Origin of the sequence: Methylotenera sp. 1P/1 (assembly GCF_000384355.1) — a bacterium.
Lineage (GTDB): Bacteria > Pseudomonadota > Gammaproteobacteria > Burkholderiales > Methylophilaceae > Methylophilus.
On the sequence record NZ_ARWC01000001.1, the window covers coordinates 1 to 115,343 of the forward strand.

Sequence of the window (115,343 nt, forward strand, 5' to 3'; positions counted from 1 at the left end):
CGCTATCCGCAGCATTAGCGGAGACCGTAATAGCCGTACCTTGCACTACACTCGCACCGGCAGATGGTGCAGTCAGTGAGACAGTAGGCGCTACATTGCCACCTGTACTGCTCGTATACAGCTGCACTTTCGGTACAACATTGTATGTAGCGGTTCCCGGTACTTTCCAGAACAGTTCCATCAGTGCACCACCTGTGAATTCTTGGAATTCCACTGTGATTGGAATGCGCTGACCTGCCGTCATATTCAGTGTGGCACTTGTGTCTAAAGTGGGGCCATGCGGTGTCCAGTTATTGATGATTAACTGATTATTGACATACACCCGCAGGCCATCATCCGAATACGTCTGAAATTGATAAGAGCCAGTCACCGTAGCTTCAATAAACCCAGTCCAACGTACTGAGAAGTTATCGACTGGAACACCTGCACCTGGCGAGCCATTGCCCCAATCAAAGTTAATATCCTCTACACGTTGTAGTTTCACAGTGCCAGTTAAATCACTGGTGGAGTAGTAAGCCGCATTCAATCCGGTACCGGTGCCTGGCGTTGTAGGCGTACTAGAAGTCACCGTGATGGTCACCGCCGTACTGGCTGTAACTGCACCACTATTGTCAGTGGCTCTCGCAGTAATGGAATGAGCGCCGACGGCAGCATTGGTCCAGCTAATGCTGTAAGGCGCAGTAGTGTCGGTAGCAATCAGTGTTGCGTCATCATAGAACGCAACTTGGGTGACCGTACCATCACTATCCGTGGCATTGGCCGAGACCGTAATGGCTGCGCCTTGCCCCACACTCATTCCGGCTGTAGGTGCAGTCAGTGTGACAGTTGGCGGTGATTGAGTCGCCGTACCAATGGTGCTGTATAACTGTGCTTTAGGTACTACACTGAACGTGGATGCACCAGGTAATTTCCAGTTAAGTCCTAACAAGGCACCGCCAGTTAGCTCCTGATACTCAATGATGATAGGCAGTCTTTGCCCTGCATTCATGTTGAAAGCAGCGCTGGCATCTAAAGTAGGAGGGTGGCCAGACCAGTTATCAATAATTAACTGATTGTTGAGATACACCCTTACGCCATCATCCGAGTTGGTTTGTAATTGATAAGACCCTGTGACGGTGGCTTCGATATAGCCTGTCCAACGTGCAGAGAAGTTATCTGCTGGGAGTGTTGCGGCTGGCGAACCATTGCCCCAATTAAAATTAACATCCTCTATGCGTTGCAATACAACATTGCCCGAGAGGTCATTCGAGTAATAGTAAGCACCGTTTAAGCCTGTGCCAGTCGAAGGTTTAGGGGCTTCGCCAGCTTCTTCCATACCAATTTGCTGTACATAGCTCACTACATTGGTCATGTCTGTAGCCGATAGAGTAATGCCGTTGTGCGCAGTAATCGCAGCGTTCATTGTTGCCGCGCTGCCATCATGCAGGTAAGGTGCCGTTGCCCAAACATCGCGTAATGTCGGGATGTCGATGCCACTCAAAGTAGCATTTAGGCGATTACCGCTGGAGGGTTTAATGGTACCGATATTTCTCAGACCATTGGCGCCATTACTGATGGTGAAATCAAACGAGCCATGACAGCTAATACAATTGTTTTGGAATACCGCTTTACCAGCAGTTGCCGCCGGTGTTAAGCCACCAGCGTTATCACGATAAGGCGTGCTATCAAACTTATTCAGCGATTCGACATAAGCGGCCAATTCATCCAACGAAGTACTGATGCCAGATTTTCTATCGCCTAGCGGCTGATTTCGGGTGCCCGTCGCATAGTCAGCATCAGCCATCAAGCCCGAGCCGCCAGACAGTTCGCGAATTTGCCGTTCAAAATCTTGCACTTCATCGAAGTTTGCGCTCCAGTGCAGGAAGCCGTGTGCCTTGCCCGCGCGGCCATTTAAGGCAATGGTATTGCGTAAACCTTCACCAAAGCCAGTCAGATCCCACACACGGCCATCCTGACCGCCATCGTTATGACAGCTTGCGCAGCTCATATAGTTATCACGCGCTAGCCGTGTATCACGTGCGTCGTAAAACAACTGTTTGCCAAGCACTATGCTTGGGTCTAGGTTTTCAGTTTCAATGGTGTAGGTAATTGCGCTGCGAGAAACCGTAAGTTTGCCTTGATTCAATAGTGGTGATAAATCAAACACAGTCACACTTCTATCCATAAACTCTTGCACATAAAGCGTATTGCCGTCTTCTGATAGTGCGAGACCTTGCGGAGCGCGACCTACCTCAAGCCTGAACAGTTCTCGACCGCCAATGGCATCAATCACTGCAACTTGGCGGCTGGTTTCTAACGCAATAAATGCATACACACCACTTGGATGATAAACCGCAGCAGAGCCTACGCTCGAGTTGTCATGATCAATACGTTTTGCATAGTTTTCAGTGAGTGTGGCCATGTTGATGCTTGAGCTAATCGCACGTACCGTGTTTTGGAAGTCTAATTGCTGGCCGCTACGCAGCAGTCCGCGCTTGATGTTGTCTTGCTTAGAGGGCAGCCATGCTTGCGTGCCATCCGGAGAAATAGCAGGTGCTGCTAGATAGTTGGGCAGACCTCTGCCTTGAATCTCCGTATCAGTCTTGTCACTATGCGCCAGTTTAACGGTGCTGGTCACAACCATAGTGTTGGCATTGACGACAATCACTTCGCCCCCTGCATTCGTGGTGTCGATAGTCGCAGTTGCTTCGCCCAGTGCAGGTGGTGAGATAAAACGAGACACCAACACTAATGAGGCATCTGCACTAATGGCCACATGGCGCACACTAGGTGCAACATCAACAATGCCTTGTTGTGCACCGGTGGTGGCGTTCAGTTTAAGCAACTGCCCAGTAGCTTCCAACGCCACAAACGCGCTGGTACCGTTGGGGTCAAATGCCAGGCCATGTGGTAGTGATGCACGTGGCAACATCAATGTTTGCACCACTGCTAAAGTGGTTGGACTAATCACAGAAATACTAGCGCTTCTCTTATTGGTGACCCAAATCCGCCCATCCGGTGCCACTGCAACGGTGCGTGGCGATGTACCGACATCAATCGAGGTGACAAGCGCATTGGATACGCCATCCAGCACGCTGACAGAGTCGTTATCCGGGCTCACCACCCAAATTCTGGACGGATTTCCGCTACGATTCTCTACCGTTATCGGGCTGGAGTTTGTTGGGTTTTTTGCCGTTTTGACTGTGGCTACGGCTTGCAAGAACGTACGTCTTGAAATGGCGCCTACCGTATCTTTGGCGCTCAGTGTCACAACATACACGCCGGGCTGCGCGTAACTATGGCTCACAGCAGGATTGGCGTTGTAAGGAGTGTCTGGACTGCCATCACCAAAGTTCCAGCTATAAGTAGTACTAGAAACAGCAGTCACGCTGTAGTTTGCAGTGCCGCCGGCGCCAATCACAGGCGCGTCGATTGTCCCGCCAATTTCGGGAGGGTCGTACGGTGTGGTAGGCACATTAGGGGGCGCTACATTTTGTCCAATGGCAATGATGACGCCTAAAGAAGGTACGCCGTTTGCGTTGACCGTAACCACTTGGTAATAGCCAGGAGGGGTGAGATTAGCGTTAGGTATCGTGGCGGTGAGACGGTTGCTTTGCTGTGAAAAGGTTAAGGGTATGCGGCGCTGCCCGGTATTGAAAGCATGCGTACCTTTACTCACGCCAAGTAACACCAATTGTGTGATGTTTTCCGTTGTGGTCATGTCCATCTGTATCGGTGCTTCGTGATCGTAGGATAATCCACTAATCGCCTGAATAACTGGGCGAGGCGCCAGTTGTGCACCACTCATGCCGGTTCTGAATAAATAAGGTGGGTAATACACCTCAGCATTTAAATTATTGATAGGACCAGGAGCACCACCACCAAAGGACAGGATAGTGCCATTAGGCATCAGCACAGTATTGGAATGGTAGCCTCTATAAATGGCAGCGTTTGCACCCTGTGACCATGTACCTGTGGTGGGATCCCAGATTTCAACACCATACACAGCACTGCTACCATCGTTATTAGCGCGTGCGGAACCACCGGTGATGACCACTTTGCCATTGGATAAAACGATTGAATTTAGAAAGCGGCGCACATAGGTCATGGCGGGCTGTTCTGTTAATACCGGGTTTGCGCCATTGATGTCAATGACGGTTGCTTTGTTACTGGCCGGTAAATCATCTCCTACAAAGCTGCCATTGCCGCCTGCAATCAAGATCTTGCCCGGTGCATACATCACTGCAGTATTGGTGGCACCCACGTTCACTGGGTTAGCAAAGGTATAGGGCACTTTGAAATTGCCAGCAATGCGTATGGTGCCATTGCCGTTAGGGTCTAGGTACCACATTTTTTCGGAAGACACGCCAAAGATCTGGCCATTCGGTGCGATGAATGCACGTGGAAATGACGCGCGTAAATAGTCAGGGCCAAACGCCTCGCGACTGTAAGCACCAAACAAAGAACGCCAGCCAGTCGTTTCCAGTATTTCCGGCGTCATGGAGGCTAGACCTTGTGCAACGGCTTGATCTGGACTGTTCTCCATATCTTCTGAGTAAGGCACCATGCCGCCAAGGATGATCGGGCGGCCATCTGGCAAATTCAGCAAGGTAGCGTACCAGCGGTCTAGTGCCAGATTGTATGAAGCCGTTTGTACGGTATTGGTAGAAGGGGTGTAAATCGTGGTTGTTCTACCGCCATTACCACCAGAAATAATCAGCCTACCATCGGTCAGGTAAGTAGAGTTTGAACAGAAGCTATCTTGTTGTTGTGCACGAAAGGTCGTTTGGTGGCTATTGTTGCCAAACCCCACTGTGGGGTCCCACAGGTCAAAATAACGGCCATCCTGGCCAGCACCATCAAGTGAAGTGCCATAAGTCAGCACTTTTCCATCAGGCAGCACAGCCGCATGGATACTATTGAGCGGCCACGATTTTACGCTGGACCACATGCCACGCGTGGGCGCATCGGCAGGAATGGCAAGCCCTTGCATAATGGGGTCAGGGCTAATCGGAACCGTTACCCATGCGCTTGGATCGACATCCGCTGCCTGCGTGTTGTGCATCATCGGAATGTCCAGCGTCAGCAGCGATAACATCATCGCTGCGACGATGGCTTTGCGACCTTGTGTGAGATATGGATATTGCTTGAACACGAAACGATTGTGCGGTCGGCTTAATGATTGAGACGGTATGGTTTCGTGCATAAGAGACTCACAATCTTTTCGATAATATATTCTATGGCAATGCTTTGTCATGCTATATCCCCTAATTAAGGGAGGGGTATTACATGCTGTTCAGTTGAGCAATATCTTGCGCAATTCGCGCTTTGTCGATAGGGCTGCCCATGTAGCGCATCATCAGCCGCCCTTGCGCATCCACCAGCCATAAGTGCGTGGTGTGATCGTCCGGACGTACAGCTTGCTTCAATTTTTTTGGGTCGGTGCCGAATAGCTTTAAACGCTCGGTCACGGTCACAATATCTGCGGGATTGCCTGTGATAAATGCCCAGTTGTCTGCCTCTGCATGCATGCGGTGTGTGAATGCTTTGAGCTTGGTTGGGGTATCGTTCAATGGGTCTAACGAGACAGACACAAATACAACACGCGACTTGAGATTGCTAGGCAAACTTTCCAGTATCTCGCTCAAGGCTTTGGTTTGTACCGGGCATACCGCCGAGCATTGCGTATAGATGAAATTGAATAAGGTGATCTTGTGATTTAAGCTAGAGATTTTAAACGGTTGGTTGTGCTGATCTTTAAAGGCTACATTGCCAAAATTGCTATAAAAACTGGTGCTTGCAACTTCTGCACGTAGTTGAGCAGAGTAGATAACAAAGGCAATAGAGACACAGAACAGTGCGCAAAGCTTGTGGGGGAGACTAAACGCCCTCACAACGTTAAATGTGCGCGCTGATATGTGTGTATTCATCTAATCAACATGGCTCAACATGGCGGTTAACACTGCAAAAAGAAAGGGCATGACTTTATGCTGCAAATTAAATGGAATAAGGGCCAATAAATCGCATCAATTAGGTATTCGATTCATCTTAGGTGACCGCTATTTTGGCCTCAATAGCCCGAACGGGCTAATTATGGGGACTAAATTGAAATTGCTGTCAATGCTTGAAAAGTAAAGAACGGTTAAGGTGTTGATGATAAAAGTTAACTATATGATTTTTAATCTATATTTAACTTATTTTTACAATTTTCTCACTGGGCGCTATTGCTGGGTCTCGGCATGCTTAATCGCTATTTATTTTAAAAATAAATAGCGAAGTTGTTGCATATTAACCACGTTGGAGTCGTGTTAAATCATCAATGATTTCTTGCGAGTGTGTAGAGGCTTCCACATTGAAATAAGCTTTGGCAATATTGGCCGCCGGATCAATCAAAAAAGTATAGCGTTTGGCGATGTTGAGTGGACCAATATGTGTGAGTGCGCCATACGATTCAGCCACTTTACCTGATGTATCGGCCAGCAGAGGGAAGGGTAGGTTGTACTTTTTAGCAAAGGCCGCGTGTGATGCGCTGTCATCCACGCTGATGCCGACCACTTTTGCCCCCAGTTTTTCTAAGTGATGCATATCATCACGAAAATGACAGGCTTCTTTGGTGCAGCCGGGGGTATCGTCTTTAGGGTAAAAATAGAGTACTAACCATTGCCCCTTAAATGCATTCAGATCCACCAGCGTTCCCTTGGCATCTGCAAGCGCAAAATAAGGTGCGGCTTGCCCCACGCTTAACTGATGGTTGGGTGCGCTGAAATAACGGTATCCCCAAAAGGCCAGCACTAAGATTACGCTATAAAAAACAATTTTGATTAGCATCATGATTCACGATTGAGTACACAGATAGGTGTGATTGTGATATCAACCCGCAGATTTGTCTAATTGGAAATACCGCATTCTGTGAGAAAATAGCGCGAATATTTTATTTGTGGTTTTTATAGGGCGTTATTGCCTGCATAAAACCGTATGCCCCCGTAGCTCAGTGGATAGAGCATCCCCCTCCTAAGGCGTGGAATCAAAACCCATTCAAAACAAATACTAATATAAATCAATAATTTAGTATTTTTCATACACTCAAAAATCTCTGTTTTCCCCTTATTTTTTGACAAAAATTTGACAAAAAATTAAGGGGCGGTTTTAATGTCATATCACTTAATAAGGGCATTAAAATGGCAGTTCTTCAAAAGGGTATTCAAGAAGTATCTTATAAACAGAAAGATGGAACAACTGTTATTAAGTATCGGGTAAGAATCAATAAGAAAGACATTAAATTAAATAAGCTTGTTGATTCTCTTGAAACTGCCAATGAGTTAATTAACAACTCAAAAACAATAATCGGGAAGAATGCTTTAAACAGTTTTTTAACTCAAGAAGAAGAAAAGCTATTTAAAGAATATGAACATAGTCAATTCTTACAAAATGACAGTCTAGAAGCTTTATTAAATGCTTTTAATGACAAGCATTTTATTAGAAAGCATAAAGATTTAAATGAATTAGACAGAATGAGCAACAAAAAGTATGTTGCTCTTGTGAAGAATATTTCAAAAGTGAAAATCACAGATAATTCATTATTTATTGATAGTCCTATCTCTGTTGCTAATGCTTTTGCTGATGAATTTACAATCAATTTTGGTGATTTAAACCCTTTAAAAATGACTAGTGCTGACATTGCTAGTTATATCTCTAAAAGATTAGAAACTGTTAAAAAATCAACTGTAAAAAGAGAGCTTAATTATTTAAGTAGCTTTTTCAATAATTTTTCTAACTACTTCACAAAATATTCAACTTTGATGGATATTAACCCTGTCGCAAAGGTTAATAAGAAAGATTTAAAAAATTACTTCATTAAAAGAGACAGAAGATTAACAGCAGATGAAGAAGAAAGGTTATTAAAAGCTTTATCACAAACAAGTAATAAAGATATTGTGATTATTACAGTATTAGCTTTAATAACAGGTATGCGAAAAAGTGAAATAATGCTGATGAAGAAAGCAGATATTAAAGACAACTATATACAGCTATACAAGACTAAAAACGGCTTGCCTAGAAAAGTTAAATTGCTTCCTAAGGCTCAACAGATAATGTCTAGCATACTTCTAGACATTGAAAATAAAAAATCAACTGACTATGTTTTTGACCTTTCTATAGAAGGTTTTAATTCTCAATGGAAAAGAATTATCAATGAATTAAAAATTGAAGATTTTAAATTCCACGATTTAAGAAGTGAGTTTATTAGCCGAGCATTAGAAGAATATTCTAATCACTTTGCTGTCAGTGAGTTAGCTAATATTGACGATATAACTTATTTTGAAAAAACACATTTATTTAATTTTGAAGAAAACAACAGAGTTAATAATAAGAATATGAATGTTGAAAGAGATACACAAAGGCAAGTCGGACATTTAAATAGTAGTATGACAAAACACTATACAAGAAATTTAATTGATAATTTAACTAAAAAGATCAAATAAAAAGTTTACTTTTTAAATAAACATTTATAGAATCGATTTTGTTGTAATTATTTTAAATTTTTGGAGATTTTAATAATGGCTAATACAGTTGAAGATATTGATTCACAAATCAAAGCACTACAAGAAAAGAAAACTTTATTATTGAATGAGAAAAAAGCAGAAGTAATTGCTAATGTCATTGAGTTAATTAAATCATACGATTTAACAGCAAAAGACTTAGGCTTAAGCACTAGAGCAAAAAACAAACCTAAAGCAAAAGCTAAATATGCGAATCCAGATTTTCCAGACCAAACTTGGTCAGGAAGTGGAAGAAAACCAGCTTGGGTAAATAGCTTTATTGATTTACACGGCTCACTTGATAAAGCATTGATTAAATAAAATAAGCCCTTACGGGCTTTTTTTATTAACTTTGAAATGCTGATTTTTTGTTTTTCTTGTATTCCATTTTTTCAGGTTCTTTATCATCGTAAGGGCTATCTGTACAAGCATCATTAATAATATCTTCAAAAGTTATCGTATCTTCTTTATTAGTAGCTCTCACATAATTATTAATAACGGTCAGGCGGTTTCCGTTAAAAAAGAAATTTAAGTTAAAAAAATATATTCCCCTTTCGTCTGTTTCATCAATAATATCTAGCTCTATTAATTGCTTTCTAGCTAAATAGAAACTCTTTTCACATAAAGCTTTCACATTGTTGTATCTACAGAATCTTACATAGTGTTTATAATTAACTTCTATCTCAGTCTTGTTAAAGCTAGAGCTAGCTTGTAAGCATTTAAATATATATTCAAAAACAAGTTTTGAACTGTTCTTTAATTCACTCAATACACTATTAGCATTGATAAAAACCTTCAAAAACTCTTTATCATCTAATAATTGAACAGTTTTTTTAATTGTTTTTGTATTCTTGTTATAAAACTTCCCCTCAATAACTTCAATATTGTTATTGTCTAAATACTGCTTGATAAATTTATTCTCTTTCATTTAATCCACCTTTTTTTATTGTTATGAATTAATTAAAGCAGTTAAATTGTAAAAGTCAATAACGAAATTACAGGATTACAAGAAAAAAATAATCTGTTTCACTCTCAAAACACTGTAATTAAATAAAGATTATTCTGTAATTATGAAACTAAATTTTACAGTTAGTCCAAAAACATACAGAAAAACCTGTAATAAACTGGACTAAATAAAAAACTGTTTTACAGTGTTCTAAACCTTAATATAAAAGGCTTACAGATATTCAGTTAAAAATGTCAGCTAGACAGATATAGATTTATCTATATCTATTTAAATAGATATAGATAAAGAAAATCATTAACCGTTTTGTTTATGTTCGCTTGATGCTCACAACAAAACTAATTAATACTTAAAATCAAAACCATCTGGATTAAATAGAACCACAGTTTTTAAACTCACATTATTAAAACAGTGTTTTAAATGTATGTTTAAGTTTCTTGGTTATTTAAAGTCAAAGTCAAAACCTTGAAAATGTGCCCCTCAGGGCAAAAGTCAAAAGCATCTGGGTTAAATAGAACCACAGTTCTATATTTGGAGTTCCTGGACAGCTTTTAATCAACACATCTATACAAGCATATCAAAGACTTGTTTTAAATCGTTTTAAACATCATTGCTGAAAGCCATATTTTGCTAACTTGTTAGCAATGGTTTTCCCTCACTCCCTCAAAAGCGAGCTTGCGAGCGGTTAGGTTTTCAAATCATCCAAAATTAATTTTTGTATATGTATTGACATTGTCATTACATTTAATAAATTTAAATCATAACAACTATAAAAAAAGGATGATTAAAATGATTAAAGAAAGTATTGAAGATAAAAACCTAATGGAATATTACACAACTGAAGTTGAGAAATATTTTAAGTTATTTGCTAAAAGCATTATTGATACAAACAAGATAAAGTATTTTGATAAATCAGCTAGTGAAAATTTAACTGATTATGAATTTCAAAAAAACTTTGAAGAAAACAATAAATTACTTGAATCATTAGAATCAATAAATATTTCTTACATGATGAATATTAAAAATGCGGGCGGATGGGCTGATTATAACAATAATGAAATTGTGATTAATGCTAGCAATGTTCTTTACATAAAGTCTTTAATAATTCATGAGTTTAGCCATCATTTGATAAATATTTTATCTAGGGGAAGAATTAAAGGACATACTTTAGAATTTGCTATTTTCAATTATTGCTTACTGAATAGATATGAAGATAGTTTGTTTTCTAAAGATTTTCATTTAATTGAACACGATAAATCTTTATTTTCTGGAAGAACTAATTTTTTCAGAAGCTATGACATTAGAGATGAGCCTTCAATAGCATTACTTTCAATCAATGTTTTTAAATTTGATTCTCTAATTAAAAACATTCAATTTGAGACATTACAAGATTTATTTAAAAAATCTTGTAAATATGCTGGAAAGATTAGAAATAAAGCAATTGAAATATAAAATAAATATTGAAAATGTATTGACATTGTAATTACATTTACTAAATTTAATATATAACTATAAGAAAGAGAGTATTTAATGAACAACGAAATTTTAGAAAGGATTGAACAACTAAATAAATTAAATTTGTTAATTAGCAATACAACATCAGCTTTTAAATTTGAATTATACAAATTACAAGAGCAATTAGAACAAGAACTAAACTATTTACTAGTAATTGAAAAATCTAATTTAGATTTTAAGATTGATGATCAAGAAGAAAACTATATTGATATGGAACAACTAAAAAACAACAAACACCCAGACAATATATATACAACTGAACAACAACAAAAACACTATTTTACCAAGTCTTAAAAATAACAATAACAAAAAGGAGATTATAAAATGATGGTAGAAATTAAAAACAAACTATTTAATGCTAATAAAGACAAAAAGGAAGTTGTAAAGCATTTAATAGCACACGAAAAAACAAACACTTTTGGGGGATGGAATGACTGTTATATCTCATACAACATTGAATTAAAAATGTTTGCTATCTATAAAAGATATTCACACGAGAACATTAAAGACATTGAACTTTACTTTAATGATTTTGCTGAACAACTTATAGAAGAAGCTTTAGAGCTATATGAAATTAATCACACAGTCAAAAGTGGCGAAAACTTCATTGCTTTACATTTTCATAAACTAGACTTGAAATTAAAGGAGTTTAGAAAATGATAAATACATATAAATGTCTATTATCAAAAAATTGTTTAATCTCATTAAATATGAATAAAACAATCAGAGAGCTTGATGATAATGAGCTAGAAAACTTAAAAGACTATCTTATGTTCTTAACAAGAATAACAAGAAAACAATTAAAAAAACAAAAGGGGCTTTAAATGGAAAAAACAACAACTATTCAATTAAGAGTAGCAGAGGATTTAAAAAAGGAAATGATAGAAACAGCTAAGTATTACAGATTAACACTTAGTAATTATCTAACTTTATTACATACAACTACTCAAGATAAAGATTCATCAAGTTATTCTAACAGAGCTATAAATAACTTCAAAAACAATAACTAAAAAGGAGAGAATTATGAATTATTTTGAAAGAGATGACAAAACAAAATCAGAGAGAACAGAAGGAAGTAATGATGTAGAACTGTCTGAATTATTTAAAGAAGATAAATATGAATGTATCAAAGATTTTTTTAGAATTATTTTCGGAACATATGTTTTTATAGCATTCACAATAATACCTATGCTTTATATAATCACAACACTATTTCCGACTTTGAACTGTAAATAAAAAATGCCCTTAAGGGCATTTTTTATTCTGTTGTTTTCTTTCCCCAAATCAAAGCATACTTTGACATAACCATCCTCAGTAATTGAGCAGTTCCTTTACCTTCTTTTTTAGCATACTCTTCAAAAATCTTGAAGTCTGCTTCTTCTAAATAAAATGTTTTCTTAACTAACTTTGCCCCTTTATATTCTCTTGTAATTGCCATAATCAAATCCTTTTCTTTTTTATTTTTATATAAGACCTTTTAAGTAAGACCTCACTTATAAGCTAGCAGACATTACAAGTATGTCAATAGCTTTTTGTAAGACTTGTAATATAAGACTTTAATTATTTTCTGTTTAATCTTTGTCTTACTTCTCACATCTTATTAATCAAAAACAAAGTCAAAAGCGAAGTTTGTTCTTGTAATCAATACTATCGTATTTATTACTACACATATCGCAATTGTTCCAATTGCCCCGAAAAACCCTTAAAACCAGTCCTAGCCTATCGGCTAGGGTAAAGCCAAGTCAAAAGCGATTCCAAGAACAAAAACCATAAAGGAATACCCAAATAAATACGAATGTCTTTAATTAAAGCCTTTCAAAAGTATTTACTTATATATTGTTTCAAGTCTTGCTATTTGTTTTTAATTTACTATATTTAAAGTATTGACTACTAATTAAGGTCTTCAATAATAAAAATAGGAGTTATATAAATGAAGAAAACAACAAAAACAATAAAGCTTGATTACTTACTAGCAATTGCTGTTAAAGATTATTCACAAACTAATAAATGCTATGAAATAGATATTATTGAAAAAGCATTAAGAAATTTTTTTGAAGAGACTAAAGAAAAGGAATCATTGAAATCTATTCAAAACTATTTAGAACTAATTTCTAATCAGAATGAAAACATTCTGAATAAAATAAATTCTTTTGAAGTGTAAGGAATTTACTATGAAGATTCATTATGCTAGACAGAGAGAACAGGATTATTTATTAGACCCCTGGGAATATAGAACTTATCAGAATGATTATTTAATGTTCTTTGCTTTAGGTTTTCTACTATCTCTTACCTTTCTCTATTTTTTCTTGGGTTATATTTTAGATGCTTCAATAATATCTTTATATAACAACTATACAACTGTGAATAAATTTAATTTTGTTTGTTCTGGTTTGATTGGTATTTATACAAGTTTCAAATTAACTAAAGTAATTAATTGGACTATTCAATCAAGAGAAAGCGAAAATTTTTATTATTCTGATACAGATGAAGCAAATGAAATATTTCACACACAACAAGATAAATCAGAAAAATTAAGTTTCACAATTGGTGAAAATAAAAATTCATTTGTTTTAATTTCTCAAGAAGAATGTGAGAAGAAAAGATTTTCATATAAAAAAAATAAGTTAGTTAAGAAAGAAGATTTTTATAAGCCAGTAGCAATTAATGAAGATGCTAGTATTTTAAGTCATTTAATAATAGGTCTTGCTGGTTCGGGTAAATCAGTACTATTAGACAGAATGTATGACAATGTTTTAATGAATGGTCATAAATTAATAGTCCATGCCCCCGATTCTAAAGCTAGAGATATTTTAATGAGCTCTGGATATCGTTGTTCTGTATCTGCTCCTTGGTTAATAGATAGTATTTATATTGATATATTTTCAATTTTATTAAATGAGAAAAACGAAAAAACTAGAAATTCTTTAATAGACTTAGTTATAACTTCAATTCACGGAGTAGTTGATGAAAGTTCTTCAAATGCCTTTTTTGAAAATGGAGCTGTATATATATTAACAGCAACATTAAGAAAATTATGTTTTGAATATAATGAAGAAGTAATCAAAGAAGAAACTGAAGAAGAATTTAAACCTAATCTAAAACCAACATTAGAAACTTGGAGAAATCTTTTAATATCTTACAAACATATCTATGAGTTTAAGAATGTTATAGAAACTTACTATCCTGAAGCATCTATGACTATTAGTGAAGATGCTGAAAAAATGACAGCAAGCATTATTGCTTCTATGACTAAATCTTTAACTACAATAGGGCTATTGAGTGATTGCTATAAAAACAATAAATCAAGTTTTGATTTGAAAGCTTGGTGTATTGATAATGACTTCAAGAAAGACAGTCAAGTAATTATTCTATGTAGTGATAATGTAAATATGGAAGTATCTAAAGCAAATATTGGTCTATTCATTAATCTAGCTACAAGTTTCTTATTATCAAATGAAAGAGAAATTTCTTTTAAAAAGAATAAAAGAAGAGTTTATCAAGTAATAGATGAATATCCTTTATTCGCAAAAAATATTGATGTTGTGAAATGGCTTGAAATTATCAATGTAGGTAGAAAATACGGAAACACCGCAATAGTAGCTTTACAAACAACTAGTCAAATGGCAGAAGCTTTAAACCATAAGGAAAAATCTTTAGAAACGTTTTTAGGTTCTTTTCATACTCAGTACATAGCAGCACCCTCAAGCCAAGAGGATACATACTTATCAAAAGTTGTAGGAGAAATAACTTATATAGATACTGAATTTACAGGTTCTTCAGATTCAAATGCTAGACAGAGCATAGGAACATCTAAGAAACAAAGAAAAGTAAGTATTGATTTTAAACAGCTTCAAACTGATTTAGGTTTTAAAACTATCAATGATGAAAAGCTAGGTTTGAATATTGGAATTCGTTTGCTAGGTACTAAATCAGTTTGTGTTTTGTTCTTTCCTTTTGTAGAAGAATTTGGAAAATCTAATAGAGATAAGTTAAGAAGTAAAGGTCAGATTGTTAAAGATAAAGACACTGGAAATGAATATTTTTATTATGTAGATAAGACAGGAACAAAAAGAAAAAAGAAATTATTTTTTAATGATACTGCTATTAATTTTGATAAAAAATCAACAGCAAATGATATTCATACAAGAGAGTTATTAACATTACAAAATACTAGAGAAAAATTAATTAAAGATAAGAAATTGAAACAACTTGAGGATGTGAATAAAAAAATTGAAGTTGTAGAAAAATTATTGAATCCTGAATCTAAAAATAATTTTGAAGAAAAGGTAATTTCTGATGTTGCTATTCATTCATTAGATAGCACAGGAGCAACTTCTTTAGTTTTAAATACTTTAGATGTATTTGACGAATTAACTTCAACCCTTGAAACTGAACAAGTTGAAGTTAATTTCAGTACTAATTCAAATGAATCAAAAATAAAATTGAGAAAGAAACAAAAAGAACAAGAAAGATAATAATAAAAAGGAGAAATCAATATGATAAGTAATAAAGGAATTAAGAATATAGACTATTACACTAAAGAGTTTATGAAGGATGATTATTATAATAAGGCTGGAAACAAAGAAGAGGGTATAGGCGAATGGAATGGAGAAGCTTACAAATCATTGAAGCTTGATAAAACAATAACACCTAAAAACTTTTGGGGTGTTTTGAGTGGTAAAAATCCGAATACAGATGAAAAGCTATCTAAGTATGTAAGAAAGCAACCCGCAGACCTTGGACAAGATTTTGTAATCAATGCTAATAAAGACTTTAGCTTGTTAGTAAATGTATATGAAGGCCACCCATTACAAACAGAGCTTTTAAAGGTTTGGAATGATGCCCAGGTATTCGCCAGAAGCGAATTTGAGAAGAGATTGACATATAGGCAAGGCAAGGACTACAAACAAGTTCAAGGTGCTTTTATAGGCACTTGGCAACATAAAACATCTAGAGAGGAAAATGAGAAGATTGACCCTCATTTACATAGTCATAATGTCATTGGAAATTATGCCCTTGCTCAAGATGGTACATATAAAGCTGTAGATTTTAAAAGACTATTTGAAGACAAGTTATTAATAGCAAGTGAAGTTCAAGTAAAAATTGCTCAAGGTGTTAAAGCTCTTGGATTTGAGATTGAAGAATCTAGAACAGGCTGGCAATTAAAATGTATTAGTGATGAAGTAAGAAAGGAATTTTCAGGAAGAGCTGAAAAAATTAAAAGTAAAATTCCAGAGAATGCCACTTATGAAGAAAAACAAAAACAAGCAAATATTAAAGTTAAAAAAACTGACTATGATTTGAATGCTCTAAAAAAAGAATGGAAACAAAGATTTTCAAATAACGGATTAACAATAAAGAATCTGGAAAGTACAAGAAGTTTAAAACATAAAGATTTAGAAATTACTAAAGATGACATCATACTGAAAGCAATGTCATTATCTAAATCTAGCTATTTCACTAATAAACAAATTGAATTAGCTATAGTTCAAAAATCACAAGTCTATAAAGTTGATAGAGAAAAAATATTAAGTGAAATATTTACAGATAAGAATTTAGTAAATACTGGAATATTAGATAAAAAAAATGAAGTTAAATATTATCATAAAGACCATACATATAAAGATTTCCAGAAATTCACTGATAAATCTATTCAATTAAATAAAAGACTTAACTTTTTATCTTTAAAAAATAGCTTTAGTAAAGACATAAGTAAATCAGATGTTAAATCTAATGACAAATATTCAAATGATAAAAGTCCTTATAAACCTTCTTATAAACCTTCTTTGAATAGTAATGTTTCATCTAATAGTAATATTTCTGAAAATTCATCTAAAGCATTAGATACACAAGAAATCAGTTCAAGTATTGATGATTTAGAAATGGAACTATTAACTTTACCCGATGGCGACCCAAGAAGAGAAATGTTAGAACAAAGAATAAAACATATTAGATTACAAATGTTAAACCAGATTGAAGAAAAAGGTAAATCTAGCTATAGAGATAATAATCAAGAACAACAGCAAGAGAATACTAAAGAAGTTGAAGCACAAATATAATAAAAATAAGAAAAGGAAAAAATTATGATATTTAATGAATTGAGTGAATTATTAACAAAACTAGAAATAAAGCATTCTTATAAGCATGGAGCAGATAGATTATATTTAACAACTGATAAATACACTATTTATTTAAAAGAAGATTTTTTAAAGAAGAATCCAAAAAAGGATTTACAAGACAATCCTTTTGAAGTTGAAGAATTAAAATTTTTAAGTCTAAAAGTTTTTAAAGTATGGAATGAAACAAAACCTAAGCAAACTACAGAAGATATTGAAAATTGTCGTCTTGTGAAATGGGTTGTTTTAAAGAAACTTCATAAAATCAATAGAAATAATAACAACAAATTTAATTTTGAAGAAATTACAGAAAGTCCTGTAGATACTAAGCTATATAAAACAGAAGAAATTAATAAACAAAAAACTATCTTCGAATATTAAATATGTATTGTAAACAATCTTAATAAATGTTAAGATAATTCCTTTATTGATTAACCCGCAAATATTCATGGGTAAGGAGAAACAAAACTAAATTATTTTAAAGGAATTAAATTATGTCATTTTCAACACATCAAGAATTAGACCTCTCATTAAGTAAATTTACTCTTAATCAAATAAGTAGTTCTTTACTATCTGTTTTACCAATCTACAAACAATTAGCACTAGACAATCTCACTGATGAAGAAATCCCAAGTAATGCTAGAGCTTGGATTACTTACATAGATATTTTCGCAATCCAAAATGGTCAATATGGTTATTTTGATTGTGATGGTGTATTAGAGCAGTTTGAAACTAAACTCATAGAAACAATATATTCATTCAAAACTCACAATGAGATTAAGCAATTCATTATTGATTTGTTTTTATTTGAATGTAAAAGAATTGCTAATCTTAAAAGATATATTTTTGAAAATAATTCTTATGTGGTGGAATTTTAATATGACTACTTTACTTGAATCATATTTAAAAAGAACAACATTCAATGAAAGAAATAAAAACCCAAGGGAAGAAGGTATTATTTCAACTCTCAGTGAAATGATCGAGAGGGAAGAATCTTTAAATAATTCCTCTAAACTTGATGAAAAGTTATTAGAGTTTCATTTAATGTATTTAGATAGAAATAAATTTAAAGGCGATAGAGAACACGAAAACACAGCAATTTTAGCTACTCTATGTTTTAAGATGATGTTGATAAATAAACAACTATCTAAAGGTTTTTAAACCTTACACACATACCCACAACAAACCCATATTTTGAAATAGCTTGTCGGCTTTCAATATGGGTTTTGTGTTATGGATATATGTATAAGCTTCAATGCCGAACTTTCAATATGTATAATACTTTGTAAACAACACGATAAAGATTTATAAAATGCTTACATACCTTAGAGCTAGAACCGCATTTTTCTGTGAGTTATTTAAAGAGGGTGTAGCCTGGAAAATCGGAACATTTCTATGGACTATCTTATCTTTATTGATATTAGCAAGAGACGAATTCGCATTGCCTGCCGACGATGAGGCATATAAGCTAATCAAGATTTTTCATTTAATCTCGTTTCAAAACTGGCTCACAATCACTGTTATACTTTTTTTGATTTGGTTTTTTGAGTCTTCATTTCACATCTATATTCGATTATCCAAAAGAATTAAAGAATTAGAAAAAATTGATAAAGACGATTTATGCCACCTTCTCAAAGGGTTCTACATAGAAAATACTTTTATAACCAAAGGTGAAATTATCCCGTGTGCTATTTATCGAGGTAAATTTAATATTGACCAACTAATAGATAAATTCGTTGAAATAGAGGTTTTGGCTCCTAAGTTTTCATTAGCCAATATAAAAATTGAATTATTTAATGGTCATAATTCGGAAGGTGCAGAATATAAATTCTATTTATTAGACAGTAGAAATAAAGAAATTCCTGTAAATGATATATATGACTATATGGGTCAAGAAGTGTATTTGGGTGTCACTCCAAAGTTCTCAATTAAACTTAAACATAATGAATTGTTTGAAATTCATGAAAATGCCACAGTTCAAATTTCTCTAAACTCTTGGACTAAGTAAGCTTTTGGAATCTTAGAACGATTTAAACTCTTTTTGATATGAATGTATTAGCTTCTTTATTTAAAGCCTTCTAATCGTGTAAAATCCTGCCTGTTCTGTGTCCCTGTAGTTCAATGGACAGAATAAGGCCCTCCTAAGGCTTAGATCCAGGTTCGACTCCTGGTGGGGACACCAACAGCCTGGAAATTTTGACAATAAATGTCAATTTTTCCATTTTTTTTATTCTAAATTTGACAAAAATTTGACAAAAATTTATATCAAATATAGATAATACTGATTTAAAACAATAACATATATAGTTTTAAATTTCCCCCTCCTAAGGGGAGGGCCACACGTTCGATTCGTGTCGGGGGCGCCACCTCTCTAGGAGTATGCAATAGCAGCCTAAAGTAGGATGCAAGGGCTAAAGATGGGCGGGAGTGTAAAATAGCAGCTTAATGAATAATAGATTGGGCGTCTTGTATCTACCGCGAGCGACCATCATAATGAGTAACAGGAACACTCTCAAGGTCGATCCCCTCTAGGCAACGAATATTGATAGCTGCCATGCGGTTACCTTTTGGATCGGTAGCTTCACCGTATGGGTGAATGCCACATATTGCACAGAATTGGTGTTTGATGACGTGTTTGTTAAACTCGTAGGTGCTGGCGTTGCTCTCTGGCGTGAGTAGGCTAAGACTCTCTCGTGGAACAAACCACATGAGCGAGCCTTTACGTTGGCAGAAAGAGCAATTGCAAGACATCGCGCCAGTCAGCGTTCCTTCTACCTCAAACTTAATATGGCCACAGTGGCAGCTTCCTTGATAATTCATTTTGTCTCCAACTTGTTCTCAATTGAGTTTGATCACCTTCTTGCTTTACATATTCTAGACTGGCGCCTACGAAAGGGGTGGCGACCCCACTTCATCGATTTACGTTATTAAAAATAGTATCATCGAAGCACATTTCCACCAATTCTGCTTGGTGGATTAAGCGTATCTAGAGCCATACATAAACTACACTACAACTCAGCCATGCCTGGCTGCTTCAATCATGGCTATGTCGATTTTCCCCATTTGCATCATGGCTTCGAAAGCGCGTTTAGCAGCAGCGCTGTCAGGGTCTTCTATGGCGGCAATAAGCGCACGCGGCGTGATTTGCCACGATAAGCCCCACTTGTCCTTGCACCAGCCGCAAGCGCTCTCTTCACCACCATTGCCTACAACTGCGTTCCATAAGCGATCAGTTTCAGCCTGGTTGCCAGTCGCAACTTGGAACGAAAAAGCCTCATTGTGCTTGAACGCAGGGCCACCATTCAGGCCGAGACAAGGGATACCAATCACAGTGAATTCCACCGTCAAAACATCGCCCTCCTTGCCGGAAGGGTAGTCGGCCGGCGCATAATGAACCCTACCCACCGCGCTATCCGGAAACGTTTCGGCATAGAACTTTGCGGCCTCAAGGGCTGCGCCATCGTACCAAAGACAGATTGTGTTCTTGGGAGTCATATTCGTTCTCCATTCTTGGTTGTTTAGATGCATCTGAACTAAAACATAGTAAATACTAGCAATTGCGAATGCAACCATCCGATTGGTTAGGTTGGTATTGGCGCATCTTACAGTCACGATGACACGTAGTGAGTATCTGCCTAGGGCAAATATGAGTCATTGATATGGATGGCTTTAAAAAACAACTGCCAAAATGCAAAAAGGGAGCCGTAGCTCCCATTGCAAATCTTAAAGCGATTATGCCGGTTTAAGCTTGTGTGTTTCTGCGTTTTGCCATAAACCCTATTAGCCCCATGCCACATAACAACATTGCATAGGTCTCTGGTTCTGGGACAGGGGTAGCAATATTTAACAACCCTGCATATGAGCCACCAGCTGAACCTGACACAATACCTTTGATTTGAAGCGTATAGGTGCCAGCACTCAACGTTAATGGATTTAGCACAACGGTTGTTGAAGAAACGGTTGGACTATAGTTTACCGTTGTTCCCCAAGCTGAGATCAATTCGTTAGGTGCAATCGCTGCAGTTTGGTGTGTGCTGCCCTTGTATAATCTTGCACGAAGATCGCTTACGCCCAATATGCTGTCTAGATTGATGGATGAAGTGACCGAATTGACCGAGCCATCAGTAATGGTAAATATATAATCATCCCAAAATGTTGTGCCCGAATCTGAGCTGGTGAATGTATTGCTATACGTTAATGATGCGGGCAATGCGCCAACTGTAAGAACGGTAGTGGTGTCAGCAAAAGCGCTGACACTAGAAATACTAAATGCGGCGGCTAACGAGATTGTCGTTAACATCCTACGAGTTGCTAATTTCATACCGACTCCTAAACAAATGTTCATTGGAAAATATTTACAATGAATATTAGTTAAAGCGCATTGCCAGAGCAGTTGATAATATAGTTATGTTGGACTATCAAAAGTTGTCAATTTATGAAATAAAATCGTTTAAGTACTAGATGTATAAGTGTTTTGTGGGTTTAATGCTATCAAGTGAATTCTGGTTCTTTATTTATATAAATATACGTATAAACTCCCAGTCGTAATTTTATATATCGTTGCCTGTATTTATCTGCATGATATTGTGAGATAGAGCCATCGGTGATATCAATATCGGCTCAATCAATCGTAAAGGATATATGTCGCAACATTGTTTATCTTGTGGTGCATGTTGCGCGGCGTTTCGCGTGTCTTTTTATTGGGCAGAAACAGACGCACATCCGCTCGGCCGAGTACCACAAGCGCTTACACAGGCGGTGAGCCCGCACCATGTATGCATGCAAGGGACAGCAAACAGTCCCGTCCATTGCATTGCGTTGGACGGAGAAGTGGGCAAGCAAGTCAGCTGTCGTATTTATGCTGCACGTTCAAGCACTTGTCGTGAGTTTTCAGCGGGTAGTGAGGCGTGTAATCGCGCGCGTGCCATGCACAATCTGCCAGCTATTCAGGCAGAAACGGAAGTTTAATTCGCTTTGCTGTCCAGCACTGCCCAGCGTTCCATTTTGGTTTCGATTTCCGCTTCAATTTGCATTAAACGCAATTGCAGCGGTTTAACGTCATCCGCATGGTCACGATAAAAGTTAGGGTCTGCCAAGGTCTGATTCATTTGCGTCTGCTCAGCTTCGAGCTGTTCGATTTGCGCAGGCAAAGCTTCCAGCTCTTTTTGTTCCTTAAAGTTTAATTTTGTTGCGGTTGTACTTTTGCTCGCTGCGGTGTTAGTTGTCGGTGTACTAGTAGTACTGGCTTTGGCTGCACTTGTCTTTTCTGCCAGACGTTGTGCGGTAAAGCGTTGCCAATCGTCATAACCGCCGCCAAATTCAGTCAGTATGCCATTGCCCTCAAAGGCGATGACTTGGGTGACCGTGTTTTCTAAAAAAGCGCGGTCATGGCTGACTAAAAACAGTGTACCTGTATATTCTTGCAGCAAGCTTTCCAATAGTTCTAGTGTGTCGATATCTAAGTCGTTGGTCGGTTCATCTAGCACCAGTACATTGGCTGGCCGCGCAAATAAACGCGCCAGTAACAAACGATTGCGCTCTCCGCCAGACAACGACTTCACTGGTGAGCGCGAGCGTTGTGGCGGGAATAAGAAATCTTCTAAGTAACTGATGACGTGCTTACGCTCGTTACCGATTTCTACAAAGTCTGACCCTGGGCTGATCGTATCTGCAAGCGTGGCTTCTTCATTCAGTTGTTCGCGCATCTGGTCAAAATAGGCCACGCTGATTTTTGTACCACGTTGAATTTCACCACTGTCAGCTTCAATGTCGCCCAAAATGAGTTTGAGTAGGGTGGATTTACCAATACCATTCGGGCCGAGTAGGCCAATTTTATCACCACGCAGAATGCGCGTGCTGAAGCCCTTAATCAACGCTTTATCGCCATAAGCTTTATAGACTTGGTCGAGTTCTGCCACCAGCTTGCCACTGCGTTCCCCAGCGTCCAGATTCAATTTCACATTGCCTTGGCGCTCACGTCTGGCTGCACGGTCTAAGCGCAATGCCTCAAGACGTCTCACACGTCCTTCATTACGCGTGCGGCGCGCTTTAATGCCTTGGCGAATCCACACTTCTTCTTGTGCCAAAAATTTATCAAATTTGGCGGCATGGGTTTCTTCCACTGCTAATAATTCTTCTTTTTTGAGCTGATATTGCGTGAAGTTTCCCACAAAGTCGGTGAGATTGCCGCGGTCTAATTCTGTAATGCGGGTGGCGAGTTTGTCTAAAAAGCGGCGATCATGTGTAATGAATAACACGCTGCCACTAAACCCCAACAGCAAATCTTCTAGCCATTCAATCGCTTCTAAATCCAGATGGTTGGTGGGTTCATCCAGCAATAACACTTCCGGTTCTGCCACTAATGCTCGGCCAAGTGCTACACGCTTGCGCCAGCCACCAGAGAGGGTAGAGACCAACACATCTGCATCTAGCTTGAGTCTGCTTAATACCGTCTCCACACGTGATTGTGCGGCCCAGCCGTTTTGCACATCCATTTCATGCTGTAGCGCTTGCATGTGCGTCAAGAGCGCTTCGATATCTGCATCTGGCATGCCCATATCATGGGTAGTTTGGTGATAATCAATGATGGTTTGTTGCAGGCTGCCCAAGCCTTCTGCTACCGCCTCAAACACGGTATGCGTGTTGTCTAGCTCAGGCTCTTGTGGCACATAGACCACCCGTACATTGGGGGCACGCCATACCGTGCCATCATCTAATTTAATAGTGCCAGCAATGGCTTTAAGTAAGCTGGATTTACCCGCGCCATTGCGACCAATCAGGCCGACACGCTCACCCGGATCTAACTGAAAAGAAGCTTGCGCAAGCAGTGCGTGATGGCCAAAGGCAAGACTGGCGTTATCGAGCGTGATGTGAGGCATAGATGACTAACGATGATATTGATTGGGTAGGAGCAGTATTGTAAACGACAACCAGCCATCCCCAATGGGTGACTGGTAAATAAGTCGCTGGTAAATAAAGAGATTGTTTAACTTAATGGATGGTTTGTGACGGCTCAATGGCGAGTACTGGCGGCTCGCCCGCAGTTAATGCATTGGGTTGATACTCTTCTACCCAGTCTTTGAGCTGTACTTTGACCTGATGCTCGGCCATGTGCTGCACTTTCTCTAGCCAGTGTAACAAATCATCCAGCCATGCTGCACTTGCACTGCGCGCTTGCGCAATCCGCAGTTTTTCATGGTTGGTTGGCAAGGTATTTTCATCATCTGCCAGCAGTTCTTCATAGAGTTTTTCACCTGGCCTTAACCCGGTAAACTCAATCCGAATTTCTTCGTGATGTAATCCTGATAGCTTAATCATGTCTTTGGCAAGGTCGATAATTTTGACGGGCTCGCCCATGTCTAAGACAAAAATCTCACCGCCTTTGCCCATGGTGCCAGCTTGCAGTACCAACTGTGCGGCTTCAGGAATCGACATAAAGTAACGAGTGATTTCAGGGTGGGTGATAGTGATAGGCCCGCCTCTGGCAATTTGTTCGCGGAATTTAGGAATCACGCTACCACTACTGCCCAATACATTACCAAAGCGCACGGTAATAAACTGTGTTTTAGGCGTGTTTTTAGAAGGCTTTTTAGGCTGGAGACTTTGGCAAACCAGCTCGGCTAAACGTTTACTTGCACCCATCACATTGGTGGGGTTCACCGCTTTGTCGGTAGAAATCAGCACAAACTTATCCACCTGTGCCGTTTGGCAGGCGCTGGCAAACTGATAGGTGCCAAATGCATTGTTAATCAATGCTTCCGTCACGTTAAAGTCTTCCATCATTGGCACATGTTTATAGGCGGCTGCGTGTAACACCAGTTTAGGCTGGTGCGTGAGTAGCACATGGTTGATGCGCGTTTTATTCTTTATATCTGCAACGATGTACAAAATTTGTGTGTCTGTCTTACGTTGACTGAACTCTTGTTGCAGCAGGTAAAGTGCATATTCAGAGACATCAATACATACCAGTTTTTTAGGATGATATGCCAGCACTTGGCGGCATAACTCAGAACCAATCGAACCTGCTGCACCACTTACCATGACAGTATTGCTTGCAATCATGCTGCTTAAGCCGGCGTTATCTAAATTCACTACATCGCGGCCCAACAAGTCCTCTACATCCACCTTACGTACTTGCGAGATACTGACTTTTCCACTCATCAAATCACTCATGGCCGGTAAAGTCAGTACCTCCATCGCAATACTGTTGGCCACATTCACTGCATGTTTTCTCGCTAGATGATTGGCAGAGGGCATCGCAATGATGCAGTGTTCGCAATCGTATTTTTGTGCAACTTCCGGTAATGCATCAATTGCGCCTTCCACACGGATATGCATAAACTCGCGGTTGTGCATCAATGTGTTGTCATCTAAAAGCGCGACGACACGCCACTCATGGCTTTTGGTGAGCTCTTTAATCAGATTGATTGCGGCTTCCTCAACCCCTAATACAATCACCGGCTTGCCCTGCTGTACGATAGGATTGAATAAACGGCGCTCTTTCCACGCACGGTAAGCAAAGCGGCTGCCACCCATAATAAGCACGAGTAACAGTGGGTTAAGAAACAGCACAGAGCGAGGAATAATGATTTGTGGCTGTGCAATCAGGCTGGCAAAGCTAATAATAAGGGCTGAGAGCGCAACCGCACGGATAATTCGCTTGAGATCTGGAATGCTGGCAAAGCGCCACATCCCACGATATAAACCAAACAATACAAAACAAACAAACTCAATCGCCAAAACTGCCGGCAATGTAGTCCAAGTCGTATCAATAAAATTGGGCGGGATAGCAAAGTTAAATCGTAACAAAAAAGCAAAATACCAAATGGCAGATGCCACAATTAGATCGTGCATCATGGCAATGTATGACAGCCATCTCACAATATATTGACGATAAAAATTCATAAAAATGGCTTATTTAATGCGATACACCATCGCGTTTAAGTACTTTAAAAACGGTTAACAGAATGATATAGCAATCTAGCCATAATGACTGATGTTTTAGATAGTAAGCATCCAGTGTCACCTTTTCTGGAATAGGCAATTCATCACGACCATTCACTTGCGCCCAGCCTGTGATGCCTGGTTTTAATATATGCACCCCGTGCTCGGTGCGTAAGCTAATTAAATCGTCTTGATTGAACAATGCCGGACGAGGGCCAACAATCGACATATCACCTTTGAGTACGCTCCAAAGCTGTGGTAGTTCATCCAAGCTGGTTTTACGGATAAAACTACCTACCGGTGTTAAGTACTGATTGGGGTCAGCCTGTTGATTCATGATATGTGTGGCGAGAGCAGGGGTATTCACTTTCATAGAACGGAATTTTGGCATACTAAACAACAGATTATGCTTACCAACACGTTTGCTCCAGTAGAGTGTCGGTCCGGTCGAAGTCAGTTTTACCAAAAAATAGGTGACTATGATTAGTGGTAATAAAAGCACTACTCCTATAAGGGTTAGGGATATATCTAATAATCTTTTCAAAATATTTACTTCCTTAGCGTCCGAAGAATTCCTTCATGAAAACTTATCTTTGGTTGCCAGCCAAGTAAAGTTTTGGCTTTGGAGACATCTATTTGTAACGTGCCAAGCAAGCGTATAGCCAAGCTTGATTTGCCGGATAATTTAAATATCCACTCTAAAATAAAAGGTGGTAGAGCAACGAGCAGTATATTTTTTTTACTTATTTGGCGAATAGTTATAATTAACTCTGCTGTAGAAACATCTTCATCATCTGAAATGAGAAAGGTTTGGTTGGCCGCCTGAGGATGAGAACTGCACAGTAGAATAAAATCTGCCAAATTGTCCAAACTAATAAAGCTCCGTTTGTTATTCACACATGCAAATGGCAACGGCAACGGCAGTTGGCAAAGTTTAATCAGTTGCTTGAAATTAGCTTTGACACCAGGCCCATAAATGAGGGGAGGGCGAATAATCACCAACTCTATTTGATTGTTTTGACAAAACACTTTCAATGCAGTTTCTGCTTCTAGTTTAGTTTGACCATAAGCATCTAATGGGGCAGGACTGTCTTTTTCTGTGAAAGGTTGGTTAGATGCTTCCCCATTCACTTTAATCGAGCTCAGAAAGACAAACCGCTTGATCTTGAGACGTTTAGCTAGTTCAGCGACCTTGAGAGTATAGTCAACATTAACCGAGGCATAAGCTTGGTAAATATCCTCGGCAGTTTCATGCATGATATGTGCGCGCCCAGCCAAATGTATTAAAGTGTTTGTGTTGTTGTATGCGGCGGGAAAAGACTCTGATGCTAACAATTTTTCAGTCGTCTGCTGATCCAGCCTGAGTAAATCATGCTGTCCGTATAATACTTTTTGTAAAAATTGACCAACAAATCCGCTGGCACCGGTAACTAAAAGCTTCATTGATTAAACTTGAGGAGCGGACCACACAGTCCTATTGATATAGTCTACATAACTCAATACTACTTTCAGTACCTGCGTGGAAACAAATGGATTTTCATAGTCCTCAACTGGAGAAATCTTACGATTCTTACCGTCGTGGTTGGCTATAGTTACTTTAATCGCATCCAGAACGCGTTCTTTTTTGAGTCCACTCATAATTAGTGTTCCAACATCCATGCCTTCAGGACGCTCATGCGCATTTCTAACAGTGATGGCAGGTAGATTTAATAATGACGCCTCTTCTGTTATTGTGCCGCTATCAGAAATGACACAAAGCGCTTCCATTTGTAGCTTAATGTAATCACAGAAACCAAAAGGCTTCATGAATTGAATTAGCGGGTGCAGTTTCTCAATTTGCAAATCATCCAACCTTTTTTTTGTTCTTGGATGGGTGGATACGATAATAGGCACTTGATAAGCTTCAGCCACCGCATTCAATGTATCCACTAAATCGGTGAGATTTTGAGCGCTGTCTACATTCTCTTCACGGTGTGTGCTTACAATAAAAAATTGCTTCGATTGCAAGCCCATTTTACTTAGCACGTCTGATTCTGAAATCTTTGGCATGTAATAATCGAGTACCTCACGCATGTGCGAGCCAGTCTTGATAATTGTTTCCGGGCGTATGCCTTCTGCTAATAAATACCTTCTGGCATGTTCAGTCAGTACCATATTGATATCACTTAGATGGTCTAGTACTTTACGGTTTAGCTCTTCCGGCACGCGTTGATCAAAACAGCGATTACCGGCCTCCATATGAAATACAGGAATCTTGCGACGTTTGGCAGCAATCACTGCCAAACAGGAGTTGGTGTCACCATACAACATGATAGCGTCAGGATTCTCTTGAGCCATCACCGCATCAGCTTTCTCAATTACCCTGGCAATGGTTTGGGCAGCATTTTCACCAACGGCTTCCAAAAAATAATCAGGTTTGCGTATAGTCAGGTCCTCAAAAAAAACCTGATTTAATTCATAGTCATAATTCTGGCCGGTGTGTACTAATATATGCTGTGTATGCTTATCTAAAGCCGCAATCACTCGGCTCATCTTGATGAGTTCTGGTCGGGTACCTACAATGGTCATGACCTTAAGCATTTAATTCTTCCTGTACATAGTCAAGTTTAAGCAATAGCGACTTAACTTGTTCGACGTTCAACCTTAACGTGTTGTGAGAAGTGTAATCATCAAACTCTGCAATTTTCTCTTCACCTTCACTGAAGTATTTTGCATAATTAAGATCACGATTGTCCGCCGGAATGCGGTAGTAGCCCCCCATATCCTGCGCATGCGCCATTTCTTCTCTAGAAATAAGAGATTCATAAAGTTTTTCACCGTGGCGGGTACCAATTAGGCGGACTTCGTTGTCTTTATCGAAAACACTCTTGAGTGCAACTGCAAGATCATGAACGGTCGATGCAGGTGCTTTTTGAACAAAAATATCTCCCTGTGAGCCATGCTCAAAGGCATACAAAACCAAATCCACTGAATCTTCAAGTGACATAAGAAACCTAGTCATATTGGGGTCAGTAATCGTCATTGGCTGACCTGACTTAAGTTGCGAGACAAATAGAGGAATTACAGATCCACGCGATGCCATGACGTTGCCATATCGCGTAGCACAAAATACTGTGCTGTTTTCAGGCTGTAAACGAGCCTTAGCTACCATTAATTTCTCAGCCATTGCTTTGGAAATTCCCATAGCATTAATTGGGTAAACCGCTTTGTCGGTACTAAGCACCACAACGCGGCTGACTTTGTTAGCAATGGCGGCATTCATTACATTTTCAGTACCCAGTACATTCGTCTTAACCGATTCCATTGGGTAAAACTCGCAAGAAGGCACTTGTTTGAGTGCAGCAGCATGAAATATATAGTCTACACCTTGCATCGCATGTGAAAGACTATCGTAGTCGCGAACATCTCCGATGTAAAACTTAAGTTTATTGTTGTTGAATGATATACGCATATCTTCTTGTTTTTTTTCATCACGGCTGAAAATGCGAATTTCGCGCACATCGGTAGATAAAAAACGCTTTAATACAGTATTGCCAAAGGATCCTGTGCCGCCAGTGATCATTAATGTTTTGTTTTTAAACATATTTTCTATCCAAAATCATTGATAATAATGCATTAACTTGATTAACTCAGGCCACTTGGGTGCTGTATAACCGGTTGCTATTTTAAACTTTTCTGCGTCTAGTGAGCGGTCAATGACTAAATTAGAGTCTGGCAAAATTTCGATTGATCTGCCGTAAATATCAGCTACCAAGCTCAACAAATCATATTTTGAAATTGGCTCCGCGGCGACGTGATACACGCCAGACAAATCAGTGTTAGGAATGACAATATCACGAATAACTTGGGCCAAAGCAACTGTCGGTAGGCCTGAAAATATTGCTTTTTTGTATCCTTTGCACTGTTGATTTTGTGATAAAAACCACCCAATTAACCCATGCGCACTTTGTAGCTCATGCCCAATAATTGAAGTCCGTAAGGTAATGGTATGCGGATAACTCACTTCACCAAGATATTTAGATTTTCCATATAGGTCTGTAGCATCAGAAGTATCTGTTTCGGCATAATTACCTTTGGTGCCAGAAAATACACAATCTGTACTTACGTGGATCAAACGTGCACCTGCTACAGCGCAAAGATTCGCTAATTGATGTGGCAACATTGCATTAATTGGCAAAGCCACCAGCGGGTCGTCAACCTCAGCTAACTGTTTAATTAAACCAATGCAGTTGATAACAACCTGCGGCTTTAATCTGGCAAGTATTTTGACTAATGAGTCATGATTTGACACATCAAAGCCAGTGATAATAGTTTGTGCTCCCTGAGAAAATATTTGGGGAGTGGTGTTTGATCGCACAGTACCAAACACTTCTAGATTTTGGTTTTCACGCAATATACGGACTGCAGCGTTGCCTAGCATACCGCTTGCACCTAATATTAAAACTTTCAACGTTTTTCCTTATTATTTATTACCATTTCAAAATGGCTAATGAGTTCACTCGTTAACTTTTCTTCGTCAAAATGTTTTTTGAAATAATCTCGCCCATTGACACCCATTTGCTCAAGTTCTGTTTGGGGCATTTTATAAAGGTTTATGATAGCTTCAGCTAAGCCTTCGCCATCTTCAGCTTTAACCGCAATGCCTGCTTTTGCTTTATTGATGATATTGGCACCCTCGCCATTCAAACAGGCAACAATTGGCTTACCTACTGCAAGATAAGCTTGTATTTTACTCGGAATCGTCAATTCAAAAATAGGTTGCTTTGTTAAAGTTACCAATAATGCTGAAGCCTGCCTCATTACTGCAGGCATCACTTCTACAGGATAACGCCCCTCTAAAAACAGATTAGTTAATCTTTTGTCAGTAACTTGCTTTTGAACCCAATCAAACATACTACCCGTGCCAATAAGCACTAATTTAATTTCAGAATATGCAGCTAGCTTTTCTGCTGCCGAAACAATAGTCTCCATAGACTGGGCAATGCCGATATTGCCTGCAAACAAAATTGTAAATCCTGATTTAAGTGAGTCTATTTCAGGCGCTGCAACACCACTGGGCTTATAAAATTCTTTGTCTACCGAGTTAGGGTAGTATTGAATAGGTACATTCTCTGCGAGGCTTTTCACTGGTTCGATAAACGCCTCAGACTGGACAAGTATCAGGTCTATATGCGAATAAGTAAAACGAACAAACTTTTGGAGTAGCTTTAATAATAAAGGTGATTTTATATAGCCTGTTGCTTCTGCGCTTTGCGGCCAAAGATCCTGAACCCAAAGTATGACAGGGATGCCTTTAAGCCATCCTAAAAAAGATGCGGGAATCACTTGAAAAATGGGGGAGGGTGCATAAACAAAGATAACATCATACTGCTTATTTCTAAGCACCCACGGCGCAAATACAAGGCCGGAAATAATAAACGAAATGTAATTAATAGCTAACTTTAGAGCGCTTTTGTTTCCTCTCGGGAGCATTGGAATGCGATGGATTTTAATATCTCTCCAGTGCTCTATAGTCACCCCTAAGCCTTTATAGCCTGCAAAAAAGCTTCCTTCAGGATAGTTAGGCTTGCCTGTTAATACTTCAATATTGTGTCCGCGCGTTTTTAAAGCAGAAGCGATGTCGTTAATTCGAAAACTCTCAGGCCAGAAATATTGATTAAAAAATAGAATTTTCATATTTATAAGCTGATTTGTATTTATCTGTTTTGTAAAAAACGAGTAATGCGTTCAGCAAAATAAATGATTAAAAGATTTAGGAATAACGAACCTAAAAGTAAATAGCTTTGTGCAGGAACGTATCCGAAACTGGCAAACCTGAATGCTACTACCTGTGCAAATAGTGCGCACAGAATGACATTCATCCCACCAAGTTTGTAAGTGCAGAACTCTATAACTGCAGCAAGGCCACCTAATGCAAACATGCTAAAAAACAAAAACAAGAGTGATCCAGGGTAGTAAAAAAATGCGACGATGCCTGGTAGTGATATGAAGTGATGTTTGGTTTTATCAGTATTTTCATATGCAGAATCGATGATATTGTTGTCATAAAAACTTGTGTCGTTCTCATTATACTTTTCTTTAAGTGCTGTCTTAAATAAATCCCAGCTCAGGTGAGGATAGCTAGATACAGCCATTACTCCCTCCATCCCAACCCACCGATCAACAAACAAAGGTGCTGTCATTGCATGGGTATTAGTAAGGGATTGGCTAGTTGTGGAGTTTCCATCTAAATAAATTGAGGTTCGTAAGTAATTGACTAATAAAACAGAACTGGCAAATAGCACAGAAAATATCAGGAAGGTGAACACAAAAAAGCTTAACTTTGCTTTAATTTGGTAACGTTTTAAGCTAATTAGCACACCATATATCAGTGCACCACTATTAAGAATCATACCTCGGCTTAATAGAGAGACATTTGTAGTAAAGCTTTCCAGCAAACTTAAAAACATCACTAAGAGCGAAGTCTTCTTTTTAATTTCAAACTCAAATCTTAGTACTAAGGCAGAAAATGATGCAAGGCCAAACAATAGCAACCATTTATAGACACCATTGAGCCCAAACGGCAAGGTAGTTTGTGTAATGCTGCCTCTTTGATAGATGACTAGCATTGCATTGGAAATAGCAATAAAAGTAAACAGCAAGACAAAGGCAGACAAAATGATTTTTCTATTATTTTTGTAAAAAGTAAAAAGGCTATGATGATGAAGCTTTTCAATTTGATCTGGATAACTAAAAAACCAATTGCGTCGGATTAAACTTATCAAAAGCAGCCCCAGTATCCCACATGTAGTTACTATTAATGCCTGATCAAAAGCAGCTCCAGACCCATCAAAATTGCCAACAGGCTCATGAAATATGCCGCCAGAAAAGGCAACTCTAAGCGTTAGCTTTAGCCAAAAACCAAGCCAGAAAAAAGCACCTATAAAAGCATCAAAAAAAATCGCATTTTTATTAAAACCCATAAAGAGTAATGCATTAGAGACCAATGTAAATAAGATATAAATACTAGGGTTGCCTGTGTATTTAGATATAGCCATCCCACTTAATATTAAAACCAGCGTAACTAAGCTAATGAAAACTACTTTATTATATTTTTTTAACTCATTAACACTGAATATCATTTACTAACCTTTAAAAAATTTAGATGGAGTTTGCTAATCAGAATACCCCATATGAAAAAAGTAAATATCCCGGAGTATGGCTGTCTAAGACCAACCTTAAAGGAGTTATCTACTACAACTAGGAACAATACTATCGCGGATAGGCAAAGCAAATCTGTTGATGCCAATACACCATTCCTAAAGCGATAAAGTAGCATTAATGTATAGATAAGCATTACAAGCGTTGGTAACAAAGCCAAGAATCCAAAACTGTAAATAATATCTAAATAATAGTTATGAGCGCTTGGGAATTGAGCTCTACTTGGTCGTTCCGCATGACCTAGAAGAAAAGTTTCAGGATCAGTGACTATGTTTTTTGCAAAATAATGTCTCCCAATCATATTAAATGCAATTTCATCTTGGTTAATAACATTGAAAAATGTAAGTTTAGATTCCATGAAATCGCTTTTATATTCAAGATACCCACCCATCAAGATTGTTACAAGCAACACTAGGGCTATTACAGTTTTGTCAAAAAAACGCCTCCACTGGTATAGCGCAAAACCTAGCAGGCCGGCAATTAGCATGACTATCGCTAATAGAGACATAGATGCTGCCGTGTAAATGCCCATTAAGGGGGTGAATGCTAAAAAAATATTCTTAAATTTTGAAATTGACCATAAGCCGCAAAATGCTACCAAAAACGCAGATACAAAAATGACTGGTACATATTGTACGTGTTGATAAATACTGAAGACATATAAATAAGGTGATAGTGATGTATAACCTTGTAGCCATGTGCTTGTTAACTGTAAAGGCACAATAAATAATAAGACGTACAAAAAAGATTTTTCTAAGCTATAAACTATAGATTGGTTTTTGGCATAGTACATTTGCCCAAGAACCAAACCAAACATTGGGAGGATAAACTGTATAAGCAATATGAATTTAGATTGTTGTTCAGCGTTAACCCCTTGCGAAATAGCTACTGTAGTAGTCACCATCAATAAACAAGTAAAGAATATGTAATAAAGGGAAGTAGTCGCGTAACGATATGCTGCAATCATCAGGATGCCGACATAACAAGCAATCACAGAAACGGGGATTGGAAGGAAATTAAGGTCTGCACCCGAATTAAAATTAAGTGATGCACTACGAAATATGCCATTACTTAATTGCAAATAGAGTGGAAATAAAATCATCACCGCGATAATGGAATAACCAATTTTTAAATTAAATTGACCTTTACTCGAACGTATTTCTGCCAATTGATAGCTCTTATAGAAAACAAGTGCTAATAGCGAGCTTAATAGGTAAAGGCCTGCCAAGGCTTGTAAGCCCAAGAGATAATAGATAAATGGTATTGAGGTGATGAGTAGGATATTCATCATCACATCTGGACCAAAAACGTCATGATACTCATCGTGCTGTATTAATCTGAAACGGACGCGTTGAGCATAAACCATTACTACGCCACCAATTAAAGAAAGGCCTGTTGCCTGCCAGAAAAAATAAGTTTTACCTAGCCAGGCTAATGTATCTAATTGGATTGTTGCAGCAACAAAAATTAGAGCACCAGCTAATAGTGATAAATTTAAAGGCAATCTCACCATTTTGGGAAAGTGGCGCTTACCGCTACGTTGTTCATGCAATGCGATACTTGCACCTAATGAATTTGCAAAGACTGAGCCTGTTAAACCGCCAATTGCAAATGCAGTATACAGATCACCGGCTATTTCTTTGCCGATAAGCAGCAAAATTAAAAGACGGAATATATAAACACCAATGCCAATAATCGCTGTAGAGCCCAAATGGGGCAGCATTTTAAATAACATGTTTTTGGTTAAACTGGGAAAGTTTGCAAAACCACTGTAAATAAACTTGAAGCTGAACAGCAGTGGAAATAAGGCCCACACAGATAAGCCCAAATAAGAGATATGTGAATCCATTACAAGCAATCCAAATGCAAGAACTAACAGTAAAGATTGTGCTACGAAATATTGAGTGGCAAAAAGACGGTTATCTAGTCGCTCCATTTCACTTAAGTGTACTTCAGATAACCACTCTGTGATTCGTCTAGTAATAAGCAGAATAGCAAGTATGGAGGGTATCGCTGTAGCGCTAACACTCAGCCAATAAGATATTACGGCGAGCGGTGTAAGCGTTAATAACCGGAAAGCCATTACAGAGTTTGCGGATACTGCTGCAGACTTGTTTAGTATCAGGCTGCGTGCATTAGCTGAGAATGCGTAGAATAAAGCCAAAGTAGCACCTTGCACGATGCCTACTTCTGCCACCAAAGTACTATGTCCTGTTAAGCCTAACGCGATAAGCAAAACTGTCATAGCAAAAGCATTAGCCATATTGGCTAATGGAAATATATAGCTCATTTTAAACCCTTCGTTATTCTTAGTATTTTTGTTTAAAAAATGATTAGTTCATTAGCAATGACTACACTTTTTTATTATTTATTATTACTGGTTGTTTTATTACTATTTAATGTTTTTTAACAGTTCTTGATAATGCTGATAATATCGTTCAGCTTGCTGCGCCCATAAAAACTTCTCGTAGACTGTATTTTGTAGTTGCTCACCGCTTTGTTGCAGGCTTGTTAAATCAGACAGCGATTTTATTAAGCCATCACGAATTGATTTTACCGAGGCTGATACCATTGTGCCTGCACCCGCCTTGGCAAAATCATCCAGGCCACAATTGTCAGTAAAAATAACAGGCGTTGCGCAAATGCCAGCCTCTAGTACTACAATTGACATTGCTTCGTTGCGAGAGGGGATGACCAAACATAAAGCTTTCCGAAGTGCATGGGTTTTATCAGCCCCACCTAAATAGCCAGTAAAATGAATTCTGTCCATTGCAGTTGATTGCTTAGCTAACTTTTCTAAACTTGCCAATAAGCCAGAGTCTGGGCCAGCAAGCACTAAGTGCAAATTGGGGAATGTATCGGCAATTTCTATAAACGCTTCTAGCAGCAAGTCTGGGCCTTTAATTGTATTTAAACGGCCCAGAAATAAAAGATAGGGATTTTGCTGTGTTAAACCAAGGTGAGTTAAATCTATTGTCTTGCTACTGGATGGGGCTATATAAAGATCCGGGTCGATACCATTGGGAATGACCGTTACATAATCAGACTTAATTCCATAGTTAGCAAAATCCAGCTTTTCTACTTCTGTTATCGCTACCCAACCACTAGCATACTTAACTATGCGTCGTCCAATCACTAAATCATATAGCGATTTTAACCAGCGTGAGCGGCCAAAAGCTTTAAGTGCGCCAGCTGGGCAAATTACGTAAGGTTTACCTTGACGTATACATGACAAAGCAACCGCTGCATTTAGCATTGTCCAATGCCCCATTAAATGCACAATATCAAACTGTGAAATTAAATTTCTGATTCTAAACGGCCAGGTTATGAACAAAAAGTAACGGTGATTCAAACAAGTTAGCTTAAAAATACGTGCACCTTCTAGCTCACTCTCAGAAGGAATTTTTCCTCCTATATCTAAAGTTAGCACAGCGGATTCTGCACCTTGCTTGATCAAAAAACGTGTGAGCTGAATGGTGCGCTCGGCAGTACCGCCACCAGTAATTGGATCTAACAAGTGATTAACATGGAGGATTTTCAAACGATTCCGCTCATAACTTTATTATCGAAACATGTCCAGGCCACGTTTTCATGGCACTGTAGGTAGGGCACTTCCAGCTTTAACTCCATATTTTATAAGCATTTCATCAATAGAAAAGATATGTATCGGATTTTTCGTAATTGCATCATAAAACTGAAGTCTGACGCATCATGATTGTAGATTGGTACCAGTTTGCATACTCTGTTATGCTGGATTCAAAACTACAGGCTTTTTGATATCCAAGTCCTAATAATTTATTAGAGGAGTAATTGCACATAGGGTTAATATTATTTCTACCAAGGCAAGCAAGCAAGAAAGTTAGAAAAAATGGTGGTACGAATAAGCGGGGCAATCTGTAGTCTGGAACATTTAACGCTTTCATCAATAAGCGCTCTGTATAAACAAAATTGTTATTTTCACTATCATCATCAGAAATAATGAAAGTCTCCCCACGCAGGTTTTCGTTGCGTTTAATGAGAAAAACAATTGCTGCTACTACATTTGCAATATTGACAAGATTCGTACGTCTTTTTCCGAACAGGCATGATTTGGCATAGTTCGCTAGCCTGCGTTTAGTTATAAGGTCTCTAGCTAGTTTCTTTAGCGGCTCGCCATCTATGCCAAAAACTGCAGTGGGCCTAAGAATTGTAGTGTCAAAACTATCCTTTGTATCAAGTATCATGGTTTCAATTTTAAGCTTAGTGATACCGTATTCGGTTACTGGCTGACAGACTGTATTTTCTGTAACTAAGTTATCAGGTGTTCGCCCTACAACAGCTGCTGTGCTGCAATGGATTAAACGTTTAACGGATGCAGATTTACACATATGCAGCAAGTTGTTAGTTGCTTCCATATTTTTTTGCTCTCCAGCATCATGAAGATAAACTAGATTGATAACAGTACAATCCTGTTCCAAAAAACCATTCAGAGATTCTAGATTGAGTAGATCGCCTTCAACCACTATTACGCCAGACTCGATCAAGCTGTTCGTCTCACTGTTTTTAGCTCTAGTTAAAAGTTTTATACGAAAACCACCTAGCCTAAGTAGCTCCGCTACTAGATGTTTACCAATAAACCCAGTAGCCCCAGTGATTGCGATTGTATGCATACTTAATTTAGTTTTTCAGCCAATAGCAGTTTGAGTTCGGTTTTTATTTGATGTAAAGACGATATTAAATTCATCTTTAGCATTGTGATTGCAAGTTGGGCTTTATTTTTAAATGAGAAAGAACTTGAAAAGCTCCATATTTGAACATTAAATTCGTGCAATGGTATAAACCAGTTTAAAAGGCTGTTTCGGTAAGTTCTGTAAATGGTCTGACTGCCACTTAACCCGTTCCGCCCAAGTGCAACATAACCTTCACTAGTTCGATTAAGTTTACCTTTAATGGCTAGCTCAAGAATAACCGCAATATCTTGACCTAAGTATGCGCCGCGTCTAAGTGTTACGTTATCAATAAGCGCTGACCTACGTATTAGGGAGTAAAACCGACCACAGCCTGTCCATGCGTTAATGCAATCAAAAAAACGTTCTTGAGCCGTTTCCTGGTTAAGAGATTGATCGCCCATCTTGACTGGATCTGGCATTCCATCCTTAAACTTGACGGGGGATGTCGAGGCAATGTAATCCGGATTTTTTTGAAGAAACTTAAGGTTAACCTCAAGGAAGTTTTCTGACTTAATGTCATCATGTGCAGCCCATATGAAATACTCACCTATAGCTTCATCTAAGACAAAAAGACAGTTTGCTGTTGCCCCAATATTTTTTGATTGTCTTATGTAACGAATACGACTATCTTTTTTCGCATACTCTTTGCAAATGTTTTGAGTATCATCAGTAGATGCGTTATCAGAAATAATGAACTCAAAATCTTTATAGGATTGGCTGAGAATTGATTCAATCGAGTCTCGAATACAGCTTTCTCCGTTATATACAAACATCCCAATACTTACTAAAGGGATATGGCTATTTATTTTTTCAGTCATTTTGAGGTTTAAAAAAAGTATTAATATTTTTCATGGCAAATAGTTTGATCTGGTTTGATTGCCAAATTGCAGCAAATATAGCTCCGCACAAGGCAAAAACATATATAGCAGACTTAATTAGACTGTTGTTGATTAACAACCACTCCATCATAAATCTAACAACTACCATCACAAAAACTGCAAACATTGTCTGTTTTGTAATGTCTTGCCAATACCAAGCCCATTTTTCAGAAGGTAATAATTTTTTATACATGAAGTGCATGCCTATAATTAAATAGCCTGTATTCAGCAATGTCCAAACCCAAGCTGCACCAACAGCACCGTAATGGGGGGTAATCAAAAATATGGCAGGTATTAGTAACGCAACGGCTATTGCATTTACTTTGATGCCAAACTTTGTCCAGCCATAAGCAAGCTGTAGTTGATATGGCATCCATAGCAAACAATTTAAAAAACTTCCCAATGCTAATGGTAACAATATCGGTGCGGTTTTTTTAGCTAAGTTCATATCACCTGACCACAAGTAGACAATATCCTCCCCACAAAAAACGAGCATCATTGCAACTGGAGCTATCAATGTGGAAACTAATTGCGCGCCTTGGTGAAATAAGATTGTAAGCTCTTGCTTTCTTTCTTGTGCAACGTATTGAACCATTTTTGGATATATTGCAGTAGTAGTAGGCGCGGTGATGAGCGCTAAGCCTCCTGATATTGTTGCGGCTAATGTGTAATAGCCATAATCTTCTAGGCTTATAAGTTTTGATAGTAAAAGTTTGTCCACTTGCGTGAGTAAAACCGCTAGGAAAGTAATGCCTAACATTCCACTTGCAAATCGCCAAATCTTTTTAATAGCCGTGGATGAAAACCCCGGAAAACGTGGGGGGGTAGGCAATGTTTTGTAGACTAATAACAAAACGACTACGAGAGAAATCACTGATGTTAATGCTTGCCAAGCAAAAAATACTGTAATGCTTGATGCATACCAAACCAGCACTGCAATGACACACCCATATCGCATTGTAGCTATTAATACGTTAGCAATATTTACGGCTACTTGTTTTTGCAGTCCAAGCAGGGCGCCTTTATATATACCCTCTATAAATCTTAATGCAATTACTAATCCCATTAGCGTAACCGCATTTTTAATTTCGCTGTTAGTCAGGTTTTGCGCATCTAACCATCTTGATGCAATGTAACTTGATGAGACCCAAACTAGGGCGCAAATGATCGTCGCCAGACCTATGGAGATAATTTCTAAGCTACGTAATAAATCATGAATAGATTGTGGGGTATGCAACCCAGCAATAAAGCGGGCCATTTCACGATTTAACGTTTGGGTAATGCCTAGGTCTAGTAATACGAGCCATGCTTGCATGACGGCATAAAAACCAATTAACCCATAAGCCTCTATGCCTAAATATTTGATATACAGAGGCAAAAAAGCCAGACCCATTAATGCAGTCCAGCCTTGACCAACAAAATTAGCAATTACATTTTTTTTGAGAGACAACTACTGAGGCCTCAGGAAGCTAGCCGATTCGCTTGAGATAGCCATCAGGAGCAACTGTAATTAGCAACTTACTCTCAATCGACTTATCAATTTCAAACTCAGAGTGGCTCTGTAAGTATTGCCAAACTGCAGTTTTAGGATTGTTGCCTGGACCCCACGGACGATCCCCTGATAAATTTTCAGGCATATCTTCGACTGCAGTGTCATAAACGATACAGTAGCTATCTTTAGTTGTTAGCGATGCATAAGCTTCTAACTCAGCTAATACATGCTCATGAGTATGATTAGAATCTAAGCACACAAGTATGGTTTTATAGCTTTTAGCAATATCATGTACTTGCTTAATAATATTAGGATCAATCGAAGACCCTTGTATCATTTGAATGCGGGATGCCATTGGATGTGCTTCGATTGCAGACTTATTATGCGCGCGGATATCAATATCTATGCCTAGTACCTTGCGATTGGATATCTTTGGGTTCATGTTGGTACCGCTATTTATTGCATCTTCCATGTCTAAAAGAGCGAGCATGGACGCACTAAACATCAATGAACCGCCATGAGCAATACCAGTTTCGATAATGAGATCTGGTTTTATTGACCATATGAGTTCCTGCAGCGCGACTTGGTCTTGCGGGAACTGTATAGCTGGCCTGCCCAGCCATTTGAAGTTATACGCATATTTATGGGGGCTGATTTCCCTGATCCATATTCTGGATAGTGCTTGAACATCTTTATCTTTGCTCAAACCATCGATGTTTTTTGCAACTTCGCTTTCAAACTTTTCAACTTCATTCATGCATAAAATCCTTCCAATAAATAGTGCCTGAGCATATCCAGTTTATTCCGTCTTTACCCATATTTGCAATTAAATCTAAGATACTTACGTAAGGCGTGAAATCGCCAAAACGTTGTGAGTATGGCTTTTTCTCGTAACTCATATATTCAACTTTAATGGCTGCTTGCTCAAAAATTTGATGATTTAAATATTTACTCGCACCATGACCAGTAATATAGGTGTTTGCATGTAGTGCTTTGCAAATAGCTAAGACTCTTTCGGAGCTTTTTCCTTGAACATCCAAATTACCTATATGGGTAACGGTCTTCATGTCCAGCAATCCATAATAGTTGCTTACAATATTTAGGCTTGCTAGTGATAAATCATCTAGCAACTCCCAATCTTTCATGTAGATGGCTTCAACAATCTCCAACATTTCGCCAAAAAAAGGTGAGTCTTGGTAGCACCGAATTAATAAATTCTTATGACTTGTACGCCAATCACTTTTATTGTCAATTTCCACTTCGTTAATTGGTTGACCTAACTTAAGGTTTTTAAGCGGGACAGTTAACCATTTTATTCCTTCTGGCGCTTTAACTTGAACACGGTTGGTGAAGCTGCCTTTTGAATACTGCACATCGTTATAGTGCACGTATGCATCGCATAGTTTAATTTGTTCGAAAAAGCCAACCCATGGGAAAAACATTGGTTGAGAAATAACAAGCTTCATTGTATTACGCAGTTTCTCAATGTTGATATTTGGAACTCATCAAAAGACTTCTTAAGCTTAGGAGTAGAAATGCATGGGTTTGCCGAGCTACTATGGTTTGGATTTTGCGCCCACCTAGGGATAAAATCAGGAGCTGGAAATTTAACCAGCTCAAGTTTAATCGACTCTAGAAACGTCACTATTAAGTAAGTTTTTTGGACAAAAGACAGTTTATTTAAGTCTTCTTTGCTATAGGTCACATTAATAGGACTAACTACTTGGCCAAACACGGCTCCATCATCGACTTCAGCAGTTGTTGTGTGTAACGTAGCGCCTAAAAATTTCACGCCTGAATTGAATGCTTGGCCTACAGCGTTCATGCCTTTAAAAGAAGGTAATAGCGCTGGATGTACATTCAAGGTAGGTAGACGAGAGAATATTTCTTTAGAGATTAGTCGACTGTATAGCATGAGCACTATAGATACCTTTTTTTCTAAAAGGTGCTCGAAAACGCTTTCTGAAAATTGTTCTTTAGTCTTAAAGTCCAACCTGAGCCAGTCAATTTTTCTAACTTCTGCTTCACTTTCTGCGCCACAGTTTCTGTCGGTGATAATAATAAAGTTATCACTTGTAAATAAACTACTTTGAATCAATAAGTCGTAAGCAGCAAAAAAAGCACTGCCGCCGGCTGAGCATATAACCGCTATTTTCATTTCATCTAAATGTAGAAAAAAGTGATATCTTTGCCACTAAAGCAAGTCAAATCTTGAATAATTTTTCTTGAGTGCTTGGGGTTGAGGGCTACGTAAACAATTTTGACTTCATCTGGCAAGTCAATGGGGCTAATAATGGGGCGCCCCATTAGCTGAGTCCCTTGTAAAAATTTATTTTGATCTATAAAACATTTGACGTTATCAAGTGCACTCAAATTAGAGGCTAGGAAAGAACCATAAAATCCGGCACCATATATAGCAGAAGCATTATTGATAGCCGCAGTTTTCTCAAACTCTTGAATTCTTTGTGCTGCTGATTTCCAGAACTCACCAATAGAGGTTATCTCATTTTTGAGAATTGAATCTGGGGTATGAGGCGAGAGCGAGTTGCCTTTCTTGGCAACTACAATATATGCACCACGATGAGATGAGTCATCAATCTCCTGCAACGAAAAATCATTATCAGATAACATCCGCATAATAGACTGTTTTGTAAAATGATTAGGATGGTCTACTACAATCAAGTCTGCAGGATTTGTCTGAGTATTTGGAATAATAGCATACAGATAGCCATTGTCATTTAGTACACGTTTAATGTGTTGAAGAGTATCAGCTAACTTAGAGATATGTTCCAATGAGAAAAACGAAGTGACAACATCAAAATGCCCATCCCATGACTCAGGTAAGTTATAAGTTGCCCATTTCCCGTCCTCAATAAACTCGTCCCAAAATGCAGTGTATCGTTCGCTGATATCGAACAAGTATGGTGTGATGCCTAAATTTCTTCTTGTGAGCTCACGCATAGTTGAGCTTTTAGCACATCCGTAATCTAGTATCCGTGTACCTTTGGATAAGTTGAGTTTAGATAGTAAAACAGTGACTTGATGTTGAGTACGATAGGTAATGTTGCCTTGGTCAACTAAATAAATCTGATCCTCTTCTTCGCTTTCGGCTAGAAAGTTGTATGTCTCATCATAGTAAGAAGACTCATTCGGCATTTCTAAAGTCTGTACATGACCACAGCCATTACAATAGTAAACCTCGGTTGGGTATTCTACAGCTGTACATACTGATGTAATGGATACTACACCAGTAGTGTCATAGACTTTATCAGTTAAATTTTCATTACAAACATTACAGTTAATCATCAGCGCTCTCAATCTACACATAGTTCTGGATGGATGTTTCTAAAGTCTACCCCAGAGGCAAACCCACCTTTCCAGCCGTGATTTAGTCCAGTTTTTTCTAAGTAATTAAAATAGCGAAATTGCATCGACCATAATGCTCGATTACTTTTGTTATAGCCTGATGCATGAATTAATAGAAAGTCCATGATTATAAGGTCTGTTGGTTGACTTAGCGGGCTAATTTGTTGATATTTTTTAATTAGATTCTCTTCGTCTCTAAGTACAAGTGAATAGGCCCCTTGTTTTTCTTTATTACGTGTGTCCGTTGTATATACCGGGATGGGCCCTTCCACTTGTGATTTTGGACAAATAGCTACAGGTCCTTCATCAACAGTCACATTGATTAATGGTGACCAAAATACTAAGCCATCTAGACTTCTCAGTTGCGATGGGTATTCTTGATGCCAGTTAGCACGATATTTATCTTCAAAAGGGTTGTTAATCCTAATGCCATATCCAGCTGCAGCGACTGCTGGTGAAGATCCTGGGCGCAACGCCTTGAAAATTTCATCATTTTTTGGGTTTGAGACTAAACGAATGAACGCAGGTATCTGCTTAACTGCATCATAAATCTCGCCACCATAACTCCTGTTTACTTTGATAATATCTGTGTAACACTCATCAAATTTTTTTGGATCGAAAGGGGCTCTGCTAATTTCAATCTTATATTTTCTTGCAACAATCCCGATAAGCTCGTAGATAGCTTTTTGGATTGGGAGAATGTCTTTCTCGAAGTCATAAAAGTTAGGAATAATTAAATATCCCTCGGAATTGAAAAAACTGATTTTATCCTTACTAAGCAATGTTTTACCTCTCAATAAAAGACTCTATCACTTTAATAACTCTATCTAGTTCTTCATTCGAAATTTCGTGATAGCTAGGCAAGTTAATCGCTCTATTAGGTATATCCCATGCAATTTTATTGGATGGGCAGTCTTGAAACATTGGCAAACTAGATAGCGGGTGAAAGAACACACGGGCATCAATGTTTTCCTCACTGAATCTTTTTTGTAATTGCTCTCTTGTAATGCCTGTAGATGCGTCAAAAACCAGTGTAGGCATCCAATATCCATTTTTGGTATTTTCGCTCTCAGGGTTCATAGAAAGGCCAGAAAGATTTGTTAGTGCTCGTGCATAGTAATTGAAAATTTCTCTTTTACGAGACACTAGTTCATGTATACGTTCCATTTGGCCATAACCAATCGCTGCTTGGATGTTGGACATCTTATATTTAAAGCCAATTTCATCGGGCCAAAATTGCTTGGTTTGCCCCCTTGCGCGACCATGATTAGAAAAGGTAAGTACTTTTTCATATAGAACGGGGTCGTTGGTAATAAACATCCCACCTTCTCCGGTAGTGAGTGTTTTGGTGCCATGAAAGGAGAATGTGCCGAATTTACCCACAGTACCTGCGTGTTTACCATGCCAATGTGAACCAATCGCTTCAGCAGCATCCTCTATGACTGGGATGCCATATTTTTCACCAATCGCCAGTAATTTATCCATATCACATACATTCCCATAGATGTGTACGGCAATAATGGCTTTGGTACGCGGCGTGATAGCGGCTTCTACTTTTGCGGGGTCAATGCACCAAGTATCTTCTAAAACATCTACAAAGATAGGCTTAGCGCACAAATATGTGACTGGAGAAGCAGAAGCAATCCAGTTGGTTTCGGCAAGAATAACTTCATCACCAGCTTGAACGCTCAGTGCTGCCAATCCCATATGTAACGCGCCCGTGCAACTAGATGTTGCGATTGCAAACTTAGCACCAGTAAATTCTTTGAATTTTTCTTCGAATTTATGAATATATTCATAGCATTTTTCACCCCAGCCATTTCTGGCTGCGTCTGTTGCATAGCTTACTTCTAGCTCAGTGATAGAGGGCTTGGTGTAGTGAATTTTAGATTTCATAATATTTTAATGTGGGGAATGGCCGTTACGAATTTTCCATCCCATTCACGGATGTAATTAAGTTGCTCTGTGACTTCGGTGGTTAAATTCCATGGCAGTATCAATACATAATCTGGTTTGCTGTCACGGATAACCTGTTCGTTCACAATCGGGATACGGCTGCCGGGTAAAAATTTATCTTGTTTTGCCGGGTTGCGGTCAACAACACAAGAGATTAGATCTTCTCTAATCCCAGCATAATTAATTAAAGTATTGCCTTTAGCCGCAGCGCCATAAGCGATAGTTCTTTTACACTGTTTTTTAGCATCGATCAAGAAAGCAATCAAATCATTTTTAATAGTGTTTGCACGGTCTTGAAAGTTTGCATAATAACTTTCGGATGTAATGCCGGCAGAAGTCTCGAGTACAAGTAAATCATTTACTGCTGTTGTAGTGGGGCGCGTACCAAGGTCTTTTCTTTGTGCAAACACGCGTAGGCTACCGCCATGCGTTGAAAGCTCTTCTACATCAAATACCTGTAAGCCATTGAGATCAAAAATCCGTTGTACAGCACTCAATGACAGATAAGAGAAGTGCTCGTGATATATAGTATCAAACTGTGCATGTTGAATCAGTTGTAGCAGGTGCGGAAACTCAAAGGTCGCAACACCTTCTGGTTTCAGTAACAGCGAGAATCCTGATACAAAGTCATTAATGTCAGGTACATGCGCCAGTACGTTGTTTGCTGCGGTTAGGTCTGCCTGTTTACCTTGAGATATAAGTTTTTTCGCTAGCATTACACCAAAAAAATCTTCAACGATTTCTATGCCTTTTTCTCGTGCTGCTTGGGCAGTACTGTGTGTCGGTTCAACACCCAAACAAGGGAAACTTTTTTGTTTTACATACTGTAGTAGATAGCCATCATTGGCAGCCACCTCAATTACAAATGATCGCGTACTCAGTTGGAAGCGTTCCGCCATTTGTGAAACATAACGTTCTGCATGCTTCAGCCAACTGTCAGAAAATGAGCTGAAATAAGCATAGTCTGCGTCAAACAGCTCATTTGCCCCGGTATAGTCTTCGGTTTGTACAAGCCAACAGCTTTTGCAAACTAGCACCTTGAGTGGAAACCATTTTTCCGGTGCTTTCAATGACTGAGTGGTTAAATATGCATTGGAAGGAGGGGAGCTGCCTAAGTCAATTAGAGGCAGGGTTAGTTCAGTGTCGCAGTGACGACATTTCATACAGCTAGTCCTAAAAAATCATTTGTAATCATTGCGTGCATGCGGTCTCGTTCTGATAAATCTGTTATTTCGAGAGGCAGTTGTATTCCAAGTAGTGAGTCGTGAATGTTGAGAGCGCCTTCTGAAGGTTGATGGTACGCTGCTGTATGCAGATATATCAATTCGCAATCATCAGTCAGTGTCTGAAACCCATGGGCGAACCCTTCGGGAATCATCAGGCTACGCTGATTCTGTGCATTCAATATCTCAGCGTGCCATTTTAAGAAAGTTGGTGAGCCTTGTCGAATATCGACAGCGATGTCAAAAATCTCGCCTTTGATACAACTTACAACTTTTGTTTCTGCAAACGGGGGGTGCTGAAAGTGAAGTCCTCTTACCGCACCTTTCTGGCGTGTATGCGTATGATTGATTTGTACAATTGGCTTATTTATGCCAATAGTCGAGAAAGCTTCTGAACAATAAAATCGGCTCAAAAAACCACGGCTATCCTGAATGGGTTTCCGTTGAATAATTTTTAAACCAATTAATGGAGTATTAAAACAATCGAATCTGGACATGCGCTAAATCTTATTTGGTCTCAACATAGGCATTAATTTGCTCCAAACAGACCTTGTGCATGTCATGGCCATTTTGCCAGAGTTGGTGCCACTCAATAATTTTAGTTAAGGTAGTTTCCAGATTCCAGCGCGATTGCCAATTGAGCATAGCTCGGGCTTTGCTACTATCTAGTTTTAAATAGTTAGCTTCGTGGGGCTGAGGGTTGTTGTCAATTTCCCATGATGCGTTAGGTGTAGCAGAGACTAGTTTTTCTACAATCCATTGTACTGTTTTAGCGTCCTCTTCACGAGGGCCAAAATTCCATGCGGTAGCATATTTTCTGCCCTCTAAAAACAATCGCTCAGCCAGTAATAGATAGCCCGATAGTGGTTCCAAAACATGTTGCCAAGGTCTGATAGCATGAGGTGATCGGATGACTAATTTTTTTTTCTGATTTAACGAGCGCAAGAAGTCAGGAATTAATCTATCCTCTGCCCAGTCGCCTCCTCCTATAACATTACCAGCTCTTGCTGAGGCAAGGGCAACAACGCCGGACCCTGTAAAAAACGAGCGGCGGTAAGCAGAAGTAACCAACTCCACACAGCCTTTGCTGCTAGAGTAAGGGTCGTAGCCGCCCATTGCTTCGTCTTCTCGGTATGACCAAACCCACTCTCGATTCTCGTAACATTTATCAGTAGTAACATTCACTACAGCACGTACCGATTGTGTCTGGCGGATTGCTTCAAATAAATTGACTGTGCCCATTACATTCGTACTGTATGTTTCAACTGGATCAAGATAGGATTTTCGTACCAAAGGTTGAGCTGCAAGATGCAGTACTATATCGGGCTGTGCGCTCAGCATTGCTTTTTTAAGCGAATCCAAGTTACGAATGTCTTGCATGTGATTTTCAATAAGACAATCTGCAACGTTAGCAATACTAAAGATGTTAGGTGTCGTTGTTGCTGGTAAAGCGTATCCTATAACATTTGCGCCGAGCGATTTAAGCCATATTGTTAGCCAGCCCCCTTTGAAACCAGTGTGACCAGTTATAAAAACGCGTTTACCCTCCCAAAATCGTGACATTAGCCCCAGACCTTCCAAGGTGCTTTATTCGTTTCCCATAGCTCTTCTAATAAATTTTTATCACGTAGCGTGTCCATTGGTTGCCAGAATCCGGAGTGTGTAAAAGCCATAAGCTCATCATTTTTAGCTAGGTTGGTAAGAGGCTCTGCCTCCCAGCTAGTCTGGTCATTCGATATATAGTCTATGCATTTAGGGGATAGTATAAAAAAACCACCATTAATCCAACCGCCATCACCTCGTGGCTTTTCCGTAAAGCCAGTAACTAATTGTCCGTTCATATTTAGCGCGCCGTAACGGCCCGGTGGTTGTACTGCTGTTACTGTAGCCAATTTTTTGTGGTTTTGGTGAAATGAAATTTGTGCTTTGATATCTATATTGGCCACGCCATCGCCGTAAGTAAAACAAAAAGCATTTTCATCCTTTAGGTAGCTTGCCACTCGTTTTAAACGTCCACCAGTAAGAGTGTCTTCACCAGTGTCAACCAAAGTGACTCGCCAGGGCTCGGCATTTCGTTGATGTACTTGCATGTTGTTATTAACCATGTCAAAAGTTACATCAGACATGTGTAAAAAGTAATTCGCGAAATATTCTTTTATGACATAGCCTTTGTAACCACAACATACAATAAAATCATTAATGCCATGGGCAGAATACAGCTTCATGATATGCCATAGAATGGGTTTGCCACCTATTTCAATCATTGGTTTGGGTTTGAGGTGAGTTTCCTCTGAAATTCTCGTGCCAAGCCCACCTGCTAAAATAACTGCTTTCATATAAGGTACTTTCGTTTGCTTGTCAAAGCTCCCTAAGCTTTAACTCTTCCGTAGCTATCATTAAAGCGAACGATATCATCTTCACCCACGTAATCACCGCTTTGCACTTCAATCATCACTAAATCCAATACGCCAGGATTCTCTAGCCGATGGTGACATCCTGCCGGAATAAAAGTGGATTCGTTGGGTGCGACAAAAAAGACATTCTCACCGTTGGTCACGCGCGCCATACCACTTACCACTACCCAGTGTTCGCTGCGGTGGTGGTGCATCTGGAGGCTCAAGCTTTGCCCTGGTTTGACCACAATACGTTTGATTTTGAAGCGATCACCTTCTTCAAGTGTGGTGTAGTTACCCCACGGGCGATGTACAGTTTGATGTAGCTTGTAAGATTCGTTGCCTTGCTCTTTCAGAGTGTTATAGATATCTTTCACATACTGAGCTGAGTCTTTGTGCGAAATTAATACAGCATCCTGCGTGTCGACAACAATCAAATCCTCAACACCAACCATAGCTACTAAGCGTTTATCGCTCTGTACAAAGCAGTTTTTTGTGTGATTCAACATAGCTGAGCCACTGACACGGTTGCCATCTTCATCTGCCGCTGTGAGTGTGCTCATGGCATCCCACGCGCCAATATCGTTCCAGCCGATATCGCAGGGAATGACTGCCACATTGGCAGATTTTTCCATGACTGCGTAGTCAATAGAGTTGCTGGGTACATTGGCAAAGGTGTTGGCTTCAAATTCAACCTGCGTGATGTCTGTATTGTCTTTTAGCGAGACCTCAAAACAGGCTTTTGCTGTATTTAAAATGTCCGGTGCGTGCCGTTGAAGCTCAGCCACTAGCGTGCTGGCTTTGGCACAGAACATACCGGAGTTCCAGTAAAATTTGCCAGAATCGACATAGGCTTGGGCTGTCGCTAAATTGGGTTTTTCTACAAAACGTGCAACTTCATACCCAATCGTGCTTTGGTTGGATGTAATGGGTTTGGCTTGATTGGCTTCAATATAACCATAGCCAGTTTCCGGCGCGTGTGGCTGTATGCCAAAGGTGACAATTTTGCCTGTTTGCGCAATCAGGCTGGCGTTTGTCACGGCTTGTTGAAATGCCGCTTGATTGGCAATCAAGTGGTCAGCTGTCAAAATCAGTAAAATGGCGTCTTCGCCATGTTGTTTTGCTACATATAACGCCGCAAGTGCAACAGCCGCTGCAGTGTTGCGGCCAAATGGCTCTAGCAGAAAACTGGTTTTGGTATTGGTTTGGTTGACTTCGCGGTAGTCATCTTTGGTTTTGAATAATAATTCGCGATTGGTGACGGTGAGTACTTCAGTCACATTCGGCAATATCGCGCCGCGAATAAATGACTTCTGTAAAAAGCTCTCGTTATCCGCAAGACGAATAAACGGCTTGGGGTGAAGCTCACGTGATACTGGCCACAACCGTGAACCAGCACCGCCACATAGTATCGTTGGGATAATATTCATGGATGGATTATATAATGAAGTGCCGGTAAAAACGATGCATATTGACGCATAATCATGTTGACTAGGTGGTTATGGCTTAGGTTGATTCAACATTGCACGGATACTAGCCATTTTAGACTTCCCAAAATCTTTACTGGCCAATAATTGGTCTGGGTCATTGAAAGGGTTGCCAAAATGCTTCACGTCGTCTTTGGGTAGCTCTCCAATAAAGCGGCTTTGTTCACACATTTGCATTTCACCCGCACGTTTGCGCTTTTTACACCAAGAGATATTCAACGATTTCTGCGCACGGGTAATGCCCACGTACATTAAACGGCGCTCTTCTTCAATTTGGTCGTTATCAATCGATTCGCGGTGGGGGAGGATGCCTTCTTCACAGCCAATCAAGAATACATGGCCAAACTCCAACCCTTTGGCTGCATGCAGGGTAGAAAGTTTAACGGCATCCGGCTCCCCATTTTCTTTGCCCTCCAGCATGCTAATCAACGACACCATCTGTGTGAGCTCTAACAATGTTTTGCCTTCAGCTTCATTGCCAAACTCGGTATTGGCTTCGCCTTTTTTGGTTAGCCAGGCAATAAATTCTTGCACATTACCCCATTTGCTCTCGGCGGCACGTGGTTCCTCGCTGTCGTACAAATAGGTTTCATATTGAATTGTATTCAATAAGTCTTGTAGTAATTCGCCAGCAGGGTCTTTGGTGGCGCGAGATTGTAACTTGTTAATGTATTGACAAAAATTAAGCAAGTCTTCTAGTTGGCGGTTACCCAGCTCGCGCTGAAAATCACCTTCAAATGCGGCTGCAAATAACGATATCTGGTGCGCGCTGGCGTATTCACCTAAGCGTTCAAGCGTAGTGTTGCCAATGCCTTTTTTTGGAGTAGTGGCTGCGCGAATAAAGGCCGGGTCGTCATCTTCATTAGCGACTAAGCGTAAGTAGCTAACAATGTCTTTAATCTCGGCTTTATCAAAAAAAGACTGTCCACCAGAGATGGTGTAAGGGATTTTTTGATTGCGCAGATATTGTTCCATGATGCGCGCTTGATGGTTGCCGCGATACAGAATGGCGTAATCTTTATAAGTGGTGCGGTGCTCAAACTTGTGCGCTTGTAATTTCATGACGACTGATTCTGCCTCATGCTCCTCGCTCATGGTAGCGGAGACTTGAATCATGTCGCCTGTGCCTAAATCGCTCCATAGTTTCTTTTCAAACAGTTTGGGGTTATTGGCAATCACTTGGTTAGCTGCACGTAGAATGCGCACGGTAGAGCGATAGTTTTGCTCCAGTTTAATCACTTTTAAGCGGCTAAAGTCGACAGTGAGCTGACGTAGGTTTTCTACATCCGCACCACGCCAGCCATAAATCGCTTGGTCGTCGTCACCCACAGCCGTAAATTGTCCGCGCACGCCGGTCAGCATTTTAATCAGCTTGTATTGGCAGGCATTGGTGTCTTGATACTCATCAATCAGCAAGTATTGTAGTTTACGCTGCCACTTATCTAATGCTTCTGCATGGTTGGAGAATAACTCCACTGGCAACTTAATTAAATCATCAAAATCAACAGCTTGATAGGCTTTTAACGTTTGTTGGTAAATTTGATACACTTTGGCCGCCGCGTGCGTTAAATCTTCTTCAGCCGTGGCTTTTGCTTGGTCTGGGTTGATGAATCCATTTTTCCAATTGGAGATTTGCCACTGCGTTTTACGTAGCAACTGTTTATCTGTGGTGGCCAGCACATCACTTAAAATTTTGAAACTATCTGACGAATCTAAAATCGAAAACTGAGGTTTGTAACCTAAGTATGCACATTCTTGCCGCAGAATTTGTAAGCCTAATGAGTGGAATGTAGCAACGGTGAGCCCCTTGGTAGATTTACCTTCCATCAGTTTAGAGACACGTTCTTGCATCTCTAATGCTGCTTTGTTAGTAAACGTGATCGCCGCGATTTCTTTGGCGGAATATCCAGCCTCGTTAATCAAATAGGCGATTTTTTGAGTAATGACGCGTGTTTTACCGCTGCCGGCACCGGCTAATACCAGTAATGGGCCGTCTAAATACTTGACTGCTTCACGCTGTGGGGAGTTTAAAGTGTTTAACATAATGTGCGTACTGCTATTGGAGCTATAGAGTAAGCACGCAATAAGCGATATAGTGTAGTTCTATTCAATTGAAACCATTTTAATTCAACTATCTGAATCTATGCCAACCTTTGACTTAAAAACTATCATTTTTATGTCAATGCTCCTGACATTCATGTTGTCCATGCTGTTGGCGATTACCCGTTCCCATCACAAAGACATGAATGGTCCTGGCTATTGGGCCGTGGGTAATTTGGTGATTGGCTTGGGGATGGTGATTTTGTTCTCTAAGTTTGAGTCGACACAGTGGCACATTTTACCCGGTGTTGTTTTGATTGGGCTAGGCTTGGGCTTGTTTATTAATGGTATACAGGCGTTTTCTGGCAAAACCGTACGTCGCCTGTTGCCACTGATTATTGCTTTAGTTCTGACCGTTCTCAATGCTTTTCTCATCATGCATCAACAAGACTTACGTATGGTGGTCATCGGCAATGCATTTATCTTCGCCATTATCTACATGATGGGCGCCAGACTGACGTTTGGTAAGGATGATGGCTTGGTTGGCAATTTATATTGGATTGCATCTAGCCTGTTTTTTATGATGGCGTTACTGCTGGTGGCACGCGTGCTTTCTGCGTTTTATATGGAAAGTGACCTGTTTAAAAGTTTTCTAGACTGGCCGGTGAATGCTTATACGTTTATGTTGGCCTGTGTCATTCAGTTTTTTGTGTCGGTGCTGTTTGTCTTGATGCTGACGGCGCAAGTGAATCAAAATTTGCAGTCGATGGCGACTGTGGATAGCTTGACCAATGTGCTGAATCGACGCGGCTTGCAAGATGCTGCAGTCAAAATGCACGCAATATGTAAGCGTATTCAAATTCCGATGTCACTACTATTGGTGGATTTGGATCACTTTAAAAAAGTGAATGATACGCACGGGCACTTGGTAGGAGATGAGGTGCTGGTGACGATTGCCAAGACCATTAAAACCACACTACGCGCAGGCGACGTAGTAGGGCGCTACGGTGGCGAAGAGTTTTGCGTGTTATTGCCTAATACGAGCGAAAAAGAAGCGGTGGCTTTGGCAGAGCGGATTAGGGAGATGATTCAGCACAAAAATATTTCCGTGCGTCATGTGAAGAAAACATCGCAGGCGCAAAATGAGGTGAAGTGTACGGTGAGTATTGGCGCGGCAGGGTCAGAGTCTAGCGGTTATGACGTGCAACGTTTACTGGCTTCTGCCGATAACGCATTGTATATGGCCAAAAACCGGGGTAGAAATTTGGTGGCAACGCACGCCGGCATTGCCACTAAAGTACATTAATCAAAGCACACTAATCTAGTTCGGGCTTTGTTTCAGGCGCTAAAGCTTCCGTGGGCAATGCGATCAAACTATCCAGTAATTGTTGTCGGCTCACTGGGGATTCTAAACTCACGCGACCAATGGCACCGCTGCGATAGTCAGTGAGCAAGGTCATGGCGGTGCGCTCCATATCCCATTCCCCATCGTGGCGCTTATACGCGCGACGTTTGGCAATGGCTTCCAGCAGGTCTATGCCATCAATCTGCTTCACATCTAACTTCATTGCATCCAGCTTGTAGCGAACATTCAGTAAATCCGGGTAGGCTTTAAGCAATACATTGCCTAAAAAAATCGCAACATCTTCATCAATCACTGCATTTCGTCCAATAGCGTGACTGGCCGCCAGCATGTAGCCATCGCTTTCTACGGCAATTTTAGGCCACATCATGCCAGGCGTATCGGTGATGCTCATGGTGTCATCCAAATCAAAGCGCTGCTGGCTTTTGGTGACGGCTGGTTCATCGCCCACTTTGGCCACGCGACGATTTAACAAGGCATTCATGAGCGTGGATTTCCCCACGTTTGGAATGCCCATGATCATCATACGTAATGGTTTTAAGTGTGTGCCACGATGTGACGCCAACTTGCGGCAAAGTGCTGGAATTTTTTTGGCATCACCAGCTTTTTTGCATGAGAGCGCAACCGCTTTGGTATTGGGCTGAGCGTTAAAGTAATTCAGCCAAGCTTGCGTAGTAGCCGGGTCTGCTAAATCGGCTTTGTTTAAGATTTTAAGATTAGGGCGTTGCCTAAATAAGCGCATCTCATCAATCATTGGGTTATGGCTTGCAGCAGGTAATCTAGCGTCCAGCACCTCAATCACCACGTCGATAAACTCCATGGTTTCTTCCGCCTTTTTACGGGCAGAGGTCATATGTCCTGGGTACCACTGAATTGCCACTAGATGCTCCTAAGCCAAATAAAAAATGCGCAAACCCTACTAAGTAGGCGCATTTTAGCATCGGGATGACATATCTAAAGAATATTGTCTAATTTATCAAAATAAAAATTGTGCTAATGGCATATCTTGCACGTGCTCTTGGAGTGTCGTGCATTGCTAGCTAAGGACTGGATACATGCATCTTGCTAGGAAGTTAATCATTTTTTACTTTTTTGATGGGTATATACATAGATATAATTATACACGTGTATAATTATTGAGTTTTCTATTATCCAATTCAATTTAACTTCGACACTCGGTATGAGTGGCTCAGCCTAAATCTAGAATGAATCAACAATCAAACTTTAACTTTAAGAAAAATAATATGATCAATATAAAAAAATCTACTTTAGCCGTGTTGATTGCCGCTACATTGATATCAGCTTGCGCAACTAAACCACCTCATATCGCAAATAAAAAAACCTATAACGTTTCGGGGCAGGAGTTAGTATTTGGAGGAATATATTATCCAAGTAAAAATCAATTATCTATCACAGTGAATGAGGACCCTATCATGAAGGGATCTTTTCCTCCATTTACACCCACTAGAAGTTTTCAGACCAAATACAAAAACATACCTATATCAGCACATTGTTATTTTGGGTCAGTACTTAGTGCAGAGGGTGGTGCATTTGGTATTGTGGCCGAGGCTATCCAGTCTAAAAAAGGAGTCAGCTCCGATAAGTGCGATATTTCAGTGGATTCTAAGCAGATAGATACTTTATATTTTAATTAGTTGAAATATTCTTAAATAAAATATTAGCGTCTAGTCATAAAAATACATAAGCCCGTTGTAACGCGTAAAGTTCAACGGGCTTTTATTTGTAGCTGGCAAGTTAAATGCCAATGTAGCTGGCTAGTTAAATACCAAACACCAAAATATGGCCGACATCTGATTCAATCGTGCTGGCCATTATCCGATTCGCCTATTTATTATTACCTCTGTTTGCCACGCGATTTTTTTTCTGGGTTCATGCGCTGAGAGCGTTCGCGTATTCTCTCTTTTTGTTCCGGCGGTACGTTTCTCCAACGCTCGCGTAGTTCGCTGCGTTCTTCTGGGGGCAATTCTCTAAACTCACGCATACGCTCTTTAATGCGGCCTTTTTCATCCGGGCTCATATTGTCATAGCGTTGCATTCTATCTTGCATGCGGTTGCGTTGTTCAGGCGATAGATTGTTCCAGCGCTCAGCCCCTTGGCGTAAACGCTCTTGGCGATTAGGGGGTAGGTCGCGCCAGTCTTCCCGCATTGGTGACAGTGTTTCTTGTTGTTGAGGAGATAGATTTTCCCAAGGCACGCCATCTGCATGCGCTAGTGAGTGAAACTGCGTGAGTATCACGAGTAGCGAGACGCTAAACACAGACTGCAAAAACCTGTGATGTATGGTGTAAATCTGCATGGTGTTTCCCTTGTTTGTTCCTTTACCACAATACTGTTGTGCGCCTCTTGTTTTGGGCGCTTTTGTTATGTTGGTGTCAGTGTGCATACTTTTCAGTTGCATTGTCAAACTCGCGTCAACAAGCCCTAAGCGGTATGCGTGGTTGCATCATTCATCGAATTAAGTTTATTCGGGCTGGATTCGGTTTCATCTAACCATAAGTAAAATTCTGGATCTGTGATCGCATCTAGGTCGTCTGGGCTTTCCACGACTTCAAACATCGCTGTATATTCCCCAGAAACGGCTGCCGGGCTAGCGCTATGTTGTGCCGGCAAAATAAACATAATGGCCATCACACTACAAAACGCCACGCCAGCTACTGGTGCCCACACTATATTTTTCCACCATGCTTTTTGTGGCTTTTGCTGAAGCGCTTGGCGACGGATAGCGTGCAGACGGTGTTGCGTGTCTGCGTCAATCTCGTTGGTCGAGGCGGTCAGGCTGGATTGAATGCGGTCGGTAAATGTTTTTTCATCAATAGTCATGGTTGAAAGTCCTTTAAAGCAATCCGTAATTTCTCTAGTGCACGTGAATAATGGGTTTTAACGCTACTTTCTGAGCACTGCATAGCAGTTGCCGTGTCGCTAATGTCTAAACCTTCCCAAATGCGTAGCAAAAACACTTGCTGCTGGCGCAATGGCAATTCACTTAATGCGCTATTCAAGTGCCCCATAAACTCTGCATCCTGCAGTTGGATATCGGGAAAGCTTGATATCTCGGCAGGCTGCTGTTCCAGTAAATCTTCGCCGTCCTCTTCGTCTGATGGTCGATCTAACCAACTTCTAAATCGGTTACGGACGCTTTGTCGGCGATGAAAGTCCATAATCCGCGATTCTAAAATACGGTAGAACAGCGGTTTCCAAGACGCCGCTGGCTGGTCGCTGTACTTTTGCACCAGCTTAATCATGGCGTCTTGCACAATGTCCAAGGCATCATCACGATTACCAGTAGCCAATTGTGCAATGCGAAAAGCACGACGTTCAATCTCCGCTAAAAAAGCTTCCATTGTTTTATTTATTGATGCACTTGTTTGTCATGCTTTTATTTTAAATCAGTTTCTCTTCAATTAACGACGGTCTGCACGGCGGTCTAATCGATTATTAATACGCTCACCTTTATTGTCTAAGCGATTGTCAACTCGATCGCCACGCGCATGTAAGCGGTGGTCGATGCGGTCGCCTTTATTATCAAGGCGTTGATCAATACGGTCACCTTTGTTTCTTAAATGGTCTGCACGTTTTTCATGACCATTTGCATCGGCTCTATCCGCTTTGTTGTCTAACCGGTGTTCAATACGATCACCGCGGTTATCCAAACGATTTTCAATGCGATCACCCTTGTTATCTAGGTGTTGTTCGCGACGGTCACCACGATTATCTAAGCGCTGTTCAATTCTATCACCACGTTTGTCCAAATCTACTGATTTAGCATCATCAGCATAAGCTGAAGCACTGAAGACGCAGGCTGTCGCTACAATCATCCAAGTTTTATTCATGTTGTTACTCCCAATGGTTGTTGTTCAATCTGGGGCAGTGTTGTCGCCCTTACTAGTCAAAACGCGGAACTGCTGGCTAAGACGACAGTCTCCCTCATATTTTTTCAGTGTATGAGGAGAATGCACGATAAAATATCGTCTATGACGATGCCACCCGAAATTAAACCGCACCAATCTATCGAGCTGCTGAAAGCGTTGCATATCTTAACGCGCGACGGCAAACTGAATCAGGATAGCCGCCGCAAGCTCAAGCAAGTGTATCACTTGGTCAATTTTATTGAGCCTTTACTCAATGACGTGTTAGCCAAAGTGCCTGACCCTACAGTGGTCGACCATGGTGCAGGTAAGTCTTATTTGGGCTTTATTTTGTATGATTTACTGCTTAAACAGCAGCCTGCCGGCCAAGTGATTGGCGTGGAGACACGCGCAGATTTGGTAGAAAAATCCAAAACATTGGCCGAGGTGTGCGCATTCCCTAGAATGGACTTTCATCATTTAAGCGTGGCGGATTCGATGACGTCTACCTTGATTCCGAAACAAGTGCAGATTGTCACTGCCTTGCATGCGTGTAATACCGCTACAGATGATGCAATTCAGTTTGGCTTGAAGAAACAGGCCCAATATATGGTGCTGGTGCCTTGTTGTCAGGCTGAGGTGGCGGAAGTGATGCGTCAACATAAGGCAGATAGTTTAAGTAAAACTGAGTTAAGTGAAGTATGGCGGCATCCTATCCATACGCGTGAGTTTGGTAGCCATATCACCAATGTGTTGCGTTGTTTGCAGTTAGAGGCCCATGGTTACCAAGTCACGGTGACAGAGTTGGTGGGTTGGGAGCATTCCATGAAAAATGAGCTAATCATTGCCAAGTACACTGGACATGCGCGTAAAAACGCGCGTGATCGATTGAACAATATTTTAGAAACATTTAACTTAACCTCGCTGAGTGCGCGGTTTATGTGAGTGAGTTGGTCTGGAGAGTGAATATGAAATCAATGCTATTAGGGACCCTGTTGATCAGTGCAGTTTTGAGTGCACATGCTGAAAAAAGCTTGCCGCGGACGGTACAGCCTTACGTAGACTTCAGTGGCGTGTATACCTGTACCGGCGATGATGCGCATGAAGGAAAGTACACAGGCAAAGTCACTATGCAGCTCAAGCCTGAACACAGTAAGGGTAGCTATGCCAGCTATGACTTTAAGCTAGAGGTGCCAGATTACGGTACTTATTTGGGACATGCCGCCGCTAATGGCAACGTTGCAGCCATGCATTTTGCATTGACGGATCAACTCACGAAAGATTACGGCACCGGCATTGCGCAATTTAAAGTGAATAAGCAAGGGCAGCTGACTTTTCATAAATTTTATTTTGAACCTGAATTTAAAGGCGGCAATACCGGTCTAGAGGATTGTGTCAGACAGTAAAAAGCCGTGTTTTGCCATAGTCCTTTTACCTAATCCATTTACAACGGGCGTGTTAAAATCACGCTTTTATGAGCCAAATCAACCCCTCTCAGCTAATCTCCCAATTAGAAAAGCAATTGCCGGCATGCATGCTGGTGCATCGCTTTGTTTTGCGTCGCCGGTTACAGCAAGCCAAGGATTTGCTTAAACAGCAAAAACCAATTGAAAAGTCACTGGTAGATATAGCAAACGCCATACAAAGATCAACACAGCAATATCAGCTACGTTTAGCGCAATTGCCTAAACCAGAATATCCGCTTGAACTGCCTGTCAGTGGCAAGAAGGACGAAATTGCTGCAGCGATTCAACAGCATCAAGTAGTAATTGTGTGTGGAGAAACCGGTTCAGGTAAAACGACCCAGTTGCCCAAAATTTGCTTGGCGTTAGGCCGTGGTGTGTCCGGCTTGATTGGACACACACAACCCCGCCGTATTGCAGCACGCTCTGTGGCAAGCCGGATTGCGCAGGAATTGAATTCGCCACTGGGTCAAGTGGTGGGCTACAAAGTGCGCTTTAACGATAAGCTGTCGGAATCTAGCTATATCAAGCTGATGACCGATGGTATTTTGTTAGCGGAAACGCAGGGCGATAAGTTTTTGAATGCCTACGATACGATTATTATCGATGAGGCGCATGAGCGTAGTTTGAATATTGATTTCTTGCTGGGCTATCTCAAGCAGTTGTTGCCTAAACGTCCTGATTTAAAAGTGATTGTGACCTCGGCCACGATTGATGCCGATCGTTTTTCTAATCATTTCAATGGTGCGCCTGTCATTGAAGTATCTGGCCGTACTTACCCTGTTGAAATCCGCTATCGCCCTCTGGGCAAATCCGGTTTTCGCGCTAAGGAAATAGCCGAGGCTGAAAATACGCAGTTTGATTTAGAAGATGAGACGGACTTTCTCTCTACTGAAAATATTACCAATGGCAATATTTTGGGTATCGCCCGCAAAGCCAAAACAGAAGCGCGTTGGCTGGAAGAGGATGACGAAGAGGAAGCGATTGAAGAAGCCATTTTAGATGCAGCTGATGACTTGCTTAGGCAGGGTGATGGCGATATTTTGGTGTTCTTGCCTGGTGAACGTGAGATTCGCGATGTCGCAGACCATTTGCGCAAGTATCAGGGTCGTTCAGCCAAGCTCAAGCATATTGAAGTACTGCCATTGTTTGCGCGCCTTTCTATCGAAGATCAGCAGAAAATCTTTAAGTCGCACAGCACTCGCCGTATCGTACTAGCGACCAATGTGGCGGAGACCTCGCTGACAGTACCGGGTATTAAGTATGTGATTGATGCAGGGCTAGCCCGCGTGAATCGCTATAGCCCGCGTGCCAAAGTTGAGCAATTACAAATTGAAAAAATCTCACAGGCTGCAGCGAAGCAACGTGCAGGGCGTTGTGGCCGTGTTTCTAACGGTATTTGCGTAAGGCTCTACTCGGAAGAAGATTTCAACGGGCGGCCCGCGTTTACCGAGCCTGAAATTCTACGTAGTTCGTTGGCCTCGGTCATTTTGCGGATGGCTGCATTACGGTTGGGAGATGTGACTGAGTTTCCATTTATTGAAGCGCCGAGTTCGCGCTTGGTTGCAGATGGCTATTTGCTCTTACAAGAGCTAGGCGCAGTCAACGAACAACGGCAAATTACAGAAACGGGTTTGCAACTTTCCAAGTTGCCGCTGGATCCGCGTGTTGGACGTATGATTTTGGCTGCCAAACGTGAGGGATGTTTAAAAGAGATATTGGTCATTGCTAGTGTGCTCAGCATACAAGATCCACGTGAGCGGCCCATGGATAAGCGCGAAGCAGCGGATAATGCACATGCCAAATTTGCGGGTGAGGGCTCAGATTTCATGAGCTATCTCAAATTGTGGGATTGGTTTGATCATGCACTCAAACACAAAAAATCGAATAAAGATTTGCTGAATCAATGCCATCAAAACTTTCTTTCTTTTTTACGCCTCAAAGAATGGCGTGAGTTACATGGGCAACTGTTGGATATTGTTGACGACATGGCGTTTAAACTCAACGATAAAGATGCAAATTACGAACAAATACATAAATCCTTATTGGCTGGTTTACTGGGAAACATTGGCTTTAAGGATGGGGACAGTGATTCTTATGCTGGTGCGCGCGGTATCCGCTTTCACGTGGCACCGGGTTCGTGCTTAAAGAAAACACGCCCCAAGTGGGTGATGGCAGCAGAGTTGGTCGATACCACCAAATTGTACGCGCGCTGTGTGGCTAAAATAGAACCTGATTGGATAGAGCCACTTGCGCAGGGGTTAACGCAAAGCCACTACTCAGACCCGCGCTGGGATAGAAAAATGGCACAGGTTGTGGCATGGGAGCGTGTGAGCTTGTATGGTTTAACGGTGATACCCAAACGTCGCGTGCATTATGGGGTGATTAACCCAACTGAATCGCGCGAGATTTTTATTCGCGAAGCACTCGCTAATATGGAGTTTGATACCAGAGCGCCATTTTTTGATGCAAATAGACGCATGATTGCAGAAATTGAAGAGTTGGAGCATAAGGCACGTCGGCAGGATGTGTTGGTGGACGAACACCAGTTATTTGCATTTTATGATGCCATTGTCCCTGTTGGGATTGTGAATGGTATTGGGTTTGAGAAATGGCGCACGGATGCTGAAAAAGTAGCGCCCAAACTGTTATACCTCACCCGTGATGCACTGATGCGGCATGGTGCTGCTGCAATTACCGAGACACAGTTTCCGGAAACCTTGGTGATGGATGGTACGACACTTACATTGAAGTACCGATTTGAACCGGGGCACTTGCTTGATGGCGTCACGGCGACGGTGCCTTTGGCCTTATTGAATCAACTGGATGCTACACGTGCTGAATGGCTGGTTCCGGGTATGATTCGTGAAAAAATCACCGCACTGATTAAAGCGCTGCCTAAAACATTGCGACGCGTGTGCGTGCCAGTGCCAGAGTTTGTGACTGGCTTTTTAGAGCAACACCATACGCAAGGCACATTGTTGCCGACATTAGCTGACTATATTCAGCGTAAAACCTCGTTAAAGTTGTCAGCGTCAGATTTTGAAGTGACTGCGGTAGCAGATCACTTACACATGAACTTTAGTGTGGTGGATGAAAAAGGCCGCGAACTTGGTATGGGGCGTGACTGGCATGCGCTCAAAAAACAATTGGGTTCTGCCGCGCAACTCACTTTCCGTGCAAACTCGCCCAGCATTGAAAAAACCGGGTTAAAACAATGGGATTTTGGGGATTTGCCGGAAACGCTGACGTTTACCAGAGATGGTCACCAGTTGACCGGATATCCTGCATTGGAAGACCAAGAAGAGAGCGTTGCGGTCAAGCTGTTCGATACTGTTGCTGAGGCGAGCGTAAATCATCGTAAAGGTGTTTGCCGACTGATGCGCTTTGAGTTAAAAGAGCAAATGAAGCAGCTAGAAAAAAGCTTGCCCAATTTTAATCAATACGCCTTGTTGCTGCGTAATATCATTTCCCCCGACGAGTTACGGGAAGATATGCTTACCGCGATAGCAGACCGTGCGTTTATCGGTGAAGATGATTTGCCTAGAACGAATGATGCTTTTATGAAGTTAAAACAACGTGCGCGTGCGCGCTTACCGGCCGTGACGGAAGCTGTGACGCGACAAGCACAAGCGATTGCCAATGAGTATCAATCCTTGTTGCAACAACAAGCCAAAATGCCTGCAACGGTGAACCGCCTAAAACGCGACTGCGAGCAACAAATCGGTTTGCTGGTGTATCGCGGATGTTTTAGCCAAACACCTTGGGAGTATTTGCAGCACGTGCCCCGTTATTTAAAAGCATTGCGCCTGCGCATAGAAAAGCAACCTAGCAATGCAGACCGGGATGGTAAACATGCCGCCAGTGTTGGGCTGATTTGGCAGCGTTGGCAAGACAAAATACAGGCACTGCATGCTGCCAATAAAGCGATTCCACCGGCATTGGCTGATTACCGCTGGTTGATTGAAGAGTTGCGCGTGTCCTTATTTGCGCAAGAGTTAAGAACGCCATCTCCAGTGTCGACCAAGCGTTTAGATAAAGTGTGGTCGGAATTAGCGAGTTAGTGTGTATGCGGCCAGATAAATCACTGATTCATGAAAGCGCGGCAGACCTGTTTTTGGCCAAACCACGCCGTGAGCGTCCCATACAAATTAGTATGAGTCGCAATACGCTGGTGGCTGTACTGGCCTCGCTGTTGCTACATGCTATTTTGTTTTTCTGGGTGATCCCTAAGCCGGAGATGCACCCGATTCCGGAATCTACGACGATAGAAGTCAACTTGGCACCTTTGCCGCAAACCGCACCTGTGATAGCAGAGCCGACGCCCTTGCCCGAGACGCAGCCTGAGCCAGTTAAGCCACCCACACCTAAGGTGATTGCGAAAAAACCTGCTGCGAAGCCAAGTAAACCTAAACCACAAGATTTTTCTGTGCCCGAAGTATTAACGCGCCCGACACCTAGCCCATTGCCGATGCCAGCACCTAGCAATAAGCCTCCCGCACCCAACGAAGCCCCAGTGGATATGATGGCGATGGTCAATCAGCGGCGTGCGCAACGCCAGTCTGCCGAATCGTATGCGGCACAACAGAATGCCGAGGCGGCGGCAAGAGAGCGGGGCCCGAGTGAAGATGAAAAACGCGATCAGCGTATCATGCAAAACCTTAAAGTAGGTACCAATGGTATATTTGAAGTGAAGCGTATGGATAGCAACAGTGCCAGCTTTAGCTTTAAAGGTTGGACCGATAACTACAACAACGCCAAAATGCAGTTCTTCCAGGTGGAAGCACGCAGTGGGCAAGATATACGTTTGATCATGATTCGCCGCATGATTGATTTGATTCGTGAGCACTATCAGGGTGACTTTGAGTGGGAGTCACATCGCTTGGGCCGTTCTGTGATGAAATCGGCCAGAGTAGAAGATAGCGCGGAGTTGGAAGACTTTTTAATGCAAGAGTTTTTTGGGCCGCACTATAAAACGCAGTAACAACACGCAATAACTAGCAGTTGCGATAACACACAACTGCTAACCTGAGGATGGCATTTAATTACACTTGCATTAACGCCTTTCTAATCTCTAACTCATCCAAGCCTTTGCCAATAAGCACGATACGGCTAATGGGCTCGTCCTCATCCCAACCTTCCAGCAAGGTAGGTGGGTAGGGGGTAAAATGCACGGCATGAATGGCCAACGGCGCAGGCTGATCTTCGGCATGAATAATGCCTTTTAAGCGCAACAAATGCTCGCCATAGGTTTGGCATAACCACAAAATCCGTGGTTTTAAATCTTTCCAATTCAACGGCTTAGGCATGGTGACAGTAAAGCTGGTAATGTCGTCATCATGCGCAGCTTGTGGCAACATGCCACGTGGCTTGGCCGATTTAACTGGTGCCCGCAGCCAGCGCTGTGGTTCTGCTTGTTTGCCGGTGGGGTCGAACAAGCCAACGTCAATAATAAAATCAGGGTCAATAGCGCCATGCAAAATCTTATGCTGCGTTGCGCCTGGATTTAATGCAATTAACTTTTCTTTGAGTGTGGCAATTTGCGCTGGGCTGGCCAAATCTGTTTTGGTGATGAGCAATACATCGGCCACGGCAGCCTGTTTGCGCGCTTCGGCATGCGTATCTATTTGCTCGGCACCATAAACAGCATCAATCGTTACCACGACAGCATCTAATCGATATACAGATTCAATCACCGGCTCATTCATTAAGTTGCCAAGAATGGGGCCGGGGTCTGCCATGCCTGTGGTTTCAATTACCAAGCGATTAAACTGGGGGATAGCTTCCATCGCACGTTTAAAAAACAAGTCGCGCATAGTGTCTGCTAATTCATTACTTAAAGTACAGCAGAGGCAGCCACTTTGTAATAACACAGTATTATCAGCCACATAGCTGCTCTCTACATTTTGGGCCAGAATATGATCCAAGCCAGCCTCGCCCAGTTCATTGATGATGACGGCGGTATCTTTCATGCCTTCATGATTGAGCAGTTTGTTCAGTAGTGTGGTTTTGCCTGAGCCTAAAAAACCAGTAAGTAAGGTGACGGGTATGCGTTTATCCATGGTGATATTTTAGCATAGTGATATTTTTTCGAGGTTAAGCACGTTAAGCAGCCTCTTGTGTTTCATACGTTGTTTGCCAGTTAGGGAATGGGTCCTCAAATGTTGCCCATTGCGCCATACCAAGGGCAATTTCGTCTTCCGTTAATAGGCAAGCATCAAACGCCATCGTGATGGCTTCTTGATGCATCTCGATGCCAATCACGACTAGTTCTTGTTGCCTGTCACCATAAGGATCTTGCCAACGTGCTTTGATGTTGAAAAATGCAGCTTCGTCCTCAGGCCAATAGGCGTTAGGTGTTGCTGCCCACCAAAAGCCGGCTGGCTCTACGCGTTTAATAGCACCGGCTTGTGACCAGCTTGCACAGACATCTGGACGGCTAGCAATCCAAAAATGCCCTTTGGAGCGAATGACGCCAGGCCATATTTGGTTAAGCCAGTGCCACAGACGTACTGGGTGAAAGGGTTTACTGGTGCGATATACGAAACTTGAGATGCCGTACTCTTCAGATTCTGGCAAATGCTCACCGCGCAATTCACTTAACCAGCCTGGCGCATCGGCAGCTTCTTCAAAACTAAAACGTTTAGTATTTATGACGCGCTCAAGCGGCACTTGGCCATGCTGACTACGTACGATATCAGCGCGTGGGTTGAGCGTTTTCAATATTGCTTGTAACCGATCAATTTCATTGTGTGACATCAAATCGGTTTTATTCAACACTAATACATCACAAAACTCAATTTGCTCAATCAATAGATCTACCACGGTGCGCTCATCCTCTTCACCTAATGTTTCACCACGTGTCGCCAATAGGTCTTGAGAGGCGTAGTCTTTTAGAAAGTTATAGCCATCGACTACCGTGACCATCGTGTCTAATTCTGCAACATCAGACAGGCTGGTGCCATCGTCATCTCGAAAAGTAAACGTTTCAGCAATAGGGAGTGGTTCAGAAATGCCCGTGGATTCAATCAGTAAATAATCAAAACGTTGTTCGCGCGCGAGCCTTGTAATTTCAATCAGCAGGTCTTCGCGTAGTGTGCAACAAATACAGCCATTGCTCATTTCCACTAACTTTTCATCCGCACGCGATAAGTCAGCGCCGCCTTCACGCACTAGTTGTGCATCAATATTCACTTCGGACATGTCGTTGACAATGACGGCAACACGTTTGCCCTCTCTGTTATTGAGGATATGGTTGAGCAGCGTGGTTTTGCCTGCGCCTAAAAAACCGGAAAGTACTGTGACTGGAAGTTTTTTCATGTGGTTAACCCAATTTAGCAACAATGTTGCATTTTATGGGTTAATCCTATTTTTTGCAACAATGTTGCTAAATTTAGAGGGTGGGGTTATTTAAGAGATGCGCAGTCTGCGCAAACACCTTTGATGTTGATATCAATAGACGTGACTTGGTATTGCGCTAATAGTGGAGCAGGGAAATGCGGTTCTAACTCATGAACACAAGTCACTTTTCCACAGACCTTGCAGTGTAAATGTGCGTGATGGTGATTATTTGATAACACTGCGCTAGTAGCTTTGGGTGCAGTTGCTGATGTGAATTTCTGTTGTGATAGCTGAAATTTCCAAGCGCGGTTTTCACCTGAAATTTTATGTACGAGATCGTGCTCGGTTAGCCAATCCAATACGCGGTAAATCGTGACGCGATCAAACTCTTTTTGCGTGGATAAGCGCTCTAAAATTTCAGGATGACTGAGTGCGCTGTCTGCATCTGCAATGGTGTTCAGTACTGCCAAACGTGCCTTGGTAGGCCTTAATCCGGCGATAATAATTCGTTCTTGAGCGCTCATGCTGATAATTATGAACTACAGGACAGCATAGAACAACCCGCTTTATGTCGCGCCCAATCCGGTCTTTTTTCTTCAAAGCGTTCCATACCGGCTTGCTCGGTATATGGGTTACGCAATACTTGATGTAGTGTTTCTAGCAAGCTGGTGGCATCGTTTTCAGCTAAATCAATGGCTTGTTGTGCTAGGTAATTACGTAATACATAACGCGGATTGTGTGTTTGCATTTGCGCTAGCCTTGCTTCCGCAGATTGCGATGCAGTTTGGATGCGTTGGCAGTAGAGTGACAGCCACTCTGTGAAATCTGCACCAAAATTGCTGTAGCCTTGTTCAGTATAGAACGCAATGTTGAGTGTTTCTAATTGTGGCGCGGCAATGTCCATTTTTGCTAAATGCGTGAAGAACAAAGTCATGTCCACCTCTGCGCGCATCATCAGCTCAAAGCAGCGGTTGACCATTTCACCATCGCCATCTTGCCAATCACCCAAGCCGAATTTACCTGCAAATGCTTGCGTGAGCTGTGTCACATAGGTGCTATCGTATTGCTCTATGGCGAGCGCTAAACCATTGGTATCAGGTAGTATGGTGGCTAAGGTATCGGCCAACCGCTCTAAATTCCAACGGCCAATATCAGGCTGGCGGCCAAAGCAATAACGCTTGCCTTGTGCATCCGTGGTGTTGGGTGTCCAACCTGGGTCAAAGTTATCTACCCAGCCATAGGGGCCATAATCGATGGTGAGCCCAAGTATCGACATATTGTCTGTGTTCATAACGCCATGCACAAACCCTACGCGCATCCAGTGTGCAATCATAGTAGCCGTGCGTTCACAAATCTCCATAAACCATGCGTTAATGAGTTCAGGCGTGAGTTGATTGTCTGCCAGTTTGTACGGTTGCGTTGTGTACCAATCGCTAAAGTCACGGTCGATGGTAAACGTAATCAGTTGCTTGAGTAAATCGAGCTCACCACGGCTGGCTAATAGTTCAAAATGGCCAAAACGGGTGAAGGATGGCGCCACGCGGCAAACAATGGCGCCCGTTTCCAATTGTGGGTTGCCATCATAAAACATGTCACGTACCACTTGTTCACCAGTTGTGACTAAGCTGAGTGCGCGCGTGGTGGGTACACCTAAATGATACATGGCTTCAGAGCATAAATATTCCCGCAAACTGGAACGAAGCACTGCGCGTCCATCAGCACGTCTGGAGTAAGGGGTGGCGCCTGCGCCTTTTAACTGCAACTCATAGCGCTTGCCATCGTTAATTAGTTCGCCCAGTAAAATGGCGCGGCCATCGCCTAATTGACCTGCCCAGTTACCAAACTGATGACCGCCATAGCGCGTGGCATACGCTTGCATACCTGGTAATAAATCATTACCGCTGAGTGCATTCAGCAGCGCTGGGTCTTGCATGTCAGCTACGCTAAGGCCAAGCATGCTGGCAACCTCTGGCGAGTAAGCCAGCAACTCAGGGGCACGCACTTGGCTAGGCTTGACCATTGACCACAGTGCGATTGGCACTTGGCGCGTAAAGTTATCGGTCTCGGGGTCACCTGGTAGTTCACGTAACCAGCGATTGTCAAATTGCAGTGTTTTCATCCTGCTATTTTAGAGCGTTTAATCACATTTCAGTTGCAATTTTTGACAGGAATGCAGTCGCGACTCATGTATCATGGCGGCTATATCCAATGAAGTGTTTTGAATGAACGTATTTTATGAAGAAGATGGTGGTTTTAAAGTCGCCTCCATCATGACAGAAGCTGACAGTTCGCTACAAATAGAGTCCAGCAGCGGTAAGCGCTCTAAAATCAAAGTGGCGAATGTGTTGATGCGATTTGAACAATCGATCGCTGGATTTATGGACGCCGCAAACGCAGAAGCCGATACGCTAGATACCGATTTTTTGTGGGAATGTTGCGGCGAAGCCGAGTTTAACTTTTTAGCCCTTGCGCAAGAATATTATGGTGTAAAACCTACCCCAGTGCAGTCCGCAGCTGTCGCCACTAAACTGCATGCAGCCCCCATGTACTTTTACCGCAAAGGTAAAGGCAACTATAAATCGGCACCAGCGGATACCCTCAAAGCAGCCTTAGCTGGCCAAGAAAAAAAACGTCTGCAAGCTGAGCACGTTGCACAGATGACTGAAGCCTTGAAACTAGGGCAGTTGCCAGAGAGCTTTGCAAGTAAGCTGGATATGCTGTGCTACGCGCCGGACAAAAATACCTTGGAATGGAAAGCGCTAGAGCAAGCCACGCATGATTTGCACCTAATGCCGATACAAGTGCTGGCAAATGCGGGGGCGATTCCATCAGTACATGATTATCATTTGGGTGCATTTTTGCGGGAATACTTTCCACATGGTGGCGAGTTTGGCACATTTGACATTGCCGAAGTTCCCGGCGATTTGCCACTGTCAGACGCTGAAGCATTTAGTATTGATGACAGTACCACCACCGAGATTGATGATGCCTTGTCGGTCACGTTGCTTGCAAATGGCAATACCCAAGTGGGCGTACATATTGCAGCGCCTGCTTTGGGCGTGCTACCCAATACGCCACTCGATACAGAAGTGATGAAGCGCTTGTCTACGGTATACATGCCCGGACACAAGATCACTATGTTGCCAGAAGCTGCGATCCGTCCGTTTAGTTTAGATGCTGGCGAGATTAAGCCTGTGCTATCGCTCTATATTGAAGTGGCGCCAGATTTTAGTGTGGTGAAGCGTGAAACTAAGATAGAGCGTATCAAGATTGCTGAAAATTTGCGGCATGACAGTCTTGAGCCTTATTTTAATGAAAGTACATTGGATGCAGATACCGGTCACCCATTTTGGTCACGGTTGCTATACCTGTTTCAGTTTGCCGAAAGTTTAGAAAAAGCACGCGGCAAGTATGACCCCACGCGACCACCACAAGTGGACTACAATTTTTATGTCGATGACGGCAAAGTCAGTATCGTGAATCGCCAACGCGGTTCACCCATGGATAAATTGGTGGCAGAACTGATGATTGAGGCCAATAGCCAATGGGGCGCACTATTGGCCGAACACAAATTACCGGGCATCTATCGCGCGCAAAATGGCGGTAAAGTGTATATGACGACCAAAGCAGAAGGGCATCAAGGCTTAGGTGTGGCGCAATATGCGTGGAGCACATCACCATTACGACGCGCAGTGGATTTGATCAATCAACGCCAATTGATTGCGGCCGTGCAAATGACGCCGCCAGTGTACCCTGCCAACAGTGATGTGATTGTGGGACATATGCGTAATTTTGATTTGACCTATAACGCCTACAACGAATTTCAGACACGCATGGAGCGTTTTTGGTGCTTACAATATTTGATTCAAGAAAATATCACCGAGATTCAAGCAACGGTTTGGCGCGAAAACCTTGTACGTCTAGAAGCATTGCCCTATATGACCAAAGTGCCAAGCTTGCCAGAATTAAAAGCGGGTACGCGTGTGCAGTTGGTAGTACAAAAAGTAGATACCTTATTGATGGAATTGCATTGCCAATTCAAAGGAGTGCTAGAAATTCAGCCAGAAGCGGTACAGTCAGAAACAACGCCATCAGAAGCAAGCACTGAAGCTGAAATGTTTGAAGACACTGAAAGCGCCGAATAAGCACGCGCTATGTTTAGATTTAATCGAAAAATTCATAAAAGTGTCGCGGATACCAGTATTGTGGAGGTCACTGAGATGGACGGCGTGCGCTCTATGCATTTAGGTTCGGTGACCGTGCAAAGCAGCATGCGTGTGAAAGAGCCCTTTGCGCTAGAGTTGCCTTACTCGCGCGGTATGATGGGGTTTTTGTTATTTAAGCAAGATACACAGCAGGTGCTCACCATTGGTTTGGGGGGTGGATCTGTGCCTAAGTATATTTGGCAGTATTGCTCAGATATTGCACAGACCGTGGTCGAAATTAATCCGCAAGTGATTCAGATTGCCCGTAGTCATTTTTATGTGCCAGAGGACGATGCACGCTTCAATGTATTGCAGACCGATGGCATTGCGTATTTACAAGAGCATCTGAATGTTTGTGATGTCTTGATGATTGATGCGTTTGATAGCGTGGGGATTCCCCCAGACTTTTGTACGCAGGCTTTTTTTGACGATTGCGCCGAGATATTGCGCTACGATGGCATTTTCGTCATCAATTTATGGGGTAGCGACAAGAATTTTGATGTTTACTTGCAGCGTATAGAGCAAAGTTTTGATGGCCATGTGCTGATGTTGCCAACCGGTAAACCAGGCAATATTGTGGTATTTGGATTTAAACAAGCCAACACTCCTGTCATTAAGCTGGCACAGCTACAAGCGCGTGCGCAACAATTAGCTTTGGAACATCGTATCGATTTTGTCGATCTGGTAGAGCGTTTAATATCCAATAACCCACACAACAAATTACAGCTTAGTTTCGACCATATGCGTGGTCAGCACGTCGATTAGAAGTCTAGATCATTAGCACTCAGGATTAAACCTAGGATTAGGAACACACATGAATCAATATTTTGCGACTTGCCCCAGAGGGCTGGAAGCGTTACTCGTAAACGAGCTACACACGAGCGGTGCCCGTGACATCAAACCCACCGATGGTGGCGTAAGCTTTGTTGGTGAACTGGCGGTGTGCTATCACGCCAACTTACATTCGCGCATTGCCACACGTATCTTGATTCAAGTAGGGCGTGGGAAATATGCCACTGAAGATGATTTGTATCAAGCCGCCTATAAGCTCAATTGGCCCAATTGGTTTGAAGTGAAGCATGACTTTATGGTGAAAGTGACGGGTGTTAAATGCCCACTCAAAAGCCTAGAGTTTGCCACATTGAAAATCAAAGATGCCATTTGCGATAAATTCCGCCAAGTCGTCAACTCACGCCCGTACATTGATACCAAAACGCCTGCAGTGCGTGTGCACGCATATCTGACAGCCGACAGTTATCAATACTATGTGGATACCTCAGGCAATGCCTTGTATCAGCGCGGTAACCGTAAAGCCAGTATTGAAGCACCGCTGCGTGAGAACTTGGCGGCTGGCATATTGCAACTGACCGGTTGGAAACCAGGACAGGCTTTACTGGACCCGATGTGTGGCAGTGGTACCTTTTTGTTAGAAGCCGCCATGATGGCTTTGCAGATTGCTCCGGGATTACACCGTAGTTTTGGGTTTGAAAAACTCAAAAACTTTGAATCCGATACCTGGAAAAAGATCAAAAATGCAGCCTTAAAAGCAGTTAAGCCAGCCAACTTCCAAAAACTATATGGCAGTGATATGGATTTGCGTGCAGTGCGTGTGACCAAGCAGAACCTTACAGAAGCGGGTTTGCTAGAAGCCGTACAAGTTGCCCATGTGAACTTTACCGAGGCCGTGCCGCCTGCTGATGAAGGTGTGTTGGTGGCAAACCCTCCTTATGGCGTGCGTATTGGCGAAGATGAGGAATTGGCGTTACTTTACCCAAAAATGGGAGAAACGCTTAAACGTAAATTTGCGGGTTGGAACACCTATTTTTTGACCAATGACTTACGTTTGCCAAAATTAATGCGCTTAACCCCAAGCAAGCGTACCCCACTTTTCAACGGGCCTTTAGAGTGTCGATTGTTTGAAATTAAAATGGTCGCTGGCTCTAATCGCAAAGAAGATAAAATTCCGTTGTAATTCAAATCACTTGCAAGGTAATATCTGCCTTGCAAGCTCATAATTATAAAAATAATCACAATCACCTCTGGTATCCATATTTTTTGATACCTCATACTTTGCACGTAGTGCACGATTCACCGTCTTGCTACATGTTCTGCGCGTAACACATGGTTTGTCATCCAATCACAAAAACATTAGTTGGGTAAAAAGGGGAGAGTGTGTGGAAAGTCTTTTAGGATTATTAATTCCAAGCGAGTTCATGCCACACGGGCATTGTTATTTGTGGACGCCAGTGTTGTTGTGGCTATACGTAGTTTCCGATAGTGTGATCGCACTCTCATATTTCACTATTCCGCTTGCACTCTTATATCTGGTCAAAAGGCGTGCCGATATTGAGTTCAACTGGATTTTTGTGATGTTCTCGGTATTTATCTTTGCCTGCGGCATGACCCATTTAGTGTCGATTGTCACGATCTGGATGCCTGCGTATTGGGTAGATGCAAGCATCAAGGGCATTACAGCAATCGCTTCTGCGCTCACTGCTTTCATGTTGTGGCGGTTGATGCCAATCGCACTCACCATGACCAGCACCAAACAACTTCAAAAGAACATCGATCAACTGCAATATGAAGTCAAACAGCGTTTGCAGGCAGAGTCTCAATTAGAGGAGCTCAATAACAATCTGGAAGCGATCGTGCAACAGCGCACGCAAGCGTTAACCAATGCAAATGCTGAGTTGCAGCATGAAATTGATCGCCGAAAAACGATTGAACACGCTTTATTTAAAGAGAAAAAGCAAGCATTGGTGACCTTGGAGTCCATTGCAGATGGCGTGATTACGACGGACATGAGCTCTAATGTCACGTATTTGAACCCTGTTGCAGAATCCATGACTGGATGGACGAAAGAAGATGCCATAGGTAAGCCTGTGCTAGAGGTGTTTAGAATTCTCAATGAAAGTACACGTAAATTGGCAGCCAACCCGGTTGATGTGGTGCTGGCGCATGGGCAGGTATGTGGGCTAGCCAATCACACCATGCTGATTGCTAAAACAGGCCAGGAGTTTGCCATTGAGGACTCAGCCGCGCCGATTAAAAGTGAAGGCGGAGAAATGCTGGGTGTGGTGCTCGTGTTTCACGACGTGAGTAATGCCAAGCAAATGGCCGAAAAAATGTCCTACTTGGCAGAGCATGATTTCCTCACCGATCTGCCTAACCGACTATTGTTGACAGACCGTATTACTCAAGCGCTGGGCGCAGCCAAGCGTAAAAAATCTAGAGTGGCTATCATTTATTTAGATATTGATCACTTTAAGAAAATTAACGATACCCTGGGGCATGACGTTGGGGATCAATTACTTAAATTTTTAAGCAGAAAATTACAAGCTTGTATTCGCACGACAGACACCATTAGCCGCCAGGGTGGTGATGAATTTGTGATTCTGCTTTCTGAAGTCGATAGCCCAATGGCGCCTGCGGAAATCGCACAAAAACTACTGAATGCAACGAACGATTACTACCAGATTGGTACGCATGAGTTGAAGGTGTCGGCCAGTATAGGTATTTCAATTTACCCTGAAGATGGTAGTACCGCCGACATGCTGATGCGCAATGCCGATGCAGCTATGTATTATGCAAAAGGCTTGGGTAGAAACAACTATCAATTCTTTACCAAAGAGCTCAGTACACGTATCGCCGATCAAGTAGCGCTCGAGAATCGTTTGCATAAAGCTGCAAAACAGCATGAGTTTATATTGATGTACCAGCCGAAAGTATCACTCAAAACCGGTAAGATAGTCGGCGCTGAGGCGCTGATTCGTTGGCAGCATCCTGAAAATGGGATGATTGCCCCGAATGTGTTTATCCCAACCGCTGAGGATACGGGGTTGATTAAGGTGATTGGGCAGTGGGTGTTGTCAGAGGCTTGTCGTCAAAATAAAGCATGGCAAGCCATGGGGTTGCGGCCGATTCCTGTTGCGATTAATGTATCGGCAGTGGAGCTTAGACATTCAGGTTTTTTAAACGAAGTGTCAAAAGTCTTATTGCAAAGTGGCTTGAACCCGCAATACTTGGAGCTGGAAGTCACTGAAACAGTTGCGATCCATGGTGATAGCGAAGGTATTCGTGATTTAATCTCGCTTAAAGACATGGGCGTGAGGTTATCGATTGACGACTTTGGCACTGGTTTCTCAAGCTTGTCTTATTTGAAACGGTTGCCGATTGATACTATTAAAATTGATAAAAGCTTCATTCGTGATATTAAAACGGATGCCAATGATGCAGCGATTATTACGGCGATTATTAAAATGTCACACAGTTTAAACTTTAAGGTGATTGCAGAGGGGGTAGAAACTGCTGAGCAATTGGCTTATCTTAAACAATATGAATGCGATGAGATTCAAGGGTTTTATTTTAGTCAACCACTCACGGCGGAAGATTTTTCAGCATTATTGCAGTCAGAAAGAATGCTAGAAGCCTTGCAGCCGGACACTGTTTGAGAATATGCATGATAGAGACGAATGATAGTTTGCAAGCGTTACGTACACGTGTGAATGCCTTTGTTGCCGAGCGCGATTGGGCGCAATTTCATACACCTAAAAATTTAGCCATGGCAATGATTGTAGAAGCTGCCGAATTAGTGGAGCAATTTCAGTGGGATACGCCAGCCGATAGCATGGTGTTAACACCCGAGAAACGCGAAGCCGTGAGTCATGAGCTTGCCGATACCTTTGTCTATTTACTCAGAATTGCAGAGGTTTTGAATATCGATTTGATTGAAGCGGCTAACCAGAAAATTGAACTGAATGCACAAAAGTACCCGGTAGAAAAAGCCAAGGGGAGTAATGCTAAATATACGGCGTATGAGTAAGCTTATAAGTGCGTTGTGGAGATAAGCACTCTTAATTAAAAAGCCCTGCAATCGCAGGGCTTTTTTATATTACGTTTACGACTTAGTTGGCTTATAACACAGCTAAAGCTGCGTCATAGTTTGGCTCGTTTGCAATTTCGCTCACCAGTTCGCTATGCAGCACTTTATTATTTTCATCTAATACCACTACTGCGCGCGCAGTTAAACCAGCCAAGCTACTATCGACAATATTGACACCAAAGTCATTGGCAAACTTTGCAGTGTCACGGAAAGTAGAGAGTGTTACGACATTCTCAATGCCTTCTGCGCCACAAAAACGGCTTTGGGCAAAAGGTAGGTCAGCCGAAATGCAGAGCACAACGGTATTATCTATCTTGCTTGCTTTTTGATTAAACGTACGTACAGAAGTCGCACAAGTAGGCGTATCAATACTTGGGAAAATATTGAGCACTTTACGTTTGCCAGCATAAGCACTTAATGATTGTAATACACGCTTTGCATCTGCTAATTGAAAGTCTGGTGCGGTTTGACCAACGCTAGGGAAGTTACCACCTACTGTTACTGGGCCGCCTTTAAGAGTGACTGTCGACATGAATGTTCTCCTTAATAATGAATGAAATATGAATTGTTTATTGTTATGGTCAATATCCACATCGTGAATAAATCACTCAATGGATGTTGTGATTAAATCGTAGAAAACAGTAAGGTATCACTTAGATAGCATATTGAACATATGCCAATTACTTTAATGCTCTTAACGCTGCTTGATAATTAGGTTCGTTAGCAATTTCCGGAACCAATTCTACGTGTTTGACTACATTGTGTTCATCCGCAATGATAATCGCACGCGTGGCTAATCCAGCCAGTTTGCTAGTGACGATGAGTACGCCATAATTTTTAAGCATATCGCGTCCGCGCAGAGTAGATAAATTAATGACTTGGTCTAGGCCTTCAGCCGCACAGAATCTATTTTGGGCAAAAGGTAAATCAGCAGAAATATTGAGCACAACTGTATTTTTCATGCCGCTTGCGAGTTGGTTAAAGCGTCTTACAGAGCTGGCACAGGTGGGGGTGTCGAGGCTCGGAAAAATGTTAAGCACTTTACGTTTTCCGGCAAAATTATCTAAGGTCGCATCGTCAAGATTTTTATCGACCAATGTAAATTCAGGGATGTGCTCTCCCACTTTTGGTAAAACGCCCTCGATGAGAACAGGGCTTCCCATCAAAGTTACGGCATTAGGCATCGGTATTCCTTTTTCGACTTACTTAACACTGGATGAATAGCAAAAAAAGCATTTGCATGACACAAATGCTTTATAACATACTTTAACTGAGGCGCGCTATGTGCCGGCGATTCAGGCGAGTACGTTTTCGCTTAAATAGCCAATCGTCATGGTTTGATTATGTAACACGCTGTCTGAGGTATTGGGGCGTGGCGCAAGCTCGCCATAAGAGTAAAAGCCAGTGATATTGGTTTTGGCCCCCAATATCAGTTGGACCTGTTTGACTTCATCCACCACCTGCTCAGCCATCACACCTTTGCGGCCTACGCAACTTACACATAAAGCTAAACCGGTTTGATTGGTTTTGTTCTCGCCCAAGCCATCCATTACTAGTTCAGCGGCTGCACCAGCACCCTCCACTAGGCGATCATGGTTGGTTTGACATAAACGTACGGTTTCGCCTTCCTCCACGTTGCCTGCAAAGGTGAGGCTGTTGTTATCGGCATTCACGGCGAGTAATGTGCGGATTTTCTCTACATCGCGCTTACCTTCTTCGATGATGGCCAATGGGAATTTAAGTCCCGTACCCGGCAAGCCTTTGGAAAAGGCTTCACCAATATACATGCGGTACAGCGGTAGGGCAGGTTTGCCGTCCATTTCGTACACAATATTTTTTTCTGATTTGGTGATTTTTCGTGGGGGACCATACGGTTTCCAGCCACCCAAGGCACCACTGGATACAATCAAAGAGTCACCATATAAGCCCACCGCGATAATCATGCCGTCAGACACGGTCTCGTTAAATATCTGTAGTGTTTTTACAAAAGCACCGCCATCACCCGCTAAGCCACCAATAATGGGGACTTCACCCAATACGCTTTGGAAACCTTTGAGGAGTTCGGATCCGTTTACATTTAAACCATCTGAAATCACCAATAATGCTTTTAACGTGTTGTCTTTTAACTGCTTACCTAATAAAGCAGCTGTTTCAAAAGAGTTTTGCATGCCAGACATTTTGGTTTGCGCTACACGTTGCACTACTTTTTCCCACATAATGGCAGTGATTTGAATGCTGTCATCAAAGACACCATTTGCATTAATTTCACCCGATGTGGTACAGCCGATGACTTGTGCAGTTGGGTAGCGCGCTTTTAAGTAGGATTGCAATTTACCTTCCGAAAATCGCTTCACTGAAGAGAAAGCGAGCACCAGATTAGCGGTTGGAAGTGGTGATGTAGCAGGTAGATCTTTGAGTGCGCCCTTGGCATCTACAGATTCTTGTCTGATTAACATTGATTGCAGCCCTTAAAAAAATTAACTTGAGGAATGTATCTAAATTACCCATTTTTAGCATTAAATGTTAAAGTGTTTTATCACAAATGTAAGCTAAGTGTTGCATTTCTGTTTAGATAATGTAATATTTTTCTACAAATGTAAAGGATTGTTACCGGAATTTAAAGTTAACCTAGATAAAAATGAGACAAGAGTTGACAGGTAAACAACGTACAACACAGGAGCGTAAATTAATTGTCCAACAGTGATTTAGCCGCAGTAAAAGTCATGGTAATTGACGACAGCAATACTATTCGACGCAGTGCTGAAATTTTTCTAAAAAATGCAGGGTATGCAGTTATCTTGGCAGAGGATGGTTTTGACGCGCTCTCTAAAATCGCCGATCAGCACCCGCAAATTATCTTTATTGACATTATGATGCCGCGTTTGGATGGCTATCAGACCTGTAGTTTGATTAAACGTAATGATCGATTTAAATCTACCCCAGTCATTATGCTTTCCAGCAAAGACGGTTTGTTTGATCGTGCTCGTGGCCGCATGGCCGGTTCAGATGAGTATCTGACCAAACCGTTTACGCAAGAAACACTGGTGGCAGCTGTTACTGAGTACGTAAAAATTTAACCAGAATAATTCAAAAATAAGGATTCATTATGGCAATAGAAAAAATACTGGTAGTAGATGATTCGGCAACGGATCGTTTTTACTTAACAGAAATGTTGGAAGCTAATAATTTTGAAGTGCAAGCATTAGAGAGTGGCGAGGCCTGTGTAGAGAAAGCGGCTGGATTAGCCCCAGATCTAATCGTGATGGATATCATCATGACAGGTATAACAGGGTTTCAAGCGGCAAGAACGCTGACAAAAGATCCGGCCACAGCCAATATTCCTATTGTGCTCACCTCAGGTAAATTGCAGGTAACAGATTTGGCTTGGGCAGAAAAAATGGGCGCCAAAGGCTGTTTGCAAAAGCCAATTGATAAAGCTGAACTCTTGGCGATTATTGCTAAACTTGGATAGGTCATGGCGGCAAAAAACACACTTAAAAACTACCAAGCCAATATTCTAGAACGGCTGGAAGAAGCTAAAAAAGCGGGCTCAGCAGCACCCGCCGGCTATTTGGGTGTGGTGATTGCCGGTAAAAATGTGCTGGTCAATATGCAGGAAATCAGCGAGACATTACCGATGATGGAAATTTACCCGGTGCCCTTGGTGAAAAGCTGGTTTCTAGGGGTGGCCAATGTGCGTGGCGTATTGTATGCCATTAACGATATTGGGCAATTGATGAATGGCGTGGCCACATTAATCAGCTCAAGTGCGCGCGTGTTGCTCATGAGCGATGAAGTGACTTCGCATGTGGCATTTTTGGTAGAAAAGTTAGTTGGGCTACGCAAGCTTGAAGGAATGCAGAAGGTGACCGATACACTAGAGCATGCGTTTTGTATGCAACATGATGTATATGAAGATCAGGATGGCAATCAATGGATGGTGCTTGATTGTGCTAAGTTGGTGCAATCAAAAGAGTTTATTCAGTCATATTAATATTCGGTACTCATAAAAAATCGTAGGGAAAACAGAGGGATTCAAATGGCGATTAATGTAGGTTTTATAAAAGCAATTCCAGAAAAAGTAAAACAGCTCTTTGCTAAACGAGAGGCTGTATCTGGCGGTAAAACAAGTTACGCCCAGGTGTATTGGCCGGTGATTGGTTTCGTTGTATTTACTGCGTTGGCGGCGTATACGATTCACCAAGTGCGCGTCAACGGACCCGAATTCAACAAGATACAAAAGAACAATGATTTGCGTGCCGATATTTCTCCACCTTCACTCTATGCGGTGGATGCGTTTGCGGCGGCCAATGAAGCTTATGTAGCAACGACCAACGGCGATTATCAGAAACGTGATAAAAAACTGGAAGAAGTAAAGCGTTACGAGGTTGTGTTTAAAGAGCGTCTAGCGTACTGGAAAGCCAACGCGGAAGCCGGCAACATGACTGGCGCATTTGAAGCTGTGGCTAAATCTAACGAGAATTTTTATCGTATCTTTAACAAAGACTTTGATGCGGCGATTAAGTTAGGCGCGATTGCAGCCGCTAAGCCGCTGGCCGATTTAGCCAGTGCCTATGAGGTAAACAAGCAAACAGCCAACACACTTAAATATGAAGTGGAAAAGCTCTCAAGCAAAACATCAGAAGAGGTTTCAAGTTTGCTGGTGAGTATTTTGGCGGCCTTGGTCTTATTGGGCTTGGCGATTGTGTTTGCCATGATTTATTTCGGTATTCGTCAAGTAAAAGCCATTGATACTTCGGTGAAACGTTTGGAAGATGACGGACAGTCCAACCAAATGGCGGTTCTGAATTTGCTAGATGAGATGGGTGATTTGGCGGATGGTGACTTAACGGTACGTGCGCAAGTGCGTGAAAATATTACCGGGGCGATTGCTGACTCCATTAACTATACGATTGATAACTTGCGCGATCTGGTAACCGAGATTACGCGCGCGTCAGAGCAGGTGAACACGGCAACCGCGCAGGCGCAGCAGACTTCAGTATCCTTGCTTTCAGCGACTGAGCAGCAATACAAACAAATTACCGATACAACAGATGCGGTGACCACCATGACACGTTCTATCTTGCAAGTATCGAGCAACGCGAGTCAGGCGTCCGAGGTTGCGCAGCGTTCATTGCAAGCGGCGTCACAAGGGTCTAAAGCGGTACAAAATACGATTCAAGGTATGAACAGTATTCGTGAGCAAATTCAGGAAACCTCAAAACGGATTAAACGTTTGGGTGAAAGCTCACAAGAGATTAGTGAGATCGTGGACTTGATTTCTGACATTACAGAACAAACCAACATTTTGGCGTTGAATGCGGCGATTCAGGCAGCGTCAGCGGGTGAAGCGGGTCGAGGCTTTACGGTGGTTGCGGAAGAGGTGCAGCGATTGGCGGAACGTTCATCCGAGGCGACCAAGCAGATTGGTGCCATTGTAAAAACGATTCAGACCGATACTAACTCTGCGGTAGCCGCGATGGAGAAAAGTACCGAGGGTGTGGTAGAGGGTGCGCAACTGTCTGATGCGGCGGGCCGAGCACTGGCCGAGATTGAAAACGTGACCAACAACTTGGCGCGTTTGATTGAGTCGATTTCATCTGCAACAGAAGCGCAAACGCAAGTAGCGTCTACCGTGACGAAGAACATGCAGCAAATTCAAGAGATTACGACACAAACGACTGAAGGTACCAAAGTAACTGCTACCTCTGTGGGTCAGTTGACTTCGCTGGCGAAAGAGTTGCGTGAATCAGTTGCTGGGTTCAAGCTCGCTTAAGCTGTTGAGATAAATCTATAACTTTTGAGATGAATTTAAGTGTCAAATGATTTTGATATCGGCCCATTAACTTGGGTGAAGGACGAAATTGATAAGTCGCTGCATACTGTTTTAGATAATCTAAACAAGTATGGCGCCAACATCTCGGATACCGCGTTCCTCCGGTACGCGCAAACACATGCCTACCAAGCCAGCGGTGCGCTGGATATGGTGGGGTTGGAAGGGTGTAAGTTTTACTGCGCAACACTGGAAAAATGTTTGTCTGCACTTGAAAAAGGCGAAATTCAAACCACGCCAGAACTCATTGAGCAGTTAATGCATGCAGTCAATGCCTTGTTGGCGTATATCGAAAGCCTGATGAAAGGCGCGCGTGACGTGCCATTGCGCTTGTATGATGCGCTTGCTCCAGTAGCTGCCGCGCATGGGGCACCAATTGAAAAAAGTGATTTATTCTTTCCGGATATCAGCTTATCTGCACCTAAAGATGTCGCTACTCTTGAGATGGACGAAGCGACATACCCTAAATTTATTGCAGAACAACGGCTTGGCTACCAGAAATCGCTATTAAGTTGGCTAAAAAGTAATGATGCAGATGCGCTCGGGCAGATGGTGAATGCGCTTGCCAATGTGAGCCAAGCACAAACACGTAGCGCGCCTAAGTTGATGTGGTGGTCTGCAAGTGCATTCGCACAAAGCTTATATGATTCAAAAATTTCCACGCTGGCCGGTGCCAAACGTATCTGCAGAAAAATAGACCAAGAGCTAAAATTATTGTTGGAGGATGCACCGAAAGCCAATCCTCATATGCTGAAAGAAATGCTCTATTACGTTGCAGAGTCAGACGCTGACTATCCCGCGGTGAGCAAAGCCAAACATCTATTTGATTTGCAAAGTTATATTGAAAGCCCGTTAGATCAGTTCGGTCACGGCGTGATTGAGCAAGCAGAAGTGAATACAGCCTTGCAATTGGCCGAGGTGGTGGCAAGTATTGGCGATGTCTGGAATGAGCTATCCAATAAAATTAATTTTAATGTAGAAGATCGCCAACATACAACGATTTCTATCGACAATATATTGATGACCAAGTGCGCCAATATTTTGGCTGAGCACCAGCCGCTATGTCAGCAATTAAGCCAAGTAGTAGTCATTGATTTGTATCAGGCACTGGCACAAGTCACTGGTTTTTTGAGAGACGGCTCAGGCCAAACCACGCATCCGATCTTAATTGAAATCGCTGCAGGTATTCATCTGCTCGAAACAGCATTGCAAGAATATACAGAGTTGGATGCAGGCAAAATCCAAAAACTACTGTCTGAAATTCAGCGTTTGGAGCATATTGCATCTGGCGCAGCCTATACGCAGCTGGCACAAGACAGAACCAATGAGTTGGATGCTGATACGATTAAAGTAGTGGTGTCACAGATCCAAGAGTCATTAAAACTAGTAGAGCAATCGCTGGATGGTTTCTTTAGGCAATCGGACGATAAATCTGCGCTTGCGCTCACAGTAAAACCGCTTAAAGAGGTGGCTTCTATCTTCCAAATGTTGGATATGGATACGCCAGCCAATATTGCCAAACTGAGCTTGGAGTATATTGAATTTTTCCAATCGCCACAGTTTGTAAGCAATCAAGGCGAGTTTGAACTGCTGGCAGAGAGCTTGAGTATGCTGGGCTTGTATGCTGAAGGCATGCCTAAAGTGCGTCCAGAGTATGAATCAGCCATGGATGCAGCACTGACGAGAATGCGTACTACATTGACGCATGTGGTCAATACTCAATCCTCAACCTCGTTGGAAACTGCAGAGGCTACTGTTGAGGCAGTTGTAGCAGATACTCAGCCTGAGCGCTTAAGTGCCGACACGGCCTTGGATGATGAGTTGTTGGATATTTACCTAACAGAGGCCGAAGAAGTGTTGGCGCATATTGCCAATAATCTGCAGTTACTTAAGGTCAGTGCCAGCCATGAAGCGCTGGTAGAAGTCAGAAGAGGTTTCCATACCTTAAAAGGTAGCGGCCGCACGGTTGGATTAACTAATTTAGGTGAAGTGGCTGGCAAGGTAGAAACGTTTTTAAATGGCGTGTTGGACAATAAGGCTTTGTTAACAAGCGCGCAGTTACAAGAGGTTGAGCAGGTGACCGCTGAATTTGCCGATTGGTCTAACACCCTGCGCGAACAAAAAACGTTGACGTTTAATCCGGAAAAATGGATAGCACGCATTGAAGGCTGGGACAAACCTACTAAAAAAGCGGCGAAGAAAAAAGCAAGCGATGATGTGGTGCTGATAGGGGGCACACGTAAACTGAGTCGCCAGCTATACAATATTTTCTTAAACGAAAGCATGTTGAACATTACTACGCTGGAGCAAGATTTAGCGAATATCAATGCACATGCGATGGCAGTTGCGCCCTCGGATGCTGCCAGACGTGCAGTACATACATTGGCCAGCAATGCATTGGCTGCAGGCTTTACGCACATGGGTGCACTAGGCCGCGCAGCAGAAGCTTGGTTGGATGAGGTTGGCGCGGAATGGTCGCCAGCCAACCACAAGTTGTATACACGTGTGGTGAAATCTGTTGCCAGAATGTGGCAGCGTATTTCTGAGCTCAATGAGCCTAAGGAAGAAAAAGCGCTGTTAAAAGCACTGCAAAAACCAGCCTCTGTTACCAAACGCAGTGCTAAGAAATCTGCAACGCCTGTTGAAGATGCGGCTAATCTGCTAACACCAGATGACACAACAGAGACGATCGTAGAGACTGCTGAAATACCTGCTGAAATATTGCCGAATGAAGTAGAGCCTCTGTCTGTAGCTGAGCCAGAACCTGCAGTGGAAGAAAATGAAATCGTGTTCATCCCGCCAGTGTTGGGAGAAATAGCAGAAGAGGCAGCGGAAGACGCACCTGCGACAATGCCTTGGGATAATACGGCAGATGTCAGCGATGAGCCTGTCGAAATTTATACAGCTGCCGCTTCGGGTAATGATATTTCTGAAGATGGCTCAGATGTACTGGAAGATGTTGAGCACGTCGATGCAGAGATTCTCACTTTGTTCCAAGAAGAGGCAGATGAGTTGCTGCCAATGATTGGCGTTGAACTTAGAGCATGGCGCGCCAGCCCACCAGATTCTGAACATCCGGATGCACTTCAACGTGCCTTGCATACGCTTAAAGGCAGTGCCCGCATGGCAGGTAAACATAGCCTAGGCAATGTTGTGCACAATATGGAAGAGCGCGTAGTACAGGCGCTAAAAACCAAACCCAACGCACAAACGTTTGAGCATTTGTTTACCGATTTAGATGCGATAGGTGTTTATTTTGAAGAAGGCCATTTGCCTGAACACCTCACACAACTGATTCAAGTTGAGAACGAACCTACAGAAGATGCACCGTTAGAAGACGTAGCGGCAATTACGCCAGCGCATATTGATGTAGCGGCGCAAACCATTCGCCACAGCAACCGCAAAACACAGTTCTTGCGTATGCGTGCAGATGTGCTGGACCGCCTGATTAACGAGGCCGGTGAGATTTCGATTATTCGCTCCCGCATTGATAAAGAAGTGATTGGTTTCAAAAATACCTCGCATGATCTGACCGAGAGCGTATCGCGCATGCGTAACTATTTACGCGAGTTAGAGATTGAGGCGGATACACAACTGCAATCACGTTTGACCTTATTGCAAGAAGCCAATGAGAAGTTTGACCCATTGGAATTTGACCGATTCACCCGCTTGCAAGAATTGACGCGCATGATGGCGGAGAGTGTGAACGATATTTCCACCATTCAAAATGGCTTGATTGGCAACTTGGGGCAAGCAGAAGCTGCACTGCAACAACAAACACGTATGAATCGTGAATTGCAACAAACGTTGATGAATGTGCGTATGTTGCCGTTCTCACAACTCTCTGAGCGTATGGATAGAATTGTGCGGCAAACTGCACGTGAGCTGAAAAAACGCGTTGAGTTCACGATTACGGGTGATAAAACTGAAATTGACCGCAGCGTGCTGGATAAAATTGGTGCGCCATTGGAGCATTTGCTGAGGAATGCGGTAGCACACGGCATTGAGTTGCCGGACAGCCGCCAAAAGGCTGGTAAAGCGGCTACTGGTAAATTACGCTTGCATGTGACAGCAGAAAATGACGAGATTCGCATTCAGGTAAGCGATGACGGTGCCGGCGTCAATTTGAAGAAAGTACGTGAGATTGCAGTCAAAAATAAACTGATTGATGCGAAAGCACAGATTAATGACCAAGCCCTCATGGCAGTAATTTTTGAGCCAGGGTTCTCAACCTCTGCCGAAGTAACACAAATTGCTGGCCGCGGCGTGGGGTTAGATGTGGTGCGTAGTGAAGTGACTGGCTTGGGTGGTCGTATCGATATTGATAGCCGTTTGGGCGAAGGGACACAGTTCTTTATTTATCTGCCAGTGACACTCACTGTGGCACAAGTGTTGATGGTGCGCGCTGGTAATACGCAATATGCGATATCTGTGGCCATGATTGAGCAAGCACAAAAAATCAAACAAGCCGAACTTGCAAAAGCAAATGAGACAGGTGAGATTGTATGGGCGGGTAATACTTATCCATTTCACCATATTGCTAAGTTGCTGAATGAGTCAGGCTCAGATGACGCACATACCTATGCATCTGTATTGCTATTAAGAAGCGGTAACTATCGTATTGCATTGCATGTGGATGAAATGCTGGGCAACCAAGAGGTGGTGATTAAGCCAATTGGCGTGGAGTTAGCACGCGTGCCCGGTATTATGGGTGCCACCGTGACTGGCGATGGTAGTGTGATTCTCATCCTTAACCCATTGCTATTAGCCAACCGTGAAGTGCTTGCAGTGGGTAGCGTAAAAGTAAAAGTGCAAGATACGCCTATCACACTCAAGCCAAAAGCGCTGGTCGTAGATGATTCGTTGACCATGCGTAAAGTACTGGGGCGTTTGATGGAGCGTGAAGGCTATGAGGTGTTGGTGGCCAAAGACGGAATGGATGCCTTGCAGTTATTACAAGGCGTGACACCGGATATTATTCTGACGGATATTGAGATGCCGCGTATGGACGGATTTGGTTTGGCCCGTAATATTCGTGACGATGCGCGTACAGCCAACACACCGTTAATTATGATTAGCTCACGTACCGCAGATAAGCATCAAAACTTGGCCAAAGATATTGGTGTGGATGCGTTCTTTGGTAAGCCGGTGCATGATGATGAGTTGATTGCTAAAGTCAACGAGCTGGTCAGTAGAAAGTCTTAATAATCTATTAAAAACAAGTGGTTGTGTATTAACTGCTTGTTTTTCTCCCATGTTATCCAGCAAAAAAACTTTCACTTAATACCTCAATTAATGGGTGTCATTGTGGCCTGACAAAGGTAAAATGTGGGCATGCAAGATTCCGCACTCCAACCCATCACACCTGCCTTTGTGCATTTGCGCTGCCATAGCGAATACTCCGTTTTGGATGGCATTGTACGCATTGACGATTATGTCAAAGCAGCTAAACAAGACGCCATGCCTGCGCTTGCGTTGACCGATTTATCCAACCTATTTGGCGCGATTAAATTTTATAAAGCAGCGCGTAGTGCAGGCATTAAACCTTTGGTAGGCTGTGATGTTTGGATAGAAAATACGACGAATCGCGACCAAGCGCATCGTGTACTTTTTTTGGTACAAAACTTGGTGGGGTACCGCCATCTCTGTGAGTTGCTGAGCAAAGCATATCTAGAAAATCAGTATCGCGGTCGCGCGGAAATCAAGCAAGAGTGGCTAACCGAGGCTAACGCAGGCTTAATTGTATTGTCAGGCTTTAAGCATGGTGATATCGGCCATGCATTGAGCCAAGACAATCTGCCCATGGCTAAAAAGTGTGCGGAACAATGGGTAGCATTATTTCCTAACCGCTTTTATCTAGAAGTGCAGCGTACACATCCGCAAGGGCAACATGGCGCACAAGATAGATTGGTGCAAGCCACGGTGCATCTGGCGCATACATTGGATTTGCCAGTCGTCGCCACCCATCCGATTCAGTTTATTACGGCCGACGACTTTATGGCGCATGAGGCACGCACCTGCATTGCCGAAGGCTATATGTTGGCCGATAGTCGCCGCCCTAAACACTTTACTGAATCACAATATTTTAAAACGCAGGCAGAGATGCAAACGCTGTTTGCGGATATGCCAGAAGCTTTGACCAATAGTGTGGAAATTGCCAAGCGCTGCAACCTGAGCTTAACCTTAGGCAAAAATTACTTACCAGACTTTCCTACGCCCAATCAAGAAAGCTTGGATGTCTTTCTGGTGCAGCAATCCGAACTAGGGTTGGAAACGCGCCTGAGTGCTTTGTATCCCGATGAAAATATCCGTGCACAAAAGCGCGAGAGTTATGAAAAGCGGCTAGGATTTGAGTGTCAAATCATCAACCAGATGGGGTTTGCTGGCTACTTTTTAATTGTGGCGGACTTTATTAACTGGGCCAAGCACAATGGTGTACCAGTAGGGCCGGGCCGTGGTTCTGGTGCTGGCTCTCTGGTGGCCTATAGTCTAGGCATTACCGATCTAGACCCGCTACGCTATAACTTACTGTTCGAGCGGTTCTTGAATCCAGAACGCGTCTCCATGCCCGACTTCGATATCGACTTCTGTCAAGAAGGGCGTGATCGCGTCATTGATTATGTCAAACAAAAATACGGGCTGGCGTCCGTATCGCAAATTGCTACCTTCGGGACCATGGCGGCTAAGGCCGTGATTCGTGACGTGGGGCGCGTGTTGGATTTGCCTTTTAACTTTGTCGATGGCATTGCCAAGTTGATTCCATTAGAGCTTGGCATTACCTTGCAATCTGCATTAGAAAAAGAGCCGCAACTGCAGGAACGTCGTGAAAAAGAAGAAGAGGTGGCAGGCCTGCTTGAACTGGCTTTGCGATTAGAGGGTTTGGTACGTAACGTAGGCATGCACGCAGGTGGTGTGTTGATTGCGCCGGGTAAAATTTCCGACTATTCCCCAGTCTACTGTCAAGCCGATGGCAGCAGCTTGGTCAGCCAATACGATAAAGATGACGTGGAGGCGGTAGGCCTAGTCAAGTTTGACTTTTTAGGGCTACGCACACTGACCATTTTGGACATGGCGTTAGAAAATGCCAATGCACAGCGTGCGCAAGAGAATTTACCGCCATTAAGTTTTGAGACCTTGCCGCTGGATGATAAAAAGAGCTATCAACTGCTCAAGACTTCCAACACAACGGCGGTATTCCAGCTAGAGTCTAAGGGCATGAAAGACATGCTCAAACAGGCCAAGCCGGACTGCTTTGAAGACATTATTGCACTGGTAGCGTTGTATCGTCCAGGCCCAATGGATTTGATCCCGGATTTCTGTCGACGCAAACATGGCTTACAGCGTGTGGAATATCCACATCCGGCGACCGAAGCGATTCTGAAAGAAACTTACGGCATTGCGGTGTATCAAGAGCAGGTGATGCAGATTGCGCAGGTGGTGGCAGGATATAGTCTAGGCGGTGCGGATTTGCTGCGGCGCGCCATGGGTAAAAAGAAACCAGAAGAAATGGTGGCACAACGCGCCATTTTTAACGAAGGCGCACAGAAAAACGGCTTGAACGAAAAGCAAGCCAATGATCTGTTCGACTTGCTGGAGAAATTTGCCGGCTATGGCTTCAATAAATCCCATGCGGCAGCGTATGCACTAGTGGCGTATCAAACGGCTTATCTAAAAGCACATTATCCGGCCGCATTTATTGCAGCCACCATGTCGGCCGATATGAATAATACCGACAACGTACGCATATTCTTTGATGATTGCGCGCCAAACCAAATTGATGTGTTACCCCCAGATATTAACCAAAGTGTGTACCAATTTAAGCCATTAAATGCAAAACAAATGCTCTACGGTTTAGGGGCCGTTAAAGGTACTGGTTTGGCTGCGATTGATTTGATTTTAGCTTCACGCCAACAAGATGGACCATTTTCCGATATCTTTGATTTTTGTGCGCGTTTGGACTTGCGTAAAGTCAATCGTCGCGTCATTGAGTCTCTCATTCGCGCCGGCGCGTTTGATACCATTGAAGCAAATCGAGCAGCATTGTTGGCAACGGTGAGCACAGCAATCTCGGCCGCAGAGCAGAGCAGCTCTCATGCTGGCCAAAACAGCCTATTTGGCGAAGCCTCTGAAACCAAGCATCAATTGCCTGTGGTAGAACCGTGGTTGCCTGAGCAAGCGTTGCTAGAAGAGAAGGCGGCGCTAGGGTTTTATTTAAGTGGGCACCCGTTCTTGGGCTATAAAGAAGAGCTAGCCACGTTTGTGAGGGGCAGTTTGGCCGATTTAGCACCGCAGGAGCAGCCCAAGCTGATTGCCGGCGTGGTCATGGGAGTGCGTATTCGCATGACGCAGCGCGGGAAAATGGCGATTGTGACGATAGATGACGCAGTGGCGCGGGTGGATGTGGTGGTGGGTTCTGAATTACTGAACCAGCATGCATTGTTGATTAAAGAGGATCAGCTGTTACTGGTAGAAGGGCGCATCAGCAATGATGATTTCTCTGGCGGTATTCGCGTGAGCGCACGCAAGCTATTTGATTTGACGACGGCCAGAAGCCAGTATGCCAATATGCTTAAAATTTCTTGCAACGGACAGTCGGATGCACAAAAGCTCAGCGCGATATTAAACCCATATCGCAACCGCAATGCGGATAAAAGACTCTGTCCGGTCAAGATTGAATATCATAATGCACAAGGTCAAGCTAGCCTGATGTTGGGGGATGATTGGCGTGTGGAACTGCACGATGATTTATTAAAGCATTTACATACATGGCTTTCAAAAGAAAATGTAAAAATCCTTTATAATTAACCCCATTTGAATACGAACACCGACACAATGAAAAACAGGCGTCTTACCGATCCTAAATTAAGCTACCTTGATTTTGAAGCCTCGATTGCCGAGCTTGAAAAGCGTATTGAGGCATTGCAAGTTTCACACGATGAGCATGATGCCCTTGATATTTCCAAAGAGCTGGAACAGCTGCAAAAGAAAAATAGTAAGTTGCTGCAAGATACCTATCAAAATCTGACTGCATGGCAAATTTCACAAGTGGCACGCCATCCACAACGCCCCTATACGCTTGATTATATTGACGAACTCTTTACTGAGTTTGAAGAGTTGCATGGTGATCGCGCTTATGCGGATGACCCTGCCATTGTGGGCGGCATTGCTCGTTTTGAAGGTATCCCTGTCATGGTGATCGGTCACCAAAAGGGGCGTGACGTCAAAGAGCGCCAGTACCGCAATTTTGGGATGCCACGTCCTGAAGGCTACCGTAAAGCGCTGCGCTTATTCAAAATGGCCGAGAAATTTGGTCTGCCGATTATTACACTGATTGATACTCCAGGCGCTTATCCTGGTATTGGTGCCGAAGAGCGTGGCCAGTCCGAAGCGATTGCACGCAATTTATATGTGATGGCTGAACTCAAAACACCTATCATCGGCATTGTGATTGGTGAGGGTGGCTCTGGCGGTGCATTGGCGTTGGGCGTGGTCGATCAATTGTTGATGTTGCAATACGCGACTTATTCAGTGATCTCCCCGGAAGGTTGTGCCTCTATTTTATGGAAGAGTGCGACTAAAGCGCCAGAAGCTGCAGAAACACTGGCGATTACTGCAGATCGCCTTAAAGTATTAGGTCTCATCGATGAGATTGTGTCTGAACCTTTGGGTGGCGCACACCGCGAGCCACTGGCGATGATGGAGAAAATGCGTCACGCTATTCGGGTGCAGTTAAAAACTCTGCAAGCCAAAAAATTAGATAAATTGCTTGAAACAAGGTATGCCCGCCTCATGAGTTATGGCAAATTCAAAATTACCGCCAGCAAATAAAAAGCAAATCGCAACGCGTGTAGATACATTTTTTACACGCGTTTTTCAACTCCAGCCACAACCCATCTACCGTGTATTAGTTGCTTTTAGCGGTGGTATAGACTCCACCGTGCTGTTTCATGCCTTGGTTCATTTACAACGCACATTGCAGGCAGATGCGAGCGCACCATTTCAATTACAGTTATCAGCGATGCATGTGCATCATGGGCTCAGCCCAAATGCCAATCTATGGGCCAGCCATTGCGAAACCGTGTGTGCGCAATTTTCGGTTCCATTCGACTTACGCCGTATACATGTAGATAGCCAATCTGGCTTGGGTATTGAGGCCAGTGCCAGAAACGCGCGCTATGCAGTGCTGTACGCAGCTGAGGCTGACTTTATTTGCCTAGCGCATCATCAAAACGACCAAGCAGAAACGCTATTATTACAGTTGGCACGCGGTGCTGGCGCTAAAGGATTGTCAGGTATGGCGGCCATGGACTTTTCTAGACGATTGCTGCGCCCTTTGCTTGAGGTATCTCGTCCGGATATTGAGCGCTATGCCAAACAACATGCGCTGCAATGGGTGGAAGACGAGAGCAATTTAAACCTGCAATTTGACCGTAATTTTATACGCCAGTCGGTCATGCCGTTATTGGCGGGCCAGTATTCTGGCATTGAAAAAACACTAGGTAGAACAGCACAGCATCTAGCAGAAGCCAATATCTTGCTGGCAGAATTGGCAGAAATGGATGTTCGTGATGCGTCACTGGTCAATGCATCTGACAAACAGAGCACGCTGGCGATAGATGGCTTACGTGCATTGAGCGCGCCTAGAGCCAAGAATGTGTTGCGCTGGTGGTTAGAGCTACACGCATTGCCTATGCCCAACACGGAGACGCTCACGCAACTACTGCAACAATTGCTGCATGCCCGTGGCGATGCAGCTGTTTGCGTGAAGGTCGGGCCTCAGCATAGCGTGCGCCGGTACGCCCGTCGTGCCTATGTGGTTATCGAGGAGACGGCTACTGAGCCATTCAGTTACTGGTGGCAGGGAGAGTCCGTTGTACCATTGACGGCGTATCATCGTTTGGTGTTTGAAACGTGTACTGGCAAAGGGATTGCAATGTATCAGCTAGGTGAAACTAAACTGCTGATCAAAACCCGTTTAGGAGGTGAGCGCTTTAAGCCAGAGCTAGGGCGCCCGAGCCGTACCTTGCAGCATGTGTTGCAAGCGCATGCGATTCCACCATGGCAGCGGGCACATTATCCTTTGGTGTTTGCCGCTGAGACTTTGGTGTGTATTCCTAATATTGGTGTGGATGCCAATATGACTGCACAACCCAATGAGCAGGGGCTTTCAATTCGCCTAGAAGCAATTGATTGCTGAGGATGGTGCTGGCTAATAAGCTTTAAGTAGCTTTTTAAGTTGTGGCCATATGTTTTCTAGCACGATTGGCTGTGCTTGTGCCGTGGGGTGAATGCCGTCATCCTGATTTAATGCAGGGTTGCCTGCTACGTTTTCCAGCAAAAAGGGCACTAAGTTGATTTTGAATTGTTGTGCCAAAGAAGAGAATGTTTGCTGAAAGGCTTGGGTGTATTGTGGCCCATAATTAGGTGGGATTTTCATGCCTACCAACAAAACGGTCACTTTTTGCTGCTTGGCCAGTGTCAGCATGCTGCTGAGATTTTGCTGCATTGCGTCTACCGGCAAGCCACGCAAGCCGTCATTTGCACCTAGCGCCAGAATCATGATGGTGGGTTTATGCTGCTGGAGCGCCTGATTTAAGCGTGTCAGCCCACCAGCCGTGGTTTCGCCGCTTACGCTGGCATTCACCACTTGATATGGTAGTCGCTCAGTTTTAAGGCGCTGCGCCAATAGCGTAGGCCAGCCTTGCTCAGTCTGTAGCCCATAAGCCGCAGATAAGCTATCGCCAAATACTAAAATAGTCGAGCTTGCATGGCTGGTTGATGCAACCAATGGCATTAAAACAAGACTAACCCTGAGTACCCAAAACAATAAACGAGATTTCATTGATGTTACTTTCCTCTTCTGAGTTTGACCCACAACCGCAAACAAACGTTTCAACACATGCACAACATTCAATGCATGCCACCATCATTCTAGCGACAAACTTGTGCAAAAGTGTAGGGAGTGCTGAACATACCTTGCAGATATTGCGCGATTTGCAGCTGAATATTCGGCAAGGTGAACGCGTAGCGATTGTAGGGAGTTCCGGATCCGGCAAGTCTACCTTGTTAGGTATTCTGGCTGGGCTAGATATGCCTACTTCGGGCGAAGTTAGGATGTTGGGCAAAGCCTTTAGCACCTTAGATGAGGATGCACGTGCGGCCATGCGTGGGCAACACATGGGGTTTGTGTTCCAGTCGTTTCAATTATTGCCCACTATGACGGCGTTAGAAAATGTCATGATTCCGTTACAGCTCAATGGTCATGCAGCACCACTGGAAACTGCAAAAGAAAGCCTGACACAAGTGGGTTTGGGTGAGCGCATGCAACATTACCCCAAACAATTGTCTGGTGGCGAGCAGCAGCGTGTGGCTATTGCCCGTGCCTTTGCCGCGCAACCCGCAGTGCTGTTTGCAGATGAGCCTACAGGCAATTTGGATAGCGCAAATGGCGAAAAGATCATTGAGTTGCTATTCAAGCTCAACCAAGCGCATCAAACCACTTTAGTGTTGGTCACACATGATGCCCGTTTGGCAGCGCGCTGTGACCGCGTGCTCACGCTAGTGGATGGCAAGCTGACTGAGCGCAACCCGGCATGAGTACTATGAATCCGGCTATCAATACCATGCCACTGTACCGATTGGCCTGGCAGCAATTACGCGCTAACTGGCGTGCAGGTGATTTGCGCGTATTACTCATTGCCTTAGTACTTGCGGTGGCTGCTATTACTTCGGTCAATGCGTTCTCGCAGCGGATTGCCATGCACCTGAATAGCCAAGGCGGTATTTTGTTGGGTGGGGATTTGGTCGTGATGAGTGATCATGTCATCACGCAAGACTACGCTTTGCAGGCCAAACAGCTGGGCTTAGCCACCACGCAAACAGCTGAGTTTCCTAGCATGGTGGTACATCAAGCCAATAGTCAGATTGCCGAGATAAAAGCATTGGGTGCTTCTTTTCCATTGCGTGGTGACTTTAGCGTACAACTGGCACCTAATACAACGGCGCGCTTGGTCGCACATCCCCCGTCAGCCGGGGAGGTTTGGCTGGAGTCTCGCATCATGGGGGTATTGTCACTCAAGCTTGGGGATCGCATCCACTTGGGCGAGCAGTCATTTAAGGTGTCCGGTGTGTTGGAGCGTGAACCCTCTCGTGGTGGCGATATGTTTAGCTTTGCACCACGTGCCATGATGAATGCACAGGATTTGGCGGCGACTAAATTAATCCAGTACGGTAGCCGTGTGAAGTATCAATTGATTGTGGCTGGTGATGCCGAACAACTGAATACATTTTCAGGCTGGCTGAAACCGCGATTACAGCGTGGCGAGCGCGTGGAAGATGTCAAAACTGCACGCCCGGAAATTAAAAGTGCCTTAGACAAAGCCGAGGTGTTTCTTGGCTTATCCGCCATGGTCAGTGTGATGTTGGCCATTGTAGCCATGTTATTGGCCAGTGGTCCGTACCTCAATCGTCAGTTAGATACCTTTGCCATGTTACGTTGCTTTGGTGCTACCACGCGCATGATACAAACCATTTTGTTATGGCAAACGGTATGGGTAGCTTTGCTGGGTGGTGTTTTGGGGTGTGCGCTTGGTTATGCCTTACAGCAAGGCTTGGCAACCTTGGCGGGCCGATTGTTTTTAGAATCGCTAGCCCCTAGCAGCATGTGGCCGTTTATATTGGGCATGGTGGTCAGCTTGTTTGTGATGTTGACTTTAATGTGGCCACATCTGCGCGCAATCCGTACCTTGCCGACAGTGCATATCCTTCGCCGAGAAGTCGAAGTGAACTTAAAGCAAGACTGGTTCAATTATTTGCCGATGGCCTTAGTCGTGGTATTGCTCATGGTTTGGCAAGCCAAGACCCTACAAATGGCATTGATCGTCAGCGGTGGTTTGGTGCTCACTTGTGTGATTGTGGCCGTATTAGCCTATGCAGCTGTGCATTTGCTGTTTAAGTTGCGCCCCCGTCAAGGTCGGCTGGCGACCAGCATACACATTGGCCTGACTAATCTGAGGCGACGTTTGCGGTTATCGATTGCGCAGATGATTGCCTTTAGCCTAGGACTAATGGTGATTGTGTTACTGAGTATCGTCAAAACAGATTTGATGCAGAGCTGGCAAGACTCCTTGCCTGCAGATGCACCCAATCGTTTTGTGATTAATCTGCAGCCTGATCAGTTGCCCGCCTTTAAAACAATGTTCGCGCAACAACATCAAGTCACACCACAAGTACATGCCATGGTGCGTGCGCGTTTGGTTGCCATTAATCATCAAAAAGTGAATGCAGATAGCTATCAGGATGAGCGCGCAAAACGATTGGCGTCGCGAGAGTTCAATCTATCTTGGGCCGCGCACATGCAAGCGGATAATCGTTTAATTTCTGGGCAGTGGTGGACAGACGAGGACGCCGGCAAACCGTATATCTCATTGGAGCAAGACCTTGCACAAAATCTGAATATTCATTTGGGAGACACTTTAACTTATGACGTTGCCGGTACTGCGCTGACACTCAAGGTGACCAGTATTCGCAAAGTCGAGTGGGATAGCATGCGCGCCAATTTTTTTGCGGTAACGCCTCCTAAAACCATAGCGCATTTACCAGCTAGTTATATGACAGCTTTTCATTTGCCGCCCTCGCAAACTGCTTTTGTGCAGCAGTTGGTCAGTCATTTTCCTAACTTAACTGTGATTGATGTGGCCGCACTGATGGAGCAGGTGCGTGCCATTATGCAAAAAATGAGTGTGGCCGTGAGTTATGTATTTCTGTTTAGCTTGGTGGCAGGCTTGGCAGTGCTATATGCTGCATTGATTGCAACACAACAGGCACGTATCCGTGAGTCCACATTACTCAGAGTGTTAGGCGCTTCAAGGCGACAAGTTAGCGTTGCCATGCTGGCAGAGTTTTTTGCCATTGCCCTATGTGCAGTGGTGGTGGCTGTCCTGCTGGCAAATGGGGTGGCTTGGTATGTCAGCATCTGGCTATTGGAAATCCCTTATCATTTTAATGTGACGATGAGTGCTATCGCTATCGTAAGTGCACTGATTCTGATTCCCGCTGCTGCGTGGCTTGCGCTGCGCAGCTATCTTAACCACTCCCCCAAACAGTTGCTCAACAGCATCTAAATTGGTTGTTTATAACCATTGGCAAAAATTATATTGGCTATAAACAACCATTAATATGGTTGTAATTGGTTGTATACAACCATATTAATGGTTTAGAATCCATCAGTGATTGCTATGCCAAATATTGGGTATTGTTTTTAAACAACATTTTTACATGTTGATTTCTAGGAATGATTCTTGCGAATTAATGGGCACATATAATTCAATCCTAGGGAAAAATATGAAAGTCACTTTTCAACCAAATATCATGATGCTGGCCATTCTAACTGCCTATGCATCCCCACAATTTGCGTTTGCCGATGAAGCAAATGGCGTCAATATCGATAAAATTGAAGTCATTAGCACAACGCCATTAAAAGGCATCGGCTTGCCTTTGGAGCAGATTCCGGCATCCATCCAGACCGTGAAAGAAAAACAACTGATTGAGCAAAAGAGCATCAGTATTTCTGATTACATCAATCAGAACTTGAACGGGGTCAGTGTTAACGATACGCAAAATAACCCTTATCAACCAGATGTGAGCTTCCGTGGCTATTCTGCTTCTCCTTTACTAGGCACGCCACAAGGCTTGTCAGTTTTTGTGGATGGCGTGCGTGTGAATGAACCGTTTGGCGATGTAGTGAACTGGGATTTGATTCCAATGAACTCTATTCATTCGATTAACCTGATTCCTGGCTCTAATCCACTATTCGGTTTAAACACGTTGGGCGGCGCGCTGTCTGTGCAAACCAAAAGTGGTCGTACCAATCCTGGTGGTGCAATTGAGGCCTATATGGGCTCATGGGGACGTAAAGCAGGTTCCGCAGAGTTTGGTGGTGTAACGGAAGATGGGTCAATTGATTACTTTATTTCCGGCAATGTGTTCTCAGAAGATGGCTGGCGTGATTATTCCCCATCCGATGTTGGCCAAGTGTTTGGTAAAGTGGGCTGGCAAAATGAGAAAACCTCGGTAAACCTGAGCTTTACCGGTGCAGATAACAAGTTGATTGGTAACGGTTTGGCGCCTGCAGACTTTTTAGATCAACTGGGCCGTGATTCGATTTTGACGCGTCCTGACAAAACCGAAAACAAGCTGGCTTTTGTGAATTTAAATTGGAGTCATTTTTTCAGTGATGACGTGCAGTTGAGCGGCAATACTTATTACCGTAAAGCCAAAACCAAAACCTTGAACGGTGATGGTAATGATGACTTTGACGATGATGATGTCGACTTGGATGCAAGCGGTGATATTGATGCAGGTGAATTGGCGACAGCAAACGCCAACTGTCTTGCCGATAACGATGCAGATGAAAACTGTAGTGGTGCCATCAACCGTACCAATTCACGTCGTACCGGCTACGGCTTTAATGCGCAGCTTACATTTGGGCAAGATTTAGCTGGCCTAAAAAATCAGTTTGTGACTGGCTTGGGCTATGACTATGGCAGAACCAACTTTACACAAAGCACTGAATATGGCTTGGTCAATACCACCCGTGGTATTGATGGATCAGGCATTTTTAGTGATGATGCAGAAGTAAACTTGAAAGGTGTGAGCAAAACTTGGAGTGTATTTGCTACCGATACACTTTCACTCAGCCCATTGTGGCATCTGACTGGCTCATTACGTTATAACCATACCAAAGTGGAAAATGACGACAGACTGGTTGCACTGCCAGATCCAACTTCTTTAAGTGGTAACCATAGTTTTAACCGCATTAACCCTGCAGTTGGTGTGAACTTCACGCCAAGCAAAGACTTAACCGCTTTTGCCAGCTACAACGAAGGTAGCCGTGCACCTACTGCTATTGAGTTAGGTTGTGCCAATCCGGACATTGGCTGCCGTTTGCCAAATGCCTTTGCAGGCGATCCACCATTAAAGCAAGTGGTGGCTAAAACTTTTGAAGGTGGCTTGCGTGGTAATTTGACAGACAATATTTCATGGACTTTCAGTGCTTATCGTGCAGAGAACCATGATGATATTCAGTTTATTTCTTCTAGCGCAACTGGCTTGGGATACTTTGATAACGTAGGCAAAACACGTCGTCAAGGCTTTGATACAGGTATCAGTGGTCGTTTGGAAAAATTTAGCTGGTCTGCTGGCTATAGCTTTGTAAAAGCCACGTATCAATCTGGTTTGTTGATTGCAAACGAAGTGAACTCATCTGCACAAGACTTCGATGGCAACGGTGAAACCGAAATTCAAGTGAAGCGAGGCGACCGCCTTCCAGGCATTCCACAGCATCAAGTTAAATTACGTGCTGCTTATGACGTAACTCCTGCATGGAGTGTAGGCACAAACATCATCGCATTCTCAGATCAATACTCACGTGGTAACGAGAACAATGATCACGACGGCGACGGTGCAAAAGTGAGCGGTTATGCGGTTGTGAACCTAGATACACGTTATAACTTTGGCAATGGCTGGCAGTTTTTTGCTAAATTAAATAACGTGTTTGATCGCGAATATAACAACGCTGGCTTATTGGGCGAACATCGCTTTGATGCAAGCACCGGCCAGTTTACCGGTAACGAAGTGACCCCTGCATTCTATGCGCCGGGTGCACCACGTGCAGGTTGGTTTGGCTTACGTTATGCGTTTGGCGGTAATAAATCAGCCAGCAGTGTAGATTTAGACTAATGAAGGAACAGCGTGCTCGTACAACACATGGCCATTGAATCAAAATTTCGTCCACACCAAATTGTTAAAAAGGTATTGGTTGTTGAGGATGAAGTGCTATTTGCACGCGCAGTAGTCAAGCGTTTGCAAAAAGATGGCTATGAGTGCGAGCATGCTGAAACAATTGCGGATGGTCGACTCATCCACAAGCAATTTCAGCCGGATTTGGTATTGTTGGACATGCGTTTGCCGGATGGTAATGGCTTGGACTTACTGGCCGAGTTTGTTAGCAAGGGCGCAGCGACCATTGTCATGACTGCCTTTGGTGATGTCAGTGACGCTGTCAACGCCATGAAATTAGGTGCAGTAGATTACTTGAAAAAGCCAATCGATCTGGAAGAGCTCTTACTGGTCGTCAAAAAAAATGAGCGTGCTTCCGAGTTACAAACCAGCCTAGACTATTCACGACAACGCAATACACATGCCACGGATGGCGTGCAGTTGATTGGGGATAGTACGGCGATGCAAAGTGTGCGTCAGCAAATTGGCCGTATCTCGCAATTAAGTGCCATTACAGATGTGGTGCCGCCTACCGTGTTGATTATTGGTGAGACTGGCACAGGCAAAGATGTGGTTGCCCGTTTTTTACATGCTGAATGTGCAAATAGCGATAAACCGTTTGTGCATGTGGATTGTGCCTCTTTACCTTCTGAGTTGATTGAAAGTGAGTTGTTTGGTCACGAGAAGGGCGCATACACCAATGCGGTCGGCGCGCGTCCCGGTTTAATCGAATCGGCGGAAGACGGTACATTATTTTTAGATGAGATTGGCGAGTTGCCATTGACCTTGCAAGCTAAACTGCTGAATGTGTTGGAGCGCAGACAGGTGCGTCGCTTAGGTTCAACCAAAGAGCGTTCAGTCCCTGCGCGTATCATTGCAGCCACCAACCGTGATTTGCACGACATGGTCAATGAAGGGCGCTTCCGCTCAGACTTATATTATCGTTTAAATGTGATTACGATGTTCATGCCACCATTGCGTGATCGTGGTGATGATATTATTCAGCTCTCGAATTACTTTAAATCGCTGACCGAAAAGCGTTATGGTTTAAAAAAGCGCGTCTTCAGCGCCAATGCGTTACAGGCAATTCAAACCTACACTTGGCCTGGTAATGTGAGGGAACTCAGACACCAAATTAGTCGTGCGGTATTGCTGAGTGCGGAAGAGCAAATCATGGTCAGTGATCTGGTATTGCCTAACCATCAGCAAAAACACATGGTGGCTTCAGATACGTCCGAAACGCAAATGACGTTAGATGATGCAGAAAAAGCCATTCTGCTCAGTGCCCTAGAGCAAGCACGCAATAATGTCTCGCAGGCGGCTCGTCAGTTGGGCATTACACGCATGACCATGCGCTACCGCATGGATAAACACGGTATCTCCGTCTAGTCAGCTTTATTCTTCGTGGTTGTACCACCTGCACCATGCTAGTTAGCATGTTTGCACCCCTCACATCATGCTATCATTTCACCCATTATCGTCTGGAGTTTTCTCATGGTTATTGGTTCGCCCCTCACCCCATCTGCAACAAAAGTCATGCTGCTTGGCAGCGGGGAATTAGGCAAAGAAGTCATCATTGCTTTGCAGCGTTATGGGGTGGAAGTGATTGCCGTAGATCGCTATGAACATGCGCCAGGTCACCAAGTGGCCCATCGTGCCTATACCATTGATATGACAGATGCCGCAGCGCTTAAAGCATTGGTACATGCAGAAAAACCGCATCTAATTGTGCCGGAGATTGAAGCATTGAATACGGATGCATTGGCCGATATCGAACGCGATGGTACGACAGTGATTCCTACCGTAAAAGCGGTGCAGCTGACCATGAACCGCGAAGGTATCCGCAAACTTGCGGCAGAAACACTCCAGTTGCCAACCTCACCCTATGCGTTTGCGCGCAGCGAATCTGAGTTGCAAGCCGCTATTGATGCGGGCATTGGTTATCCATGCTTTATTAAACCGACCATGTCCTCTTCCGGTAAAGGTCAATCCAGAATCACGCAAGCGTCAGAAGTGAAAACTGCTTGGGATTACGCGGCCAGTGGTGGGCGCGTGAATCAAGGCGTGGTGATTGTGGAGGGGCAAATTAGTTTTGATTATGAAATTACTTTGCTGACAGTGCGCGCAAAAAATGCACAAGGCGACATTCAAACTTACTTTTGTGAGCCGATTGGCCATGTACAAGAAAAGGGCGATTATGTTGAAAGCTGGCAACCACAAGCCATGACAGCTGGCGCACGCAATGCCGCACAACACATTGCAAAAACCATCACAGATGCGTTGGGTGGTTTGGGCTTATTTGGTGTGGAGTTATTTGTTAAGGGCGATCAGGTGTGGTTCTCAGAGGTTAGTCCACGCCCGCACGATACTGGCATGGTGACGATGTGCAGTCAGCGTTTAAGTGAATTTGAATTGCATGCTAGAGCCATTTTAGGTTTGCCAGTCGATGTGGCCATGACTAAGCCTGGTGCCAGTGCAGTGATTTACGGCGGCGTGGAAAGTAAAAATCTCACATTTACTGGCGTGGCCGAGGCTTTAGCGATTCCCAATAGCGATATTCGTTTGTTTGGAAAACCTGAGTCATTTGTGCGCCGTCGTATGGGCGTTGCATTGGCAACGGCCGACAGTGCCGATGAAGCGCGAACACAAGCCAAATTAGCGGCTAGCTTGGTCAAACCCAAACCTGCGGTATAAGTCTTATGTTGGATAAAATCGAAGAGGCCGGGAGTAGTAAATCCACTTTTTATGAGTTATTAGGTGGTGAAGAAGCTGGGCAGCAAGTTGTCCGTCAACTAGTCAATACTTTTTATGATGTGATGGATACAGACCCTAAGGCAGCGGGTATACGCGCTTTACATCAAGCAGACCTTACCGATGCACGTGAGAAACTATCTATGTTTCTCACTGGTTGGATGGGTGGGCCGCAACTGTATATCGAGCGCTATGGGCATCCGATGTTGCGCCGTAGGCACATGCCGTTTGCAATTGGTGAATCTGAACGTGATCAATGGATGTATTGCATGATACGTGCGATGCATACGCTACAACTTGATGAGGAAATCATGAAAAAGTTAGCCGCCCAGCTGTATGGGGTAGCGGATTTTATGCGTAACAAGTAATATAGTTTACAAACGTTAACAAATTAACGATTTGAAGTAACAAGTAGCACTGCATTAACATCATTAATTGAATACCCTCACAACATAAATAAAAGGTTGCAACCTTGGTATTTAAGCAGTTATTGCGCGTGGCATGTGTTGCCTCACTTAGCGTACTCGCAATTGCGGTTGTGAGCGCATTTCCTTTGTTTGAAGAAATGGCATTGACTGCCAACCGACTCGCCCATCACCCAACTAACCTCCCCAGTCAAGCGCACGCACTGTTGGCGTGGGTGCAGGTCTATAAAATGGAACTTACATTCGGCATGTTCCTCACGCTGGGGGTTTTGACCTTCGCATTGTTTATTTTAGACCGTGAGTTTCGCGCACACTTACAGTATAAGTTATCCACCAGTATCGATCAGCGACGGTTCATGATGACAGATCCTGCATTGCTGCAAAAAATCAGGTTGTCTCGTATCGGTTTTATGATTGCCTTGGTCGCAATATTTATCTTAATTACCGTTACTTATCAGTCTTACCGTAATCAGTTGATCGTACAGTTCTTCGCGTTGGGGGTGTTTCTATTCAATATTAGCGGAACCTATTTTTTTGGTAGTTTAAAGCGTGCCGGTCAGATGGAGCGCTTGGTCAATAGGCTGAATCTGTATCATCAAAATAAAGATGAAGCGCAAGAAAAACTAGTACAGGCTGACAAACGCTTACAAAGGCAGACAGCCAGCCTTGCCTATTTGGCCTCACATTTAAATAAGCAGACTTCTTCACAATTGTTTTATCAGGCGCTGATTAAGCAATCTGCGGAAACCTTAAGCGTGGCACGCGTGAGCGTATGGATGTATTCAGCAGACAAGCAACAACTGGTATGTGAGGCTTTATATGAGCTAAAAACACAAGCCTATACACAAGGCCAAGTGCTGGTGGCAAACGATTTCCCACATTATTTTGATGCGCTGAAGCAAGCGCGTGTGGTCGTGGCCGATGACGTATATCAACACAGTGCAACGCAAGATTTTGTGGTGGATTATTTTCCATCACAGCAAATAGGCGCGCTATTAGATGCAACGATTTGGCACGATGATGAAATGATTGGCGTGATTTGCCATGAGCATGTCGGCCCAGCGCGCGAGTGGACATTGGACGAGCAAAATTATGCAGGCTCTCTGGCCGACTTGGCTCGACTGACGGTTGAGTTACACAGGCGTCAAAAAGTAGAGACAGACTTGGTGGAGCATCAAGAGAACTTTGAGGACATGCTAAAAACTCGGACGGCATCGATTGAAAGTAATGCCAAGTTGTTCCGTTTCTTGGTCGAGCGTGCACCCGTGACGATTCTGTACATGAATGCGGCTAACGAAATTATAGAAATGAACCCTGAAGCCGAACGTATTACTGGCTATAGCCGGGACTACGCCATTGGCAGAACTTACCAAAGTTTATTTGTGCCAGAAGGCATGACAGGTGAGCACGAAGCGCTCTCTAGTGATGTGTTTTTTGGCAATAAAATTCAAGGCCAAGAAATGCTGATTCGCCGCGCAGATGGCTCCACCACTGAGTTATCTATTTCCAGAAGTATGGAGTTGGACGCAGAGGGTAATCCGGTCATTATTTCAATCGGGCAAGACATCAGCCAGCAAAAAGCGCTGGAAGCTTCGCTCATCAAAGCGCGCGAAGCAGCCGAGTCGGCAGACCGCATTAAGTCTATGTTTGTGGCTTCTATGTCTCACGAGTTACGTACGCCACTTAACTCGATTATTGGTTTCTTGGGCGTGGTGTTGCAGGGCATGTCCGGCGAGTTAAATGTCAAACAAAAAGATCAGCTGGGACGCGCTTACGCTTCATCTAAACATTTACTGTCCTTGATTTCCGATGTGATTGATATCTCTAAAATCGAGGCAGGCTTTTTAGAAACCCATCAAATGACGTTTGATATCAAAGAGGTCATGCATGATGTGTCGCATGCGGTACAGCATCTGGTAATAGAGCGTAAGCTCAATTTACAGATAGAGTGTCCGGAGGGCATCACCCTTGATTCCGATCGCAAGCGCTTGTATCAGGTGGTTTTGAATGTGGTTTCCAATGCGCTGAAATATACAGAAAAAGGCCATGTCAGCGTTAAAGTCATACCTTTGCCGGAGCAGCTGGAAATTGTAGTTGCGGATACGGGCATTGGGATTGATGAGGCTGGCTTAGCCAAACTATTCAAGCCATTCGAACGAATTGATTCACGACTCAAGATTAAAACCTTGGGCACGGGCTTGGGTTTGTATTTAACCCATAAGATTTTGACTTTGCTGTTGGGTGGTAGCATCACGGTCAACAGTAAAGTAGAGCAGGGAAGTACGTTTACGATGCGTTTGCCTTACCAGATGCCTGAAGTGGAGGCCGGTAAATTAGTCAACATTTTAGAAGGGCAATAATAATGAGAACAGCCTTAATCATCGAAGATAATGACAATAACCTTGAGCTGATCCGGTTTATTCTGCAGCAGGCCGGGTACCGTGTGCGCTTTGCTATGACTGGCGAAGAAGGCGTGCAGCAGGCATTGACGATTCCGCCGGATTTTATTGTGTTGGATATTCAGTTGCCGGATATCAATGGGCTAGAGGTGCTCAAGCGCATTCGTGCACATCCGGTAGGGAAAACAGTGCCGATTATTGCCATGACCTCGTATGCCATGTCTGGCGATCGCGAACGCTTACTAGAAGCAGGTTGCACCAGTTATATTGAAAAACCCATTGATCCGATGACTGTGATTGCACAGATTCAAGCGGTGATTGGTAAGGAAACTTCTTAATGAACATTTTAATTGCGGAAGATGACGATAATTCTAGGCAATTGCTGGTGGATTTATTCCAATCTAAAGGTCATGAGGTTTCCAGTTTTGATAATGGGTTAAAAGCGCTTGCCTATTTACATTCCCATAGCGTTGATTTGATTGTTTCAGATATTTTGATGCCAGAAATGGATGGCTATGGCTTATGTCGTGCGGTCAAACAAAATATCTCCATGCAAAGTATTCCGTTTGTGTTCTATACCGCCACCTATACGTCTAGCCAGGATGAGCGCTTTGCCATGTCACTGGGCGCCTCTGCATTTTTAATTAAGCCAATGGACTTGCAAGCGTTTCTGGGTGTGATTGCTGAGGTGACTAAATCCGGCGCCAAACAACCCCGAGTGGCTAAAGGACGTGGCTTGTATCGCGTTGCCCCGGTTAAATTTGATAAACAGCATACTGATATCGTCCGGGCAAAATTAGATAAAAAAATTATCGAGCTGAACCAAGAGCGTCAAAAACTGATTGAAAGTGAAGCGCGTTTTAGAGATTTTGCCGAAGCCTCGGCCGATTGGTTTTGGGAGGCAGATAGCGCGCTCAATATCCAAGCATTGAGTGGTGCACCAATGGGTTTGAGCGTATGTAATCTGCAAGATATTGCCAAAGCTTGCCAAAGCCACTTAGCTGATGACATGTTGAGCGTATTGCAACAACGGTTGCCATTTTCAGACTTTATTGTGCATTTTATCGATGCGCATGAAAAGCATATGTATTTGCGCGTATCAGGCAAACCAATCTTTGATGACCAACTTAAATTTATTGGTTATCGGGGAGTGGGGAAAGATGTCAGTGAAATGATTGCGCTCAATCGCAAAGTGGAGTTTTTGGCTTCGCACGATGAGCTGACAGGACTGCCTAACCGGAGTGTATTCAAAATTAACTTGGCACAAGCGCTCAAAAAGGCAGAGCGTCATCGCCAGCAAGTATTACTTTTATATTTTGATATCGATCATTTCAAACTCGTGAATGACACATTGGGACATGAGGCGGGTGACCAACTGTTGATGATGTCGACCAAGCGCATTATTGAATGTGCACGTGAGATTGATGTGTTGTATCGCATGGGTGGAGATGAATTTGTGATGGTGATTGAATCAGCCACGCCACAAGATGCGCATCGCATTGTGCGGGATATCGTCAAAGCGTTTTCCATGCCATTTGAGATTATGGAACAGCGTGTGTATACCACCGTAAGCATTGGGGTAAGCGTGTATCCAGATGACGCCACAGATTTGCAGACGCTGCTGACGTATGCAGATTTGGCCATGTACCGTGCAAAGCAAAATGGGCGTAATAGCTTTGAGTTCTATACCCCCAACATGAATTTCATCCCCAAAGAGTGGATGGACATGGAACATGGAATACGCCTTGCATTGCGTAAACATGAGTTTCATATGGTGTATCAACCGCAGTTAGATGCTGCGCGTAACGTAGTGGTTGGTATGGAAGCACTGATTCGCTGGACGCACCCGGATCACGGTTTAATTTCGACCATTGAGTTGATTCGCGTGGCTGAGCAATCTTCGTTGATTAATACACTGGATGATTGGGTGCTAGAAGAGGTTTGTAGGCAAATGCGTGTTTGGCGAGAGGCAGGCTATGTATTGCCGCGCATGTCCGTCAATATGTCAGCAAGGCATTTAAGATCAGATAACTTAATGAATTTACTCAATAATATCCCTAAGCAATATGGCATTGAGCCAGAGATGTTATGCATAGAAATTACCGAGCATGCAATATTGGAAGAAAGCGCCACTGTTAAAAATAATATGCAGGCGATTAAAAAGGCCGGATTTGGCATATCGCTGGATGACTTTGGTACCGGGCATTCTTCATTGTTATATCTCAAGCGCTGGGCGGTGGACGAAGTGAAGATTGAGCGTACGTTTGTAAACGACTTAGTGAGCTCGGATGAAGATCGCGCCATTGTAAGGGCGATGGTGGCATTAGCCGAAGCGTTGGATTTGGATTTGGTAGGTGAAGGCGTAGAAAACCAGCATCAGGCGGACATTCTACTGGCTAGTGGTTGTAGGGTCATACAAGGCTATTTTTACTCGCCACCTGTGCCACCGGATCAGGTGACACAGTGGTTCAAAAAAACAGATTAAGGACGCTTGAGTCCGCCTAATAATGCAGCCACTGGAGCCTTGCGGCTTTGACTAGGGTTCGCTCTTGCCACTGCTTTTGCCTCGGCAGTATTGGGTTCATACGGTTTATTAAACCAAGCATCCGCAGATGACGCTTTCGATTTTCTGGGGGCGCTGCTTGGTGTGCTGCTATGGCTTGTGCGTACACGCTTATCGTGTTCTGCAGCACGCGTTTGCGGCTGAACTTGTGCAATTTGACGAGTAATATTTTTCTTAATGAGCTTTTCAATATCAGCAAAATACTTCTCTTCATCATCGCAAATCAATGAGATTGCAATCCCGCTGGCACCTGCGCGCCCGGTACGGCCAATTCTATGCACATAGTCTTCTGGTGCACTAGGGATCTCATAGTTAATGACCATGGGTAAATCACTAATGTCCAAACCACGTGCAGCAACATCGGTAGCTACTAGCGCTTTGACTTTACCAGCCTTGAATGCATCCAATGCTTCAATACGTTCTTTTTGCGATTTGTCACCATGAATGGCATCGGCCGAGATATCTTCTTTTTGTAGCGCGCGCGCTAGCCTGCTGGCTGTGAGTTTGGTTTTGGTAAACACAATCACTTGGTTGGTTTGCGCTTCTTTTAGCAGTTGTACCAAAAACGCTTGTTTTTGTGGTGCAGCCACTGTGTAGGCTTGCTGAGTCACATTGTCATTGGTCGCATTACTTCTGGCAACTTCAATCAATGTTGGGTTGGTTAAGAATTCATCTGCTAACTTTTTGATTTCATTAGAGAACGTTGCAGAAAACATTAAATTCTGACGTTGTTTTGGCAGTAACGCCAAAATACGTTTTAAGTCTGGCATAAAGCCCATATCGAGCATACGATCCGCTTCGTCTAGCACTAAAATTTGTACCTGACTAAGTGAAAGCGTTTTTTGTTCGATATGGTCCAATAAACGGCCAGGTGTCGCCACCAATACTTCCACACCTTTTTTGAGTTGAGGCGTTTGCGATTTAATGTCTACGCCACCGTATACCACCAAGCTAGATAAAGGTGTATGTTTGGCATAGACCTTGACGCTTTCTTCTACCTGAATCGCCAACTCACGCGTTGGAGTGAGTACCAACGCGCGGATAGGGTGTTTTGCAGGTGATGTGCTGGTACTGGCAAACGGCAATAGTTTTTGTAAAACAGGTAATGCAAATGCTGCTGTTTTTCCTGTTCCCGTTTGTGCACCAGCCATCAAATCCAACCCCTGCAATGCCAATGGAATTGCCTTGGCTTGAATCGGGGTAGGCGTGGTATAACCTGTTTCAGTAATGGCTTGCAGCAATGGTGCTGCAAGGCCTAGATTGTCGAAGCTTGGAGTATCTAAGCTTGTATTATCAACATTTTGTTCAACAAAATTTACATCAGTATTGGTATTCATGTAAGGTGAGATTGGCCTTAATTAAGCAAAACTACGGTTACGTTTAGGTTTGTTGTCACCACTAAAGCCGCCGGCATTGGCTCTAGGCGCGCTGGTTCTAGGCGCACTACGCTGTGGGCGTGGATTGCCAAAGTTCTCACCGCTATTGGCTTTATGGCTTGGGCGACCTTCACGTGGTGCGTCAGTACGCGTATTTCTGTCTTGACGACCGCGACCACCGAACTCTTGGCTTAATGCGCGCGCAAATTGAAAGTCTGTATCTTTCGTGTAGTTACGGCTGTTACCGTTGACTTCACGTTGACCATCGCGAGGGGCTGCATCTGTATGACGTGGTTGACTGTCACGTTGACGCGAAGCGCCACCGTCAGCACGAGGTGCACCATCATTAAATGAACGCGTTGCTTGCGGTTTTGCGCCACGCTCGTTCATGACACGGTCACCAAAGCTAGAGCCACGTGTTGCGTTATCGCGTGATTGGTAGCCACCACGTGCACCTGGTTTGTGTGCACTGCTACGGTCATTGTTACGACCACGTTTGCCAGCAGGCGCTTCAGATTTCATCGCACGTTTGGGTTCAAAACCTGCAATGACAGAACCTTCTAATTTTTGGCCAGTATATTGTTCAATCTTACGCAATAAATGGCGGTCGATATTGGATGCAAATGAAATCGCAATACCTGTGTTGTTAGCGCGACCAGTACGACCAATACGGTGTACATAATCTTCTGCAAACTTAGGTAAGTCGTAGTTAATCACGTGGCTAATGCCTTGTACGTCAATACCACGCGCCGCTACGTCAGTCGCTACCAATACTTTTACATCGCCATGACGCAGTTTAGTTAGTGTACGGTTACGTGCACCTTGTGTCATATCGCCATGCAATGCTGCCGTTTTATGGCCTGCTGCATATAAGTCTTCTGCCAATAAATCAGCGTGACGTTTTGTGCTGGTGAAAATAATGGCTTGATTGACATCAGGAGCAATCAATAAATGCTCAAGCAATTTGTTCTTGTGGTTCATGTCATCCACAAAGTGCAAACGTTGCTCAATGTTGGCATGTTTTTCTTTTTGTCCAGCCACTTGAATTGTCAGCGGATTGTTTTGGAACTGTTTAGCAATATGCATGATGCCATCTAAGGTGGCAGAGAATAATAAAGTTTGACGCTCTTTAGGTAGTGCTTCGCAGATACGCTCTACATCTGGCATGAAACCCATGTCCAACATGCGGTCCGCTTCATCTAATACCAACATTTGTAAACGGCTTAGATCAATACGGCCACGTTCCATGTGGTCAATAAAGCGGCCTGGTGTGGCCACTAAGATATCCAATGGTTGTGAAAGTAATTTGTTTTGTAGCGGATAAGGCATGCCACCAACGATACTCACTGTACGGGCACGAATATATTTACCGTATTTACGCGCCGCTTCGTTCACTTGTGCAGCCAACTCACGGGTTGGTGTCAGCACCAAAATACGTGGGCCACGGCTTTTAGATTCGTGTGGTGTTGCTAATAAATTGAGTGCTGGCAATGTAAATGCAGCAGTCTTGCCTGTCCCTGTTTGTGCAGAGGCCATGATGTCACGGCCATTCAGTGCTTCAGGAATCGCTTGTGCTTGAATAGCAGTTGGTGTGTCGTAACCAGCTTCGAGTACGGCACGTAAAATAGTTGGGTGTAGATTTAATGATTCAAAAGACAAAGTATGTCCCTTTCTAAAAACAATAAAAAAGGGCGCGAGCAAAACACAGTTCAGCTGAAAATCAGCGTAATACGCGAAAGCAGTATGAATAATGGTAAATCAGTTCATGTAAATGCTTTTTACTAGCGCACGGGCATAGCCGCTAACCAGTAAAAGATAGATAAGAGAGGTCTCATCTAAAAGATTGCTACTTCCATATTTCGCGAGTAGCCGTTGGGTCAGGGCAATGAATCTAAAACTTTTAATTACTGCATAAGTTTTAAGTTGTGCGCAGTATAACCATATCCACCCAAATGTCAAATTAAAATTCACATTGTCAAATAAGTTTCATGCTAAATGTGTTAAAATCGCGCCCTTCCAAACAATCGGCAGCTTTCATGTCTCGTAATCTCAGAAATATCGCAATTATTGCGCACGTTGACCATGGTAAAACAACCATGGTGGACAAACTTTTACAACAAGCAGGTACGTTTGCATCGCACCAAGCGGTGACAGAACGTGTCATGGACAGTGGCGATATTGAAAAAGAGCGCGGCATTACTATTTTAGCTAAAAATACAGCCGTTAACTTTGAAGGTACGCACATTAATATTGTGGATACCCCAGGCCACGCGGACTTTGGTGGTGAAGTTGAGCGCGTATTAGGCATGGTGGATGGCGTGGTGTTGTTGGTAGATGCTGTAGAAGGCCCGATGCCACAAACGCGCTTTGTGACTAAAAAAGCACTGGCACTTGGTTTAAAACCAATTGTGGTGATTAATAAAGTGGATCGTCCTGGCGCACGTCCTGATTGGGTGATTAACCACACCTTTGATTTGTTTGCCAACTTAGGTGCAACAGATGAGCAATTAGACTTCCCGGTGGTCTATGCATCAGCCCTTAACGGCTTTGCAACCTTAGATATGAAAACACCATCTGAGACCATGCGTCCGTTATTTGAAACGATTTTAAGTCATGTTGCACCACCAGTAGGCGACAGCGATGCGCCATTGCAATTGCAAATCTCTGCACTGGATTACTCTACTTACACAGGCCGTTTAGGCGTTGGTCGCGTGCGCAATGGCCGCGTCAAACCTGGCCAAGTGGTGGCAGTGATGCGTGAAGACGAACAAGTTGCGCAAGGCCGTATCAATCAAGTGTTGGGCTTTCAAGGTTTGGAGCGCGTGCCAGTCGAGGAAGCAGAAGCGGGTGACATTGTCATTATTTCTGGCTTAGATGATATTGGTATTGGTTTTACCATTTGCGATCGCGATAAGCCAGTTGGTTTGCCACACCTAGGCGTAGATGAGCCAACATTGACCATGGACTTTATGGTGAACACTTCACCATTGGCCGGTACTGAAGGCAAGTTTGTGACCTCACGTCAAATTAAAGACCGTTTAACCAAAGAGTTATTAGTGAACGTGGCACTACGTGTAGAAGATACACAAGATACAGATGTTTTCCGTGTCTCTGGCCGTGGTGAGTTACACCTGACTATCTTGCTTGAAAATATGCGTCGAGAAGGCTTTGAGTTAGCGGTAGCTAAGCCACGCGTGGTGTACCGTGAAATTGACGGTGTGAAATGTGAGCCATACGAAGTGCTCACCGTGGATTTGGAAGATGATAACCAAGGTGCGGTGATGGAGGAGTTGGGTCGTCGCCGTGGTGAAATGCAAAATATGGAATCAGATGGCAATGGCCGCACCCGTTTGGAATATAAAATTCCAGCACGTGGTTTGATTGGTTTCCAAGGTGAGTTTTTAACCATGACGCGTGGTACTGGTTTAATGGCGCATATTTTTGATGAATATGCACCGGTAAAAGCCGATATGCCAGGCCGTCGTAATGGGGTGCTGATATCAGCCGAGCATGGTGAAGCCGTTGCTTATGCGCTTTGGAAATTACAAGATCGCGGCAAGATGTTCTCAGTACCAGGCGATAAATTGTACGAAGGCATGGTGATTGGTATTCATAGTCGCGATAACGATTTGATTGTGAACCCGATTAAAGGTAAACAACTGACTAACGTGCGTGCATCTGGTACCGATGAAGCAGTACGTTTGATTCCACCTGTTGCATTGTCTTTGGAGTCTGCGGTTGAGTTTATTGATGATGACGAATTGGTAGAAATCACACCAAAAAATATTCGTATCCGTAAACGTTTCTTGTTAGAGCATGAACGTAAACGTGCATCTAAAGAGTAATACATAAAATAAAAAGGCCGCTTTAAGCGGCTTTTTTATTATCTAGGAATCAGAGAAAGATTTACTCAATACCCTGGCTGGCCAAGTAATCCTCATAGTTGCCGGTAAAGTCGACAATACCGTCCGCTTTGATTTCGATAATACGGGTGGCAATCGAGCTGACGAACTCACGGTCATGGCTGACAAAGAATAAGGTGCCTTTGTATTTATCCAAAGCAGTGTTCAGCGCCTCAATGGATTCCATGTCCATGTGGTTGGTTGGCTCGTCCATGAGTAACACATTGGTTTTTGCCAGCATAAGTTTGCCATACAGCATGCGGCCTTTTTCACCACCTGAGAGCACTTTAACTGACTTTCTGGTCGCTTCGGTCGGGAACAGCAAACGGCCGAGCATGCTACGCACGGTGTTGTCATCATCACCTTGTTGACGCTGTGCAGTCATCCACTCGAACAGGTCTTCGCCTTTTTCAAATTCGTATTCATGGTCTTGAGCAAAGTAGCCAAGCTTGGCTTTTTCTGCCCATTTGACTTCTCCATGTTTAGGCGCGAGATCACCTGCCAGACAGCGCAGGAAAGTGGTTTTGCCGATACCGTTTTCACCAATAATGGCGACTTTTTCACCAGCTTCAAACATCAGTTCTAAATCGTTGAATAAAGTCTTGTCAAAGCCATGGCTGAGCTTTTTGAGTTCTACTGCGTTACGATGCAGCTTTTCTCTATCGTCAAACTCAAAGCGAATAAACGGATATTGGCGGCTAGAAGGTTTAAATTCCTCCACCTTGATTTTATCAATCTGTTTGGCGCGGCTAGTTGCTTGTTTGGCTTTAGATGCGTTAGCCGAGAAACGGCGCACAAAGTCCTGCAAGTCGGCAATCTGCTGTTTGGCTTTGGCGTTGTCTTTGGCTTGCTGATTACGTGCGGCAATGCTGGCCTCCATATAATCATCATAGTTGCCGGGGTAAGAGGTGATTTTGCCGTAATCCATATCGCAGGTATGCGTACATACCTGGTTTAAAAAGTGGCGGTCATGCGAAATGATGACCATGGTGCAGTCACGATTATTGACCACATCTTCTAACCAGCGGATAGTGTTGATGTCCAAGTTGTTGGTCGGTTCATCCAGCAATAATACGTCTGGGTTGGCAAATAGGGCTTGCACTAGTAATACACGCAGTTTCCAGCCAGGTGCAACTGCGCTCATCGGGCCGTTGTGCTGCTCAATAGGAATGCCAACGCCTAATAATAACTCACCGGCACGCGCTTCCGCGGTGTACCCATCATATTCCGCATAGATGCCTTCTAATTCGGCAGCGCGCATGTAGTCTTCTTCTGTGGCTTCCAGGTTTTCGTATATGGCATTTTTTTCTGCGTTGGCCTTCCACATTTGTTCATGGCCCATCATGACTACATCCAGCACGCGCTGGTCTTCATAAGCAAACTGGTCCTGCCTCAAAAAAGCCATACGCTCATTGGTATCCAGTGAAATATTGCCGCTAGTCGGCTCTAAGACGCCCGCTAGGATTTTCATAAAGGTGGACTTTCCACAGCCATTGGCGCCAATTAAGCCATAGCGATTACCATCGCCGAATTTGACTGAAACGTTTTCAAACAGTGGCTTGGCGCCAAACTGCATGGTGATATTGTTAGCGGTTAACATAGACTCTCAAAAATAGCGTTAAATTAAAATGTGTTGTAAATGACGACTTCGTCTAAAGGCAACTGACCGGCACGCGCACGCGCAGGTTCTAATGCTTTGCCGATGACGACGAACATGACTGGTGTGTGGTCTTCTGGCAGGTTTAATAATTTGCCTACGGCATCAAAATCAAACCCATCCATTGGGCAAGTGTCATAGCCCATCTCTTTGGCCGCAAGCATCAATGTAGTGGCTGCCATGCCGCACGAGCGCATGCCTTCATCACGTTGTACTTGTGCGTTATCGCGGTAATAATTGCCAATAGCCGGCACTAAATAATCTTGCACTGCCTGTGGTGCATTACGCCAATAGCGTTCAGGCTGTTTTGCCCATGCATTTAAATCTGCTGTGAGCACGACCAATAATGAGGCTTCTTCCACTTGGGCTTGGTTCCAGCTCACGGCGCGAATTTGTTGGCGCAATACAGGCTCTGTGACGACTACAAAACGCCAGTTTTGAATATTAAAGGCAGTAGGGGATAGTATCGCAAGCGACATCAGCTTGTGGATTTCTTCATCGGTCATTCGATGGTGTGGGTCGAACGATTTAACGGACCGCCGCGCAATAATAGCTTCGGATACTTGCATGCTTAATTACTTTCCATAATGAATGTCAATAATATCTATTTGTAAATTGCCGGCTGGCCGTTGCCATATCACACTATCACCGACTTTTCGTCCAATCAATGCGCGGGCAATGGGGGAAATATAGCTCACTTTATGTTCGGCAATGTTGGCCTCATCCTCGCCAACGATAATA

95 protein-coding genes, 1 tRNA gene and 1 pseudogene (1 of these 97 running past the window's edge) are annotated in these 115,343 nt (G+C 43.0%); 45 read left to right on the plus strand and 52 right to left on the minus strand.

The annotated features are described in order from the left end of the window. From A3Q3_RS14055 to A3Q3_RS0100020, 3 genes are all read right to left on the minus strand, one after another. Positions 1–5,185 (minus strand): PA14 domain-containing protein (locus tag A3Q3_RS14055; protein ID WP_198288896.1); only part of this gene is annotated, 5,185 nt, incomplete at its 3' end. A 79-nt stretch (positions 5,186–5,264) separates the two neighbouring features. Continuing rightward, on the minus strand, positions 5,265–5,909 hold the full coding sequence (locus tag A3Q3_RS14060; protein ID WP_020181505.1) for an SCO family protein: 645 nt from the start codon (positions 5,907–5,909) through the stop codon (positions 5,265–5,267). Positions 5,910–6,267: 358 nt separating this feature from the next. Continuing rightward, complete coding sequence (locus A3Q3_RS0100020; RefSeq protein ID WP_026361642.1) at positions 6,268–6,807, minus strand: peroxiredoxin; 540 nt, start codon at positions 6,805–6,807, stop codon at positions 6,268–6,270. Positions 6,808–7,157: 350 nt separating this feature from the next. Between A3Q3_RS0100020 and A3Q3_RS0100025 the strand changes: the two genes are divergently transcribed. Beyond that, positions 7,158–8,459 carry a site-specific integrase gene (locus A3Q3_RS0100025; protein ID WP_020181508.1) on the plus strand — a complete coding sequence of 434 codons (1,302 nt, stop codon included), beginning with the start codon at positions 7,158–7,160 and terminating at the stop codon, positions 8,457–8,459. 75 nt (positions 8,460–8,534) lie between these two features. Next, a complete protein-coding gene (locus A3Q3_RS0100030; protein ID WP_020181509.1) occupies positions 8,535–8,837 on the plus strand; it encodes an H-NS histone family protein in 303 nt (100 codons plus the stop codon). A gap of 25 nt (positions 8,838–8,862) precedes the next feature. Here the strand turns inward: A3Q3_RS0100030 and A3Q3_RS0100035 are convergent, their stop codons facing one another. Further along, positions 8,863–9,444 (minus strand): hypothetical protein, encoded by a 582-nt coding sequence (locus A3Q3_RS0100035; RefSeq protein WP_020181510.1) that lies wholly within the window; start codon positions 9,442–9,444, stop codon positions 8,863–8,865. An 825-nt stretch (positions 9,445–10,269) separates the two neighbouring features. On the opposite strand from A3Q3_RS0100035, the gene A3Q3_RS0100040 reads away from it, so the two are divergent. The 5 genes from A3Q3_RS0100040 to A3Q3_RS0100065 all read left to right on the plus strand — a co-directional run bounded on the left by A3Q3_RS0100040 (position 10,270) and on the right by A3Q3_RS0100065 (position 12,231). Further along, a complete protein-coding gene (locus tag A3Q3_RS0100040) occupies positions 10,270–10,932 on the plus strand; it encodes a hypothetical protein (protein WP_020181511.1) in 663 nt (220 codons plus the stop codon). 78 nt (positions 10,933–11,010) lie between these two features. After that, on the plus strand, positions 11,011–11,289 hold the full coding sequence (locus A3Q3_RS0100045; protein WP_020181512.1) for a hypothetical protein: 279 nt from the start codon (positions 11,011–11,013) through the stop codon (positions 11,287–11,289). Between the two features lie 30 nt (positions 11,290–11,319). Next, entirely contained in the window at positions 11,320–11,655 is a 336-nt protein-coding gene (locus tag A3Q3_RS0100050) for a hypothetical protein (protein WP_020181513.1), read from the plus strand. A 164-nt stretch (positions 11,656–11,819) separates the two neighbouring features. Next, positions 11,820–12,005 (plus strand): hypothetical protein, encoded by a 186-nt coding sequence (locus tag A3Q3_RS0100060; protein ID WP_020181515.1) that lies wholly within the window; start codon positions 11,820–11,822, stop codon positions 12,003–12,005. A gap of 13 nt (positions 12,006–12,018) precedes the next feature. Beyond that, the gene (locus A3Q3_RS0100065) at positions 12,019–12,231 is read left to right on the plus strand and encodes a hypothetical protein (RefSeq protein WP_020181516.1); all 213 of its coding nucleotides are present in this window, start codon (positions 12,019–12,021) and stop codon (positions 12,229–12,231) included. A gap of 22 nt (positions 12,232–12,253) precedes the next feature. Here A3Q3_RS0100065 and A3Q3_RS0100070 read toward each other — a convergent pair whose 3' ends face one another. Continuing rightward, complete coding sequence (locus A3Q3_RS0100070; protein WP_020181517.1) at positions 12,254–12,433, minus strand: hypothetical protein; 180 nt, start codon at positions 12,431–12,433, stop codon at positions 12,254–12,256. Positions 12,434–12,925: 492 nt separating this feature from the next. Here A3Q3_RS0100070 and A3Q3_RS0100075 point away from each other — a divergent pair, with 492 nt between their 5' ends. The 8 genes from A3Q3_RS0100075 to A3Q3_RS0100110 all read left to right on the plus strand — a co-directional run bounded on the left by A3Q3_RS0100075 (position 12,926) and on the right by A3Q3_RS0100110 (position 19,293). Further along, the gene (locus A3Q3_RS0100075; protein WP_020181518.1) at positions 12,926–13,156 is read left to right on the plus strand and encodes a hypothetical protein; all 231 of its coding nucleotides are present in this window, start codon (positions 12,926–12,928) and stop codon (positions 13,154–13,156) included. 10 nt (positions 13,157–13,166) lie between these two features. After that, complete coding sequence (locus A3Q3_RS0100080; protein WP_020181519.1) at positions 13,167–15,470, plus strand: type IV secretion system DNA-binding domain-containing protein; 2,304 nt, start codon at positions 13,167–13,169, stop codon at positions 15,468–15,470. A gap of 21 nt (positions 15,471–15,491) precedes the next feature. Beyond that, the gene (gene mobF, locus A3Q3_RS0100085) at positions 15,492–17,054 is read left to right on the plus strand and encodes a MobF family relaxase (protein WP_020181520.1); all 1,563 of its coding nucleotides are present in this window, start codon (positions 15,492–15,494) and stop codon (positions 17,052–17,054) included. A gap of 24 nt (positions 17,055–17,078) precedes the next feature. Then, positions 17,079–17,492: a hypothetical protein gene (locus tag A3Q3_RS0100090; protein WP_020181521.1), complete on the plus strand. Its 414-nt coding sequence runs from the start codon at positions 17,079–17,081 to the stop codon at positions 17,490–17,492. Positions 17,493–17,605: 113 nt separating this feature from the next. Further along, a complete protein-coding gene (locus A3Q3_RS0100095) occupies positions 17,606–17,989 on the plus strand; it encodes a hypothetical protein (RefSeq protein WP_020181522.1) in 384 nt (127 codons plus the stop codon). 1 nt (position 17,990) lies between these two features. Continuing rightward, entirely contained in the window at positions 17,991–18,272 is a 282-nt protein-coding gene (locus tag A3Q3_RS0100100; protein WP_033424915.1) for a hypothetical protein, read from the plus strand. A gap of 151 nt (positions 18,273–18,423) precedes the next feature. Then, complete coding sequence (locus A3Q3_RS0100105) at positions 18,424–19,119, plus strand: hypothetical protein (protein ID WP_020181524.1); 696 nt, start codon at positions 18,424–18,426, stop codon at positions 19,117–19,119. Between the two features lie 99 nt (positions 19,120–19,218). Next, positions 19,219–19,293 (plus strand) — tRNA-Arg (locus A3Q3_RS0100110). A 290-nt stretch (positions 19,294–19,583) separates the two neighbouring features. Here A3Q3_RS0100110 and A3Q3_RS0100115 read toward each other — a convergent pair. From A3Q3_RS0100115 to A3Q3_RS14065, 3 genes are all read right to left on the minus strand, one after another. Continuing rightward, complete coding sequence (locus A3Q3_RS0100115) at positions 19,584–19,931, minus strand: GFA family protein (RefSeq protein ID WP_026361643.1); 348 nt, start codon at positions 19,929–19,931, stop codon at positions 19,584–19,586. A 195-nt stretch (positions 19,932–20,126) separates the two neighbouring features. Continuing rightward, a complete protein-coding gene (locus A3Q3_RS0100120) occupies positions 20,127–20,606 on the minus strand; it encodes a VOC family protein (RefSeq protein ID WP_020181526.1) in 480 nt (159 codons plus the stop codon). 247 nt (positions 20,607–20,853) lie between these two features. Beyond that, entirely contained in the window at positions 20,854–21,432 is a 579-nt protein-coding gene (locus tag A3Q3_RS14065) for an FxDxF family PEP-CTERM protein (protein WP_198288897.1), read from the minus strand. Between the two features lie 320 nt (positions 21,433–21,752). Between A3Q3_RS14065 and A3Q3_RS0100135 the strand changes: the two genes are divergently transcribed. Then, entirely contained in the window at positions 21,753–22,079 is a 327-nt protein-coding gene (locus tag A3Q3_RS0100135; RefSeq protein ID WP_020181528.1) for a YkgJ family cysteine cluster protein, read from the plus strand. Here the strand turns inward: A3Q3_RS0100135 and A3Q3_RS0100140 are convergent. The 26 genes and pseudogenes from A3Q3_RS0100140 to A3Q3_RS0100265 all read right to left on the minus strand — a co-directional run. Beyond that, positions 22,076–23,989: an ATP-binding cassette domain-containing protein gene (locus A3Q3_RS0100140; RefSeq protein ID WP_020181529.1), complete on the minus strand. Its 1,914-nt coding sequence runs from the start codon at positions 23,987–23,989 to the stop codon at positions 22,076–22,078. The two genes, A3Q3_RS0100135 and A3Q3_RS0100140, sit on opposite strands and share 4 nt — an antisense overlap. Positions 23,990–24,101: 112 nt before the next feature. Further along, positions 24,102–26,015, minus strand: coding sequence for a nucleoside-diphosphate sugar epimerase/dehydratase (locus A3Q3_RS0100145; RefSeq protein ID WP_020181530.1), 1,914 nt, complete (start codon positions 26,013–26,015; stop codon positions 24,102–24,104). A gap of 13 nt (positions 26,016–26,028) precedes the next feature. Further along, complete coding sequence (locus A3Q3_RS0100150; RefSeq protein WP_026361644.1) at positions 26,029–26,598, minus strand: sugar transferase; 570 nt, start codon at positions 26,596–26,598, stop codon at positions 26,029–26,031. A gap of 5 nt (positions 26,599–26,603) precedes the next feature. Next, on the minus strand, positions 26,604–27,497 hold the full coding sequence (locus A3Q3_RS0100155; RefSeq protein ID WP_020181532.1) for an NAD-dependent epimerase/dehydratase family protein: 894 nt from the start codon (positions 27,495–27,497) through the stop codon (positions 26,604–26,606). Between the two features lie 3 nt (positions 27,498–27,500). Then, positions 27,501–28,634, minus strand: coding sequence for a non-hydrolyzing UDP-N-acetylglucosamine 2-epimerase (wecB, locus tag A3Q3_RS0100160; protein WP_020181533.1), 1,134 nt, complete (start codon positions 28,632–28,634; stop codon positions 27,501–27,503). Beyond that, positions 28,627–29,637 (minus strand): polysaccharide biosynthesis protein, encoded by a 1,011-nt coding sequence (locus tag A3Q3_RS0100165; RefSeq protein WP_020181534.1) that lies wholly within the window; start codon positions 29,635–29,637, stop codon positions 28,627–28,629. The genes wecB and A3Q3_RS0100165 overlap by 8 nt, the downstream gene beginning before the upstream one ends. 15 nt (positions 29,638–29,652) lie before the next feature. After that, positions 29,653–30,504: an SDR family oxidoreductase gene (locus A3Q3_RS0100170; protein WP_020181535.1), complete on the minus strand. Its 852-nt coding sequence runs from the start codon at positions 30,502–30,504 to the stop codon at positions 29,653–29,655. Continuing rightward, positions 30,501–31,730 (minus strand): glycosyltransferase family 4 protein, encoded by a 1,230-nt coding sequence (locus A3Q3_RS0100175; RefSeq protein WP_020181536.1) that lies wholly within the window; start codon positions 31,728–31,730, stop codon positions 30,501–30,503. Before A3Q3_RS0100175 ends, A3Q3_RS0100170 begins: the two co-directional genes overlap by 4 nt. Positions 31,731–31,750: 20 nt before the next feature. Then, positions 31,751–33,175 carry a hypothetical protein gene (locus A3Q3_RS0100180; protein WP_020181537.1) on the minus strand — a complete coding sequence of 475 codons (1,425 nt, stop codon included), beginning with the start codon at positions 33,173–33,175 and terminating at the stop codon, positions 31,751–31,753. Beyond that, a complete protein-coding gene (locus A3Q3_RS0100185; protein WP_020181538.1) occupies positions 33,172–35,544 on the minus strand; it encodes a hypothetical protein in 2,373 nt (790 codons plus the stop codon). The genes A3Q3_RS0100180 and A3Q3_RS0100185 overlap by 4 nt, the downstream gene beginning before the upstream one ends. Before the next feature lie 102 nt (positions 35,545–35,646). Then, positions 35,647–36,771 (minus strand): glycosyltransferase, encoded by a 1,125-nt coding sequence (locus A3Q3_RS0100190; protein ID WP_020181539.1) that lies wholly within the window; start codon positions 36,769–36,771, stop codon positions 35,647–35,649. A gap of 169 nt (positions 36,772–36,940) precedes the next feature. Further along, a complete protein-coding gene (locus A3Q3_RS0100195; RefSeq protein WP_020181540.1) occupies positions 36,941–37,903 on the minus strand; it encodes an NAD(P)-dependent oxidoreductase in 963 nt (320 codons plus the stop codon). Between the two features lie 2 nt (positions 37,904–37,905). After that, positions 37,906–38,781, minus strand: coding sequence for a glycosyltransferase family 2 protein (locus A3Q3_RS14070; protein WP_020181541.1), 876 nt, complete (start codon positions 38,779–38,781; stop codon positions 37,906–37,908). Beyond that, positions 38,774–40,291, minus strand: coding sequence for a lipopolysaccharide biosynthesis protein (locus A3Q3_RS0100205; RefSeq protein WP_033424916.1), 1,518 nt, complete (start codon positions 40,289–40,291; stop codon positions 38,774–38,776). Before A3Q3_RS0100205 ends, A3Q3_RS14070 begins: the two co-directional genes overlap by 8 nt. Before the next feature lie 19 nt (positions 40,292–40,310). Continuing rightward, positions 40,311–41,090: a cephalosporin hydroxylase family protein gene (locus A3Q3_RS0100210; protein ID WP_020181543.1), complete on the minus strand. Its 780-nt coding sequence runs from the start codon at positions 41,088–41,090 to the stop codon at positions 40,311–40,313. Next, positions 41,083–41,799: a WbqC family protein gene (locus tag A3Q3_RS0100215; RefSeq protein ID WP_020181544.1), complete on the minus strand. Its 717-nt coding sequence runs from the start codon at positions 41,797–41,799 to the stop codon at positions 41,083–41,085. Before A3Q3_RS0100215 ends, A3Q3_RS0100210 begins: the two co-directional genes overlap by 8 nt. Next, the gene (locus tag A3Q3_RS14075; RefSeq protein WP_020181545.1) at positions 41,796–42,491 is read right to left on the minus strand and encodes a formyltransferase family protein; all 696 of its coding nucleotides are present in this window, start codon (positions 42,489–42,491) and stop codon (positions 41,796–41,798) included. The genes A3Q3_RS0100215 and A3Q3_RS14075 overlap by 4 nt, the downstream gene beginning before the upstream one ends. A 5-nt stretch (positions 42,492–42,496) precedes the next feature. Further along, positions 42,497–43,639 (minus strand): class I SAM-dependent methyltransferase, encoded by a 1,143-nt coding sequence (locus A3Q3_RS13405; protein WP_020181546.1) that lies wholly within the window; start codon positions 43,637–43,639, stop codon positions 42,497–42,499. A gap of 8 nt (positions 43,640–43,647) precedes the next feature. Further along, a complete protein-coding gene (locus tag A3Q3_RS0100230; RefSeq protein ID WP_020181547.1) occupies positions 43,648–44,496 on the minus strand; it encodes a phytanoyl-CoA dioxygenase family protein in 849 nt (282 codons plus the stop codon). After that, positions 44,486–45,595, minus strand: a complete 1,110-nt coding sequence (locus tag A3Q3_RS0100235; protein WP_020181548.1) for a DegT/DnrJ/EryC1/StrS aminotransferase family protein — start codon at positions 45,593–45,595, stop codon at positions 44,486–44,488. Before A3Q3_RS0100235 ends, A3Q3_RS0100230 begins: the two co-directional genes overlap by 11 nt. Further along, positions 45,592–46,818 (minus strand): class I SAM-dependent methyltransferase, encoded by a 1,227-nt coding sequence (locus tag A3Q3_RS0100240; protein WP_026361648.1) that lies wholly within the window; start codon positions 46,816–46,818, stop codon positions 45,592–45,594. The genes A3Q3_RS0100235 and A3Q3_RS0100240 overlap by 4 nt, the downstream gene beginning before the upstream one ends. Next, the gene (gene rfbC / locus A3Q3_RS0100245; protein ID WP_020181550.1) at positions 46,815–47,375 is read right to left on the minus strand and encodes a dTDP-4-dehydrorhamnose 3,5-epimerase; all 561 of its coding nucleotides are present in this window, start codon (positions 47,373–47,375) and stop codon (positions 46,815–46,817) included. Before rfbC ends, A3Q3_RS0100240 begins: the two co-directional genes overlap by 4 nt. Before the next feature lie 10 nt (positions 47,376–47,385). After that, positions 47,386–48,441, minus strand: coding sequence for a CDP-glucose 4,6-dehydratase (gene rfbG / locus A3Q3_RS0100250; RefSeq protein WP_020181551.1), 1,056 nt, complete (start codon positions 48,439–48,441; stop codon positions 47,386–47,388). Next, positions 48,441–49,214 (minus strand): glucose-1-phosphate cytidylyltransferase, encoded by a 774-nt coding sequence (gene rfbF / locus A3Q3_RS0100255; protein ID WP_020181552.1) that lies wholly within the window; start codon positions 49,212–49,214, stop codon positions 48,441–48,443. Before rfbF ends, rfbG begins: the two co-directional genes overlap by 1 nt. A gap of 32 nt (positions 49,215–49,246) precedes the next feature. Then, a complete protein-coding gene (locus A3Q3_RS0100260; RefSeq protein WP_020181553.1) occupies positions 49,247–50,701 on the minus strand; it encodes a mannose-1-phosphate guanylyltransferase/mannose-6-phosphate isomerase in 1,455 nt (484 codons plus the stop codon). A 312-nt stretch (positions 50,702–51,013) separates the two neighbouring features. Continuing rightward, positions 51,014–52,801: pseudogene (locus A3Q3_RS0100265) on the minus strand (UvrD-helicase domain-containing protein); the annotation flags it as partial. 133 nt (positions 52,802–52,934) lie between these two features. On the opposite strand from A3Q3_RS0100265, the gene A3Q3_RS0100270 reads away from it, so the two are divergent. Continuing rightward, positions 52,935–54,104 carry a GGDEF domain-containing protein gene (locus tag A3Q3_RS0100270; RefSeq protein WP_157355006.1) on the plus strand — a complete coding sequence of 390 codons (1,170 nt, stop codon included), beginning with the start codon at positions 52,935–52,937 and terminating at the stop codon, positions 54,102–54,104. 10 nt (positions 54,105–54,114) lie between these two features. Here the strand turns inward: A3Q3_RS0100270 and ylqF are convergent, their stop codons facing one another. Further along, a complete protein-coding gene (gene ylqF / locus A3Q3_RS0100275; RefSeq protein ID WP_026361649.1) occupies positions 54,115–55,041 on the minus strand; it encodes a ribosome biogenesis GTPase YlqF in 927 nt (308 codons plus the stop codon). A gap of 325 nt (positions 55,042–55,366) precedes the next feature. Between ylqF and A3Q3_RS0100280 the strand changes: the two genes are divergently transcribed. Then, on the plus strand, positions 55,367–55,816 hold the full coding sequence (locus tag A3Q3_RS0100280) for a hypothetical protein (protein WP_020181557.1): 450 nt from the start codon (positions 55,367–55,369) through the stop codon (positions 55,814–55,816). A gap of 200 nt (positions 55,817–56,016) precedes the next feature. Here A3Q3_RS0100280 and A3Q3_RS0100285 read toward each other — a convergent pair whose 3' ends face one another. The 4 genes from A3Q3_RS0100285 to A3Q3_RS0100300 all read right to left on the minus strand — a co-directional run bounded on the left by A3Q3_RS0100285 (position 56,017) and on the right by A3Q3_RS0100300 (position 58,012). Further along, complete coding sequence (locus A3Q3_RS0100285) at positions 56,017–56,478, minus strand: DUF3106 domain-containing protein (protein ID WP_020181558.1); 462 nt, start codon at positions 56,476–56,478, stop codon at positions 56,017–56,019. Positions 56,479–56,603: 125 nt separating this feature from the next. Continuing rightward, positions 56,604–57,002, minus strand: a complete 399-nt coding sequence (locus A3Q3_RS0100290) for a DUF3619 family protein (protein WP_020181559.1) — start codon at positions 57,000–57,002, stop codon at positions 56,604–56,606. Beyond that, positions 56,999–57,535 carry an RNA polymerase sigma factor gene (locus tag A3Q3_RS0100295; RefSeq protein WP_304412179.1) on the minus strand — a complete coding sequence of 179 codons (537 nt, stop codon included), beginning with the start codon at positions 57,533–57,535 and terminating at the stop codon, positions 56,999–57,001. Before A3Q3_RS0100295 ends, A3Q3_RS0100290 begins: the two co-directional genes overlap by 4 nt. Positions 57,536–57,583: 48 nt before the next feature. Then, positions 57,584–58,012, minus strand: a complete 429-nt coding sequence (locus A3Q3_RS0100300; RefSeq protein ID WP_020181561.1) for a hypothetical protein — start codon at positions 58,010–58,012, stop codon at positions 57,584–57,586. Positions 58,013–58,153: 141 nt separating this feature from the next. Here A3Q3_RS0100300 and A3Q3_RS0100305 point away from each other — a divergent pair, with 141 nt between their 5' ends. From A3Q3_RS0100305 to A3Q3_RS0100320, 4 genes are all read left to right on the plus strand, one after another. After that, on the plus strand, positions 58,154–58,972 hold the full coding sequence (locus A3Q3_RS0100305) for an SAM-dependent methyltransferase (RefSeq protein WP_020181562.1): 819 nt from the start codon (positions 58,154–58,156) through the stop codon (positions 58,970–58,972). Between the two features lie 23 nt (positions 58,973–58,995). After that, entirely contained in the window at positions 58,996–59,433 is a 438-nt protein-coding gene (locus A3Q3_RS0100310; protein WP_020181563.1) for a hypothetical protein, read from the plus strand. A gap of 128 nt (positions 59,434–59,561) precedes the next feature. Continuing rightward, positions 59,562–63,554 (plus strand): ATP-dependent RNA helicase HrpA, encoded by a 3,993-nt coding sequence (gene hrpA, locus A3Q3_RS0100315; protein ID WP_020181564.1) that lies wholly within the window; start codon positions 59,562–59,564, stop codon positions 63,552–63,554. 5 nt (positions 63,555–63,559) lie between these two features. Then, positions 63,560–64,474, plus strand: a complete 915-nt coding sequence (locus A3Q3_RS0100320; RefSeq protein ID WP_020181565.1) for a hypothetical protein — start codon at positions 63,560–63,562, stop codon at positions 64,472–64,474. Positions 64,475–64,535: 61 nt separating this feature from the next. Here the strand turns inward: A3Q3_RS0100320 and A3Q3_RS0100325 are convergent, their stop codons facing one another. From A3Q3_RS0100325 to A3Q3_RS0100345, 4 genes are all read right to left on the minus strand, one after another. Then, a complete protein-coding gene (locus tag A3Q3_RS0100325; RefSeq protein ID WP_020181566.1) occupies positions 64,536–65,552 on the minus strand; it encodes a GTP-binding protein in 1,017 nt (338 codons plus the stop codon). Between the two features lie 43 nt (positions 65,553–65,595). After that, positions 65,596–66,810, minus strand: coding sequence for a zinc metallochaperone GTPase ZigA (zigA, locus tag A3Q3_RS0100330; protein ID WP_020181567.1), 1,215 nt, complete (start codon positions 66,808–66,810; stop codon positions 65,596–65,598). An 86-nt stretch (positions 66,811–66,896) separates the two neighbouring features. Beyond that, positions 66,897–67,355, minus strand: coding sequence for a Fur family transcriptional regulator (locus A3Q3_RS0100340; RefSeq protein WP_020181568.1), 459 nt, complete (start codon positions 67,353–67,355; stop codon positions 66,897–66,899). A gap of 8 nt (positions 67,356–67,363) precedes the next feature. Then, positions 67,364–68,950 carry a YdiU family protein gene (locus tag A3Q3_RS0100345; RefSeq protein ID WP_020181569.1) on the minus strand — a complete coding sequence of 529 codons (1,587 nt, stop codon included), beginning with the start codon at positions 68,948–68,950 and terminating at the stop codon, positions 67,364–67,366. A gap of 103 nt (positions 68,951–69,053) precedes the next feature. On the opposite strand from A3Q3_RS0100345, the gene A3Q3_RS0100350 reads away from it, so the two are divergent. The 5 genes from A3Q3_RS0100350 to A3Q3_RS0100370 all read left to right on the plus strand — a co-directional run bounded on the left by A3Q3_RS0100350 (position 69,054) and on the right by A3Q3_RS0100370 (position 75,858). After that, positions 69,054–70,976, plus strand: coding sequence for a ribonuclease catalytic domain-containing protein (locus tag A3Q3_RS0100350; RefSeq protein WP_020181570.1), 1,923 nt, complete (start codon positions 69,054–69,056; stop codon positions 70,974–70,976). A gap of 9 nt (positions 70,977–70,985) precedes the next feature. Next, entirely contained in the window at positions 70,986–71,801 is an 816-nt protein-coding gene (locus A3Q3_RS0100355; protein ID WP_020181571.1) for a polyamine aminopropyltransferase, read from the plus strand. 49 nt (positions 71,802–71,850) lie between these two features. Next, positions 71,851–73,008, plus strand: a complete 1,158-nt coding sequence (locus A3Q3_RS0100360) for a class I SAM-dependent RNA methyltransferase (protein WP_020181572.1) — start codon at positions 71,851–71,853, stop codon at positions 73,006–73,008. A 202-nt stretch (positions 73,009–73,210) separates the two neighbouring features. Beyond that, on the plus strand, positions 73,211–75,487 hold the full coding sequence (locus A3Q3_RS13410; protein ID WP_232418318.1) for a bifunctional diguanylate cyclase/phosphodiesterase: 2,277 nt from the start codon (positions 73,211–73,213) through the stop codon (positions 75,485–75,487). An 8-nt stretch (positions 75,488–75,495) separates the two neighbouring features. Then, the gene (locus tag A3Q3_RS0100370; RefSeq protein ID WP_020181574.1) at positions 75,496–75,858 is read left to right on the plus strand and encodes a nucleotide pyrophosphohydrolase; all 363 of its coding nucleotides are present in this window, start codon (positions 75,496–75,498) and stop codon (positions 75,856–75,858) included. A 91-nt stretch (positions 75,859–75,949) separates the two neighbouring features. Here A3Q3_RS0100370 and tpx (A3Q3_RS0100375) read toward each other — a convergent pair whose 3' ends face one another. From tpx (A3Q3_RS0100375) to A3Q3_RS0100385, 3 genes are all read right to left on the minus strand, one after another. Then, entirely contained in the window at positions 75,950–76,450 is a 501-nt protein-coding gene (gene tpx, locus A3Q3_RS0100375) for a thiol peroxidase (protein WP_020181575.1), read from the minus strand. A gap of 148 nt (positions 76,451–76,598) precedes the next feature. Beyond that, positions 76,599–77,102 (minus strand): thiol peroxidase, encoded by a 504-nt coding sequence (gene tpx, locus A3Q3_RS0100380; RefSeq protein ID WP_020181576.1) that lies wholly within the window; start codon positions 77,100–77,102, stop codon positions 76,599–76,601. 111 nt (positions 77,103–77,213) lie between these two features. Then, positions 77,214–78,374: an FIST signal transduction protein gene (locus tag A3Q3_RS0100385; RefSeq protein WP_020181577.1), complete on the minus strand. Its 1,161-nt coding sequence runs from the start codon at positions 78,372–78,374 to the stop codon at positions 77,214–77,216. A 267-nt stretch (positions 78,375–78,641) separates the two neighbouring features. Here A3Q3_RS0100385 and A3Q3_RS0100390 point away from each other — a divergent pair, with 267 nt between their 5' ends. The 8 genes from A3Q3_RS0100390 (at position 78,642) to tilS (ending at position 92,948) form a co-directional block, all read left to right on the plus strand. Next, entirely contained in the window at positions 78,642–78,995 is a 354-nt protein-coding gene (locus tag A3Q3_RS0100390) for a response regulator (RefSeq protein WP_198288921.1), read from the plus strand. Positions 78,996–79,024: 29 nt separating this feature from the next. Next, complete coding sequence (locus A3Q3_RS0100395; RefSeq protein ID WP_020181579.1) at positions 79,025–79,390, plus strand: response regulator; 366 nt, start codon at positions 79,025–79,027, stop codon at positions 79,388–79,390. A 3-nt stretch (positions 79,391–79,393) separates the two neighbouring features. Then, the gene (locus A3Q3_RS0100400) at positions 79,394–79,912 is read left to right on the plus strand and encodes a chemotaxis protein CheW (protein ID WP_020181580.1); all 519 of its coding nucleotides are present in this window, start codon (positions 79,394–79,396) and stop codon (positions 79,910–79,912) included. A gap of 45 nt (positions 79,913–79,957) precedes the next feature. Next, a complete protein-coding gene (locus A3Q3_RS0100405) occupies positions 79,958–81,694 on the plus strand; it encodes a methyl-accepting chemotaxis protein (protein ID WP_020181581.1) in 1,737 nt (578 codons plus the stop codon). A gap of 39 nt (positions 81,695–81,733) precedes the next feature. Next, positions 81,734–86,956: an Hpt domain-containing protein gene (locus A3Q3_RS0100410; RefSeq protein WP_020181582.1), complete on the plus strand. Its 5,223-nt coding sequence runs from the start codon at positions 81,734–81,736 to the stop codon at positions 86,954–86,956. Between the two features lie 129 nt (positions 86,957–87,085). After that, the gene (dnaE, locus tag A3Q3_RS0100415; protein ID WP_020181583.1) at positions 87,086–90,556 is read left to right on the plus strand and encodes a DNA polymerase III subunit alpha; all 3,471 of its coding nucleotides are present in this window, start codon (positions 87,086–87,088) and stop codon (positions 90,554–90,556) included. A 27-nt stretch (positions 90,557–90,583) separates the two neighbouring features. Next, positions 90,584–91,579, plus strand: a complete 996-nt coding sequence (locus tag A3Q3_RS0100420) for an acetyl-CoA carboxylase carboxyltransferase subunit alpha (RefSeq protein ID WP_020181584.1) — start codon at positions 90,584–90,586, stop codon at positions 91,577–91,579. Further along, a complete protein-coding gene (tilS, locus tag A3Q3_RS0100425) occupies positions 91,548–92,948 on the plus strand; it encodes a tRNA lysidine(34) synthetase TilS (protein WP_020181585.1) in 1,401 nt (466 codons plus the stop codon). Before A3Q3_RS0100420 ends, tilS begins: the two co-directional genes overlap by 32 nt. A 12-nt stretch (positions 92,949–92,960) precedes the next feature. Here tilS and A3Q3_RS0100430 read toward each other — a convergent pair whose 3' ends face one another. Beyond that, entirely contained in the window at positions 92,961–93,593 is a 633-nt protein-coding gene (locus A3Q3_RS0100430) for an arylesterase (protein WP_051086406.1), read from the minus strand. A gap of 71 nt (positions 93,594–93,664) precedes the next feature. On the opposite strand from A3Q3_RS0100430, the gene A3Q3_RS0100435 reads away from it, so the two are divergent. The 9 genes from A3Q3_RS0100435 to A3Q3_RS0100475 all read left to right on the plus strand — a co-directional run bounded on the left by A3Q3_RS0100435 (position 93,665) and on the right by A3Q3_RS0100475 (position 107,589). Continuing rightward, a complete protein-coding gene (locus A3Q3_RS0100435) occupies positions 93,665–94,348 on the plus strand; it encodes an ABC transporter ATP-binding protein (RefSeq protein ID WP_026361652.1) in 684 nt (227 codons plus the stop codon). Next, entirely contained in the window at positions 94,345–96,873 is a 2,529-nt protein-coding gene (locus tag A3Q3_RS0100440; protein WP_020181588.1) for an ABC transporter permease, read from the plus strand. The genes A3Q3_RS0100435 and A3Q3_RS0100440 overlap by 4 nt, the downstream gene beginning before the upstream one ends. Positions 96,874–97,093: 220 nt before the next feature. Continuing rightward, positions 97,094–99,490, plus strand: a complete 2,397-nt coding sequence (locus tag A3Q3_RS0100445) for a TonB-dependent receptor (protein ID WP_020181589.1) — start codon at positions 97,094–97,096, stop codon at positions 99,488–99,490. A 27-nt stretch (positions 99,491–99,517) separates the two neighbouring features. After that, entirely contained in the window at positions 99,518–100,918 is a 1,401-nt protein-coding gene (locus A3Q3_RS0100450) for a sigma-54 dependent transcriptional regulator (protein ID WP_020181590.1), read from the plus strand. A 105-nt stretch (positions 100,919–101,023) separates the two neighbouring features. Further along, positions 101,024–102,223, plus strand: a complete 1,200-nt coding sequence (purT, locus tag A3Q3_RS0100455) for a formate-dependent phosphoribosylglycinamide formyltransferase (protein WP_020181591.1) — start codon at positions 101,024–101,026, stop codon at positions 102,221–102,223. Between the two features lie 5 nt (positions 102,224–102,228). Next, a complete protein-coding gene (locus A3Q3_RS0100460; protein ID WP_020181592.1) occupies positions 102,229–102,648 on the plus strand; it encodes a group II truncated hemoglobin in 420 nt (139 codons plus the stop codon). Between the two features lie 104 nt (positions 102,649–102,752). Next, complete coding sequence (locus A3Q3_RS13415) at positions 102,753–105,065, plus strand: ATP-binding protein (protein WP_020181593.1); 2,313 nt, start codon at positions 102,753–102,755, stop codon at positions 105,063–105,065. 2 nt (positions 105,066–105,067) lie between these two features. Further along, on the plus strand, positions 105,068–105,442 hold the full coding sequence (locus A3Q3_RS0100470; RefSeq protein WP_020181594.1) for a response regulator: 375 nt from the start codon (positions 105,068–105,070) through the stop codon (positions 105,440–105,442). Beyond that, a complete protein-coding gene (locus A3Q3_RS0100475) occupies positions 105,442–107,589 on the plus strand; it encodes an EAL domain-containing protein (RefSeq protein ID WP_020181595.1) in 2,148 nt (715 codons plus the stop codon). Before A3Q3_RS0100470 ends, A3Q3_RS0100475 begins: the two co-directional genes overlap by 1 nt. Here A3Q3_RS0100475 and A3Q3_RS0100480 read toward each other — a convergent pair. Further along, the gene (locus A3Q3_RS0100480; protein WP_020181596.1) at positions 107,586–109,004 is read right to left on the minus strand and encodes a DEAD/DEAH box helicase; all 1,419 of its coding nucleotides are present in this window, start codon (positions 109,002–109,004) and stop codon (positions 107,586–107,588) included. The two genes, A3Q3_RS0100475 and A3Q3_RS0100480, sit on opposite strands and share 4 nt — an antisense overlap. Before the next feature lie 21 nt (positions 109,005–109,025). Further along, entirely contained in the window at positions 109,026–110,702 is a 1,677-nt protein-coding gene (locus tag A3Q3_RS0100485) for a DEAD/DEAH box helicase (RefSeq protein WP_020181597.1), read from the minus strand. A 377-nt stretch (positions 110,703–111,079) separates the two neighbouring features. On the opposite strand from A3Q3_RS0100485, the gene typA reads away from it, so the two are divergent. Beyond that, positions 111,080–112,888, plus strand: coding sequence for a translational GTPase TypA (gene typA / locus A3Q3_RS0100490; RefSeq protein ID WP_025224002.1), 1,809 nt, complete (start codon positions 111,080–111,082; stop codon positions 112,886–112,888). A 61-nt stretch (positions 112,889–112,949) separates the two neighbouring features. On the opposite strand, the gene A3Q3_RS0100495 is transcribed toward typA, so the two are convergent. The 3 genes in view from A3Q3_RS0100495 to A3Q3_RS0100505 are tightly spaced (at most 23 nt apart) and all read right to left on the minus strand, a layout consistent with a single transcriptional unit that may run on beyond the window. Continuing rightward, positions 112,950–114,545 carry an ABC-F family ATPase gene (locus A3Q3_RS0100495; protein ID WP_020181599.1) on the minus strand — a complete coding sequence of 532 codons (1,596 nt, stop codon included), beginning with the start codon at positions 114,543–114,545 and terminating at the stop codon, positions 112,950–112,952. Positions 114,546–114,568: 23 nt separating this feature from the next. Then, complete coding sequence (locus tag A3Q3_RS0100500) at positions 114,569–115,171, minus strand: nitroreductase family protein (protein WP_020181600.1); 603 nt, start codon at positions 115,169–115,171, stop codon at positions 114,569–114,571. 6 nt (positions 115,172–115,177) lie between these two features. After that, positions 115,178–115,343, minus strand: the 3' end of a protein-coding gene (locus A3Q3_RS0100505; protein WP_020181601.1) for a GreA/GreB family elongation factor. The gene runs 338 nt beyond the window's last position; the window shows 166 of its 504 coding nt (coding positions 339–504); its start codon lies off the right edge, out of view — the gene reads right to left on this strand; it ends in the stop codon at positions 115,178–115,180.

Excerpts from the sequence above, each read along its gene's own strand:
- A3Q3_RS14060 (WP_020181505.1), bottom strand. The coding sequence starts at position 5,909 with ATGAATACACACATATCAGCGCGCACATTTAACGTTGTGAGGGCGTTT.
- A3Q3_RS0100020 (WP_026361642.1), bottom strand. The coding sequence starts at position 6,807 with ATGCTAATCAAAATTGTTTTTTATAGCGTAATCTTAGTGCTGGCCTTT.
- A3Q3_RS0100025 (WP_020181508.1), top strand. The coding sequence starts at position 7,158 with ATGGCAGTTCTTCAAAAGGGTATTCAAGAAGTATCTTATAAACAGAAA.
- A3Q3_RS0100030 (WP_020181509.1), top strand. The coding sequence starts at position 8,535 with ATGGCTAATACAGTTGAAGATATTGATTCACAAATCAAAGCACTACAA.
- A3Q3_RS0100035 (WP_020181510.1), bottom strand. The coding sequence starts at position 9,444 with ATGAAAGAGAATAAATTTATCAAGCAGTATTTAGACAATAACAATATT.
- A3Q3_RS0100040 (WP_020181511.1), top strand. The coding sequence starts at position 10,270 with ATGATTAAAGAAAGTATTGAAGATAAAAACCTAATGGAATATTACACA.
- A3Q3_RS0100045 (WP_020181512.1), top strand. The coding sequence starts at position 11,011 with ATGAACAACGAAATTTTAGAAAGGATTGAACAACTAAATAAATTAAAT.
- A3Q3_RS0100050 (WP_020181513.1), top strand. The coding sequence starts at position 11,320 with ATGATGGTAGAAATTAAAAACAAACTATTTAATGCTAATAAAGACAAA.
- A3Q3_RS0100060 (WP_020181515.1), top strand. The coding sequence starts at position 11,820 with ATGGAAAAAACAACAACTATTCAATTAAGAGTAGCAGAGGATTTAAAA.
- A3Q3_RS0100065 (WP_020181516.1), top strand. The coding sequence starts at position 12,019 with ATGAATTATTTTGAAAGAGATGACAAAACAAAATCAGAGAGAACAGAA.
- A3Q3_RS0100070 (WP_020181517.1), bottom strand. The coding sequence starts at position 12,433 with ATGGCAATTACAAGAGAATATAAAGGGGCAAAGTTAGTTAAGAAAACA.
- A3Q3_RS0100075 (WP_020181518.1), top strand. The coding sequence starts at position 12,926 with ATGAAGAAAACAACAAAAACAATAAAGCTTGATTACTTACTAGCAATT.
- A3Q3_RS0100080 (WP_020181519.1), top strand. The coding sequence starts at position 13,167 with ATGAAGATTCATTATGCTAGACAGAGAGAACAGGATTATTTATTAGAC.
- mobF (WP_020181520.1), top strand. The coding sequence starts at position 15,492 with ATGATAAGTAATAAAGGAATTAAGAATATAGACTATTACACTAAAGAG.
- A3Q3_RS0100090 (WP_020181521.1), top strand. The coding sequence starts at position 17,079 with ATGATATTTAATGAATTGAGTGAATTATTAACAAAACTAGAAATAAAG.
- A3Q3_RS0100095 (WP_020181522.1), top strand. The coding sequence starts at position 17,606 with ATGTCATTTTCAACACATCAAGAATTAGACCTCTCATTAAGTAAATTT.
- A3Q3_RS0100100 (WP_033424915.1), top strand. The coding sequence starts at position 17,991 with ATGACTACTTTACTTGAATCATATTTAAAAAGAACAACATTCAATGAA.
- A3Q3_RS0100105 (WP_020181524.1), top strand. The coding sequence starts at position 18,424 with ATGCTTACATACCTTAGAGCTAGAACCGCATTTTTCTGTGAGTTATTT.
- A3Q3_RS0100115 (WP_026361643.1), bottom strand. The coding sequence starts at position 19,931 with ATGAATTATCAAGGAAGCTGCCACTGTGGCCATATTAAGTTTGAGGTA.
- A3Q3_RS0100120 (WP_020181526.1), bottom strand. The coding sequence starts at position 20,606 with ATGACTCCCAAGAACACAATCTGTCTTTGGTACGATGGCGCAGCCCTT.
- A3Q3_RS14065 (WP_198288897.1), bottom strand. The coding sequence starts at position 21,432 with ATGAAATTAGCAACTCGTAGGATGTTAACGACAATCTCGTTAGCCGCC.
- A3Q3_RS0100135 (WP_020181528.1), top strand. The coding sequence starts at position 21,753 with ATGTCGCAACATTGTTTATCTTGTGGTGCATGTTGCGCGGCGTTTCGC.
- A3Q3_RS0100140 (WP_020181529.1), bottom strand. The coding sequence starts at position 23,989 with ATGCCTCACATCACGCTCGATAACGCCAGTCTTGCCTTTGGCCATCAC.
- A3Q3_RS0100145 (WP_020181530.1), bottom strand. The coding sequence starts at position 26,015 with ATGAATTTTTATCGTCAATATATTGTGAGATGGCTGTCATACATTGCC.
- A3Q3_RS0100155 (WP_020181532.1), bottom strand. The coding sequence starts at position 27,497 with ATGAAGCTTTTAGTTACCGGTGCCAGCGGATTTGTTGGTCAATTTTTA.
- wecB (WP_020181533.1), bottom strand. The coding sequence starts at position 28,634 with ATGCTTAAGGTCATGACCATTGTAGGTACCCGACCAGAACTCATCAAG.
- A3Q3_RS0100165 (WP_020181534.1), bottom strand. The coding sequence starts at position 29,637 with ATGTTTAAAAACAAAACATTAATGATCACTGGCGGCACAGGATCCTTT.
- A3Q3_RS0100175 (WP_020181536.1), bottom strand. The coding sequence starts at position 31,730 with ATGAAAATTCTATTTTTTAATCAATATTTCTGGCCTGAGAGTTTTCGA.
- A3Q3_RS0100180 (WP_020181537.1), bottom strand. The coding sequence starts at position 33,175 with ATGATATTCAGTGTTAATGAGTTAAAAAAATATAATAAAGTAGTTTTC.
- A3Q3_RS0100185 (WP_020181538.1), bottom strand. The coding sequence starts at position 35,544 with ATGAGCTATATATTTCCATTAGCCAATATGGCTAATGCTTTTGCTATG.
- A3Q3_RS0100195 (WP_020181540.1), bottom strand. The coding sequence starts at position 37,903 with ATGCATACAATCGCAATCACTGGGGCTACTGGGTTTATTGGTAAACAT.
- A3Q3_RS14070 (WP_020181541.1), bottom strand. The coding sequence starts at position 38,781 with ATGACTGAAAAAATAAATAGCCATATCCCTTTAGTAAGTATTGGGATG.
- A3Q3_RS0100210 (WP_020181543.1), bottom strand. The coding sequence starts at position 41,090 with ATGAATGAAGTTGAAAAGTTTGAAAGCGAAGTTGCAAAAAACATCGAT.
- A3Q3_RS0100215 (WP_020181544.1), bottom strand. The coding sequence starts at position 41,799 with ATGAAGCTTGTTATTTCTCAACCAATGTTTTTCCCATGGGTTGGCTTT.
- A3Q3_RS14075 (WP_020181545.1), bottom strand. The coding sequence starts at position 42,491 with ATGAAAATAGCGGTTATATGCTCAGCCGGCGGCAGTGCTTTTTTTGCT.
- A3Q3_RS13405 (WP_020181546.1), bottom strand. The coding sequence starts at position 43,639 with ATGATTAACTGTAATGTTTGTAATGAAAATTTAACTGATAAAGTCTAT.
- A3Q3_RS0100235 (WP_020181548.1), bottom strand. The coding sequence starts at position 45,595 with ATGAAATCTAAAATTCACTACACCAAGCCCTCTATCACTGAGCTAGAA.
- A3Q3_RS0100240 (WP_026361648.1), bottom strand. The coding sequence starts at position 46,818 with ATGAAATGTCGTCACTGCGACACTGAACTAACCCTGCCTCTAATTGAC.
- rfbC (WP_020181550.1), bottom strand. The coding sequence starts at position 47,375 with ATGTCCAGATTCGATTGTTTTAATACTCCATTAATTGGTTTAAAAATT.
- rfbG (WP_020181551.1), bottom strand. The coding sequence starts at position 48,441 with ATGTCACGATTTTGGGAGGGTAAACGCGTTTTTATAACTGGTCACACT.
- rfbF (WP_020181552.1), bottom strand. The coding sequence starts at position 49,214 with ATGAAAGCAGTTATTTTAGCAGGTGGGCTTGGCACGAGAATTTCAGAG.
- A3Q3_RS0100260 (WP_020181553.1), bottom strand. The coding sequence starts at position 50,701 with ATGAATATTATCCCAACGATACTATGTGGCGGTGCTGGTTCACGGTTG.
- A3Q3_RS0100270 (WP_157355006.1), top strand. The coding sequence starts at position 52,935 with ATGTCAATGCTCCTGACATTCATGTTGTCCATGCTGTTGGCGATTACC.
- A3Q3_RS0100280 (WP_020181557.1), top strand. The coding sequence starts at position 55,367 with ATGAATCAACAATCAAACTTTAACTTTAAGAAAAATAATATGATCAAT.
- A3Q3_RS0100285 (WP_020181558.1), bottom strand. The coding sequence starts at position 56,478 with ATGCAGATTTACACCATACATCACAGGTTTTTGCAGTCTGTGTTTAGC.
- A3Q3_RS0100290 (WP_020181559.1), bottom strand. The coding sequence starts at position 57,002 with ATGACTATTGATGAAAAAACATTTACCGACCGCATTCAATCCAGCCTG.
- A3Q3_RS0100300 (WP_020181561.1), bottom strand. The coding sequence starts at position 58,012 with ATGAATAAAACTTGGATGATTGTAGCGACAGCCTGCGTCTTCAGTGCT.
- A3Q3_RS0100305 (WP_020181562.1), top strand. The coding sequence starts at position 58,154 with ATGACGATGCCACCCGAAATTAAACCGCACCAATCTATCGAGCTGCTG.
- A3Q3_RS0100310 (WP_020181563.1), top strand. The coding sequence starts at position 58,996 with ATGAAATCAATGCTATTAGGGACCCTGTTGATCAGTGCAGTTTTGAGT.
- hrpA (WP_020181564.1), top strand. The coding sequence starts at position 59,562 with ATGCTGGTGCATCGCTTTGTTTTGCGTCGCCGGTTACAGCAAGCCAAG.
- A3Q3_RS0100320 (WP_020181565.1), top strand. The coding sequence starts at position 63,560 with ATGCGGCCAGATAAATCACTGATTCATGAAAGCGCGGCAGACCTGTTT.
- A3Q3_RS0100325 (WP_020181566.1), bottom strand. The coding sequence starts at position 65,552 with ATGGATAAACGCATACCCGTCACCTTACTTACTGGTTTTTTAGGCTCA.
- zigA (WP_020181567.1), bottom strand. The coding sequence starts at position 66,810 with ATGAAAAAACTTCCAGTCACAGTACTTTCCGGTTTTTTAGGCGCAGGC.
- A3Q3_RS0100340 (WP_020181568.1), bottom strand. The coding sequence starts at position 67,355 with ATGAGCGCTCAAGAACGAATTATTATCGCCGGATTAAGGCCTACCAAG.
- A3Q3_RS0100345 (WP_020181569.1), bottom strand. The coding sequence starts at position 68,950 with ATGAAAACACTGCAATTTGACAATCGCTGGTTACGTGAACTACCAGGT.
- A3Q3_RS0100350 (WP_020181570.1), top strand. The coding sequence starts at position 69,054 with ATGAACGTATTTTATGAAGAAGATGGTGGTTTTAAAGTCGCCTCCATC.
- A3Q3_RS0100355 (WP_020181571.1), top strand. The coding sequence starts at position 70,986 with ATGTTTAGATTTAATCGAAAAATTCATAAAAGTGTCGCGGATACCAGT.
- A3Q3_RS0100360 (WP_020181572.1), top strand. The coding sequence starts at position 71,851 with ATGAATCAATATTTTGCGACTTGCCCCAGAGGGCTGGAAGCGTTACTC.
- A3Q3_RS0100370 (WP_020181574.1), top strand. The coding sequence starts at position 75,496 with ATGATAGAGACGAATGATAGTTTGCAAGCGTTACGTACACGTGTGAAT.
- tpx (WP_020181575.1), bottom strand. The coding sequence starts at position 76,450 with ATGTCGACAGTCACTCTTAAAGGCGGCCCAGTAACAGTAGGTGGTAAC.
- tpx (WP_020181576.1), bottom strand. The coding sequence starts at position 77,102 with ATGCCTAATGCCGTAACTTTGATGGGAAGCCCTGTTCTCATCGAGGGC.
- A3Q3_RS0100385 (WP_020181577.1), bottom strand. The coding sequence starts at position 78,374 with ATGTTAATCAGACAAGAATCTGTAGATGCCAAGGGCGCACTCAAAGAT.
- A3Q3_RS0100390 (WP_198288921.1), top strand. The coding sequence starts at position 78,642 with ATGGTAATTGACGACAGCAATACTATTCGACGCAGTGCTGAAATTTTT.
- A3Q3_RS0100395 (WP_020181579.1), top strand. The coding sequence starts at position 79,025 with ATGGCAATAGAAAAAATACTGGTAGTAGATGATTCGGCAACGGATCGT.
- A3Q3_RS0100400 (WP_020181580.1), top strand. The coding sequence starts at position 79,394 with ATGGCGGCAAAAAACACACTTAAAAACTACCAAGCCAATATTCTAGAA.
- A3Q3_RS0100405 (WP_020181581.1), top strand. The coding sequence starts at position 79,958 with ATGGCGATTAATGTAGGTTTTATAAAAGCAATTCCAGAAAAAGTAAAA.
- dnaE (WP_020181583.1), top strand. The coding sequence starts at position 87,086 with ATGCAAGATTCCGCACTCCAACCCATCACACCTGCCTTTGTGCATTTG.
- A3Q3_RS0100420 (WP_020181584.1), top strand. The coding sequence starts at position 90,584 with ATGAAAAACAGGCGTCTTACCGATCCTAAATTAAGCTACCTTGATTTT.
- tilS (WP_020181585.1), top strand. The coding sequence starts at position 91,548 with ATGGCAAATTCAAAATTACCGCCAGCAAATAAAAAGCAAATCGCAACG.
- A3Q3_RS0100430 (WP_051086406.1), bottom strand. The coding sequence starts at position 93,593 with ATGAAATCTCGTTTATTGTTTTGGGTACTCAGGGTTAGTCTTGTTTTA.
- A3Q3_RS0100435 (WP_026361652.1), top strand. The coding sequence starts at position 93,665 with ATGCATGCCACCATCATTCTAGCGACAAACTTGTGCAAAAGTGTAGGG.
- A3Q3_RS0100440 (WP_020181588.1), top strand. The coding sequence starts at position 94,345 with ATGAGTACTATGAATCCGGCTATCAATACCATGCCACTGTACCGATTG.
- A3Q3_RS0100445 (WP_020181589.1), top strand. The coding sequence starts at position 97,094 with ATGAAAGTCACTTTTCAACCAAATATCATGATGCTGGCCATTCTAACT.
- A3Q3_RS0100450 (WP_020181590.1), top strand. The coding sequence starts at position 99,518 with ATGGCCATTGAATCAAAATTTCGTCCACACCAAATTGTTAAAAAGGTA.
- purT (WP_020181591.1), top strand. The coding sequence starts at position 101,024 with ATGGTTATTGGTTCGCCCCTCACCCCATCTGCAACAAAAGTCATGCTG.
- A3Q3_RS0100460 (WP_020181592.1), top strand. The coding sequence starts at position 102,229 with ATGTTGGATAAAATCGAAGAGGCCGGGAGTAGTAAATCCACTTTTTAT.
- A3Q3_RS0100470 (WP_020181594.1), top strand. The coding sequence starts at position 105,068 with ATGAGAACAGCCTTAATCATCGAAGATAATGACAATAACCTTGAGCTG.
- A3Q3_RS0100475 (WP_020181595.1), top strand. The coding sequence starts at position 105,442 with ATGAACATTTTAATTGCGGAAGATGACGATAATTCTAGGCAATTGCTG.
- A3Q3_RS0100480 (WP_020181596.1), bottom strand. The coding sequence starts at position 109,004 with ATGAATACCAATACTGATGTAAATTTTGTTGAACAAAATGTTGATAAT.
- typA (WP_025224002.1), top strand. The coding sequence starts at position 111,080 with ATGTCTCGTAATCTCAGAAATATCGCAATTATTGCGCACGTTGACCAT.
- A3Q3_RS0100495 (WP_020181599.1), bottom strand. The coding sequence starts at position 114,545 with ATGTTAACCGCTAACAATATCACCATGCAGTTTGGCGCCAAGCCACTG.
- A3Q3_RS0100500 (WP_020181600.1), bottom strand. The coding sequence starts at position 115,171 with ATGCAAGTATCCGAAGCTATTATTGCGCGGCGGTCCGTTAAATCGTTC.